This is a genomic window from Kitasatospora purpeofusca, assembly GCF_036010405.1.
GTDB classification, from domain to species: Bacteria; Actinomycetota; Actinomycetes; order Streptomycetales; family Streptomycetaceae; genus Kitasatospora; species Kitasatospora purpeofusca.
This window is the reverse complement of sequence record NZ_CP108561.1, coordinates 8,400,001-8,514,955: the sequence shown is the minus strand read 5'-3', so window position 1 is coordinate 8,514,955 and position 114,955 is coordinate 8,400,001. Positions and strand designations below refer to the sequence as shown.

Here is a 114,955-nt window from a genome sequence, read left to right as displayed (position 1 = left end):
GCGCGGCATCGTCACCGCGTACGAGGTGCATGTGGCGCTGGTCAGGGGCATCTGCCTGCACGAGCACCGGATCGACCATGTGGCCCATCTGAGCGCCGCCACCGTCTGCGGGATCGGCACCCTGCTGCGGCTGCCGACCGAGGTCACCTACCAGGCCGTCCAGCAGGCGGTGCACACCACGACCGCCACCCGGCAGTCCCGCAAGGGCGAGATCTCCAGCTGGAAGGCCTTCGCCCCGGCGCTCGCGGGCAAGGCGGCGATCGAGGCGGTGGACCGGGCGATGCGCGGCGAGGCCAGCCCCTCCCCGATCTACGAGGGCGAGGACGGCTTCCTGGCCCGGATGCTCGACGGACCCCGGTCCGACTACACGGTGCTGCTGCCGGAGGCCGACGAGCCGCGCCGGGCGATCCTCGACACCTACACCAAGGAGTACTCCGCCGAGTACCAGGCCCAGGCGATCATCGATCTGGCCCGGCGGCTGCGCGAGAAGACCGGCCCGCTGGGGAACGTCCGCTCCGTGGTCCTGCACACCAGCCACCACACCCACCAGGTGATCGGCTCCGGCGCGAACGACCCGCAGAAGTACGATCCCACCGCGAGCCGGGAGACCCTCGACCACTCGATCCCGTACATCCTGGCCGTGGCCCTGGAGGACGGCGGCTGGCACCACGAGCGCTCCTACGCGCCCGAGCGGGCGGCGCGACCGGAGACCGTCGCGCTCTGGCGGCGGATCACCACCGTCGAGGACCCGGAGTGGACCGCCCGCTACCACGACCCCGACCCGGAGCGCCGGGCCTTCGGCGGCCGGGTGGTGGTCACCCTGGACGACGGCACGGTGGTCGAGGACGAACTCGCCGTCGCCGACGCCCACCCCAACGGCGCCCGGCCGTTCGACCGGCCCGCGTACGAGCGGAAGTTCCGCACCCTGGCCGAGGGGGTCGTCACGGCCACCGACCAGGACCGCTTCCTGGCCGCCGCCGACGGCCTCGCCGAGCTGCGGGCCACCGACCTCGACGAGCTGTTCCCGGCCGTCGACACCCAGGCCGTCCGCGACTTCGACGAGACCCTGCCGGAGGGCCTGTTCTGATGCTGCACACCCACATGCTGCACACCCACATGCTGCACACCCGCACCACCGCCTCGCAGCGCCGCCGCGCCCTGCGCGAACGGCTCGCCACCGGGCGGCTGTTGACCGTTCCGGGCGCGTTCAACCCGCTCTCCGCCCGGCTGATCCAGGACCTCGGCTTCGAGGCCGCCTACCTGTCCGGGGCCGTGCTCGCCGCCGACCTCGGCCTGCCCGACATCGGCCTCACCACCGCCACCGAGGTCGCCGACCGCGCCCGCCAGACCACCCGGGCCACCGACCTGCCGGTGCTGGCCGACGCCGACACCGGCTTCGGCGAGCCGATGAACGCCGCCCGCACCGTGCAGCTCATGGAGGACGCGGGAGTGGCCGGCCTGCACCTGGAGGACCAGGCCAACCCCAAGCGCTGCGGCCACCTCGACGGCAAGACCGTCACGCCCCGCGCGGAGATGGTCCGACGCTTGCGGGCCGCCGTGGACGCCCGCCGCGACCCGGACTTCCTGCTCATGGCCCGTACCGACGCCCGCGCCGTCGAGGGCCTGGCCGCGGCGATCGACCGGGCGAAGGCCTATGTGGACGCGGGCGCGGACGCGGTCTTCCCCGAGGCGCTCGCCGACGAGGCCGAGTTCGCGGCCTTCCGCAAGGCCGTCGACGTCCCCCTGCTGGCCAATATGACCGAGTTCGGCAAGGGCCCGCTGCTGGACGCCAGGACCCTCCAGGACCTCGGGTACGACATCGCCCTCTACCCGGTCACGCTGCTGCGCCTCGCCATGGGCGCGGCCGAGGACGGGCTGCGCGCCCTCGCCGCCGACGGCACCCAGTCCGCCCTGCTGCCCCGGATGCAGACCCGCTCCCGGCTGTACGAACTCCTCGGCTACCAGGAGTACTCGGCCTTCGACTCGGCCGTCTTCGACTTCACCCTGACGCCCGGCACCTGACGCACCGGAGGGACCGCCCCCATGTCCACCACCGCACCCGAGGTCCACCGGGGCCTCGCCGGCGTCGTCGCCGACACCACCGGGATCTCCACCGTCGTCCAGGAGACCAACTCGCTCACCTACCGCGGCTACCCCGTCCAGGAGTTGGCCGCCCACCGCTCCTTCGAGGAGGTCGCCCACCTGCTCCAGTACGGGGAGCTGCCGGACGCGGCGCAGCTGCGCGAGTTCCGGGCCCGCGAGCGCGCGCTGCGGCCGCTGGACCGCACCACCGCGGAGCTGCTGGCCCGGCTCCCGGAGACCTGCCACCCGATGGACGTGCTGCGCACCGCCGTCAGCTTCTTCGGTGCCGAGGACCCGACCGAGGACGACGGCCGCCCGGTCCCCGGCCTCGCCAAGTCCCTGACCCTGCTGGCGAGGCTGCCCACCGTCGTCGCCGCCGACCGGCGCCGCCGGCGCGGACTGGACCCGATCGCCCCGGACCCGGAGCTGGGGCACGCCGAGAACTTCTTCCACATGTGCTTCGGGGCCGTGCCCGCGCCCGAGGTGGTCCGCTGCTTCGAGATCTCGCTGGTGCTGTACGCCGAGCACAGTTTCAACGCCTCCACCTTCACCGCCCGGGTCGTCACCTCCACCCTCTCCGACCTCTACAGCGCCGTCACCGCCGCGATCGGCGCGCTCAAGGGGCCGCTGCACGGCGGCGCCAACGAGGCGGTGATGCACATGCTGGAGGAGATCGGCGACCCGGCCCGCGCCGCGGACTGGCTGGACCGGGCGCTCGCCGACCGGCGGAAGGTCATGGGCTTCGGCCACCGCGTCTACAAGCACGGCGACTCCCGCGTCCCGATCATGCAGGCCGCCCTGGACGACCTGGTCGCCCGGAGTACCGACCCGCAGGCCGCGCGCCTGGCCGCGCTGCACGGCGCGCTGCGGGACGCGATGCTGGAACGCCGGGGCATCCACCCCAACCTCGACTACCCGGCGGGCCTGGCCTACCACCTGATGGGCTTCGACACCCCGGTGTTCACGCCGATCTTCGTGATGAGCCGGATCACCGGCTGGACGGCCCACATCTCCGAACAGCTCGCCCACAACGCGCTGATCCGCCCGCTCGCCCGCTACGACGGCCCGGAGCAGCGGCCGGTACCGGTCTCGGCCTGACGGGCCCGCGTTCCGGCCGACGGGCCCGGGCTCCGGCTGGACGGGCACGGTCTCCGTCCGACCGGCCCGGTCTCCGACTGGACGGACCCGGGCTCCCGCGTTACCCCGCACCCTCCTGACCGGGCAGAATCACGGGCATGCGGCACATCTACGTCATCGGCATCGGTGCGGGCGACCCGGACCACCTCACCCTGCAGGCGGTCAAGGCCATCGCCCGCACCGACGTCTTCCTCCTCCTCGACAAGAACGAGCAGCGCCAGGACCTCATGCGGCTGCGCCGGCGGATGATCGAGGAGCACGCCCGCCCCGGTCACCGGGTGGTCGAGGTGCCGGACGCCGAGCGCGACCGGACCACTCCGGCCTACACCGAGGCCGTCCAGGACTGGCGCCGCCGCCGGGCCGAACTGGTCGGCCGGCTCGTCGGCGAGGAACTGGGCCCGGACGGCACCGGCGCGCTGCTGGCCTGGGGCGACCCCAGCCTGTACGACAGCGTGACCGCCGTGCTGGACGAGGTGCTGGCGGCCGAACCCGGCGCGTTCAGCTACGAGGTGGTGCCGGGCATCAGCAGCGTCTCGGTGCTCGCCGCCCGGCACCGCACCACCCTCACCCGGGTCGGCCGTCCGGTGCGGATCACCACCGCGCGCCGGCTGGCCGCCGAGGGCTTCCCGCCGGGGTCCGAGGACGCGGTGGTGATGCTCGACGGGCAGGCCGCCTTCGACCGGATCGAGCCCGAGGGCGTGCACATCCACTACGGCGCCTACCTGGGCGGCGAGGACGAGATCCTGGTCTCCGGCCCGCTCGGCGAGAAGGCGCCGGAGATCGCCCGGCTGCGCGCGGAGGCCCGCGAGCGCAAGGGGTGGATCATGGATACCTATCTGCTGCGCCGCACCGAGGACTGACCGCGCCCGCCCCGGTCGGCCCTGACCGCGCGCCCGCTCCGCCCCGCCCCGGTCCGCGACGACCGGGGCGGGGCGGGTCGGTCGGCTCAGCCCGCGAGTTCCTCGCGCAGCCGGCGGGCGGCGCCGACCAGGCTGTCCAGCGAGGCGCGGGTCTCCGTCCAGCCGCGGGTCTTCAGCCCGCAGTCGGGGTTGACCCAGAGCCGCTCGGCCGGGATCGCGGCCAGGCCCGCCCACAGCAGGGCGAGGGCCTCCTCGGTGCTCGGCACCCGCGGGGAGTGGATGTCCCAGACACCCGGTCCGACCTCGCGCGGGTAGCCGGCGGCGGCGAGTTCACCTGCGACCTGCATGTGGGAGCGGGTGGCCTCCAGCGAGATCACGTCCGCGTCGAGCTCCTCGATCGCGCTCATGATCGCGCCGAACTCGGCGTAGCACATGTGGGTGTGCACCTGGGTGTCCGCACGCACGCCCGAAGTGGCCAGCCGGAACGACTCGGTGGCCCAGTCCAGGTACGCCGGGCGGTCCGCGGCGCGCAGCGGCAGGGTCTCCCGCAGGGCGGGTTCGTCGACCTGGACGACGGCGGCGCCGGCGGCCTCCAGGTCGGTGACCTCGTCGCGCAGGGCGAGGGCGACCTGGCGGGCAGTGTCGCCGAGCGGCTGGTCGTCGCGGACGAAGGACCAGGCGAGCATGGTGACGGGGCCGGTGAGCATGCCCTTGACGGGGCGGTCGGTGAGGTCCTGGGCGAAGCGGAACCAGTCGACGGTCATCGGGTGCGGGCGGGAGATGTCTCCGGCGAGGACCGGCGGGCGCACGTAGCGGGTGCCGTAGGACTGCACCCAGCCGTGGCGGGTGGCGAGGTAGCCGGTGAGCTGCTCGGCGAAGTACTGGACCATGTCGTTGCGCTCGGGCTCGCCGTGCACGAGGACGTCCAGGCCGGCCTTCTCCTGGTAGGCGATCACCTCGCGGACCTCGGCCTCCATCCGCTCCCGGTACGCGGCGGCGTCGATCCGACCCGCCGTCAGATCGGCGCGGGCGAGGCGCAGTTCGGTGGTCTGCGGGAAGGAGCCGATGGTGGTGGTCGGCAGCAGCGGCAGGCCGAGGCGGGCGCGCTGGGCCTCGGCGCGCTGCGGGTAGGCCTGCGGGCGGCGGGCGTCGTCCGCGGTGACGGCGGCGGTGCGGGCGCGCACGGCCGGGTCGCGGGTGATCGGCGAGCCGGCCCGGGAGGCGAGGTCGGCGCGGTTGGCGGCGAGGTCGGCGGTGATCGCGCCGGTGCCCTCGCGCAGTGCGCGGGCGAGCAGGGCGACCTCGGTGGCCTTCTGCCGGGCGAAGGCGAGCCAGCGGGCGATCTGCGGGTCGACGTCGCGTTCGAGGGCGGCGTCGATCGGCACGTGCAGCAGGGAGCAGGACGGTGCGACGTCGACGCGCTCGGCGAGGCCGAGCAGGGTCGCCAGGGTGGCGAGCGACTTCTCCAGGTCGTTGATCCAGATGTTGCGGCCGTCGACGACGCCGGCGACCAGCCGCTTGCCCGGCAGGCCGCCGACGGCGGCGAGGTCGTCCAGGTTTGCGGCGGCGGGGCCGGTGAAGTCCAGTGCCAGACCCTCGACGGGTGCCTTGGCGAGCACCGGCAGGGCCTCGCCGAGGCGGTCGAAGTAGCTCGCGACCAGCAGCTTCGGCCGGTCGGTGAGGGCGCCGAGCTCGCGGTAGGCGCGGGCGGCGGTGTTCAGTTCGGCCGGGGTGCGGTCCTGGACGAGGGCGGGCTCGTCCAGCTGCACCCAGTCGGCGCCGGCGGCCTTCAGGGCGGAGAGCAGTTCCGCGTAGACCGGCAGCAGCCGGTCGAGCAGGGTGATCGGCTCGAAGTCCGCCGCCACGCCGGGGGCGGGCTTGGCGAGCAGCAGGTAGGTGACCGGGCCGAGCAGCACCGGCCGGGCCGCGTGGCCGAGCGCGAGCGCCTCGGCGAGTTCGCCGACCGCCTTGGCCGGGTTCGCGACGAAGACCGTGCCGGGGCCCAACTCGGGCACCAGGTAGTGGTAGTTGGTGTCGAACCACTTGGTCATCTCCAGTGGCGCGACGTCCTGGGTGCCGCGCGCCATGGCGAAGTACCCGTCGAGTGGGTCGGCGTCGACGGCGGCCCGGTGGCGGGCCGGGACCGCGCCGACGGCGACCGTGGTGTCGAGCACGTGGTCGTACAACGAGAAGTCACCGGTGGGGACTTCGAGCACCCCGGCGTCGGCGAGCTGGCGCCAGTTCTCCCGGCGCAGCTCGGTGGCGGCGTCCCGGAGGGCGTCGGCGGTGACGGTGCCCTTCCAGTAGCCCTCGATCGCCTTCTTGAGCTCCCGGTTCCGGCCCTGGCGGGGGTAGCCGTGCACGGTCGCCCGGGTGGCCGCGGCTGCGGACTTCGCTGTCAAGGGACTCTCCTTCGCGAGTCTTGCTCCTCAAGTGCCCGGTGACGGGACGAGGGCGCGAAGGGACGACGAGCCGGACGGTGGCCGCCGCGAACGGACGTGCCTCAACCGCCTGCTGTGGTCGCCGACCCGCCCTCGAGGTCATCGGACAGCCGCCCGCGGTTCCTCCGCGGACGGGCAGCGGGCAGGTCTTCGGACTCGCGGGCACACCCACCCTCGTCGAGGGCGGACACCTACTGGCCGTCGCTTCCCGGGCCCGGCTCGGACCCAGTGCGTATGACGGCGGTCGTTCCCACTCACCGCTGCGGGGCAGTCCCGGACTGGCCAGTCGAAGGCGTCACCGGGTTCCCTCTTACGACGTCCTGCCTGGCGGGCAGGGCGAACCAGCTACGGGGTCAGCCTAGAGGCAAACCACCGGTCGGGGCGACGGATTCCACCGCGGTGTCCACGGATCGGGACCGACGGGCGCTTCGAGGTCCCGCCGGCCGGGGCGCTCCCGGCCCTGCTCGGCGGATGCCGGTCAGCGGCCGTCGGTCGGCCGCTGTCAGTCGGGCTGGAAGAACGCGAGCATCTTCCGGGCGGCGTCCGGTGCCCGCAGCATCGCCTGGATCTCCGTGGACATCCGGGCAGCAGCGGCGGTGCGTTCGAACATCTCGCGTTCGTACTCCGCCACGGCGGCCGGGAGGTCGTCCGGGTGCGCGGCGAGCGCGAGACCGAGCAGGGCGCCGTCGAGCAGCGCCATGTTGGCGCCCTGTCCCACCGGCGGCATCAGGTGTGCGGCATCGCCGACCAGTGTGACGCCGGGCGTCGACGGCCAGGTCAGGCCGACCGGGAGGGTGGTGATCGACCTCGGCACGACGGTGTCGTCGCAGGCCGCGATCAGCGCGGTGAAACGCGGGTCCCAGCCGGGGAGCAGCTCGATCAGCCTGGCGCGGGCGGCGGCCGGCTCGTCGAACGGGATCCCACTGGTGGCGAACCAGTCCTCGGCGGTGTCGTAGAAACCGAGGCCGATGCGGACTCGGCCGTCGCCGTTGCGCTGCGCCGCCAGGGACACTGCGCCGCCGAGCACCCAGTAGGTGCCGCGCCCGACCATCGCCGCGAGGTCGGGGTGGGTGCGGTCGATGTCGGGGATGCCGACCTCGACCACGTTGTGGCCGGTGTGCTCCGGGCGGACGTCGGTGAGCAGCGCGCGGACCCGGGAGTTCGCGCCGTCCGCGCCGACCAGCAGCTCGTACGTCGCGCTGCTTCCGTCGGCGAAGCGCAGCTGGCCGCCGTCGGCGGACTCGTACGCGCGCCCCCAGCGCACCGTGCCCTCGGGGAGGGAGTCCAGCAGCAGGTCGCGCAGATCGGTGCGGTCGACCTCGGGCCGCGCGAGCGGGGCGTCGTCGGGCGTGTCCTCCTGGAGCAGCAGGGTGCCGTCCGGCTCCAGCAGGCGCATGTCCTGGCCCTCGCCGCGGGCGATCGCGAAGAACTCGTCGATCAGACCGGCTTCGCGCAGCGCCCGCTGGCCGGAGTGGATGTCGAGCATGCCGCCCTGGCCGCGCGCGTGGCGTGACGACTCGCGTTCGTGGACGACGCAGTCGATGCCGTTCACGTGCAGCACCCGGGCGAGTGCCAGGCCGCCGAGACCGGCTCCGACGATGGCGATGGTCATGACTGCCTCCCCCTTCGATGCAACCCCGATATATCTCGATACACCGTACTGGTCGATACACTGTATCGCCCGATGCGTTGTATGGTGAGCGGCATGTTGGTGTGGGAGAGGCCGGAGCCGCCGGATCGACCCGTGCCGGCCCCGTTGAGCCGGGACCGGATCGTGCGAACGGCGATCCGGCTCGCCGACGCGGACGGCCTGGACGCGGTGTCGCTGCGCAAGGTCGCCACCGAGCTGGACGTCCGTCCGATGCGGCTGTACGGCTACATCGCGAGCAAGGAGGAGCTGCTCGACCTGATGGTCGACGCCGTCCACGCCGGGATCCGGCCGGTGGGCGACCACTGGCGGGAGGTGCTGCGGTCCCACGCCGAGGCCACTCGGAGCGCCGTCCACGAGCACGAATGGCTCGCCGACCTGCTGGGCGGCCGACCCCAGCTCGGGCCGGAGGCGCTGGCCGGCGGGGAGACCCTGGTGGCCGCGCTGGGCGACATCCACGTGGACGCCGTCATGCCGGTGGTCGCCGCGGTCAAGGCGTACGTGATCGGCGCGGTGCGCCGGGAGATCGCCGAGCGGCGGGCCGAGCGGGCCACCGGGATGGACGAGGCGCAGTGGCAGCGCTCACTCGGGCCCTATCTGGAACGCACCTTGGCCACCGGCCGGTTCCCCGCGCTGGCCGCGGTGGTGCGCGATGCCGCCCACCTCGACGCCGACCGCACCTTCCGGATGGGCCTCGACTTCGTGCTCGACGGCATCGGGGCCCACATCTCGCGATGACGTGACACCGGCCGTCGCGGTGGTGCCGACCGGAACGTCCACGGCCTCGAAGCGCACGGCCGGCTCGAAGTTGGCGCGGCGGGCGGCGCGGCGGAAGACGGTCAGGACGGCGGGGCCGACGACGAGGACGGCCACGAAGGTGGTGACGGCGCGGCCGGTGTCCCAGCCGAGCGAGGTCGCCAGGTCGAAGAGCAGGTAGCGGTGCCACTGCTCGGTGAACGGCAGCCCGGGCAGGTAGGCGATGGAGCTGTTGGGGTCGGTCGAGAACGGCCAGAAGGAGAGGTTCAGCAGGAAGCCGAAGAGGTAGCCGGAGAAGGCCCCGTAGAGGGCCAGCACCGGCACCTCCCAGCGCCGCCGCAGGGGTGGCAGCAGCCCGGCGAGCAGGCCGACGAACGCGCAGCCGAACATCTGGTACGGCATCCAGGGGCCGACCCCGCCGGTCAGCAGGGCGGAGGCGAACAGCGAGGTGCAGCCGAGGGTGAAGCCGAAGCCGGGGCCGAAGACCCGGCCGGCGAGGACGAGGACGAAGAAGACCGTCTCCACGCCCGCCGTCCCCGCGCCGAGGGGGCGCAGGCCCGCGTTGACGGCGGAGAGGACGCCGAGCATGGCGAGGGCCTTGGCGTCGATGCCGCCCGCCGAGATCTCGGCGACGACGACGGCGAGCACCAGGAGCATCAGTGCGCCGAAGATCAGTGGCGGGGCGTAGGAGGAGCCGAACTTCCCCGGGGCGACGACGAACGGCCAGGTGAAGGCGACCAGGCCGATGAAGGCGGCGAGCGCCACGACCACCCGGGCCCGGCCGGGGATCCGGACGGCGGTCATCGGGCGGCCTCCGCCGGTTCGAGCGCCTCCGCGACCTGGCGGACCGTCAGATACGGCAGTGGGGCGAGGATCTTGGCGGTCTGCGGGGCGAAGGTCGGCGAGGCGACGACGACCTCGTCCGTGCGGCCGTCCGCGACGATCTCGCCCTCGGCCAGCACCACCACCCGGTCGGCGGCGGAGGCGACGAACTCGACGTCGTGGGTGGAGACCACGACGGTTCGGCCCTCGGCGGCGAGGGCCGCCACGATGCCGGTGAGCGCCTCCTTGGCGTGGTAGTCGAGGCCCCGGGTGGGCTCGTCCAGCAGTACCACCCGGGGTGCGGCGGCCAGTTGGATCGCCAGTACCAGGGCCAGCTTCTGGCCCTCGGAGAGGTCGCGGGGGTGGGTGTCGTCCGGGATGCCGGGAGCGAGGCGGTCGAGGATCCCCCGCGCGGTCGTCCCGGCCTCCCGCGCCGATTCCAGATCGCTCTGGGCCAGCTCCTGCGCCACCGACTCCAGGTACAGCAGGTCCGTCGGGGTCTGCGGGACGAGCCCGACCAGCCGCCGGGCCTCCGCGGCCGAGACCCGCTTGGGGTCCTTGGACGGCCCGCCGTCCTCCCGGATCACCCGCACGCTGCCGCCCTGCCGGGGCCCGGAGCCCTGGAGCGCCCACAGCAGCGAGGACTTGCCCGAGCCGTTGCGCCCCATCAGGGCCGTGACCCGACCGGCCCGGAGCTCGAGGCCGACCTCCCGGACGGCGGTCACCGGCCCGTACCGGACCACGATCCGCTCGGCGGACAGCACGGTGTCGCCCTCGGCGCCGCCGCGGCGCGGCGCCGGTGCCGGGCGCGCGGCCAGCGTCTCGCGCAGCGGGGCGGCGGCCCGGCGGGCGTCCCGGACCGAGAGCGGCAGCGGGCGCCAGCCGGCCAGTCGGCCGAGTTCGACGACCGGCGGCGCGATCGCGGTGTCCCGGAAGACCTCGGCGGGCGGGCCGTGCACGACGGTGCCGTCGCCGGGCAGGTAGGCGACCCGGTCGGCGTACTGGACCACGCGCTCCAGGCGGTGTTCGGCGAGCAGCACGGTCACTCCGAGGTCGTGCACCAGCCGGGTGATCGCGGCGAGCACCTCCTCGGCGGCCGTCGGGTCGAGCGCGGAGGTCGGTTCGTCGAGGACCAGCACGCGGGGGTGCGCGGTCAGCACCGAGCCGATGGCGACGCGCTGCTGCTGGCCGCCGGACAGCTCGTGCAGCGCGCGGTGGCGCAGTTCGGCGAGACCGAGCAGGTCGAGGGTCTCCTCGACCCGCTTGCGCATCACCTCCGGCGGGACGGCCAACTGCTCCATCGCGTAGGCGAGTTCCTCCTCCACCGTGTCGGTGACGAAACCGGCCAGCGGGTCCTGCCCCACCACCCCGACCACATCGGCCAGTTCACGCGGCGGGTGGTGCGCGGTGTCCCGGCCGTCGACGGTGACCCGACCGCGCAGGGTGCCGCCGGTGAAGTGCGGCACCAGACCGTTCACGGCGCCGAGCAGGGTCGACTTGCCGACACCCGTCCGGCCGACCACCAGGCAGAGTTCGCCCTCCGGGACGTGCAGGTCGACGTCGCGCAGGACGGGGGCGTCACGGCCCTCGAACACCACGCCGACCCGGTCGAATCGGATCACTTGCTCACCTCGGTGGTCGTGCGGTCGGGCTCGGTGCGGTCGGACGTGGCGCGGTCGGACGTGGCGCGGTGGTCGCCGGTCCGCGCCGCCGGGCGCGGCGCGGACGGGGTCGCGGGCTCGGGCCGGCGGCCGGGCGGCGGTGCGATCGCCCCGGCCGCACCGGCCAGCAGCAGGGCCAGCACCGGGACGATCGGCAGGCTCGGCCAAGTCAGCGGATAGAGCGAAGGATTGAGATCGGTGGCGTCGTAGCCGACGGTCGCGAAGAGCAGCACGGCGGCGGCGACGCCGCAGCCGGCCACCCCGAACTCGGCGGCCCGCCAGCGGTCCGGCCGGTAGCTGGTGCGCCGCACCCGGCGCCCGCCGAGCGCCAGGCCCGCCGCGCACAGGACGGCGCCGACCACCAGCGCGGGAAGTCCCAGGACGGCGGGGGCCGTTCCGTCCAGCAGGCCGTACACCCCGGCGCAGAGCCCGCACATGCCGAGCAGCATCAGGGCGCCCGTGGTCCGTCGGGACCGGCGGGTGGCCGTCCCCGCCCGGCCGTAGCCGCGCGAGTCCATCGCGGCGGCCAGGTGCAGCGAACGCTCCAGGGCGTCCTCCAGCACCGGGACGACGATGCTGCGCAGCGCGCGGACACCCTTGGTCCGACCCGCCCGCAACCTCCGTGCCCGCGCGACCCGTTGGACGCTCTGCACCAGCTGCGGGGCGACGCTGAGCGACACCGTCACGGCGACGCCGAGCTCGTAGAGGGCGGCGGGCAGGACCCGCAGGGCGCGCTTGGGGTTGGCGAGGGTGTTGGCGGCGCCGATGCAGCAGATCAGACAGGCCAGCCGCAGTCCGTCGAAGGCCGCCGAGAGGGTGGCCTCCAGGGAGACCGGGCCGCCGATCTGAATGCCCGCGTACCAGGCGGGGGTGGGGATGTGCGGGAGCGAGAACAGCAGGTGGTCGTGCGGGGTGATGCCGGTCGCGAAGACGCAGCGGAAGACCACCCGGATCGCCACGACGGTGAGGGCCAGCCCCAGGTAGTACCCGAAGCCGCGCGCCCACGGGGCGTCGGTGCGACGGGCGGTGACCACGAAGCCCAGCACGGCGAGGACGAGCAGGAGCAGCAGCGGGTTGGTGGTGCGGCTGGCCGCCGTCGCCAGGGCGAGCGCCCAGGTCCACCAGGCGAGCGGGTGCAGGTTCCGCGGACTGCGCCGGCCCCCCGCGAGCCGCCCGGGGGCGGCGGACGGGGAGCCGGCGGAGCGCTTGTCGAGCGTGGTCACCCGATCACTCGGCCTGTCGGCGGCGGCGCCGCGCGGTGAGCACGGTGGCCACGCCGAGCACCACGACCAGGACGGCGCCCACCACGGCCGGGACCATCGAGCCGGAGTCGTGCGGGGCGTCGGCGGCCGGAGCCGCGTCCACCACCACGGGGCCGCCCGCGTTCGCCGGTGCCGACGGACCGGCGTCGGGGGCGGCGGTTTCGCTGGCGGTGTCGGTGACGGGTGGGGTGTCGGGGGTGGTCGGCTCCGCCGAGGGGTCCCCGGTGGGGTCGGCGGTGGCCGCCGGGACCTCGGGCTCGGGCGCGGTCGGCGCGGGCGCCTCGGCCGACGGGTTCGCCGGGGTGGTGGCGGGCCGGGTGGTGGCGGGTGCACCACCGGTGCCGCCGGACGTACCGCCGGTGGTGGTGCCGCCGGTGGTGGTGCCGCCGGTGGTGGTGCCGCCGGTGGTGGTGCCGCCGGTGGTGGTGCCGCCGGTCGCGGGCGGGCGCTTCATGACGGGCGCGCCGCCCGAGCCTGCGCCGGCCGAGCCCGCACTGCCGCCGCCTGTGCCACCGGCGGTGCTGCCGCCCGAGGAACCGGACGAACCCGAGCCGGAGGACGCACCGCCGGTACCGCCCGAGGAGCCGCTCGCGCTCCCTCCCGAGGAACCGCCCGAGGAGCCGCCCGACGAACCCGAGGAGCTGGCCGAACCCGTCCCGGACGAGCCGCCGTTCGCGCCGCCGGTGCTCCCGGTGCCGCCGCCGCCACTTCCAGCGGTACTGCCACCGCCACCCGAACCCGCGGGCGGCTGGGGCGGTTCGGGAGTCACGGGCGTCGTCCCGCCGCCCGGGGTCGTGTTGTGCGCCCGCAGGGTGTCGGGCGAGACGGAGGGACGGCCCTCGGTGCCCTCGATGTTGGTGCCGCCGAAGATCCACAGATCGACACTGCCGGGCTTCGGCTGATAGCTCATCGCACCCAATTGGCTGTACGACCAATCGTTCTGGCCGGGATCGGCGTGCCAGTACGACCAGTACGCCGTGGCCGGCGGAGTCAGGACGCACTTCTCCTGGTCCGGCGTCGGGAACTGCTTGCCGCCCTGGAAGCCGCTGTAGCCGATGCGGCAGATGAACGCCGGACCGTCGTGCCCGGTCCCGGTGGTCCTCCAACCGCCCTGGTTGAGCAGGACGTACCCGGTCGTGGGGGTGGTGCCGCAGGAGCGCAGGAGCGGGCCGCCCCACTTGCTGAAGTCCACCGCCAGCACCACACCGGACGTGGTCGTGCACTCCTCGATCGGCAAGGGCGAGGCGGCGGCCGGACCGGTGGCCGCACCGACGCCGCCGAACGCGAAGGCGAAGGTCAGTGCGGCGGCCCCGGTCAGCCGGCCGAACCGCCCGCTCACCGGTGGCGTCCCGGGGCGGTTCCCGTACGGCGCCGGGCGACGAGCACGGCCGCCGCACCGAGCACGGTCAGCAGCCCGGCGGCGCCGGTGAGCACCAGGGGCTCGGTACCGGTACTGGCGAGGCCGCCACCGTTGCCGGAACCGCTGCCGGCCCGGACCGGGACGGCCACCACCGGTGCGCCGACACCACCGCGGACGGGCTCGTCGATGCCGCCGGCCACGGGGGCGTCGACGGCCGGAGGGACGGACGTGCCGGGGAGGACGGGAGCACCGGAGGCCGTCGGGGAAGCGGTGGCGGTCGGCGTCCCGGTACCCGTCGGCGTCGCGGTCGGGCTCGGTGTACCCGTCGCAGTCGGCGTCCCGGTCACAGTTGCAGTCGCCGTAGCCGTAGCCGTCGGAGTCACGGTCGCGGTCGGCGTAGCAGTCGGAGTCGGCGTCGCAGTGGCAGTCGGCGTACCGGTCGCAGTCGGCGTAGCCGTAGCCGTCGGCGTAGCAGTCCCGGTCGCCGTAGGCGTGGGCGTAGGCGTGGGCGTAGGCGTGGGCGTAGGCGTAGGCGTCCCGCCCACCTCCCGCCGCAGCGTCCCGAAGGAGATCCCGGTCGCGCCGCCCAGCACCTGCGTGGACGCCCGCACGTCCGAGCCCCGCTGCCCCTCGGAGGCGACGTTGAAGCCGCCGTCGTCGTTCTGCTGACCGGCGAGGAAGTCCAGCGCCTTCGCGATGGCCGCGACGTGGGCGGACCGGCGGAGCGTCATGCCCTGGACCGCGAGCGCCGCCGAGTTGGTCGAGTCGCCGGCCGCGCCGGGGAAGCCGCCGTCGGCGAGCTGCCGGCCCGCGATCCAGGCCACGCCCCTGTCGACGGCCACCGCGGCCTCGTCACCGGGGGCGAGGGCGAGCGCCATGACGGCCATCGCGGTGCTGTCCACGTCGGAGTCGCCGGTGGCGGGGATCAGGCTGGGCCAGGAGCCGTCGGCGTGCTGGAGGCTCCTCAGGTAGGTGATCGGGGCGGCGGCGTTCGCCGTGTCACCGGCCCGCAGCTGGGCCATGATGCCGAGTGCCTGGGAGAACACCGAGGTGGCCCAGGTGTAGTTGCCGGCGCCCGCGCAGCCGGTGTTGTCGTCGGCCTTGGCGCAGGTCACCGCCGCGAGGGCGGCGATCAGGTCGTGGCCGCCGAAGGCGCGCGGGTCGCGGCCGACGACCTCGGCGAGCAGCGCCTCCTTGCCGATGGAGCCGCCGCCCGCGTACTCGGTGCCGATCGCGGTCCAGTCGTTGACGGTGCGGTCGTTGGCGTCCTTGCCCTGCCGGTCGAGGAAGTCGACGATCCCGCGCAGCGCGGCGTCGTCCGTGCCGGTGGCGGCGAGGGCGAAGGCCCCGTCGATGGTGAGGCCGAAGTCGGCGAAGGCCGGGAAGGCCTCGTAGTAGTGGCCGTCGATCAGGCGCGCCCGGTCGGTCAGGTAGGCGCTGCCCCTGGCCTGGTCGGGGGTCCGCCCCGCGGGCGGGGTGGTGGCGCCGTCCGGGTTGTGACGGACGGTGCCGAAGTCGGTGCCGGTCAGGGCCAGCACGGCCTGCTCGGTGGCGGCCGGGTCCGCGTCGGTCGTCGCCTCGTCGGGACGGACGCCGCCGTCCTCGCCCTGGCGCGCGGCGATCCACGCCTTGGCGGCGGACTGCCGGGCGCCCTGGCCGACGGCCAGCAGTGCCTGGGCCGCGTGGGCGGTGCTGCCGGTGTCGCCGGGGGCACCGGCGTAGGGGGCGTAGGAGCCGTCGGCCTGCTGGCTCGCGGCGAGCTGCTCGGCGGCCTTCTTCGCCATCGGCTCGTAGCCGGTGACGCCGCGCAGGGCGAGGACGGCCAGGCCGGCGGAGCCGGGGTCGGACTCGCAGTAGCCGCCCGCGACGATCATCGAACCGGCCATGCCGCCGTCGGCGCACTGGAGCACCGCGAACCGCGCGAGCGCCGACGCGGGCGGCGTGACCCCCGCGCGGCGCAGGGCGATGACCGCCCACGCCTGCACCCAGGGCGAGGAGGCGCCGTGGAAGTCCCCGGCGGCGGTGCACTTGCCGTTCTCGCCCGGCGCGGCGCACACGTGGTCGGTGAGCGCGGCGAGGAGGTCCCGGCCGCCGAACGCCCGGGGGTCGCCCCCGGTGCTCCCGGCGACGAGGGCGAGCAGGGCGGCGGCGCCGGAGTCGGGCTTGCCGGCCGGGCCGTCCGGGTACAGGTAGGCGTCGGTGTGGGACCGGAGGAAGGCGAGGACCTTGCGCAACGCCGGGTCCTGGCTCCCGGCGGCGGCGAGCGCGATCGCGGTCTGGGCCGTCCTGGGGTAATCGGGGCCCTCGAAGGCCCAGTTCTCCATGTGGTCGCCGTCGACCAGCCGGGCGGCCAGCCAGGCGGCCGCGGCGGCGGGGTCGCCGGTACGGGCCGGACCGGTCGGGCCCGTCGTCGCGGTCGGCGAGACAGTCGGCGAGACGGTGGGCGAGGCGGACGGCGAGGCCGAGGGCGAAGGCCCGGTGTTCCGGGCCCGGACCGACTCCGGGGTGAAGGCCGGCGCCCCGCCGGTGCCGCCGATGTCGGTGCCCCCGTAGACCCAGGCTTCCACCTCCCCCGGCTTCGGCTTCTGCGTCGCGGCGCCGAACTGGCTGTAGGACCAGGTCTGTTGGCCCGGGGCCGCGATCCAGTACGACCAGTACGCCGTCGCCTGCGGGGTGGTGGTGCAGGGCTCCTCGGCCGGGGTCGGGTACTGGGTGCCGCCGTTGAAGCTCCCGGTGCCCAGACGGCAGATGAAGGCCGGTCCGTCGTGCTCGGTGCCGGTGGTGGTGAAGCCCGCCTTGTGCAGCAGGTTCATGCCGGTGCTGGGGTCGGCGTCGCAGCCGCGGACGACACCGCCGCCCCAGTGGCCGAAGTCGACGGCGACGATCGCGCCGGTCGTCGCCGTGCAGTCCTCGATCGGGTCCGCGACCGCGGCCCGGGGGTTGCCGAGCAGCACCGTACCGCCCGCCGCGACCGCCACCGCCCCGGTGGCCAGCAGGGACACGACTCCCCTGCCTCTGTGCCGCGTACGACTGCTGCTGACCCTCACCGGCTACTCCCTGGTCGATCGACGCGGGTGCAACGGCGTAGCCGGCAGCCCCCCGACAGGCATGGGGACCGCCCTGACCACGTCGTAGTCCGCGACGACGCAAGTACTTCGAGAACAGACCCCGGTCCAGGCATTCCGGCTCATCCGCCCGGGGGCGGATCTACGGTTGCGGGTCAGCGCCGGATTCGGACCGGCTTCCCCTGGGTGCCGAGGGTGAAAAACCGGTTCATCAGACCACGCTGCTGAAGCGGGAGTCAACGGCACGTCACCTGGATCACAAGCCCTCGTCGGCGCCTGCCCCGTGCGGTAGCGTCCGCGGTGGCCGAGCGGGGGAACCCGGTGCGAATCCGGGGCTGACGCGCAGCGGTGTGGGGTGCCGTCCGTCGGCGCCCCGAGTCCGAATGCCCGCCCGGCCGCGCACCACGGCGAAAGCCTGCCCACGCGATCCGGGCGGCGGCCGCTCCGGCCGTCGTGCTCCCGCAGGGGTGCAAGGGGCCGGGGCCGGGTCGGCGTCCGCCACCCCAAGGAGCATGCCAGCCGGCTGCGGCGAGCGCCTCAGTCGCCGTTGTGCGCGCCAACCAGCACACCGACGGCGGCTGGAACTACAGCAAGGCCGCCGGCGACCCGACGGCGCTCGCCCAGGGCAGCGACATCGACATGACGGGCGCCGCCATGGCGTCCCTGTGCAGCGGCGGCGTCCCGAACACCGACGCCGCGGTGGTCGCCGCGAAGAACTTCCTCAAGGGCGAGCTGGTCGCCTCCGGCGCGTTCAACTCGATGTGGGGCGCCAACACCGACTCCAACGGCTGGGCCGTCTCCGGCCTCAACGCCTGCGGCATCAACCCCCAGGGCGCCGAGTTCACCAGCGGCGCGGGCAAGACCCCGATCGACTTCCTGATCGCCCAGCAGTTCAAGCCCGGCGGCGGCTTCAAGTACCTGCCCACCGACACCGTCCCCTCCGCCTACGCCTCCGTCGACGGCCTGCGCGCCGTCGCCGGCGCGGGCTTCACCGCCACCCCGCCCGCACCGGGCGCGGCCGGTGAGCCGGCCTGGGCCGCCACCGCCGGCTTCACCCCCGGCACCGCGGCCCGGCTGGCCCTGGTCGTCGACAACGGCACCGCCCCGCTCAAGGTCTGCACCGTGACCCTCACCCCGACCGGCGCCACCACGACCCTCGGCGACGTCCTGGACGCGGCCGCCACCGCCACCCCGGCCGGCTGCGTCACCTCCGTCACCCCGGCCACCGGCTCCGGCACGATCACCGCGCTCAACGGCACCGCCAACAGCGGCCCGGCGACCTGGAAGGTCGACCTGGACGCCGGTACGCCCACCGCCGCCACCCGGGCCACCACGGTCCACCTGGGCGACACCGTCTCGCTGCGCTACGGGAGCTGACCGGACCCGAACGGCGCCGGGCGGAGCGGGTCGCCCGGCGCCGGCGCGGGCAGAAGCACAACGACGGCCACGCATCGACGACACGGCGACGGAACACCGAAGGACCACAGGGGGAACGGCAGCGATGGGGATCTCCAGATGGGCGGCGGGCGGTTACGTCGCCGTGGTCGGCGGGCTGGCCTCGCTGGGAGGGCTGACGGAGAACGGGCGCTTCTACCTCGCGGCCGTCCTGCTCACCCTTCCGGTCGGGCTGGCCGCCCTGGTCGCCGTCTACGTGGCCAGGGGCCTGCTGACCGGTGTCGGCGGCCTGTTCACGGAGACGCACGCGCCGGACGGCGCCGACCCGGCGTGGCTGACCGCGGCCGGAGTGGTGGCGAACACGCTGCTGTTCACGGTCGCGGCCGTCGCCACGGTGCTGCTGGTCGAACGGCTCGCCTCCCGGCGCCGGGCGTCCGGCCGTCCCTGAGCGCGCCCACAACGCCGGTGCCCGGGCCCCCTTCGCCGAAGTGAAGGGGGCCCGGGCACCGGCGTTGTGGCGGGGTCAGTGGTGCTTGAACTCCGGGGGGCGCTTCTCGGTGAAGGCGGCCATGCCCTCCTTCTGGTCGGCGGTGGCGAAGGTGGCGTGGAAGAGGCGGCGTTCGAAGCGGACGCCCTCGGCGAGGGTGGTCTCCAGGGCGCGGTTGACGCTCTCCTTCATCATGATCGCGGCCGGGGCGGACATCGCGGCGATCGTCGTGGCGGTGGCGAGGGCCTCGTCGAGCAGCCGGTCGGCGGGGACGATCCGGGAGACCAGACCGGCCCGCTCGGCCTCCTCGGCGTCCATGGTCCGCCCGGTCAGGCAGAGTTCCATGGCCTTGGCCTTGCCGATCGCCCTGGTCAGCCGCTGCGAGCCGCCGATGCCCGGGATCACGCCGAGCTTGATCTCCGGCTGGCCGAACTTCGCGGTGTCGGCGGCGATCAGGACGTCGCAGAGCATCGCCAACTCGCAGCCCCCGCCGAGCGCGTAGCCGGCCACGGCGGCGACGACGGGCTTGCGCAGGGCGCCGAAGCGGTCCCAGGCGGCGAACCAGTCGCCGAGGTAGGCGTCGACGAAGTCCAGGGACTGCATCTCCTTGATGTCGGCCCCGGCGGCGAAGGCCCGGTCGGACCCGGTGACGACGACCGCCCCGACCGTCCGGTCCCGGTCGAACTCCTGCGCGGCTTCGACGACTTCGTTCATCAGCCGGGTGTTGAGAGCGTTCAGGGCCTTCGGCCGGTCCAGGGTGATCAGGCCCACCCGGTCGTGGCGCTCGACCCGGATCGTCTCGTAGCTCATGCGGTGTTCTCCCGGAGGGTGGTGATGATGGCCGAGAAGTCCCGCCCGGCACTGTCGCCCTGGGCGAAGTCGGCGAACAACTCGGAGGCCCGGCGGCCGAGTTCGGCGGGCACGGCGGAGGCGTCGGCGGCATCGGCGGCCAGGCCGAGGTCCTTGGCCATCAGGGCGGCCGCGAAGCCCGCCGGGTAGCCCCGGTTGGCGGGGCTGGCCGGGACCGGGCCGGGGACGGGGCAGTTGCTGGTGAGCGCCCAGCACTGGCCGGAGGCCGTGGAGGCGACGTCGAAGAGGGCCTGGTGGCTCAGGCCGAGGCTCTCGCCGAGCACGAACGCCTCGGCGACCGCGATCATCGAGACGCCGAGGATCATGTTGTTGCAGATCTTCGCGGCCTGCCCGGTACCGGAGTCGCCGCAGTGCACCACCTTGCGGCCCATCGCCGCCAGCACCGGTTCGGCGGCGGCGAAGTCCTCCGCCGCGCCGCCGACCATGAAGGTCAGGCTCGCCGCCTCCGCGCCCGGGACCCCGCCGGAGACCGGGGCGTCCAGGGTCCGGTGGCCGGAGGTCCGGGCGAGGTCGCGGGCGGCCCGGGCGTCCCCGACCGCGATCGTGGAGCAGTCGACGAACAGCGCGTCCACCGCCGAGGCGGTCAACTCCCGGTACACCTCGAGGACATGGCGTCCGGTCGGGAGCATGGTGAGCACCAGCTCGGCGTCCGCGACCGCCTCGGCGGCCGAGGCGGCGATCCGTACGCCCTGGCCGGCCGCCCGCTCCCGGGCCTCCGGCACCAGGTCGTGGCCGGTGACGGTGTGACCGGCCTTGACCAGGTTGGCGGCCATCGGGCCGCCCATGTTGCCGAGTCCGACGAATCCGATCCGGTGGGTCACCAGCGCTCCAGGGGGGTGAGGTCGGCGAGGCCGAGTTCCCGCTCGCCCAGCGGGGCGAACCAGCGGGCCACGGCGGCGGGGTCGACGGCGTCCAGCGTGGCCGGACTCCAGTGCGGGGTGCGGTCCTTGTCGATCACCTGGGCCCGGATGCCCTCGGCGAGGTCCGGGGTGGCCAGGGCCGCGCAGGAGCTCCGGTACTCCTGGTCGAGCACCGCCTCCAGCGGGCCCAGGGTCCGGGCCCGGCGGAGTGCGGCCAGCGTCGCCTTGACGGCCGTCGGCGCGTTGGCGGTGATCCGTTCGGCCGCTTCCTCGGCCTCCGGTTCGCCGCTGGCGCCCAGCCGTTCGAGGATCTCCTCGACGGTGTCGGCCGCGTAGCAGTCGTCGATCCACTCCCGCTGCCGGTCCAGCCGGCCCGGCGGGGGTGGTTCCACGTGCCGGGCGAGCGCCTCGTGGACGGTCGACTCGGCGAGGTCGTCGAGCAGGGCGGGCAGTCGCCCGGCCGGCACGAAGTGGTCGGCGAGGCCGCAGAGCAGCGCGTCCGCGGCTCCGGCCGAGCCGGCGGTCAGCGCGAGGTGGGTACCCAGCTCGCCGGGCGCCAGCGCGAGCAGATAGGTGCCGCCGACGTCGGGGACGAAGCCGATGCCCGCCTCCGGCATGGCGATCCTGGTGCGCTCGGTGACGATCCGGACGCTGCCGTGGGCGGAGACCCCGACCCCGCCGCCCATCACGATGCCGTCCATCACCGCGACGTAGGGCTTGGGGTAGCGGGCGATCCTGGCGTTGAGGCGGTACTCGTCGCGCCAGAACTCCTCGACCTCGCGCGGGCCGCCGCCGGTCGCGGCCCGGTGGATGGCGACGATGTCGCCGCCGGCGCAGAAGGCCCGCTCTCCGGCTCCGGTGACGACGACGGTCGCGACCCGTCCGTCCTGCTCCCAGTCGTCCAGGGCCACCGCGATCCGCCGCACCATCCCGTGGGTGAGGGCGTTGAGGGCGGCGGGCCGGTTGAGGACGATCAACCCGGCCAGCCCCTCGCGCTGGACCAGGACCTCCTCGGTCCCGGTTCCGCTGCCGGTCCCGGCGCCGCTCCCGCTCCCGCTCGTGCTCCCGTTCCCGTTCCCGGTCATCAGGCGGCCCCGGTCAGGCCGCGGGCGACGATGACGCGCATGATCTCGTTGGTCCCTTCCAGGATCTGGTGCACCCGCAGGTCGCGGACGATCTTCTCGATGCCGTACTCGGCCAGGTAGCCGTAGCCGCCGTGCAGTTGCAGCGCCTGGTTGGCCACCTCGAAGCCGGTGTCGGTGGCGTGCCGCTTGGCCATCGCGCACAGCTGCGAGGCGCGGGCGTCGCCCCGGTCCAGGGCGTCGGCGGCCCGCCACAGCAGGGCCCGGGCGGCCTCCAGTTCGGTGGCCATGTCGGCGAGGCGGAACTGCAGGGCCTGGGCGTGCAGCAGCCGGGCACCGAAGGCCTCGCGTTCGGCGAGGTGGGCCACGGTGCGCTCCAGCGCGCTCTGGGCGCCGCCGAGCGAGCAGGCGGCGATGCCGAGGCGGCCGCCGTTGAGACCGCCCATGGCGATCCGGAAGCCCTCCCCCTCGGCGCCGAGCAGCCGGTCGGCGGGCAGCCGCACACCGTCCAGCACCACCTGCCGGGTCGGCTGGGCGTTCCAGCCCATCTTGCGCTCGTTGGCGCCGAAGGACAGGCCCGGGTCGTCCCGGTCGACCAGGAAGGCCGAGATGCCCTTCGGGCCGGGCCCGCCGGTGCGCGCCATGACCAGGTAGACCTGGGCGCTGCCGGCGCCGGAGATGAACTGCTTGACGCCGTCGAGCACCCAGTGGCCGCCGTCGCGGACGGCCCGGGTGGTGAGAGCGGCGGCGTCGGAGCCGGCGCCGGGTTCGGTCAGGCAGTAGCCGCCCAGGTGCTCGGCGGTGCAGAGCCGGGGCAGCCAGCGGGCGCGCTGGGCGTCGTCGCCGTGGCGGTCGACCATCCAGGCGACCATGTTGTGGATGGACAGGTAGGCGGCGATGGACGGGCAGCCGGTGGCGAGGGCCTCGAAGGCCACCGCGCCGTCGCGGCGGGTGAGACCGGAACCGCCGGACTCCTCCCGGACGTAGACGCCGGCCAGGCCGAGTTCGCCGGCCTTGCGCAGCACGTCGACCGGGAAGTGCTTGGCGAGGTCCCACTCCACGGCGTTCGGGGCGAGGTGCTCGTCGGCGAAGGCCCTGGTGGTCTCCGCGATCGCGCGCTGGTCGTCGGTGAGATCGTGCACGGCGATCATCCCATCGTCGGCATGGTGAAGCTGGCGCCTTCCTTGACCCCGGAGGGCCAGCGCGAGGTCACCGTGCGGGTGCGGGTGTAGAAGCGGATCGAGTCCGGTCCGTGCTGGTTGAGGTCGCCGAAGCCGGAGCGCTTCCAGCCGCCGAAGGTGTGGTAGGCGATCGGCACCGGGATCGGCACATTGACGCCGACCATGCCGGTGTTGACCCGGCGGGTGAAGTCGCGGGCGGTGTCGCCGTCGCGGGTGTAGATGGCCACGCCGTTGCCGAACTCGTGCTCGCTGGGCAGGCGCAGGGCCCCCTCGTAGTCGGCGGCGCGGACCACGCTCAGCACCGGGCCGAAGATCTCCTCCCGGTGGATCCGCATCCCCGGCGTCACCCGGTCGAACAGCGAGGGGCCGAGGAAGAAGCCCTCCTCGTGGCCCTCCAGCCGGAAGTCGCGCCCGTCGACGACGAGTTCGGCGCCCTCCTCGACCCCGAGGTCCAGGTAGCCGCGGACCCGCTCCAGCGCGTCCCGGCCGACCAGCGGGCCGAAGTCCGAGGACGGGTCGTCCGAGCGGCCGACCTTCAGCGCGCCGATCCGCTCGACCAGCTTGGCCACCAGGGCGTCGGCGGTCTCCTCGCCGACCGGGACGGCCACCGAGATCGCCATGCAGCGCTCGCCCGCCGAGCCGTAGCCGGCGCCGACCAGGGCGTCCGCCGCCTGGTCGAGGTCGGCGTCGGGCATCACGATCATGTGGTTCTTGGCGCCACCGAAGCACTGGGCGCGCTTGCCGTGGGCGGCCGCGGTCGCGTAGACGTACTGGGCGATCGGGGTGGAGCCGACGAAGCCGACCGCCTGCACCCGGGGGTCCTCCAGCAGGGTGTCGACGGCCTCCTTGCCGCCGTTCACCACGTTCAGCACGCCGGGCGGCAGTCCGGCCTCCAGGAACAGTTCGGCCAGCCGCAGCGGCACCGAGGGGTCCCGCTCGGAGGGCTTGAGGACGAAGGCGTTGCCGCAGGCCAGCGCGGGCGCGGCCTTCCAGAGCGGGATCATCACCGGGAAGTTGAACGGGGTGATGCCGGCGACCACGCCGAGCGGCTGGCGCATCGAGTACACGTCGATGCCGGTGCCGGCGTTGTCGGTGAACTCGCCCTTGAGCAGGTGCGGGATGCCGGCCGCGAACTCGACCACCTCCAGGCCGCGCTGGAGGTCGCCGTGGGCGTCGGCGACGGTCTTGCCGTGCTCGGCGGAGAGCAGCCGGGCGAGCGAGTCCCGTTCCTGCTCGACGAGTTGGAGGAAGCGCAGCAGCACCCGGGCCCGGCGCTGCGGGTTCCAGGCCGCCCACGCGGGCTGGGCCTGCGCCGCGTCGGCGATCACGGCCTCGACCTCGGCGCGGCTCGCCAGCGGCACCCGGGCCTGGACGCGCCCGGTGTTGGGGTCGTGGACGTCGCCGAAGCGGCCGGACGTCCCGGCGGTGCGCTTGCCGCCGACGAAGTGGGTGAGTTCGGGGACGATCGGCTCGGAGGTGGTGGGGTCGGGAAGCATTGATTCCTTCTCTCGTCAGGATGGGGAGAGGAGGAATGGAGGCCGCGCCGGTGCGCGGGCGCACGGTGGTGCGCCCGACGGCAGGACGGCGGCGGCTGACGAACCGTCAGCGCTGGTGCGCCCCGGGGCTCGTCGGCACAGCACAGCCGGGGGCGGTGGAACGGGAGCAGCCCGGATTCATGCGTGTCGTCTCCATCCTCGTGGAAAACACGGACCGTCCGCGGCCGGTATCCTGACTCCCGGATCGACGCGCGCCCCCGGGCCTTCCCGGCTGGCTGCCAGTGGCCGAACTCCTGCGAGGACGAACTCCCCGGTCACAGTGGCGGGACCGTGCCGGACTCGCACCGGCTTCCCTGACACCGCGGACCTGTTCCGACCATATAGTTGGACGTCCTAGTAAGTCCAGAGCCCCTGGCCGTCCGGGCGCGTCGGAGCACGCACCGTCGGGAACGCGACGGGCCCCGGGGAGCACCCCGGGGCCCGGACGGCAGTTGACGCGACGTCAGTCGAACGTCAGTCGGGTGTCACTCGGCGGCGTGGACCAGCTCGCCGCCGACGTAGGTGCGCAGCACCCGGGCCGACGCGATCTCCTCGGGCGGGCCGGTGAGGATGTCGCGGTCCAGGACGACCAGGTCGGCCAGCAGGCCGGGCGCGAGCACCCCGGCGTCGTCGAACCCGTTCACATGGGCGGTGCCGGCCGTGTAGGCGGCGATCGCGGAGGCCAGGTCGAGCCGCTGCTCGGGCAGGAACACCCGGTCGTCCTCGGCCTCCGGCTCCCGCCGGTTGACCGCGACGTGCAGTCCGGCCAGCGGGTCCGGGCTGCTCACCGGCCAGTCGCTGCCCGCCGCCAGGGTGGCCCCGGCCCGCAGCAGCGCGCCGAACGGGTACTGCCAGGAGGCCCGCTCCGGGCCGAGGAAGGGGATGGTCAGCTCGTCCATCTGCGGCTCGTGCGCCGCCCACAGCGGCTGGATGTTGGCGATCGCGCCGAGCCGGGCGAACCGGGGCAGGTCGTCGGGGTGGACCACCTGGAGGTGCGCGAGGTGGTGGCGGGTGTCGCGCCGGCCGTTGGCGGCGCGGGCGGCCTCGACCGCGTCCAGCGCCTCGCGCACCGCCCGGTCGCCGAGCGCGTGGAAGTGCACCTGGAAGTCCAGCGCGTCGAGTGCGGTGACGTACTCGCGCAGGGCGAGCGGATCGACGAAGCTGAGGCCGGAGTTGGCGGTGGCGCAGCCGCAGCCGTCCAGGTAGGGGCTGGTCATCGCGGCGGTGAAGTTCTCCGCGATGCCGTCCTGCATGATCTTCACCGAGCCGGCCCGGAACCGGCCGTGCGCCGAGGCCGCGCGGCGCTCGACGAGTTCGGCGATCTGCTCGGCGCCCCGCTCGCGCTCCCACCAGAGCGCGCCGTTCACCCGGGCGGTCAGCGCGCCGGAGCGCGCGGCGGTCAGATAGGCGTCGGACGGGTCCGGCTGGCCGTTGAACTCGCCGAGCAGCGCGTCCTGCCAGCCGGTGATGCCGAGCGAGTGCAGCAGCCGCTGCGCCCGCAGCAGCCCCTCCAGCCGGTCGGCGGCGGTGATCGGCGGCACCAGCCGGGCCACCAGGCCGGTGGCGCCCTCCTGGAGCACTCCGCTCGGGGTGCCGTCGGCCTCGCGCTCGATCCGGCCGTCCGCCGGGTCGGGGGTGTCGCGGTCGACACCGGCGAGTTCCAGGGCCCGGGTGTTGGCCCAGGCGCCGTGGTGGTCCCGGTTGGTGAGGTAGACCGGACGGTCCGGGACGACGGAGTCGAGCAGCTGCCGGGTCGGCAGGCCGCCCTCGAAGCTCTCCATCGACCAGCCGCTGCCGGTGATCCACTCCTGGTCGGGGTTCGCGTCGGCGTAGGCGCGGATCCGCTCCAGGTAGTCGGCCACGCCGACGGTTCCGGTGAGGTCGCAGACGGCCAGCTCGGTACCGCCGAAGACGGCGTGGATGTGCGCGTCCTGGAAGCCCGGCAGCAGCAGCTTGCCGGTGAGGTCGACGACCTCGGTGTCCGGGCCGATCAGGTCCCGGACCTCGTCGTGGCCGACGGCGGTGATCCGGCCGCCGGTGACGGCCAGACCGGTCGCCCGGGTGCGGGCGGCGTCGCCGGTGTGCACGGGACCGCGGGTGAAGACCAGATCGGCCTTGGTCATGGGTGGTGCTCCGTTCTCGGGTGGTGCGGGTGTGCGGGGTGCCGTGCGCGGCGGGTGTGCGGCGTGCCGTGCGCGGCGGGAGAGCGCGGGCCCGGTGTGTGGGGGTGCACCGGGCCCGCGCCGTCGGTCGTCCTCAGGCCTTCTCGGGTGTACCCGCGGCCTCGCCGAGGAAGTACGCCGAGCGCCGCCGCCAGCGCGCCCAGGCCGCCGCCGGCAGACCGGTGACGATCATCAGTACCACGACGGTGAGCTCGAACCAGCCGTTGTCGGCGGAGAGTTCGAAGTGGTCGGCGGAGTCGTAGAAGGTCCAGGTGAGGTAGCCGCCGACGACCAGCAGGACCGCCGCACCGAGCAGCGGGCCGACCACCGCGCGCAGCCCCTCCAGCAGGTCGGTGCGCAGCAGGTGGCGGAACCGGACGGCGGCCGCGACCGCGGTGAGCGCGTAGTAGAGGGCGACGATGATGCCGATCGCGTTGACGGCCGCCGAGATGAGGTCGTTGACGGTCGGGATGACGATCGAGCACAGCGCCAGGGCCACCGCGACCGCGGTGATCAGCAGGGTGCCGACCGCGGGCGTCCGGTGCTTGGGGTGCAGCTTCGTCCAGACCGGGCCGAGCACGCCGTCCCGGCCCATCGCGAACAGCCCGCGGGCGGTGGGGATCACCGAGGACTGCAGCGAGGCCACCGCGGAGAACATCAGCGCGATCAGCGGCAGCGCGGCCAGCGGCTGGTCGGCGAGCCGGGCGCCGAAGTAGGTGAGGCCGTGGGCGCCGTTGTCCGCCAGTTCGTCCAGCGGCAGCACCCGCTGGAAGGCCGTGCCGGCGAGCAGGAACAGCAGCAGCATCACGACCAGGGCGAGGGTGCCGGCCCGGGAGGCGTCCCGGGGGTCGTGGACCTCCTCGCCGACGCTGAACACCGACTCGAAGCCCCAGTAGCAGAACACCGCGAGCACCATGCCCTGGGCCACCGCGTCGAAGGAGGGGATCGTGAGCGGGTTGAACCAGTCGAGCGAGAACGGCTGGTCGCCGGCGAACAGCCCGTAGCCGCAGAAACCGAGCAGGACGGCGTACTCGAACACCAGCAGCGCCTTCTGCAGCCTCGCCGCCAGGCCCAGCCCGCGCACCGCGACCAGCGCGGCGGCGACCAGGACGACCAGGCCGATCAGGGTGCACTGCACGGTCGAGTCGGCGTCCAGCCGCAGCCCGGCGACGCTGCGCAGGTGCGCCTCGTCGAGGAGCTGGACGATCGAGGAGCCGGTCACGGTCGTGGTGTAGGCCATGAACACCACGGTGCCGACGGTGTTCACCCAGCCGGTGAGGAAGCCTAGCCAGGGGTTGAGCGTGCGCCCCACCCAGCTGTAGCTGCTGCCGGCGTCCGGCTCCGAGCGGTTCAGCCGCCCGTAGCCGCCGGCGATGGCCAGCACGGGGAGGAAGGCCAGCAGCATGATCGCGGGGAGGTGGAGCCCGACGACACCGGCCATCAGGCCGAGGCCGATGCCGATACTGCTGGTCGCGGCGGTACTGGAGGCGGCGATCGCCGCCCCGTCGAGAAGGCCGAGGGAGCGGGGCATGGAGTCCTGGGGGCCGCTGCTGTCCGCTCTCGGACCGCTGCCCATGACCTTCGCCGTCGATGCCAAGGGATCACCGCCTTGCTGGTGGGGGGGTGTGGGGGTGGGGGTGAAGTGCGAGCCATGAAACCGGCGGCTTCGAGACACGTCAATGCTGTTGTCATAAGGACGCCCGCAGGCCCGGCCCGTCCGTGCCCTCGGGCCCGGCACCGGTGAAGCCGCGCCGAACGCTCCCCACCGAACGCTCCGCACCGCGCGCGGGCGCGCCGCCGGGGGCGCCCGCGCACCCTGCGGAGCGCCCTTTCCCCGCCACCGCACCCGCCGTACGGTCACAACCGGCCGACCGTCCGGCCCGCCGCTCCCCGACCAAGGAGGGCCCCGTGGAACCCCGCTGCCCGTTCTCCCACGTCCTCGACCCCCACGCCGCCGACCTGCACGCCGAGGCCGCCCACCTGCGCACCCACGGCCCGGCCGTCCGGGTCGAACTCCCCGGCAAGGTCCTCGCCTGGTCGGTGACCCGCGCCGAGGTCGCCCGGCGGCTCCTCGCCGACCACCGGCTCGCCAAGAACGCCCGCCGCCACTGGCCCGAGTGGATCGACGGCCGGGTCGGCCCGGACTGGCCGCTGGCCAGCTGGGTCGCGGTCGAGAGCATGTTCACCAGCGACGGCGAGGACCACCACCGGCTGCGCACCCTGACCGCCCCCGCCTTCGGCCCCCACCGGGTGGAGGCCCTGCGGCCCCGGGTCCGCGCGATCGTCGCCGCGCTGCTCGTCGTTGGCGACCCGCCGCGACAGCCGGGTCCTGCCGTCCGCGTCGAGGGCCAGGCCGTGGTGGTGGCCCTTGCCGCTGTCGATCCCCGCCCATATCCGGCTCATCATGCTCCTGACGTGCGCGTTCGTGCTGTTCGTACCACGGACGACCTCGCCGGCATTGCTCTACTCAGCGACTTGCTCGCACTTCCTAATCGGCGGCCGAGTCGTCGTGGGGTGCCGGGCGGCGAAGCGAGGGAAGCCACAAGACGGCAGCCGCCTGAAAGCCACACCCAGCACCCCTGGGCGACCCAACCCTACGAATGGCCAGATCAACCCGTCCAACAAGGTAGAGCCGCCTGACCGGGCGGCCGCCACCGTCGACGGGACGGGCCGAACGCCCGACCGGGCCACTTGTCGGAGGCGGCCGCTACCGTACGGCCATGGACGAGAACCGCGCCGCCGTACGCCTGGAGCCCTGGTCGGAGGGCGACGCCGAGCTGCTGCGCGCCCTCAACGCGCCGGAGCTGACGACCCACCTCGGCGGCCCGGAGTCCGAGGAGGCGCTCGCCCGCCGCCACCGCCGGTACGTCGACCTGAGCGCCGACCGCACCGGCGCGGGGCGGATGTTCCGGATCGTGCTGTTGCCGACGGGGGCGGCGGAAGTGGCCGGGGCGGCGGGGACGACGGCCGGGAGCATCGGCTTCTGGGGCCGTGAGTGGGCCGGCGAGCAGGTGTACGAGACGGGCTGGGCCGTGCTTCCCGCCTTCCAGCGCCGGGGCGTGGCCACGGCCGCCGCCCTCGCCGTGGCGGAGCGGGCCCGGGCCGAGGGCTCGCGCCGCCACCTGCACGCCTTCCCCAAGGTGGACCATCCGGCGTCGAACGCGGTCTGCCGGGCGGCGGGCTTCGAACTCCTGGGGCCGCAGGACTTCGAGTACCCGCCCGGCCACCCGATCCGCTGCAACGACTGGAGGCTCGACCTGGAACGCTTCTGACCGCAGCGGGTTCAGGCTGCGGCGGGTTCAGCCGAGGCGGAGGTTCCAGCGGCCGGCCCGACCGGTCAGTTCGACCACCGCCAGCGGGGGCACGTCCAGGCGCCGGAACGCCTGGTCCGGGACGCCGAGCGCGTGCACGGCCGCCGCCCGGACGGTGTCCGGCTCGGCGACCACCAGGACCCGGCCGGTGAGCCCGGCCGCCGTCCCGTCCAACCACCCGGCGACCCTGGCGCACAGCTGCCGCACCGACTCGCCCCCGTGCGGGGCCGCTGCCGGATCGGCGAGCCAGGCCATCAGCGCCTCCGGCTCCTCGGCCGCCACCTCGTCGAGGGTCCGCCCCCACCAGCGCCCGGCGGCGCAGCCGCGCAGCGCGGGCTCGGCGACCGCGTCGGCGAGGCCGAGCTCCTCGGCCGTGCGGCGGCAGCGGGCCGAGGGCGAGACGAAGCGGTGGGACGCCGCCGAGAGGTCCGGCCGCAGGGCGCGGGCCGCGCGCACCCCGGCCTCGTCCAGCGCGTCACCGCCGTCCGGTGCGTCACCGCCGCGCGCTGCCGCACCGTCGTCCACCGCGCCGACCCCGTACGCGGAGGCTTCGTCGGCGAACCGTGCCTGCCGCAGTTCGGGTCCGATCGCCGGGGAGACGAAGATCACCCGTACCGTCACGTGTTTTCCCCCTTCGTACACCTGTCACCCTTGGGGGCCCTCGGAGCGCCGTGCTCCGCGCCCTCCCGGCGCGCGAATCCGCAGGTCGCGCCACGACAACGATTCCGTGAGCGCCCTTGGCGCCGTCGTCACCGGGCGCTACGGTCTCCCCCGACAACTGAAGACGACGGCGAGACGGAAGTCCGGTGCGAATCCGGCACGGTCGCGCCACTGTATGCCGGACCAGGCCACCTCACGCAACGGCGGGGCCCGGCAAGTCAGACCCGAAGGCCGTCGTCCGAGCTCCACCGAACGGGACGCGTGTTTCCCCCAGGAGGTCCTGCCATGGCCCAGTCCGTCTTGTCCCCCAGCCTGCCCTCGGCCGGCTCCGCCCCCGCATCGCTGCCGATCCGCGCGATCCTGCCCTGGGCGCTGTTCCTCGGCACCCTGATGCTGGTCCTGCTCTACTTCGTCGGCGCCGAGCAGGGCGCCACCTCGGTCTTCTCCGGTGCGACTGTGCACGAATGGGTGCACGACGGTCGGCACCTGCTCGGCTTCCCCTGCCACTGATCCCGGAGAACACGCACCGATGAACAACTCCGCAACCATGCCGTCCGGCACCGTCGGCAGGCTCCTGCTGCGCGGTCTGCTGGCCGGTCTGATAGCCGGGCTGGTGGCCTTCGTCTTCGCCTACACCGTCGGCGAGGGCCCCGTCTCGGACTCCATCGCGCAGGAGCAGGCCAGCTCCGCACCGGCCGGGCACCACGACCACGGCGGCGGCTCCGCGGCCGCGGCCGGCACCGGGGACGCCGCCGCGCACGAGCACGAGGCCGCCGACGCCGGGGGTGAGGAGGAGGAACTGGTCAGCCGGGACCTCCAGTCCACCGCCGGTCTCGCCACCGGCGTGCTGGTGTACGGCGTCGCGGTCGGCGGGATCGCCGCGCTGGCGTTCTGCTTCGCCCTCGGCCGGATCGGCCGGTTCGGCCCCCGGGCCACCGCCGCGCTGGTCGCGGGCGCGGCCTTCGTCACCGTCTACTTCGTGCCGTTCCTCAAGTACCCGGCGAACCCGCCGGCGGTCGGCAATCCGGACACCATCGGGAAGCGCACCGCGCTGTTCTTCCTGATGATCGCGCTCAGTGTGCTGATCGGCGTCGCCGCGGTGATCCTCGGCAAGCGCCTGGCCCCGCGCCTGGGCACCTGGAACGCCACCGTCGCGGCCGGCCTCGGCTACGCCGTGGTGATGGCCGTGCTGGCCTTCGTCCTGCCGCCCAACGACGACGCGATCCCGGACGGTTTCCCGGCCGCGCTGCTGTGGGACTTCCGGCTCGCCTCGATCGGCCTCCAGGTGGTGCTGTGGACGGGGTTCGCCCTGCTCTTCGGCACCCTGGCCGACCGGGCCCTCGCCCCGGCCGCGCCGACCGCCGAGCGCGCACCGGTCGCCGCCCCGGCGGTCTGACCGGCCGGCACAGCGCCGCTCAGCACAGCTCTGCTCTGCACCGCACCACGACTCGACCCCGCCGAAGGCGCGCCGGCGGGGTCGAGTGGTGCTGCGGCGGCGTCGTCCCGCCGCCGGGTCAGACCTTCGCCGCCTCGGCCTGCTCCACTGCCCGCTGCTCCCCTGCCGCCTGCTCCGCCGCCGCCCGCTCCGCACCGGCGGCCGCGCCCCGGGCCCGGGCCCGCTTGGCGTAGGCGATCGTCCAGGTGATCAGCAGCGCCGTCACACCCAGCGACAGCACCGTGTTCAGCGCCTGCATCGCGTCGGTGTCGAGCACGTACGAGAGCCCGACCCGCAGCCCGGCCTCCAGCAGATAGGCCACTCCCCAGCCGATGGTCAGATTGCGCTGGACCCGCCGGAACCCGGGCAGTGCCCAGAGCCCCTCCCAGCGCTCCAGCGACGAGGCCGAGCCGTCGGTGGCGAACTTGCGGCCGAAGAAGAACATCAGCGGCCGGGGCGCGGCCAGGCTGGCCAGGCAGATCACTCCGAACAGGCCCGTGATCACCGAGTCCTTGACCAGCAGGAAGTGCGCGTCGGCCGGCCCGGCCAGGGTGACCACCACGGTCAGCCCCAGGAACAGCAGCGACACCGCCGCGAACTCGTCCACCCGCCGCTGCCACGCCAGGTAGACGCCCAGATCGACGGCGGGCCAGACGGCCGAGATCACCAGCGCGGTGAACTCACCGTAGCCGTGCTCGGTGAGCTGGTTGTAGGTGATGATCGGCGCGACGACGTTCAGGCCGATGGTGAGCGCCCAGCCGAGTGCGTTCGCACCGCCGCGCTCCTTCGTTGCCTCGGACGGCAAGGTTTCCCCCGATGATCTTGATGATGGGCGGAGGGACTCTAGCGGATCCCCCGTCGGGCCCGCTACGGCTCGCACACCCTGCCCGACAGGTCGTCGGCGACCTGTCGACGGCCCCCGGCAACCGCGGGAGGACGGACACGTGTTCGTCGCGAATTCTCATCCGGCGCCCCACGGCCCGGGCACCGTCGCCGCACGACCACCGCCCGCCCGCCGAACACCCAGGTCCGCAGCAGTCGTGCGTGTGCACCTCCCGACCGAGCCCGCCCCAGCCCTCCCGTCGGCCGAAATACCGTTCCCGACAAGGCCATTGACGAGTACGCGGAAACCGTCGCTAGGATATCGGCGCTCTCGACGGCGGCCGGCCAGCGGGCCGCCCCCGAGTGGCGATCTCCGTTCCGTCCGCACGCCGGTTGGAGGGGGCCATGATGCCGATCGACCCGGCCGGGCGGCCGGAATACCCGCCCGTCGCACCCGGCGACACCGTCGACCGGCTGGGCGGGCGCGACGTCCCCGACCCCTACCGCGCCCTGGAGGACGCCGACGCCCCCGCGACCCAGGAGTGGTCGGCCGGCCAGCGGCGGCTGTTCGACCGGCTGCGCGACGGCTGGCCGGCCGTGGAAGCGTTCCGGGCCGCGATGGCCCGGCTCACCGCCTTCGAGCATCTGACCCCGCCCCGACCCGCGGGCGGACTGGCCTTCTTCACGGTCCGCGGACCCTCGGACGAGCACCCCGCACTGGCGGTCGCCGACCCTTCCGGCAGCCGCCGGATCCTGTTCGACCCGCACCGCCACGACCCCACCGGCCGTACCGTGCTGGGCGGTTGGACACCCGACCCGACCGGCACGCTGGTCGCCGTGCAGACCGCCGAGGGCGGCGCCGAGGAGTACACCCTGCACGTGCTGGAGGTGGCGACCGGCCGCACGGTGGACGGGCCGATCACCGGCTGCCCGTACGGCGATGTCGCCTGGTCGGGCGGACCGGAGGCCTTCTACCACGTACGCGGCGGCCCGGGCAGTGGCGCGGACGGCACCGGTGGCGCCCGGCTGTACCTGCACCGGATCGGCGAGGACCCGACCGCCGACACCGAAGTCTCCGGCGCCGCGGCGCCCACCGACCGACCCGACCACGACCACAACACCGACACCGACGCCGACGCCGACGACGGACCGCCCGCCGAGCTGGACGTCCTGCTCGGCGCGGACGGCCGGCTGCTGGTGACCGCCACCGCCGACGGCCTCTCCAGCGGCAACCGGATCCGGATCGCCGACCTGGCCCTCGGCACCCCGGAGAAGCCCGACTGGCGCCCGCTGACCGCCCTGGACGGCGGCTGGAGCTCCCCCTGGCCCGCCACCGACGGCCTGCTGTACGTGCTCACCGACCTCGACGCGGACCGGGGCCGGATCCTGGTCCTGGACCCGGCGGCGCCGGAGCGTCCGCGCACCCTCGTCCCGGAGCACGAGCACGAGGTCCTGGAGTCCTTCGCCGTCCTCGACGACCCCGCGCTGCCGGTCCCGCTGCTGCTGGTGCTCCGCTCGGCCGGCGGCCACGGCCGGATCACCCGGCACGACCTGCGCACCGGCGCACCGCTCGGCGCAGTCCCCCTGCCCGGCACCGGCGTTGTCACCGACCTGACCTTCCGCCAGGGCGGCCACGAGGCCTGGTTCGGCTACTCCGACCCCACCACCCCGGAGACCGTCCACCACTACAACGCCCGCCGGGGCACGACTGCGGTGTGGCAGGCGCCGGGCACCCCGGACGTCCCCGCCGTACTGGTCTCCGAACTGCGCTGCGCCTCCGCGGACGGCACCGAAGTGACGGTGCTGCTCACCCGGCCCGCCGACCGCCCGACCGGCCCGCTGCCGACCGTGCTCCAGGGCTACGGCGCCTTCGGCGAACCGCAGGTCGCCGACTACTACGCGGCGGCGCTCGCCTGGGCCGCCCTGGGCGGCCAGTTCGCGGTGGCCCGGGTGCGCGGCGGCGGCGAGCACGGCGAGGGCTGGCACCGCGCCGGGATGCGCGAGCACAAGCAGAACGGCGTCGACGACTTCCTCGCCGCCGCCCGCGCGCTGCACGACCGGGGCCTGTGTCCGCCCGACGGGCTCGGCGCGTTCGGCCAGAGCGCCGGCGGCCTCCTGGTCGGCGCGGCGGCGACCCAGCGCCCAGGGCTGTTCGCGGCGGTGGCGGCCACCGCCGCCCCGCTGGACATGGCCCGCTACGAGCTGAGCGGCTACGGCCCCTACTGGACCGACGAGTTCGGCACCCGGGAGGATCCGGAGGAACTCGGCTGGCTGCTCGGCTACTCGCCCTACCACCGGGTGGCGGCGGGCACCGCCTACCCGGCCGTGCTGCTGACCGCGTTCGAGGACGACGTCAGGGTCGACCCGCTGCACGCCCGGAAGATGTGCGCCGCCCTGCAGCGCGCCACCTCCTCGGACCGCCCGGTGCTGCTCCGCCAGGAGGTCGGCGTCGGGCACGGGGCCCGCGCCCGCACCGGGCGGCTCGCCTATTTCGCCGATGTGCTGGCTTTCCAGGCCGAATACCTGGGACTTTCCGTCCGGGCCGGCGGAAACTGAAGATCCCCCCGCGAAAAGGTGTTCTTACATCTTGTCCGGGAAGTTCGGCGATGAATAGCATGGAGTCCGATCGGAGGGGGGAGGTGATTCCAATGATCAAGAAGTCCACCAAGCGCTACAGCAGCGCCGCCAGCACCGCCAAGGGCTGAGCCTGAAATGCGGCGGGGCTTCCTTCGCAACGACGCCCCGCCGCACCCGTCCGGAACTCCTCCGCACATTACCGGACCGGTATTTCCATGATTTCCGTCGCCCAGTCCCCGGAGGGGTATTCGTGGCACGTCCCGCGCTCAAGACGAGCATCCCCTACTTCGTTTCCGACGGCTCGGTCCACTTCCGCCTCGGCGGTGATCTGACCTCGCTGGAGGACACCGACGGCCGCGTGCTGAGACTGCTCCAGCTCCTGGACGGCACCCGCGACCTGGACGCCCTCCACCGCGACCTCAGCGCCGACTACCCCGATCTCACCGCCGAGGACGTGCGCGAGGCCGTCGACGACCTGGACGCGAGCGGCCTGGTGCAGGACACCGCCGACCGGGGCGAGGACTTCGACGCGGCCGCCCGCGAGCGCTGGTCCAACAACCTGGGCTTCTTCGAGACCTACGCCTCCCTGGGGACCTCCAAGTACGAGTTCCAGCGCCGCATCCGCGACGCCCGGGTGGCCGTGCTCGGCGTCGGCGGCATCGGCTCGCACACCCTGATCGACCTGGTCGCGATCGGCTTCACGGACATCCGGATCGTCGACTTCGACAAGATCGAGGTCTCCAACTTCAACCGCCAGATCATCTACGGCGAGCCGGACGTCGGCCGCACCAAGGTCCATGTCGCCGCCGAGCGGGCCCGCCGGCTGAACAGCCGGGTGCGGGTCGACGCGGTCGAGACCAAGCTGATGTCCGCCGACGACGTCTACGCGGTGGTGCACGACCGGGACATCGTGATCGCCGTGGTCGACCGCCCCAAGGTGCACGTCGCGCACTGGCTCAACGAGGGCTGCGTCCGGGCCGGCGCCACCCTGATCGGCGGCGGCGTCGACACCCAGCGGGCCATCCACTACACGATGGTGCCCGGCGTCAGCGGCTGCGTGGAGTGCTGGTACGGCCAGGTCCGCCGGGACGACCCGACCTCGCGGATGGTGCTGGACGTGCTCGACGACATCGACCGCGAGGGCAGCGCCTACGGCGAGGACACCGCCGCCTTCAACGGGCTGGTGGTGGTCGCCGCCGCCCACATGGTCTCCGAGATGGTCCGGCTGGCCTCCCGGGTCTGCCCGCCGCTCGCGGTGGGCCGGCTGCTGGAGCAGACCTTCCACAACCCCCGGGTGCGCCAGGCCGAGACCTGGACCCGCGACCCCGACTGCGCCGTCTGCCGCGACGCCCGGCCCGCCGCCGGCGCCGAGTGGCTGACCCGGGTCGACCGGGAGGAGCTCCCCTTCTGACCCGGCGACCCCGAAGTTCCGCGACCGCGGACCCACGGCCCGCGACCGGCCGGGAACCCGGCGGGAACGCCGCACCGACGGCGCCCGCCGGGATTCCGGCCGTTCCCGGAACGACAACGGAACATCTCTTTCTTTCCACCGATCCACCGTCGAAAAAAGTGCATAGGAGAACGCCGGTGCCCACCGCGAAGCCGATCGAGGAACGTCCGACCCCGGGCCCGGCGGACATCCGCCTGCGCGCCGCATTCCTGGTCTCCGGAATCGGCGACTGGATCTACCGGCTGGCCATTCCGGTCCTCGTCCTGAAAATCACCGGATCGGCCACCTCGACCGCCCTCGCCTACGCGATCGAGTTCATCCCCTACATTGTGATCGGACTCTTCGCCGGCGTCATCGCGGACCGGTTCGACCGCCGCCGGGTGATGATCCTCTGCGACCTCTCCTCCGCCGTGCTGGCACTCGCCGTCACCGCGCTGGCCACGCTGGACCGTCCGCCGCTGGCCGCGATCTACCTCTGCGCGTTCCTGCTCGCCTGCGTCCGGCCGTTCTACTTCCCGGCGTTCCAGGGCTTCCTGGTCGACGTGGTGCCCGAGCGGCGGCTCGCCCGGGTCAACTCCTGGACCCAGACAGTCGACAGCGCACTCGGCTTCATCGGCCCGGTGGCCGGCATCACCGCCGTCGCGGCACTGGGCGTGCCGGTCTCCGCGCTGGTCAACGCGCTCTCCTTCGGGGCCTCCGCGCTGCTGATCACCTCCATCGCCACCACCCCGGCCCCCACCTCGGGGCCGACCACGGCCGCCCGGATCGCCAAGGACTTCGCCGACGGCCTGCGGGCCCTGCGGACCATGCGGGCGGTGCTCTGGGGCACCGTGCTGATGGCCCTGTCCAACCTCGCCGCGTGGACGGTCGAGGGCAGCCTCTTCTACCTCGTCCTGGAGGTCGAGGAGAAGCCGAAGGTCGTGCTCGGCCTCGTCCTCGGCGCCCAGGGACTCGGCGCCGTGCTGGGCGGGGTGCTCGCACCGCGCCTGACGGACCGCTACCGCCTCGGCCCGCTGCTGGCGTTCGGCATGGGACTGTCCGGGGCGACCATGGTCCTGCCCGCACTGGTACCCACCTGGTGGGCGGTGCTGGTCGCCTGGGGCGTGGAGGGCGTCGCCACCTCATTGGTCATCGTCAGCTGGTTCACCGCCCGGCAGAAGGTGGTGCCCTCCGAGGTGATCGGCCGGGTGGTGTCGGTCAGCCGGGCCGCCGCCTACGCGACCATCCCGCTCGGCGCGGTGCTCGGCGGCCGGCTGGTCTCCGGCGCCTCCCCCACCCGCACGCTCTTCGTGTGCGCGGCCGTGGTGCAGGCGGTAGTGTTCCTCGGCACCGCGTTCTCCCCGGTGGTGCGCATCGACCCCGGCCCCGCCGGCGCCGGTACTGGCACTGGCACTGGCACCGATACCGGCGACGGAGCCGCCGAGGCCGACGCGGTCGAGGCCGGCTGACCCGGCGCGGTCGGGACACCACGGCGTCCGAAGGAGGACCCGGCATGACGGAGACCGGAACGACGGGAACCGGCAGCACGGAAACCGGTACACCGAGGGCGCGGCTCGCCCGGCGCTACCTCGAAGTCAACGGCGAGCACCCGATGACCGAGGCCGACGACGCCTACGTCGACCGGCACTTCGCCCCGCTGGAGCCGCTCTGCGCCCGCCACGGCCGGGACCCGGACGAGGTCCGGGGCCACATGCTCGCCGGCCGCCTCCCGCTGCCCGGCTACCTGCGCTCCGACGGCACCGAGATGGTCGCCCCCGACCTTCTCGAACTGGTCGACGAGGCGGGCGGGTTGGCGGAGCTGCCGGACTGGTTCCGGGCCCACTGGACGGACCGGGAGGAGGGCGCGGAGGAGTACGAGTCGTACCTCAGCGGCCAGAACGTCTGCCTGCACCGCCTCCACCCGGTCACCATGCGCCGCAAGGCGGAACTCGTCCGGGGCATCACCGAGGCCCTCGGCCGCCCCGCCGACGGGCCGTCCGGCCGGCTCCCCGAGCTGTCCGCCCTCCATGCCCTGGTGGACGAACTCGACGCCCTGGAACCGCCGTTCACCACCTATGACCGCCTCCGCTTCGGCGGCCCGGTCTCCCGGGACACCTGCATCGACGCCGTCCGCCGCGACCACCCGCTCGGCTGACCCCCCCGCCGTCCGGCGGTGGCCGTCGGGCAGCGCGGTCACAACCGGGCGTGGGCCCCGATGTCCGCCCGGAACGCCTCCACCATGGCGGCCGTCACCGTCGGGCGGCTCGCGCCGATCGCGGCGAGGTGGTCCGCGGTGGTCGCGCCCGGCACCGCGTCGTCGCGCTCGAAGGCCGTCTGGGCGGCGAGGCGCGCGGCGTGCTCGATGTCGGCGGGCGAGAAGTGCTCGCTCGCGGCCACCAGCGCGGGGACGTCCACGTCCATCCGGTCGGTGCCGAGCGCGTAGCGCGCCCAGATCGCGGCCCTGGCGTCCGGGTCGGGGGTGCCGATCGGAATGACGTAGTCGAACCGGCCGGTGCGCAGGAACGCCGGGTCGAGCGAGCGGACCGAGTTGGTGGCGCAGACCAGCAACCGGCCGTCCCGTTCCCGGAATCCGGGGATCAGCTTCAGCAGTTCGTTGGTCACCCCGTGTGCGGCCCCCGCCCGACCGGGCTCGCCGCGCACGGGCGCGATCTCCTCCACCTCGTCGATGAACACCAGCACCCGCTCCAGCTCGCCGATCCGGGTGAACGCGCCGCGCAGCGCTGCGGCGAGGTTGCCCTCGTCGGCGAGGCGGGAGGGCAGCAGTTCGACGAACGGCCAGCCCAGGCGGGAGGCGATGGCCCGGGCGAAGGTCGTCTTCCCGGTGCCGGGCGGCCCGAACAGGGTGATCGCCCGCGGCGGCCGCACGCCGTGCCGGGCGGCGCGCTCCGGTTCGGCGAGCGGCAGCACGACCCGCCGCTCGATCAGCTCCTTCTCGGCCGTCATCCCGGCCACCTGGTCCCACAGGTCCCCGCTCAGCACGCGCCCGCCGAGTTCGTCCAGGGTGCCGGCGGCGGGACCCGCGGCGGGCTCGGTCTTCTCGAAGTACGCGGCGGCGGGGCGCCGTTCGTAGCCGGCGTTGCGCAGCCCCTCGCCGAGCAGTTCCTCCGCTGGCAGCACATAGGCGATCCGTCGCACCCGGGCCTCGACCAGCCGCCGCTCCAGCTCCCGCAGCAGCGCGCTGGCCAGGCCGCGCCCGCGCCAGGCCGGGGCGATCGCCACCCGCATCACCCAGGCCCGTTCGCCCGTGCCCGCCACCTGGGCGAGGGCGGCGCCGATCGGCAGGCCGTCGTGCACCGCGACCACGGCGGGCTGGCGGGCGGTGAGCGCGCCGATGCACTCGGCGAGCGAGAACACCGACTCCTGCCCGAGCCCGGCGGTGCTGTCGATCAGATGGACGACGGCGGCGAGGTCGTCCTCGCGGTAGTCGTGGATCAGCCAGTTCACGTGCGTCGCTCCTCGGGTGCGCCGGTTGCCTGCGGGCTCCGGTGAACCTAGGTCCGCCGCCGCAGGACCGTCGCGCACCACCGGGGCCAAAGCGGCGTGGACGAACCGTACGAGGCAGCGACTTCCCCGGACCGGCCGCACCCTGGCACGGGCGCGCCGGTCGCGCCCGCACCCGCGCCCGCGACGGCACCGGCCGCCAAGCCCGAGGCCCCCGCGCGGGCCGACCGACCGGCCTGAGCCGACCGGTCGGCCCGCAGGTCAGACCGCCGCAGGGACGACCGGCTGCGACTGGGTCGCGCAGTGGATGCCGCCGCCGCCGTTGGCGATGGCGTCGATGACCACCGGCACCACGGTGCGCCCCGGGTACTCGGCTGCGAGGATCGCCCGGGCCGCGTCGTCGGCCTCCTGGTGCCCGAACTGCGGCACGAGGACGGCCCCGTTCACGGTGTAGTGGTTGGTGTAGCTGGACAGGAACGAGGACCCCTTCCCCCGGATCTTCGTGTGGTCCGGCCCCGGCAGCTCCACGATCGTCAGCGCGCGGCCCCTGGCGTCGGTGGCGGTCTGCAGCACACGCTTGGCCTCGGTGTAGACGCGGAGCCACATCGACGTGCTGTTCGGCGCCGGCCGGTCCAGGATCACCCGCCCGGGCGCGCTGAACCGGGCCACGCAGTCGATGTGGCCGTCAGTGATGTCCTGGCCCGCCAGGCCGGGCAGCCAGATCACCTTCTCCATGCCGAGCGAGGTCTTGAGCCGCTGCTCGACCTCGTCCTGGCTCAGCCCGGGGTTGCGGTTGAGGTTCACCAGGGAGCTGACGGTGGCGAGCAGCGTGCCCTGCCCGTCGGTCTCCAGTGAGCCGCCCTCCCCGACGAACGGGGCCTGGACGCGCGCGATCCCGTACTGGGCGAGCAGCGCGGCGGCGGCCCTGGCGTCCTTGGCGAAGTTCTGCTCGTAGCTGGTGCCGGTCTTGCCCCAGCCGTTGAAGTTGGTGTCCAGGCCGGCGACCGTTCCCGGGCCGACCAGGAAAGTCGGGCCGAAGTCCCGGATCCACAGGTCGTCGTTGGAGACCGGCAGGAAGGTGATGCCCCGGGAGCCGGGGACCGCAGTGGTGTCGCAGAGCGGGGCGGCGGCGGCCACCAGCTCGGGTCCGATCACCATCACGACCGGTTCGAAGCGGGAGATCTCCTTGGCGAGGTTGGCGATGTCCCGCTGCACGGCGGGGAGTTGGAGCCCCCAGGCGGCGCTCGGGCCGGGCCAGGCCATGAAGGTGCGGACGTGCGGGTCGGTCTCGGCGGGCATCCGCAGCGTCGGCGCGGGGCCAGTTGCGGGGGCGGTGTCGGCGAAGGCGGTGTCCGCGAAGGCGGTGCCTACCAGCGCGGGGCCGAGGGCTGCGAGCGGTACGGCCGCGGCGCCGAGGCGGAGGAGTCTGCGTCGGGAGAGGTCGGGCTTGTCCATCGGTACCTCCGGTGAGTGGGGGCGGACCGCCCCGGGCGCCGGAAACGGGACGAGTGGGGCGTACCGTCGGCACACCCGGGGCAGGCCGGTGGGGGCGCCCACATCCTGCCTTGAACTGAAAATTCAGTCAATATCCACCTCCCGGGGCGCGTGACCGCCCATCACGCAGCCTCACGCGGCCTCACGCGGCCTCACGCGGCCTCACGCGGCCTCACGCGGCCCGCCAGCGGCGGACGCGCAGCTCCTTCAGCCCGTTCTGGAAGTTCGAGACCAGCCGCGCCGGAGGCGGGCCCGGCGCCAACTCCGGCTCCGGCCAGGCGGCGACGATCCGGCGGAGCAGCGCCGCCATCTGGATCCGGGCGAGCTGCGCGCCGACGCAGAAGTGCGGACCGTAACCGAAGCTGACGTGGTCGTTCGGGGTGCGGGTGAGGTCGAGGCGGTCCGGATCGGGGAACACCGTCCCGTCGCGGTTGGCCGAGGCGTGGTAGACCACCACCTTGTCCCCGCCGGAGATCCGCCGCCCGGCGAGCACGACGTCCCGGGTGGCGGTGCGCCGGAACTCGACCACCGGCGGCCAGAACCGGAGCAGCTCGTCCACCGCGGACCCGGTCAACTCCAGCCGCCGGCGCAGCAGCCGGTACTGGTCGGGGTTGGTGAGCAGGGAGTACAGGGCGCCGGGCAGGCCGTTGCGCAGCGTCTCGTTCCCCGCGACCGCGAACAGGAAGAACATCGTCTCGAACTCGGCGGTGCTCAGCCCGGCCTCCCGCATCCGGGCCACCATGCTGCCCGGCGGCGGCTGTTCGGCGAGCGCGTGGGCATAGGCGAACATGTCGGCGAGGGCCACGCGGGAACGCGGGTTCAGCGGGCGGCCGTCGGGGGCGACGCGGTCCGTGGGACGGTGGCCGAGCGCGTCCCGGCCCATGGCGGTGAGCCGGGACGGGTCCGCCGTGCTGGAGCGGGCGTGGTCAGGGTCCTGATAGCCGATCACCCGGTTCGACCAGTCGACCAGCAGCGCGCGGTCCTGCTCCGGCACGCCGAGGATGCGCGCCAGCGTCCACACCGGCAGGTCGGCGGCGATCGGCACCACGTCGACCTCACCTGACGGGGCGATCCCCGTGACGAGCTCCTCCGCGCGCGCCTCGACGGCCGCCGTCAGCTCGCGCAGCGCCCGCGGGGTGAAGGCGGCGGCGACGGCGCGCCGCAACCGCGAGTGGTCGGGCGGGTCCTGATTGAGCATCATGGCACGGGCGAAGTCCAGGTCGGCCGCCGTGTCCGGGTCCCGGATCTGGGTCGCGCCGAGCTGCGAGGAGAACAGCTCGGGCGTGCGCAGCACGTGCTTGACGTCGGCGTGCCGCAGCACCGCCCAGTAACCGGGTCCGGCGGGCCACGGCCCCACCTCGGGCTCCTCCACCCAGCAGACCGGCGCCTCGGCGCGCAGCTCGCGGAACAGCTCGTACGGCACGCCCTCGGCATAGGTGCCGGGGAGGAAGATCCGGTTCGCCCGCGCCTGATCGATGGCCATACCGAGGGACCGTACGCCGCGCCCCGGCCGAGGACCAGCACGCCGACCGGGCCTGCGGGACGCCGCGCCGCCGGGCCGCCGGCCGTCGCGGCTGCGCCCGCCGGTCGCCGGGATCCCGTAGGGTCGGCCAATGGCGAAGTACTTCGACGTGCATCCAGAGTCCCCCCAGCCGCGCACCATCAGCACAGTGGCGGCCAGTCTCCGGTCCGGGGCCCTGATCGCGTACCCGACCGACTCCTGTTTCGCGCTGGGCTGCCAGCTGGACAACCGTGACGGCCTCGACCGGATCCGGACCATCCGGCGTCTCGACGAGCGCCACCACTTCACCCTGATGTGCGAGGACTTCGCGCAGCTGGGGCAGTTCGTCCAGCTCGACAACAACGTCTTCCGTGCGATCAAGGCCGCGACACCGGGCAGCTACACCTTCATCCTGCCCGCCACCAAGGAGGTCCCCCGCCGCCTGCTGCACCCGAAGAAGAAGACGGTGGGCGTCAGGATCCCCGACCACGCCGTCACCCGGGCGCTGCTCGCCGAACTCGGCGAGCCGCTGGTCTCCAGCACCCTGCTTCTCCCCGGCGAGGAGGAGCCGCTGACCCAGGGGTGGGAGATCAAGGAGCGGCTCGACCACGTCCTGGACGCCGTGGTGGACTCCGGCGACTGCGGCACCGTGCCCACCACGGTGGTCGACTTCTCCGAGGGCGAGCCGGAGATCGTCCGGCGGGGGGCGGGCGACCCCAGCCGCTTCGAGTGACGCTCGGGGGCCGCGCGGCGCCCGGGGCCTCGGGCGCCGCGCGGCGCAGGTCAGCCGTGCCGCGCAGGTCAGGCGGCGGCGAGGGCCGCGAGTTCGCGCAGGTCGACGCCTCGGCGCAGCGCGCGCAGGTCGTCCTGGAGGTCCGACGGCGGCACGGCGAGAACGGTGCAGCGCGCGTGGGCCAGGCAGTGGCGGCCCACCGAGCCGCCCCCGAGCATCCGCCGCACGGCCCCGCGAACGGCGCCGTGCCGGCCCGTGCCCACCACCAGCAGGTCCCCCGGCCGGTCCGCCAGCCCGGTCAGCACCGGCCCGGCCGGTCCGCGGACCGCCTGCGGCTCGACCCGGACCCCGGCCGGGAGCCCGCCGAACGCCTCGTCCAGCGCCCGCTCCAGCCGGGCGGCGGCCATGTCCTCCCAGGCCCGCAGCAGCGGCGGGCAGGGCCGCAGCCGGTAGTTGTGCTCCCCGCCCGCCGGCGTCCACGCCAGCACCGGCACCAGCACCGCACCCCGGTCGCGCGCCTCGCCCACCGCCCGGTGCAGAGCGGTCAGGCTCCCCAGCGAGCCACTGACTCCGACGATGACGCGTGCGCCGTCCGACATGATCCTTCACTTTCCGGTGTTCGATCGCCCCCGTGCTTGGCGATTATGGTTCCACAGGGGATCACAGCCTGCAAATCAAAGGCTTAAACTGTATGCGGCCTTGCATCGCACAGATGCGCGACGCCCCCGCTCCTGGTAGTTCTGCTGCCCGACGAGCGGCCCTACCCGGTGACCGGCGGCCTGCCGCCCCACCTGGGTGGCTGAGACGCCCGAAGGAGGCGGGGCGGAGTCCGGGCGTCACCGCAGCGGCATACGATCAGCGGATGAGCAAGCGAAGTGATTCCTCGTCATCCTCCCCGGCGACGGTGCTCTCGCACGGGTGGGCGCTGCCGTCCGGGGACTCCGTCCTGTCCATCGCCTCGGTGGGGTCGGTGCTGTCCATCGGTTCGGTCGGCTCGGTGCTGTCGGTGGGCTCCGTCGGCAGCTTCCTGTCGATCGGCTCGGCCGGTTCGGCGGCCTCCGCGCTGTCCATCGGCTCGTGGCTGAGCCTCGGCTCGCTGCTCTCCGCGAACTCGCGGTGGTCGGTCATGTCCTACCGTTCCCGGCGGGGCCTGATGGTGGCGGGCGTGGTCGCGGTCGCCGCAGGGGCTGCGCTCGCGGGCGGCTCGATGTCCCCCCGCCGCCGCCGGTAGAGCCCGGCATGGCGACGAAGCTCCCGCCCCTCGGCTCCGCGCTCGGCCCCTCGCTCCGCGCCTGGATACGGCGCCTGCCGCGCAATCCGGCGTTCTGGTACGTGTCCGCGCTGGCCGCGATGTGGCCGGTGCTGCGGCTGCTGCCGCCCGAACGGGTGCACGCGCTGCGCACCTGGGCGTCCACCGACCTCGGCAATCTGCACCTGTGGCCGGACGGCCATCCGATCGAGTCGCTGACCGTCTCGGTGTTCGTCCCGCAGGACACCATCTGGGTCTGGCCGGTGTTCGCGCTGTCCCTGTTCGCGGTGGTCGGGGCGCTCGGTGCCCGACGGGCGGTGGCCTCCGTGGCCCTCGTCCACGTCGCGGCCACCGCCCTCACCGAGGGCCTGGTGTGGTGGCGGATCGAGCACGGCTCCCTGCCGGCCGAGGCCGCGCACGCGATGGACACCGGCCCGTCCTACGTCGTGGTCACCGCCCTGACCCTGGCCGCCACCCGGGCCCGCCCGGTGTGGTCGCGGGCGGTCTGGCTGCTGATGCTGGCGGTGGCTGCCCCCGCACTACTGGCCGGCCTCCCGGACGGCGATACCGCCGCCGTCGGCCACCTGGCCTCGCTGCTCGCGGGCCTCGCCCTCGCCGCCGCCCACCGCTTCGGCCTCCCACCCCTGCGCCGCCGCACCCCCGCCGCACCCCGCCCCGGGACCGAGACCGAGCGCAAATCCGGGACCGAGCGCGAAACCGAGCCCGGGTCCGGGTCCGGGTCCGGGTCCACCGACCCGGCCCCGCGCCCCGCCCGCGCCCGGTCCCGCCAAGGGCTGTCCCCTGAATGATCTTGCCGTGGGACGATCTAGGTGTACTGACCACGGAGGTTGGTGACGGGGTTCACGGTGCGGTGATCTTGAAATGAGTGAGGGCCTTCTGGCCAGGTGTGGATTGCGACATCTACCCCAGCGCCAGAAAGGCCCTCATGCCACACCGTAACGCACCGCTGACCGAGACCGGACGCCTGCGCCTTGCCCGCTGCGTGGTCGAGGACGGCTGGCCGCTGCGGCGGGCCGCCGAGCGCTTCCAGGTCTCGCCCACCACGGCCAAGCGCTGGGCCGACCGCTACCGCGCTCTCGGCGAGGCCGGCATGGCGGACCGGTCCTCGCGCCCGCACCGCAGCCCCTGGCAGACCCCGACCCGCACCGAGCGGCGGATCATCAAGGTCCGCGTCCTCCGGCGCTGGGGACCCGCCCGCATCGCCTACCTGCTGCGGCTCAACCCGGCCACCGTGCACCGCGTCCTGACCCGCTACCGCCTCGCCCGCCTGGCCCACCTCGACCGCACCACCGGCCGCGTCATCCGACGCTACGAGCACTGCGCACCAGGCGAGTTGGTCCACGTCGACATCAAGAAGCTCGGCAACATCCCCGACGGCGGAGGCCACCAGGCCCTCGGACGCCAGGCAGGCCGCAAGAACCGCTCCGGAGCCGGCTACAGCTACCTCCACAACGCCGTCGACGACCACTCCCGCCTGGCCTACAGCGAGATCCTGCCCGACGAGCGCAAGGACACCGCCACGGCGTTCTGGGCCCGGGCGAACGCCTTCTTCGCCCGGGCCGGAATCACCGTCCAGCGCGTGCTGACCGACAACGGCTCCTGCTACAAGTCACACGCCTGGCGCGATGCCCTCGCCGCCGAGGGCATCGCGCACAAACGCACCCGCCCCTACCGGCCACAGACCAACGGCAAGGTCGAACGCTTCAACCGCACCCTGCTCGACGAATGGGCCTACGCCCAGCCCTACCGCAGCGAGCAGGAGCGCCGCGACGCCTACCCCGCCTGGCTGCACACCTACAATCACCACCGCGGACACACCGCACTCGCAGGCAAGCCACCCGCCAGCCGCGTTCCCAACCTCACGGGTCAGTACATCTAGGCCGTGACTGGTGCGATCACGACGTCCGAGCCGTCCTGGAGAGCACCGTTCGCCGGACTGGGCCCGCGCGCCCGGGGCGAGTTGATGAGGCAGCTGCGCCGCGAGGGCGGAGACGCGCCGGGCCGTGGCCGACCGTGGAAGCTGTCCCCGGACGACCGGGTGCTCCTGGTGGCCGCCCGGTTGCCCGCCTGCACGACCTCGCCCTCACGGACTGACTCCCGCCGCATGCGGGACCTGGAGGGTTCCCGGGAGACGGCTCCCCGCCCCGCACTCCCGGAGGAGGAATCAGGCGAGGCAGAACTCGTTGCCCTCGATGTCTCCGGACGGGCGGTTACTAGCGGTTCTACGGCGAGGCCGAGAGAGCCCCGCCCGGATCGGCTCCGGACGGGGCGAGGGGGTCCTACTGCGGGCAGCTCGGCGAGCACGCCCACCGGGTGCAGCCGGGGCCGCTGGTGACTTCCTGGTGGCCGATCGGGACCGGGGTGGGGGCCGGACCCTTGCAGCGTGCGCAGCGCACCGGAGCGAGGCGGGGCCACGTCTCCCCGCGGGCGTTCTCGTGGTCGTTCCGGTGGAACGGGTCACGGTTGCACGGGGCTCCGTCGTACTGGCCGGGGCGAGGGGCGCCGCATGTGGGCTTCCTGGTGGCAGCGCGGGTCATCACGCCACCGCCCCGGCGAGGGAGTGCGCACCAGGGAACGTGTATCCGGGGTCCGGTTCCCCCATCACGACTGCCCGAAGTGCGTCGCGCCGCGCGCGCTGCTGCTCCCGCTCCTCGAACTCGCGTTGCATGGCGTCCAGCTCGGCCAACCAGGCGTTGCGGTCGACGTAGGGGCGCACCAGGGCGCTTACAAACGGGGCTTCGTAGTCGGCTCGCCGGGTGATGGCTGGGGCAGCCACAGCCGCGGGGATGGGCTTCGGCTCGGCCGAGACGGCACGGTGCTGCCCGCGAGCCGGCAGGACCAGGCGCAGGACGGCGCGCAGGGCGACGGCGATAAGGTGTCGCATGTTCGTTCAGCTCCCAATTAGCTGTCGGACACTCGACCCCCGGAGCCGGTCCTAAGCGGCGCCGGGGGTTCTTTCGGCTTCGAAGGTAAGGCAACTCCTCTACCCTCGTCTACCTACGTATGCGCATAGCTCGAGATGTGGCTCGTTGTCTACCCTTGGCCCATGGCCTCGGAAATCGACTACGACGCACCCACCCCGCCGTACCAGCAGATTGCGGCGGAGATCATCCGCGACATTGAGTCCGGGGCTCTCGCGGTGAACCGTCCGATCCCGTCCGAGTCGGCACTGATCCAGCGGTGGGGCGTGGCTCGGGACACGGCCCGTCGAGCGGTCCGGCATCTGCGCGAAGGCGGGTACGTCTACACCGTGCCGCAGCGCGGGACGTACGTGGCCGAGCGGACCCCCGAAAAGTAGAATGCCCCGCCCTGCCGGAGACCAGCGGGACGGGGCCGAGTTGGGCGCGAGAGTCGGCAAGGGTGGTTCTTCCATTGGCGCCCCTGCGTCCCGGCTCCGGGTATCCGGCTCAGATCGGCAGGTTCCAACCTGGACCGGCCTCGCTGCCGATCCACACGCGCTGGCCGAGGGGCGAGACCGTGATGCCGAAACCGTCCTGGTGGGGCTCGCCGGCCGCCTGCCAGGCTTCAACGGCGCTTTCCACTTGGTCCCAGAGTCGGAGCGGTCCGCGCTGAATCACGGTCCACCCTCCGTCAGGGGTGGGCATGGTCCGGGCCTGCGATCCCGTGGCCACGTCCGAGAGGATCTGTTGCCCGCCCGCACCCATCCGCTCGGCCGAGGGTGCCGCGAGCTGAGCCACCCAACCACCGGTCCACGTGCTGATGATCTCGGGATCGATCCGGCTCGGGCGTTCGTCGCCAGGCAGCAGCGCGAGACTCTGACGGGGCGGCCGGTCGTGCGGACGGGCGATCATGAAACTCGTCCACCCAGGCAGGAACCGGCCCGTGGCACTGCCGGGCTCGGTCACGATGAGCAGCGCGAGGCCGAACCCGTACGACCAGCCGGAGAGGGTGACCAGGATCTTTCCGCCCGGCTTGACCTGGTAGAGCCACGGTTGCGGGATGTACCGAACCGAGCAGGTGGCAATGAGGCGGTCGTACTCGCCCCCGTCCGGGTCACCGAGCAGCCCGTCACCGATGATCAGCCGGGGTGCGTGTCCGGCGGACTTGAGTGCCGCAGCAGCCGCTTCCCCCACGGCCTGGTCGTACTCAATGCTGGTGATGTTGGCGTCCCCGAGGCGGTACGCACCAAGAGCGGTCGAGTAGCCGGTGCCGGTACCGATCTCCAACACCTGGTGCCCGGCCTCGGTGTCGAGCTGGTGCCACATGCGCAGCACCAGTGACGGCAGGGTGGACGACGAAGACGGCGAACCGCTCGCCGTACCGTCCTCGGGCCTGATACGGCCGTCGAGTTGGGTGATCAGGGTCTGATTCGTGTAGACGCCCGCCAGCCAACCGGGTTCGCCCTCTTGGACGGGCCGGTACTCGGTGGGGGCGGTCCCCTCCACGGGCAGGAAGTAGGACCCGACGAACAGTTCCCGGGGGACGGACTTGGCGGCGCGGTTCCACGCCGGATCGGTGACCATGTCGTCACCAGTGAACCCGTCCACCAGGGCGGCGCGGAGTTCGGCCGATGTGCTCACGTGTCGGGGCCTTTCTGTAGTTGGTCGGCGAGGGCGTCGGCGATAGCAGCAGTTGTCTCCGTCGGCTGCCATGCCCATTGGCCGTTTGCGTTGCACTCAAAGAAGTACCAGGAACCGTCAGAGGTCACGGCGAAGTCGAACGCGCCGTACACCAAACCGAGTTCGTCAAGGTAAGCCGCAACCGAACGTGCGACCGCCTCGGGGATCTCGATCGGTGCGCACGTCATCAGGTCTTGCCGGTAGCGCCAGTCAAGATCGGGGCTGTCCACGCGGACCCCGAACAGGCGGTTGCCTACGGCAGTCACCCGTACGTCGAACACCTTCGACACCTTGGCTTGGAACAGGTGCGGGCACAGGGACACGGAATCGGTGATCTCAGACGGGTCGACCCCGCGCACCCACACCTGTTGCAGGGCGCCCTCGGCATCCCGGTACCGGCTGTCCCACAAGGGCTTGTAGACCGCGCCGCCAGGTTGGGAGGTGCAGAACTCCCGAGCTTCGTCCGGGTTCGCTGTGATGATCGTGTCTGGCACCAGGAACCCGTTCCGGCTCGCCGCCGAGAGCTGAGCCGGCTTGTACTCCGCATTGCGGATGCGCCACGGGTGGTTCACATAGTGCGCCCCGGGAAGTGACGCGAGGATGCCCCCGGTGCCCCAGAACCCCTGTGCGGCAGCGAACTTGCCCTCTTGCTCCGCCATCCCGGCAGGGGGGGTCGTAGGGCGAGGGCCTGCGGACCCACACGGCCCGGACGTTGGACAGGTCGAGCGTCCGGCTTGCAGTGCAGAGGGAGCCCCGCTGTCCACCTGTCCCGTAGCGGGCGGACAGCGAGGCACCCGCGTGCAGATCGGCGCCGGGGTCGACACGGACGACCGGCACCCGGCGGTCAGCCAAGCGGCGTAACACCAAGTCCGCGGTCACGTCGTACGGGTTGGTGAGGACCAGTACGGCCCCGTCCCGATCCGGTGTCATGTCAGCCCGTGCCCTGGTCCTGGTCGTTCGACTGCATGGTGTCCACGTCGGACGGTACGTTCTGCCCGCCGTTCTGTCCGTCGCCGCCACCCGTGGTGGTCGGGCCGGTCTGGTTCGTGCTGGTGCCGTGCGCGCCCATCTCGACCGTCCGGCCGTGCTCGTCCACGATCACGGCAATTTGCGTCTCGGGGTCGATCACGGGCGTGTACTGCGGAACCGCGAGGGTGGGTGCGTACGGCGCCATGCGCTGTACACCCCAAGGGGCGGGTGTGGTCGTCATATGTGCTGTTCCTCCTTGTCGTGGTGGTGCCAAGTAGGTTCAACCACCCTGCGGGAGCGCAGGGTGCGGGGCAAGCCCACCCCGGCCGACATAGCCACGTGACACCGGGGCGGGAGTGGTGCCCCGTCCTGGCGGGTGATTCCCTTTCCGTCCGCCAGGACGGGTGATCGTGGGGCGCTAGCTTCCGCGCCCGAGGGGGTACGCCCTGCGGATCGGGGCCGGCTCGCCGGGCTGCGTCCACCCGAGGGGGAACAACTCCGGCTCGCCCGGGAATAGTTCGGCCCACTCGTCGGTGAGGAAGGCACCCCACCGGCCGCACGTCGTGCACCGCCAGACCGGCCCACCCGGACCGCTCTGCACGGCGCCCGACTCTTCGGCCCGCTCGACCTTGTGTCCGGCGCCCTCGGGGCACTTGTACATCCGCTGTTCTCCGCCGCTAGTTCTCGGTCTGGGCCCCCGCCCTGGTCGTCCGTGCCGTCCACTCGTCACGTCACCAGGGCGGGGGTTGTGCTTCCCGACGGCAGACAGGCACCCGCCGGGGCCCTAAGGGTGGTCCTGGTCCGCGCCGGGGGGCTGAACCAGGACCACCGACGCGCGCCGCCGCACGCGCCTTGCCGCCGGGTGGGACCGACGGGCGACCCGGAGAGCGGGGGAATCACTCCGGGAGACTTGGACGGCTCGGGACGGACACGCGGACGACTCAGCAGCCCGTACCAGGGCCGGAGTTGGACCGTGCGGACGAACCGCGCCGAGTACTGGCCGTGGTGCCAGCGACAGACCGTCATGACCGTGCGAAGCCCTATCGCCGGTATGGGCACCACATCCCGTGTCACTCCGCAGGGGAAGCACCAGCCCGAGGCCCAGCGGAGCCCGTCCGGCACCAGCGGGAGAATCCCGGTCTCTAGGTTCATGAGCCGGTACGCCCGCGCCGTGCCTCGCGGCACAGTGCCGAGCCGTGGTGCAGCGCCCTGCGAACGCGCGCCCTCGCCTGTCTTCGGCGACGGAACCAGGTCTCCCAGTCTCCGCCGTACACGATGCCGAGCATGGCCACCGCCAGGGCGAGGAACGCCCACACCCAACGGCGCCCGGTCTGCGGGTCGAGCCTGCCGAAGGCGAACACCAGGACGGCGGGTCCGAGTCCGACCACGGCTGCCAGGGCAGCGCTGATCACAGTTGCTTTGTGCCGCATCACAATCCCTCCGATCACTGCCTGAGCTTCCCCCGTTGCGCGAGAGGTGCTGATTACCTGGTCAGGACGGATGTGGGTGGTTCGACGGCCACTGGTTCGGCCGTCGCCTGGTCGGCGTAGTACTTCGTCTCGTACTCGTCCGGGCTGAGCCAGCCCAGGCGCTTCTGGATGCGGCGGGTGTTGTACCAGCCGTCGATGTAGGCGAACAGGGCGAGGTCGGCGTCGGTGCGGGTCGCGAAGGTCGTGCGGCGGACGCACTCGGTCTTCAGGACGCTCCAGAAGTTCTCCGCGAGGGCGTTGTCGAACGAATCGCCCACGCTTCCCATGCTCGGCTCGATTCCCGCCTTCAGCAGGCGAGTTGTGAGCTTGATGGACGTGTACTGACACCCGTGGTCGCTGTGATGGATCAGCCTCCCGGGCTCGACGGGCCGGCCGTGCAGCGCATACTCCAGGGCGGTGAGGACCAGGTCGGCATCCGCGCGCTCCGAGGTGTGCCAGCCCACGATCCGGCGGGAGAAGGCGTCGCGGATCGAGGCCAGCCACCATGGTCCCTCACCGGTCGGGATCAGCGAGATGTCGGCCACCCACAACCGGTTCGGCGCGTCGGCGGTGAAGTCGCGCTGGACCAGGTCCGGGGCGGACTCGGCGGCCGGGTCGCGGCGGGTGAAGGAACGGGGCCGGCGCGGGCTGACACCCTGGATGCCGGCCTGGCGCATCAGGCGTTCGACCCGCTTGCGGCCGACCCGGGTGCCCTCGCGCCGCAGGACGGCGTGGACGCGCGGGGAGCCGTAGGTCTCGTCGGAGTCGGCGTGGATGCGGCGGATGTGATCGGTCAGCTCGGCGTCGTGGCGTCTGCGCTCGCACGGCTCCGCCACGTCGCGGCGCCAGCGGTAGTAGGTGGAGGCGGGGATGTGCAGTTCCCGGAGGACGGGCTCGGCCCCGAAGCGGTCCTGGTGCTCGTCGATGAGCTTCAGTACCGTCGCCGGGTCGGGTCGAGCTCCTGGGCGAAAAAAGCCGAGGCGGCCTTGAGGATCTCGCAGGACCGGCGGAGCTCGGCGTTCTCCTTGCGCAGAGTGGCCAGTTCCTCCTTCTCGACGGTGGTCAGCCGGTCGTCGCGCTCGCCCCGGTCCGCCTCGTCCTGGCGGATCCAGTTGCGCAGGGCCTCGTGGTGCACGCCCAGGTCGCGAGCCATCTGCCGGATCACGGGCTTCGGGTCGGCGGCGCGGTATGCGGCAACAGCTCGCTGCCGCAACTCGGGCGGGTACTTCATCGGTGCAGCCATGGCAGAGGCTCCCTTCTCATGGCCCATCAGGCCATCTCCGGCAACCTTCCGCACGTCGGGGGAACCTCAGCCGGACGTTGGGCGAGGCACCAGTTCAGGGTCAAAGGCCCCGCGTGAACAGAGCATGGATGACGCACTCTTGTGGCATCCCTGTCTCATAGTTACTGCATCGAGTGCCCTGACCTGCTAGAACAGTTACTCAGAGACAGGGAGGCGACATGGCAGCTCGGCGCAGGGCCTTTATCGAAAGGCGCAAGGCCCTTGGTTTCACTCAGGATTCCTTGGCTCAGAGCGTGGGTGTTGACCGCTCGACGGTGGCGAGATGGGAAAGCGGAAAAGTCGATCCGCAGGATTGGCAGCGCCCCACTCTTGTCAAGGTGCTGAGGGTGACGCTGGCCGAGCTTGACGCCATTCTGTACGGTGGCGTGGATCAGGGGCGCTCGCAGGTTATGCGGGCTTCCGCAACCGTACCGCCGGCCTATGACGACGAAATCGACGCCTTGGAGCTGGCGCGCAGGGTTTCAGCCAGCGATGTTGGAAAAGAAACTATTGAACGGCTAGAACTGACCTTTCACGACCTGGCCGTAAAGTATCCGACCGTGGCTCCGCATGAGCTATTGGGCCAGGTGCGAAAATATTCGTCGTATGTGACTAGCTTGATGGATGCAAGAAAGACTCTGGAGGAACACCGGCAACTGCTGGTCATAGGTGGATGGTTTTCACTGCTCGGCGCCACGCTGCACATTGATTTGAACCAGCAAGATGCTGCAACAGCCAGGCTGCGGACGGCAATGACCTTGGCACAGCATGCCGGGCATTCGGAAATTCAAGCTTGGTGCTTTGAAACCGACGCCTGGCGGGTACTAACCGATGGCCACTATTCGCGGGCGGCGGAACTTAGCGCCACAGCCCAGCAGTTGGCTCCGGCCGGAAGCTCAGTTGAAATTCAAGCCATCGCTCAGCAGGGGCGGGCGTTCGCGCGGCTTGGATATTCGAATGAAACATATTCGGCAATAGATCGAGTACAATCTCTTTCCTCTTCCATCGGCACGCCGGATCAGCCAGAGCATCATTTTCAGTACGACCCTGCAAAAGCTGTTGCGTACGCCGCAACCACTCTGGCATGGCTCGGAGATCCGGCGGCAGAAACCTATGCAAGAGAGGTTATTTCGCGGCTTTCGCCGCCGGACGACCTGACCAAGTGGCCTCGCCGAGTGGCCTCGGCAAATATTGATCTCGCGCTCTCTTTGGTAACCACCAATCGCCTTGATGAAGCATGCTATGCGGCGCAGCGCGCAATGCTCTCAGGTCGGGTGGCACCGTCAAATCACTGGCGTGCCCTAGAAGTGGTAAATGCCGTTGAGACCGGCAAGATTTCCGATGCGCGCGACCTCAGGGAAGCATATGAAGAAATGCGACTCCAGATAGAGTCTGTGGATTGATCGGCGGAACACAAAATGGCCCCACTTCGAATCCGATTAGGGAATCGAAGTGGGGCCGTAATGGTCCGCAAGAATGGTCTAATGAGCCATGCGAGTTTTTTACCTCCCGCCCGCGCTTCTGGCCAGGAGAGGGGAGGCCCCCGGGTGGGGTAGGCCCGGGGCTGCGACCCTGTGTCGGTCGGTCGCACGTCGGACGTGCGCCTCATGTCGGGGCCCGCGGAGGGATCACCGGCGGATCAATCGGTTGACCGTCTGGCTTCCTCGGTGTCACGTCGATGGCCAGCAGCCGGCCGGGGTCGTGCGGGTCGCGCATCGGCTGGACGCCCCTCGGCATCGGAGCCCCACCGTTGAGTACTGGCAGGCCAGTTGGAGAGTCCGACCACACGGGCCGTCCCTGCGCGTCGCGGGGGAAGTGCGGATAGGTCCCATCCGGGCCGGGGTCGAGAGCATCGACGGCCATGTCACTCCGTCGCTTCGATGTAGGCGGTCCGCTTGGCGTCCAGCTCCTCGGCGTAGTGCTCGCCGATCTCGACGGCCATGCGCTCGACGGTCTCAATCAGGTCGTCCACCAGGCGCAGGTCATACATGCGAGGCTCCGGCACGGTAACGCTCTGACCATTGGCGGACTGTGCACGCTGGGCAGCGTGCATGATCTTCTCCCGCTTGTACCGCTCGGCCCGGGACTCCATGTACGCCATGAACCACGGCTCTTCGGCGAGCAGTTCGGCGAACCGTTCCCGGTTGGCCTTGTCGGCGTCGCTGGCCTGCTGAGCACGCTCACGCCACGAAGCAGCGAACGCACGGTCGTACTCCGCCGCGCGGTCGGCCTGGCGGGCGGCCTCGGCTTCCTGGGCGACCGCCAAGGCGGCTTCGGCCTCGGCGAGTGGTGTGGCGTACTTGTCGGCCTGGGCGCGCAGCTTGGCGAGCTTGTCGGCAGCCTTGGAAACGTCGGGTTCATGGTCAGACCTCACGATCGGTGGGAGCGGAAACGTTGCGGCCGAGCTGCACGGCGGCAGCCTTCGCGATCTCGTAATGGCCGAGCGAGATGCGGGAGAGTGGGTTCATCTGGTCGTACTGCTCGGGGCGGTCGCGCTTCATCTCAGCAAGGTGCTCCATTGCGGAGTCGTACTGGAACGCGTCAGCGCGCAGACGGAGCTTCGCGGTCGCCCGGTCCTCATACGTGTAGGTGTGACTGCCAGGGTTGCTCACGGTGCTACCTCCGGTGGGCCGCCTGTCGACGGCACGAAGAAGCCCCCGCCCGCGGGTTCGGGAAGGGGCTGTGCAACTGCTCTTGCGGGGCGAACGGGCACGCCGGAGATGGGCGCGGGCACTCGGTCCGCCTGTTCCCGTTGGTTGGGTGGTAGTCCCGCGCTACGTCTCTCGGAAGTAGAAGAGGGGGACGAATTCCCGGGGCCTGCCCTGCGGGCCCTCTGACGCTCTGCCCCTCTCTTCCTGGGAGTAGAAGAGGGGGACGATATCCGGCGGAGTCCGAGGGGTGGTGACGGGTGACGTTGGAGACGCAAAATCTAGGTTCTTCTATACACACGGGTGTCTAGATAAAACAGAAAACGGCCCTTCGAACGTCACCCGTCACCACCCTCGCCGATGCCCCACGCGGCTGCCTTGACGGGCTCGGCAAGCCGGACGCTGGTACCCGACGCCGGAGCGGCACCAACGGGCATGGTCAGCACGTCCCGGAGCCCCGCCAACTCCTCCACCGCGGGGTCCAGCTCGCCAGTGATCGTGAACTTGACTCGGCGCATGTCGAGCTTCCGCCACCCGCCGCGTACGCCCCGCTTGACCTCCAGGCGTGCGCCCACGTCGACCAGCATTGCCCGTCGGGCGCCCGTGTCGGCCTCGGCCCACTCGTCCGCGTAGGTTCGGCCGGTGGGTGTCACGATGCGCTGTGGCTCGCGCTTCTCGCGGGTCTCCAGATCGGCAATCCGGTTGTCCAGCGCATCGGCGCGCGCCTGCCACTCGGCCGCCGCGTGTCGGGACTTCTGGCGCCCCTTCTGCTGCTGGTGCTCGCGGAACTCCGCCACGGTGGCGTCTAGTTCGGGCTTCGGGTCGTACCCGGGCACCTCTACGACGTGCTTGGTCGGGACGGGTCCGACCAGCCGCAGGAACTCGGCGGACACGAAGTCGTCCACCCAGTCACCGCGCACGCTCGCCGGCAGTTCGCACAGGTCCCCGCGGGCGTGAGAGTTGCACTTGTAGGTGGGCGTCTTGCCCGCCTGCTTGTTCAGGTACATGCGCCCGGCGCATGCGTCGCAGTGGATCACGCGCAGCAGCAGCGCGTCAGTGTCCTGCCGGTCCCCGTTGTTGATGCTGCGGGAGTCGAGCAACGCCCCGATGCGGTCGAACTCTTCGCGGGTCATGATCGGGGTTTCGGTCTGCATGATCGGAGCGCCCTCGGCGTCCCGGACCGGCTTGCCCCGGTGCATCTTCCAACCCAACAGGGTTTCGTTCCGCAGCATCTTCGTAATGACGTGGGGGTCCACTGGAAGGCATCGCGGACGACGTGCTGCCCCTTGCTCCCGCCAGTCTTCCCGCCCCGCTCACGGCCCATCTTGTCGGCCCAGTAGTCGCGCGGGCTCAGCACACCATCGGCGTTGAGACCGGTAGCCACGGCGGAAGCGGTGCGCTTGTCCAGCAGCTCACGAACGATGCGCTCGATCACCTCGACCGCTTCGGGGTCGGGTACCAGCGTCCAGCCGATCCCGCCGTGTTCCTTCGGCATGGGGGCGGGCATGTAGCCGTACGGGGGGCGACCACCGCCACGCCAACGAAGCGGCATCTTGCGCAGTGCTGCCATGGCACCGGTCACGCGGTCGCTGATGCTCTGCGATTCGACCTGCGCGGCGAATGCCAGCATGAGCATCTGCAACTCGGCCATGGGGTCCATGGGGTTGCGGAAGTCGAAGACCAGACGGCCCCCGCCGATGCCCTCGGCGAAGACCAGTACCTTTCGGTGCTTCCTGGCCCACTCGGCGAGCGTGTGCATGTGGGCCATGGACCGGATAGCACGGTCGAAGCGCCACCAGACAAGGGCGTCGAAGCTGTCCGGGTTGCTCAGCCACCGGCCGAGCTGGGGACGGTCAAAGGGGCCGGTCTTGCTCGCCGACACGTCAAGGTCGACGGCTTCGCGGAGTGCGTCACCCTCGCCGAAGTCGATTCCGAGCGCGGCGGCGGCTATGTCGTCGGCTTCGCGCTGTCGCTCGGGGCTGGTGGTCTCGTCTGTAAGGACGGACAGTCGGATTGCTCGGACGCCTCGCAGCGTCCCGGTAAAAACGGTGCCCTCGGTCCCGGGCAGGCTGCCAGTAGTCATGTCCTCCGGAGAGGGGGACGATATCCGCTGGTCACGGGTCAGGGTGGCGGTCGACACCGGGGACTACTCCAGAACTGGTAGTCCGGAGTGTTGGGGTCCTGCATCGTGATGCACGACTCGTTGACGCCATCGGCGCGCTGCGTCAGCACGTGCTTCGCGCCGAGCACCGTCAGCCGTGCGCATTCGGCCTCAAGCGTGGCCAGGCGCTCGTCACCCACGAGCCCGACGCCGGCCCGCACATCGAGATGCACCCGGTTCTTGACGACCTTGCCTTCGGGAACCCGCTGGAAAAGCAGGCGCGGGGCCGCACCCGAGGGATCGGTGCACGCGAAGTAGACCGCGTCCTCGGGCGGCAGGGAGCGGAAGCACTCCTCCCACGTGGCGAAGCCTTCCGGGACCTCCGGCATGACGTACCCGAGCACCTCGCACCAGAAGGCGGCGAGGCTCACCGGCTCCGCGCAGTCGAAGGTCACCTGGAACTGTTTGATCGTTGACATTGGCGCACAATAACAGGGGCCTTGATCATCTCCCCAGGTCAGGAGGCCCGCACGTTGCCGGGAGGAGAACTGCTGCCCGCTGTCGTGCCGTGCGGTCGCAGGGGTGGACCGAGGCCGGCGCCTCCCCAAGGGGAACCCGGCCAACCACTCCCGCACCGTCGAAGACCGGTTACGGGACAACCTTCGGCCCCCTCCTCCCGCCGTCCCGTGCCGTGTCCGGATGTGACAGGGAATCGTCATTGCCGCCGTCCGGCCGCCGGGCCGAGGATGGAGCCATGCCCACTCCGCACCGGGTCGTCATCGCGGTCTTCCCCGATGTCGACCTCCTCGACGTCACCGGCCCGGCCGAGGTGTTCGCGCTGGCCAACCGGGAGACCGGTGGCCGGGCGGGCTACCAGGTCCGGCTCGCCGGTCCGGTCGGCGGCGCCGTCCGGACCTCGGCGGGGGTGCGGCTGCTCGCCGATCTCTCCTTCGCCGAGGTCGGCGCGGACGTGGACACCCTGCTGGTGCCGGGCGCGGTCGAACTGGCCGAGCACGGGCCGGTGGCCAAGGTCGACCGCACCGTCGTCGACTGGGTACGCGAAACGGCACCGCACGCCCGCCGGGTGGCCTCGGTGTGCGTGGGCGCCCACGTCCTGGCGGCCGCCGGCCTGCTGGACGGGCGGACCGCGACCACCCACTGGTCCACCGCCGCGCAGCTCGCCGCCGATCATCCCGAGGTGACGGTCGACCCCGACCCGATCTTCGTGCGCACCGACCGGGGCCGGCTGTGGACCGGGGCCGGCATCAGCGCCTGCCTGGACCTCGCCCTCGCCCTGGTGGCCGAGGACCAGGGCGAACGGACCGCGCTCGCGGTGGCCCGGCAGCTGGTGATGTACCTCAAGCGGCAGGGCGGGCAGAGCCAGTTCTCCGTCCCGCTGAGCCACCCGGCCACCGAACGGCGCGACATCGACGAACTGCTGCGGTGGATCGCCGAGCACCTCGACGGCGACCTCTCCACCCCGGCCCTGGCCGCCCGGATGTGCCTCAGCGAGCGGCACTTCGCCCGCGTCTTCACCCAGGAGACCGGCACCGGCCCGGCCGGCTACGTCGAGGCGGCCCGGGTGGAGGCGGCCCGGCGCCTGCTGGAGACCACCGACCGACCGCTCGACCAGGTCGCGGCAGCGGCCGGACTCGGCTCGGCGGAGACCCTCCACCGGGCCTTCCGCCGCCGGCTCGCCACCACCCCGGCCGCCTACCGCCGCCGCTTCCGCACCCCGGCCGCCTGACAGCCGTTCCCCCTTCTCGCGGCACTGCCGCACGCCCTCGAACACCCGAAATATCCTGGAAAGGCACCCTTGTGACCACGCACACCACCACCCCGGCGACTCCCCTGCGCACCGTGATCGGCCTGGACGACCGGCTGCCCCGGCTGGCCGACGCCGTCCTCCTGATGATCGACTTCCAGCACACCTACCGCACCGGCGTGATGGCCCTGGCCGGCGCCGAGGAGGCCCTCGCCTCCGCCGCCGACCTCCTGCGGCGCGCCCGCGCGGCGGGCACCCCGGTGATCCACATCGTCAACGACGGCGGCCCGGGCACCCCGTACGACATCCGCGCCGACATCGGCGCCATCAGCGCCGAGGTCGCTCCCCTCCCCGGTGAACCCGTCCTCGTCAAGACCTTCCCCGACGCCTTCCACGCCACCGAGCTCACCGCGACCCTCACCGCCCTCGGCTTCGCCCCGGAGAGCGGCAAGGACCTCGTCCTGGCCGGCTTCATGACCCACATGTGCGTCACCTTCACCGCCCAGGGCGCCTTCCGCCTCGGCTACCGCCCCACCGTCGTCGCCTCCACCACCGCCACCCGCCCCCTCACCGCCCCCGACGGCACCCTCGTCCCCGCCGCCGCCCTGCAGGCCGCCGCCCTCACCACCGTCACCGACCTCTTCGGCCTCGTAGCCCCCACCCCGGCCGCCCTCCCCGCCTGACCGGCCCCGACCCGGATCTGCCGGAGGGCCCGCACCACTCGGTGCGGGCCCTCCGGCAGATCCGGGTGCGGCGCGGCTCAGGCGCGGCAGCGGGCGGTCCGGGCGGTCAGGACGACATGGACGAGGACGCCGACGAGGAGGAAGAGGGCGCCCTGGCAGATGGCGGCGTAACCGGAGCCGACGGCCAGCCAGGCGGAGAAGGCGAAGGCGACCAGGGCGAGGAGCAGGTCGCGGGCGAGGCGGGCGGGGGCGACGCGGGTGCGGTCGCCGCGCAGCAGCCAGCGGAGCTGGGCGGCGGTGGAGAGGAGGTAGGGGACCGTCGCGGTGAAGGTGGTGACCAGCACCAGGGTGTCGAAGGCGGACTTCGCGCCGGAGGCGAAGTTCAGGACGGTGAGCAGCGAGGCGAGAATGACGCCGACCAGGACGCCGACCACGGGGACGCCGCGGCGTTCGACGGTGAAGACGGCGGGGAACAGTCCGTCCTTGGCGGCGGCGTAGGGGGCCTGGGCGGAGAGCAGGGTCCAGCCGTTGAGCGCGCCGGTCATCGAGACGAGGGCGGCGACGGCGACGGCCGTTCCGCCCCAGGAGCCGCCGAAGACGGTGTTCACGGCGTCGGAGAAGGGCGCGGTGGAGTGGATCAGCCGCTCGTGGGCCACGGTGCCGAACACGGCGAGCGTGCCCAGCAGGTAGACCACCGCGGCGCCGGCGGTGCCGAGCACGCTGGCGCGGCCGACGTTGCGTTCGGGGTCGCGGACCTGGCCCGCGCTCATGGCGGCCGACTCCACGCCGAGGTAGCTGAAGAGCAGGATCGCCGCGGCGGCCGTCGTCCCGCCGATCCAGCCCTCGCCGGTCGCGTCGAAGGGGCCGAGGTTCGCCGGGTCGAAGGCGGTGAGACCGGCCACCGAGACCACCATCAGGGCGACGAACTTCAGTACGGTGGAGACCAGTTGGACCGTTCCGACGTACCGGGTGCCGGCCAGGTTGGCGAGCGCGGGCAGCCATTGGACGGCGAGCGCGCAGGCGAGGGTGAGGCCGGTGGACCGGCCGAGGGGCCACAGCACGTCCAGGTAGCCGACGGCGGCGACGGCGAGGGCGGCGTTGCTGACCCAGGTGGTGATCCAGTACGACCAGGCGGCCAGGAAGCCGGCGAAGTCGCCGAAGGCCTCGCGCGCGTAGACGTACGGGCCGCCGGTGCGCGGGTCGCGGCGCGCGAGGCGGCCGAAGACCAGGGCCAGGGTGATCGCCCCGACCGTCAGCACGGCGAAGGCGAGCAGGCTGACCGTCCCGTAGGGGGCCACGGCGGCGGGGATCATGAAGATGCCGCCGCCGATGATGTTGCCCATCACCAGCGCGGTCGCGGTCGGCAGGCCGAAGCGGCGGCCGGCCGGGGGCGCGGCCGGGGCGGGGGGCGGGGGCGTCGGGTCGACGTCCGTCCGCGTGGGTCGGGATGCCTGCCGGGTCGCGGCCGGGCTGGTCTGCATGGGGACGTCGGGCCTTTCCTGTCCTGCGCGCTCGGTGGAGCGGACGCCCATGCTGGTGCAGACGGCACCTTGTACCAAATCGGTGGGATTTGTTCTCCGGACGGGCCCGCCCGCCGGAAAACCTCCGGTCGCGAACCACTCGGACGGCCACTCGTCCGGTGCCGCTGCGGCGGCCGGGATCAACCGGCCGCGTCGGCCGTCACGTCCGCCGTCACGTCCGCCGTCACGTCCGCCGTCACGTCGGCCCTCGCGTCGGCGCTCGCGTCCGGGAGGAGGTGCACCGGAAGGTCCGCCCGGCGCTTGACCCTGAGTTTGCGGTAGGAGCTGGTCAGATGCTGTTCGACGGTGCTGACGGTGATGAAGAGCTCATGGGCGATCTGACGGTTGGTGTGCCCTCGCGCCGCCAGCTCGGCCACCCGGAGCTCGGCCCGGCTCAGTGCGACGGGCGGCCGCGCGCCTGGCCCGCGTTCGCCGCGGGTGTCGGGCACGCCGACGTCCCGCTCCTTCTCCACCGACCACATGAGCTGTCATCCCCCGATGAACATGCGTGACCGCACGATTCTGCCATGTGCGCGGCAGGCGGATCCACCGGTCGGGCGGGCGGCGGCACCCCGGCCGCCGCCCGCGTCCGCCGGCCCTGCCGCCGCCCGTCGACCCCGTGTCAGCCCGAGGTGTGCCGCAGGATGTCGAGGACCTCGCCGGTGATCGCGGCCTCGTTCTGCTCGAAGTCCGGCCCGGTCAGCAGCTCGGGCCGGTCCGGGAGGCCGGTGAGCACCGGGGTGTGCAGGTGGCCGCCGGGCAGTTGCGGGGCGAGTTCCAGGCGCAGCCGGTTGGTGCGGTAGGCGACCTCGTTGGAGAGGTAGCCCCCGCCGCCGCCGGCGACGGCCCGGGAGCCGGGGGTCGGCCCGTTGTCCCGGTCGACCGGTGCGGTCCCGCCGGCCGGGATCTCGGTGACGGTGGTGTTCAGCAGGGCCGGGTAGGGCTGCTGCACGGCGGTCATCGGGCCGGCGGGCAGGCTGGTGGCGATGAACTCGGCGCCCGGGCCGAGCCCCGGGGCGTTGACGGGGTGGTCCCGGGTGCCGCCGGAGAGCGCGCCGATGTTGTCGGGGTAGGGGTCGGCGGAGCGGGCGCGGCCGGCCCAGGCCTCCAGGGTGAACAGCCCGGGGTAGCCCTGGCTGATGGTGGTGATGAGGTCCGCGGCGCGGGGGCCTCGGGTGAGCTTCGGGGCGTAGGCGCGCTCGACGATGCCTCGGTCGAAGTCGCCGTAGCGGACCGGGAAGAGCACCGAGCGGACCTCGGCCGGGGTGCCGTCGGCCAGGGTGATCCGGCGGCCGTCGAGTTGCAGGGCGGCCGAGCCGGAGGGGTTGGCGCGGCGCGGTTCGGCGTCCAGGCCGAAGGGGTCGAAGCCGCTGATGAAGATCCGCCGCACGCCCGGGCGGCCGCTGAACCCGCTGTCGGCCAGTCCGCGCGAGGCGTCCTCGAAGCGCTGCCGCAGCGCGGCCGGGTCGACGGTGAAGCCCGGCTGCCAGCGCGCGAGGCGGACGGTCATGGCGACCCTGGTCCAGTAGAGCGGCCGGTCGTCGGCGGTCGGCAGGTCGCCGCCGGGGCGGCGGCCCTGGGCGCGGTCCACGCCGGCCCGCCAGAGCGCCCCGCCCCAGGCGTCGAGGAGCCGACCGGCCTCGTCGGCGTTCCGGGAGCTGCACAGCGCGGCGGGGAACCGGGCGACGAAGTCGCCGAAGCCACCGCGGTCGGTCAGCGCGGCGGTCCGCGGGTCCGAGGTGCGGGCCTGTTCCCGGTCGAGCGGCGCGGACTCGACGGTCCGGCAGCCGGGACCGGCCGCGTGGGCGGTGGCGGCGGTGGGGAGGATCGAGGCGGCGAGAGCGCCGATGAGGGTCGCGGTGAGCGCGGCCCGGCGCCGAACGGTCGTCATGGCGTGGACATTACAGAGACCCTTCCGGCTCCACCAGAGCGCCTCACCACCACCACGCACAGTGAGCACGGGCCGCGCCTTCTTCTGGAGACCCCCAGCAGAAGCGACCCCCACCCCTCTGGCGGGTCACGCCCCGTAGCGGTTTACTGGGAGTGAGCAGGGCAGAAACGGAGGCCCGGCGATGGAGTGTCCCCACCCACCCGGATTCCACACCGAGGTCCGCGAGCACTACGCGGCCACCGGCGCCGAAGTGGCCCGGCTGCTGCGCTCGGCGCCCGAGGACCTCTGGACCGTACCCACCCCGTGCCGCGACTGGGACGTGCGCACACTGGTGAACCACCTCGCCGCCCAGCACCTCTGGGTGTGCCAGGCGATCGCCGGCTACACCCCGGCCCAGATCGGCCACCGCTTCGAGGGCGACGTCCTCGGCCGCAACCCGCTGGGCGTCTGGACCATGGCCACGCGCAGCGCACAACGCGCACTCGCCCGGCCCGGCGCCCCCGACCTCCTGGTCCACCTCGGCTACGGGGTACGGGACGCCGGCGGCTACGCCCGCGAACTGGTCGCCGAGACCGTCGTCCACGGCTGGGACCTCTCCCGCGCCCTCGGCGAGCGCGGCCGGATCCCCCCGGGCTCCGCCCGCTACGCGCTCGCGGAGTTCCACGGCTACCGCGACCTGGCCGGCACCGGCCGCTTCGACCCACCGTTCGCCGCGCCGCCGGGCGCGGACGCCGAGGACCAGCTGCTGGCCCTCACCGGCCGCGACCCGGCGTGGTCGGCCGACCGCATCTGAGACCGCCGCCGCGCTGCCCGACGGCCGGGCCCGGGCAGCTGAATCAGCCTCAAATTCCGCTGAGGGCTGGCCTATTCTGGACGGACAGCGACGGATCCAGGGACGGACGGCGGGGGGGCGGCATGACCGACGGCGAGGAGGTCCGGAACAGCATCGACGGTTCCGAGGTGGCGAACGCCGTGCAGGCGGGGAGCATCGGCAGCCTGCACATCGGAGGAGCGGCGCGGGAGAACCACCTGCGCGACTCGTACCGAGCCGCCCATGCGACCTTCCTGGCGATCGCCGAAGCGGCTTCCGGCATCACCTGGCGCGACGAGAGTTCGGCCCGCAGGCAGTGCGAGACCTTGGCCGCCCACTGCTCGTCCCTCGACGACCTGGTCAGCGATTTCGACCTGTTCGCACCGGCCGAGGTCCGCTCGGCCTTTCACCGGGCGCGATCCACTGCCGTATCGATACTGGCCGACGCACGGCTGAGACTGACATTGATGCGACTCCCTCCGCAGCTCTTCGACGCGATCAGCAGGCGGGGCCTGCAGCTCGCGGATGCCATGAGAGACACAACCGCCGGCTTCGTCGAAGCGGTGCGGACGTCGGCCCACTAGCATGCCCCTTCCCCCCCGGTCAGCGGGCGAGGCGGCCCAGGAGGGCGGATGCGGAGGTGATGCCGAGGGCGGTGGCGAAGGTGAGGACGCCGAAGTCCAGCAGGAGGTGGGACGGGGTGCCGATCAGGAGGCCGCGCAGGGCGTCGACCTGGTAGCTGAGCGGGTTGGCCAGGCTGATCGCCTGGAGCCAGCCGGGCATCAGGTCGACCGGGTAGAGGGCGTTGGAGCCGAAGAACAGCGGCATCGTGATGGCCTGGCCGATGCCCATCAAACGGTCGCGGGTGAGCACGATCCCGGCGATGGTCATCGAGAGGCAGGAGAAGAAGGCCGAGCCGAGGACCACCACCACGACGACCCCGAGCAGCCGCAGCGGGTTCCAGGTCATCGCCACCCCGAGCAGGGCCGCGAGCAGTACGACCACGACGGCCTGGATGACCGCCTTCACCCCGGCGGCGAAGGCCTTGCCGGTGACCAGGGCGGCTCGCGGGGTCGGTGTCACCAGCAGTTTGGTGAGCACGCCGGAGTCCCGCTCCCAGATGATCATGATGCCGTAGAAGATCGCCACGAACATCGCGGACTGCGCGATGATCCCGGGGGCCAGGTAGTCCAGGTAGGGGATCCCGCCGGTGGGGATGGCCTTCAGCCGGGTGAAGGTCTCACCGAAGATCAGCAGCCAGAGCGCGGGCTGGATCGCCCGGGTGTAGACCTCCGTCCGGTCGTGGCGCAGCTTCTGGAGCTCGACCACGCACATCGCGGCGACCCGGGCGGGCACCTGGCGCCAGCCGGTGCGGGGCGGCGGGGGCACCAGCAGCAGGCCCAGATCGGGTGCGTCAGCCGACGCGGTTGGCTGTGCGACGGGTCCGGCGGACATCGTTGAAGTCTCCTTCCGCGCTCTCGCCGCGGGCGAGTCCGCGGCCCGAGAAGTGGCGGAACACGTCGTCGAGGGTGGGATCTGGCAGTGCGGCGTCCTGCTCGTGGACCCGGGCCTTGAGTTCCTCGGGGGTGCCGAGGGCGCGGATCCGGCCCCGGTCCATGAGGGCGATCCGGTCGCAGTGGCGGTCGGCCTCGTCCATGTAGTGGGTGGTCACCAGCACCGTCATCCCGGTGGCGCGGCGGACGGCGTCGACCCGCTCCCAGACGCTCGCGCGGGCGATCGGGTCCAGGCCGATGGTGGGCTCGTCCAGCACCAGCAGCCGAGGGGCGCTGACCAGCGCCTGGGCGAGTTCCAACCGTCGCACCATGCCGCCGGAGTAGGTGCCGGCCGACCGGTCGGCGGCCTCGGTGAGGTCGACGGCGGCCAGCGCCTGGGCGACCCGCGCGGACCGTTCGGCGCGCGGCACGTCGAAGACCCGGGCGAACAGGGCGACGTTCTCCCGGCCGGTCAGTCCGGCGTCGGCGGAGAGCTGCTGCGGCACGTAGCCGAGCAGCCGGCGGACCTCCGCCCGGCGTCCGGCCGCGTCGTGGCCGAAGACCCGGACCATCCCGGAGGCGGTCGGCAGCAGGGTGGTGATCGCGCGGATGGTGGTGGTCTTCCCGGCGCCGTTGGGGCCGAGCAGGCCGAAGACCTCGCCGGCCCGCACGGTCAGGTCAACGCCGTCGACGGCCCTGGTGTCGCCGCCCTTCCGCCGGCCCCGGCGGAAGGTGTAGGTCAGACCTCGGCAGACCACCGCGTCGTCCGGCCCTGTCGTCATGGTCCGGTCCTCCCTCCGGCGGCCGGGGCCGCCGTGCCCGGTTCGCCCGCGCGCTCGCGCAGGCCTGTGGCCACTCCGCGCAACGCGGGCAGCGCGGCGGCCAGCGCCGCCCGGTCGGCGGCGGGCAGCCCCGCCACCACCTCGCCGACCAGTGCCTCCCGCCGGGCCCGCCAGGCCGCCAGCCGCTCCACGGCCTCGCCGGTGGTGTACAGCAGGGCGGCCCGGCGGTCGGCCGGGTCCACCTCGCGGCGCAGCAGGCCGAGCGCGACCAGTTGGTTGACCAGGGTGGAGACCGAGTTGGCGGCCAGGCACAGTTCGGCGGCGGCGTCGGAGACCCGCAGGCCGGGGCAGTCCGTCACCAGCCGCAGCAGTTCGACCTGCGCACCGCGCAGCCGGGGCTCGGCCCGGCCCTCGCGCAGCCGGCGTCGCACCAGGCGCTGGATCCCGACGAGGAGGGTGGAGAACTCCTCGCCCAGCGCCGGATCGGGCGGGTCCGGGGCGACGGCACTCATATCTCCGATTTTAGCTCTCAGTGAGAGGTATTTGTCGAGGGGCGGAACGGTTCACGTCCGATTCACGCCGGACCGACTCCCCTCCGCCCTGGTGGACTTCGACGCGGACCCGACGCCGCCCTCGTCCCGTCGCCGGAGCGTCCGTGTCCGCCCCACCCCTCGGAGAACAGGAGCTTCCGCCGTGCCCGAGACCGTGCCGGAGCCCGAGCCCGAGACCGTACCCGTACACCTGCCGGAGCCGGAGACCGAGACCGTGCCGGAGACCGACCGCCGGACCGGGGGCCTGCCGGCCGTCCTCGCCGTCACGACCGGCGTCTTCGCCATCGTCACCACCGAGATCCTCCCGGTCGGCCTGCTCGGCCCGATCGGAGCCACCTTCCGGATCTCCGACGGCACCGCGGGCCTGATGATGACCCTGCCCGGCCTGGTCGCCGCCGTGGCCGCACCCGCCGTCACCGTCGCGACCCGGCGGGCCGACCGGCGCACGATGCTCTGCGCCCTGCTGCTGCTCCTGGCCCTCGCCGACCTGCTCAACGCCCTGGCACCCGCCTACACCGCCGTGCTGCTGGCCCGGGTCGCCCTCGGCCTGGTGATCGGCGCCTTCTGGTCCATCGGTTCCGGGCTCGCCCCGCGCCTCGTCCCGGCCGAACGGCAGGCCCGGGCCAACACGGTGATCTTCACGGCCGTCCCGCTCGGCTCCGTCCTCGGGGTCCCGGCCGGGGTCCTGCTCGGCTCCCTCGCCGGCTGGCGCGCCGCCTTCGCCGCGATGGCCGTCCTGACGCTGCTCGCGCTGGCCGCCCTGCTGGCGACGCTGCCCCCGCTGCCCCCGCCGGCCACCACCACCGGCCTCGGCGTGCTGCGCGGACTGCTCACCGGCCGGGGCACCCTGGCCGGTCTCGCGGTGACCTTCCTGATCGTGCTGGCCCACTTCGGGGCCTACACCTACGTCACCCCCTTCCTCACCGAGGTCACCCGGGTCGGCCCCGGCACGATCGGCGCCCTGCTGCTCGGCTACGGAGCCGCCGGACTGCTCGGCAACCTCCTCGGCGGCGCCCGCGCGGCCCGCGCCCTGCGGCCCACCTTCGTCTCGGCCGCCGTCCTGCTCGCGGCGGCCACCCTGCTGCTGCCGGTGCTCGGCACCGACCGGCCGGGCGCCACCGCCCTGCTGCTGGTCTGGGGAGCGGCCTACGGAGCCGTGCCGGTCTGCTCGCTCAGCTGGTTCCTCGCCGCGGCGCCGCACGCCCCGGAGGCCGCCGGGGTGCTCTTCACCTCGTCGTTCCAGGCCACCATCGGGATCGCCGCGCTGACCGGGGGCGGGGTCGTGGACCGGACCTCCCCCGGCACCGTGCTCGTCCTGGCCGGCCTCACCGCGCTGCTCGCCGCCGGGACCGCCGTGCTGACCGCCCCGGCCCCGGCTACAGCACGGCGATGAGCACGCCCGTGGGCACCAGGGTCAGCAGCGCGCTGGTCGTCCAGTACGCCGCAGCGGGGCCCCGGTCCGCGTACCGGTGCCGACGGCGGCGGCGCAGCAGGTGGTTGGCCGACCACCAGAGGCCCGCGAACACCGACAGCACCGGCACCGCGAGCATGAACCACGGCAGCATCCCGTCGTTCTCCGTGGGGTTGCGATCGGTCCAACCGAGCCCTGCCAGCGGCCAGTTGACGGCGAAGTACCAGAGCAGCCAGACCGGCACCACCGCCGGCAGGCCGAGCAGCAGGTTCACCGCGACGGCGGCGGTCGGGTACGTTCGCATCCGATCAGTATCCACGGGCCCCGGCGGCGCCGGGCCGGGTGGGCCCGGCCCGGGCCCGGGCGCCGGTGGGCTCAGCCCAGGCCGGGCGGGCGGCGGTCGGCCCAGGGGTGGGCCAGCTCCAGCGTGCGGGACACCTGGAGCAGCAGGTCCTCTCGCCACGGCGCGGCGACGAGCTGGACCCCGACCGGCAGGCCGGTCGCGTCGTCCTGGTGGACGGGCAGCGAGACGGCCGGCTGGCCGGTCACGTTGAACAGGGCGGTGAACACCGCCATCGGGTAGCTGTTCCGCAGCGCCGCCAGCGGATCCTTGTCGGTACCGGCCCGCCAGGCGCCGATGCGCGGCGGCAGGCAGGCCATGGTGGGCGTCACCAGCAGGTCGAACCCGGCGACGAAGCCCTCGACGATGCGCCGCGACATCCGCTGGGCCCGCCGCACCCCCGCCTGGTAGTCCCACGAGTCGATCCCGTGTGCCGCGTCGCGCAGCGCCCGGTTGTGCGGCTCGATCCGCTCCGGATCGGCCAGCGGCACCCCGGCGGCGCCGACGTTCCACATGGCGGTGAACTCCGTGATCAGCTCCTCCGTCGGCGGCAGCGGGAACGGGGTGTCGACGATGTGGTGGCCCGCCGCTTCGAGCGTGCGCAGCACGCTCTCGACGGCCGCCACGCAGACCGGGTCCACGGCGATCCCGGCCACCGGCGGGTCCACCAGGACGCCGATCCGCAGGCCGGCCGGCGGGTCCGCCCACATCGCGTCGGCGAAGGAGCGGTCCGGGGCCGGGGGCGACCACCAGGCGGCCGGATCGTGCTGGGCGAGCACGTCGAGCACGGCCGCGGTGTCGGCCACGGTGCGGGTGACCACGCCGCCGATGCCGAGTCCCTCGACGATGACGATCCCGTTGGTCACCCGGCCCCGGGTGGGCTTGAGGCCGACCAGTCCGGTGCAGGAGGCGGGGATGCGGATCGATCCGCCGCCGTCCTCGGCGTGGGCGAGCGGCGCCATCCCGGCGGCGACGGCGACGCCCGCGCCGCTCGACGAGCCGCCCGGCGTCCGCTCCCGGTCCCACGGGTTGCGGGTGGTGCCGAGGGTCTCGTTCTCGGTGAACGGCAGGCTGCCGAACTCGGAGGTGGTGGTCTTGCCGAGCAGGACGAACCCCGCGTCGAGGAACCGCCGGACCAGCGGCTCCGAGCGCTCGGCCGGCCCCCGGTCGGCACCCGCGGACCCGTACGTGGTGGGCCAGCCGGCCACGTCCAGCAGGTCCTTGATCGGCAGCGGGACGCCGTGGAACGGCGGGAGCCCGTCGGTCGAACCGGCCCGGACCACCGCGTCGGCGGCGGCGGAGGCGGCAGCGCGGACGGCGTCGTCGTCCCGGTCGGCCTGGACGTGGTGCCGTACCCGGCCGTCACGGTCGCCCTCGACCTCGGCGACCCGCCGCTCGCCGTCGACGACGCGACCGGCCGCCGGACGCACGGCAGTGTCGTGGTCGGACTCGCGCCCGGCGGCGTACGCGGCCACGGCAGTGCCATCACCTGCCTGCAGCTCCGGCTCGCCCCGCCGGTCGCGCACCGGATCCTGGGCGCCGCCTCGGAGTTGGGCGGCACGGTGGTCGGGCTCGACCAGCTGTGGGGCCGCGACGCCACCCGCACCGAGGAGCGCCTGCGCGCCGCCTCCTCCTGGGACGAGCGCTTCGCGATCGCCGAGGCCGCGCTCCTCCGCCGGTACACGGACGGCCGGCCGGTCGACCCCGAAGTCGCCTTCGCCTGGGACCAGTTGGTCACCCACCGGGGTGCGGTGCGGATCGAGCGGATCGCCGCCGAGATCGGCTGGAGCCGCAAACGGCTGTGGTCCCGCTTCCAGTCCCAGACCGGCCTCGGCCCCAAGCACGCGGCCCGGCTCGTCCGCTTCGACGACGCCGCCCACCGCCTCGCCGCGGGCCACAGCGCCGCCCGGGTGGCGGCCGACACCGGTTACACCGACCAGTCCCACCTCCACCGCGACATCAGGACCTTCACCGGCACCACCCCCACCACCCTCGCCACCGCCCCCTGGCTCACCGTCGACCCCACGGCCTGGCCCACCACCGGGCCCGACGGCGACCGCCCCTGAACCACCGGGCCCGACCTCGCACCAACGAACCCCCGCCCCCGGCGGATGCGAAGATCGGATCATGGTGCTCATTGGCGAGTTCTTCCTCGCACAGGCCGACGAGTCCGCCCGTCAGGTGAGACCCCGCAGGAGTCACGACTTCCCGGCCGTGCGGTGCGACGGCATCTACCCGGACGACGCGGTTCTGACGTGGGAAGCGCGACTGACGGGCACCAGGAGCGAACTCCGTGATGTGGTGCCCATGGCCAACGACGGATTCACCGTCTTCGCCGTCCCGGAACCGCTGTGCGCGGCCCTGGCCGCCGCAGGAAGGGACCGGCTACGAGCCACCGCCCTCGTGTGGGCCGAGGCCGCCTCCGAACCGGGCGATCCGATCTCGCCGGACGATGCGGTGGACCTTCTCGAACGTGCGGCGGCGCTGGCCATCAGCCGCACGGAGAAGCACCTCGACCTCTACTGCTGGTACTTCGCGCCCTGATCCCGCCGCAGGGCCGCAGCGCCGCACGCGATGGAGGCCGACCCGACTGCCGAGCCGGGCGGAGCCTCACCCGGCGGCCACGGCGGCACCGCCGTGGCCGTGCACAGCTGTTCCCGAGCACCGGAACCGTGGCGTACCGTGACCGCATGGCTACCAACGGGTCCTCGCGGTACGACGCCGTGATCGTCGGCGGCGGGCACAACGGGCTGGTCGCCGCCGCGTACCTCGCGCGGGGCGGGTACCGGGTGCTGGTGCTCGAACGGCTGGCGCGGACGGGCGGGGCGGCGGTGTCCGCGACGGCGTTCCCGGGCGTGGACGCCAGGTTGTCGCGGTACTCCTACCTGGTCAGCCTGCTGCCGGCGAAGGTGGTGCGGGAGCTCGGGCTGCGGCTGGAGCTGCGGCGGCGCCGGATCTCCTCCTACACCCCTGCGGTCCGGGACGGGAAGCCCACCGGCCTGCTGGTGGACGCCAGCGACCCCGGCCGGACCCGGGAGTCGTTCCGGGCGCTGACCGGCTCCGACCGGGAGTGGCGGGCCTGGCAGGAGTTCTACGGGACGACCGGGCGGGTCGCCGAGCGGGTGTTCCCGACGCTCACCGAGCCGCTGCCGTCACGGGCCGAGCTGCGTCGGCGGATCGGGGACGAGGCCGCCTGGACGGCCCTGTTCGAACGGCCGCTGGGCGAGTCCGTCGAACGGGCCTTCACCGACGACCTGGTGCGCGGCGTGGTCCTGACGGACGCGCTGATCGGCACCTTCACCCACGCCCACGACCCCGCGCTCCGGCAGAACCGCTGCTTCCTCTACCACGTGATCGGCAACGGCACGGGCGACTGGGACGTCCCGGTCGGCGGGATGGGCGCGGTGACCGACGCGCTGGCCGGGGCGGCGCTGGCGGCCGGCGCGGAGATCCGGACCGGGCACGAGGTCACCGCGATCGCGGGCGACGGGCGCGGCGACGCCGAGGTGTCGTACCGGCACGCCGGCGGCGAGGCGACGGTGGCGGCGCGCCGGGTGCTGGTGAACGCCGCGCCCGCGACGCTGGCGCGGCTGCTCGGCACCGCGCCGGAACCCGCGCCGGAGGGCGCCCAGCTGAAGGTCAACATGGTGCTGCGCCGGCTGCCGCGACTGCGCGACCCCGGCGCGGACCCTCGCGACGCCTTCGCCGGGACCTTCCACATCGCGGAGGGCTACCGGCAGTTGGAGACGGCGTACGCGGAGGCGGCGGCCGGCCGGATGCCCTCGGCTCCGCCGTCGGAGATCTACTGCCACACCCTCACCGATCCGTCGATCCTCGGACCGGAGGCGGTCCGGCAGGGGCTGCAGACGCTGACCCTGTTCGGTCTGCACATGCCCGCCCGGCTGTTCGGGGACCCGGCGGCCAAGGAGCGCGCCCTGGCCGCGAGCCTGGCGCAGCTGGACGCGGTGCTGGCCGAGCCGATCGCCGACTGCCTGGCCGTGGACGCCGACGGCCGGCCCTGCGTCGAGGCGCGGACGCCGCCGGAGCTGGAGCGGGAGCTCGGTCTGCCGGGCGGCCACATCTTCCACCGCGACCTGGCCTTCCCGTTCGCCGCCGAGCGGCCCGGGGCTGCGGAAGGGGCGGGCGGAGGGGCGACGGCGGCCGAGCGCTGGGGCGTCGCCACGGCCCGTCCGGACGTGCTGCTCTGCGGGGCGGGGGCCGTCCGGGGCGGCGGCGTCAGCGGCATCCCGGGGCACAACGCGGCGCAGGCCGCCCTGGAGGACCTGGCCGCCCGGGCCCGGTAGCGCGGGGGTGGGAGCCGACCGGGCACATCCCGGCCGGCCCCCACCGCAGCAGAGTCAGCGGTGCGTCAGGCGCGGGCGAGCACCCAGGCGCCGAGGCCGTTGCAGCCCCCGGCCTGGTAGGTGGTGGACCGGAAGCCCGCCGGGACGGGCGAGCCGGGACAGGTCAGCAGGCCGACCCGGGCGATGTTGTGGAGCCAGGCACCGGCGCCGTCACAGCCGGTCCGCTGGTGCCCGGTGATCACGTAGCCGGTGACGACCGGGGAGCCGGAGCACGTCCATATGCCGTCCTTGGCCGGCTCCTGGTACCAGGAGCCGCGGCCGCCGCAGCCCTTGGGGTCGTGGTCGGTGTTGACGTTCCCGGGGTCGACGGCCTCGCCGGCACAGGCCCACCGGCCCGAGCCCCAGCCGTCGGGCTTGGCCTCGGCCGAGGTCGCGCCGGCCACCGTGCCGCCCAGGAGGACGGCCACGACCAGTGCGAAGGCCGCCGCGACGGCGCCGATCCCGCGGCCGGCGACGGTGGTCGCCACCCGCTTCCACGTCCGATGAGTACTCATGTTCGACCCAATCCGGCCGGGTCGAGGAACGAAGAGGTGTCCCGGACGCCGGGGTCTCCGGCGGGGACGGGGCAACCCTAGAGTGATCACGGGGTGATGAATCGGTGCAGACCCCGAGAAAGTCCGTCACAGGAGCCACTTTGTCCGAAATCCGTCCGCGCACCCCCGAATCCCCACCTGACGGGACTTTCAGCCGGTGGGCGCACCGGCGCACGGTGCCCGGGTAAGGTGGTGGATCGTGGCCAGTCGTAAAACGTCGATCATGGAAGCAGCCGCGCGGGTGATCGCGCGGCGCGGGGTGCGCGGACTGCGGGTGGAGGAGCTCGCGGCCGAGGCGGGCGTGTCCACCGCGCTGATCTACTACCACTTCAAGGACCGCACCGGGATCCTCCGGCAGACGCTGGAGTTCATCAACGACCGGGCCGAGCGGTACACGACCGAGCGCGATCCGGACGCCCCGCCGCCGACCGCGCGCGAGGAGCTGGAGCAGACCCTGCTGCTGGAACTCCAGGACACCGTCGAGGTGCGGGAGAACAGCACCGCCTGGGGCGAGCTGCGGGCGAGCGCGGTGTTCGACGAGACCCTGCGCGAGGACCTGGCGCGGGCCACCCGGATCTGGGTGCAGGAGGTCGCCGAACTGCTCGGCGTGGTGCAGCCGATGTCCTCGGCGGTCGCACTGGCCGGGGCCGCCGAGCGGCTGACCGCACTGCTGGAGGGCCTCAGCGTGCGCTGGCTCAGCGGGAGCCTTCCCCTGGCGCACGCCCGGACGCTGCTGGCCGAGGCGATCGACACCGAGGTGTCCCGACTCGGCCCCTGAGCCCCCGGGTCGAGCCCCCGAGGCCCCGACTCGCCCCCCGAGCGGAGTCGCCAAACCGGGCATCCGCCGACAGAACACCCCCGATCATCACGTTCAGTGACCGCATCGGCGTCATGGGTCATATCATGCCGAGAAGTTTGACTGAACTTTCAGTCAGTGCGACGCTGACAACGCAGGCTGGGTGCAGCCGTCGGCCGTTCCCGTGGTGCGCCGGTGCGTAGTGGCGCGAAGAGTGGATCCGATGGCCCCGTGCACCCCCCCGGCACCGTCGCACGATCGGAGAGAACCCTCATGACCCGCTTCCGCCACGACCGCTCCGCCGAGGACTTCCCCTGGGTGCCGGCGGACGACGTCCCGCACGCGCGGACCTGGATGTCCTGGCCCTCCCGCCGGGGTGTCTGGGGGCTGCGCCTGGGCGGCGTCCAGGAGGACATCGCCCTGATCGCGCGGACCGTCGCCGAGTTCGAGCCGGTGGTGATGTGCGCCCCCGACGACTGGACGGCGGGCAAGGCCCAGGACCGGTGCGGCGCCGCGGTGGAGGTGATCACCGCGATCCCCACCGACGACCTGTGGATGCGCGACACCGCGCCGGTGTTCCGCCTGGACGGCCGGGGCGGGCTGGACGCCGTGGTCCTCAACTTCAACGGCTGGGGCGACAAGCAGGTCCACTACGACGACGCCCTGGTCGCCGAGCGCCTCGCCACCCGGCGCGGTCTGCGCTACACCTACGCGGACTTCGTCGGCGAGGGCGGCGCGATCGAGACCGACGGCGACGGCACGGTGATGGCCACCGAGAGCAGCCTGGTCAACAAGAACCGCAACCGGCGCATGAGCCGGGACGAGATCGAGGACGCCGTCCTGGAGGCCTACGGCGCGGACACCATGATCTGGCTGCCCGGCATCAAGGGCCAGGACATCACCGACGACCACGTGGACGTCACCTCGCGCTTCGTCCGCCCCGGTGTGGTGATGGTCCAGCTGCCGCCCGCCGACCGCAACGACGCCTGGGCCAAGGACGCCCGCGAGCAGTTCGCCATCCTCTCCGGCGCGACCGACGCCCGGGGCCGCCGGCTCCAGGTGATCCCCGTGCACGGACCGGACACCGTCCGCTCCCGCAGCTCCAAGTTCGTCGACTCCTACCTCAACTTCCACGTCGTCAACGGCGGCGTCATAACCGCCCAGTTCGGCGACGCGTACAAGGACGCCGCCGCGAAGGAGGCGCTCGCAGCGGCCTTCCCGGGCCGCACGGTGGTGCAGATCGACGTCGACCGGCTGATGGCCGGGGGCGGCGGCATCCACTGCTCGACCATGCACGAGCCCCTGCCGCAGGTCCTGCCGTAGCTCCTGCCGTAGTCCGCGTACGCCCCGAACCGCGGCAGCAGGGCCCGACCCCAGCACCCGGACCTCAGCGCACCCCGACCAGCTGCGTCCTGCCCCCACCGACCCCGTCCCCAGCCGGAGGATCCGTATGACCAACGCCATGTCCCGCCGTACCGTGATGCGTTCCCTCGCCGGCGCCGGGGCCGGCGCCCTCGTCCTCGGCCTCACCGCCTGCGACCCCACCGGCGCGAGCGACCCCGACGGCACCGGCGCCCTCCCGCCGTCCGGACAGCCCACCACTCCGCCGACCGACGCCCCCACCGCGGCGCCCACCCCGGCGCCCGGCACCCCGAGCGCCACAGCCACCGCCGCCCCCACCGGCACCGGTACGCCCGGTACGACCGGCGCCCGCCGCTTCGGCGCCGAGTGGGAGAACCACCTGCGCACGGTGATGTCCTGGCCGTCCTCGGAGAACATCTGGGGCGAGCAGCTCGCGGAGGTCCGCCGGGACGTGGCCGGACTGGCCCAGGCGATCGCGGCCCGCGAGCCGGTCGTCCTGATGGCCCGCCCCGACCAGAAGGACGCCGCGCAGAAGGCCTGCGGCGCGGCCGTCGAGGTCGTCCCCGTCACCGTCGACGACCTGTGGGCGCGCGACACCGTGCCGGTGTTCGTCGAGGAGGGCGGCAAGGTCAAGGGCGTCGACTTCAACTTCAACGGCTGGGGCCGCAAGCAGCAGCACGCCAACGACGCCAAGGTGGCCCGCACCGTCCTGGCCAAGTACGGCGTCGAGCGGATCGAGACCCGGCTGGTCGCCGAGGGCGGCTCCTTCGAGACCGACGGCGAGGGCACGCTGCTGGTCACCGAGAGCTCGGTCGTCAACGCCAACCGCAATCCGGGGATGAGCCGCGACCAGGTCGAGGCGGAGCTCAAGAAGGCCCTCGGCGTCACCAAGGTCGTCTGGCTGGCCGGCGTCAAGGGCAAGGACATCACCGACGCCCACGTGGACTGCCTGGTCCGCTTCGTCGCGCCGGGCGTCGTCGTGCTCGACAAGGCCTTCCCCGGCACTCCGCCGGACGTCTGGTCCCGCTCCGCCGACCAGGCCCGCTCCGTGCTCGGGAGCGCGACGGACGCGCGCGGACGGAAGCTGCAGGTGGTCGAGCTGCAGCAGCCCGACCCGGACCGGATCACCGGGCGCGGCGACGCCTTCGTCTCCTCCTACATGAACTTCTACATCGGCACCAAGGGCGTCTACCTGCCGAAGTTCGGGGACCAGAAGGCCGACGAGCACGCCCAGCAGGTGATGAAGAAGTACTTCCCCACCCGCGAGATCGTCCCCGTGAAGATCGACGGGATCGCCGGCGGCGGTGGCGGCATCCACTGCGCCACCCACGACATCCCGGCCATCGGCTGACCTGCTGGCCTGCCATCGGCCGACCGTGTGGACCGTCCGAGGCCGGGTCCGCCCCACCGGACCCGGCCCCGCCGGATCACACGGCGGGCTGCTGCTGGGTGACGCAGTGGATCCCGCCGCCGCCCGCCCCGAGGCGGTCGATGTTGAGCTGCTCGACGGTGCGGCCGGGGAACAGGCGGGCGAGGGTGGCCTTCGCCGCGCTGTCGGCCCGGGTGTCGCCGAACTGGGCGGAGATCACCGCGTTGTTGCACAGGTAGTAGTTGGCGTAGGAGCCGACGAAGTTCGGGTCGGTGGAGCGGATGAGGTTGTAGTTGGGTCCCTGGATCTGGCTGACCGTGTACCGCTGCCCCTGGGCGTTGGTGGCGGCCGAGAGGATCTGGTACTGCTGGCGCGCGTCCTGGGACCAGGCGTCGGTGTCGCCCGCCAGCGGCATCTGGACCACGCCCGTGGTGCCGCCGAGGTAGCGGGAGGTGGCGTCCACGTGGTCGTCGGTGATGTCCTGGCCGGCGATGCCCGCGAACCAGATCACCTTGGAGGCGCCGAAGGCGGCGCACAGCGCGCTCTCGACCTGGGCCTGGGACTTGCCGGGGTTGCGGTTGGAGTTGAGGATGCTGCTCCGGGTGGCCATCAGGGTGCCGGCCCCGTCGGCCTCCACGGCGCCGCCCTCGGCGACCAGCCCGGCGGCGGTGAACGGCAGGCCCAGGTAGGCGGCGACCCGCCCGGCGACCAGGGAGTCGTTGGCGTGGGTCTGGTGGTTGCCCCAGCCGTTGAAGTTGAGGCCGATGGTGTCCAGGCCGCCGGCGCCGTCGGTGCGGAAGACGGGGCCGGTGTCCCGCATCCAGCAGTCGTCGACCGGGATGTCCCCGATCACGGTGACCGCCGAGCCGCACATCGAGCGGGCCTTGGCCACGCTGGCCGGGTTGGCGCACATGGTCACCGGCTCGTACTTCGCGATCGTCTTGGCGATCAGCGCGATGTCCGACTGGACACCGGCGAGCTTGTTGCGCCAGATGCTGGTGCTGTCCGGCCAGGCCATCCAGGTGCGGGTGTGGCGCAGGGTGTCGATCGGCACCCGGAAGCCCGCGGCCGCCGCGGCGGCCCGTTCGGCCCCGGTGCTGCTGCGGCCGGCGGCTGCGGCGGCCGACCCGCCGGTGGCGACGGTGATCGCGGTGCCGGCGGCGGCCAGGCCGGCGACGGCCAGGAACCGGCGGCGGTCGAGGCTGTCGGCGGTGCTCGCGTCGGTCGGTCCGCCGGTCGCTCTGTCGGATCTGGAGCGGTCGTTCATCACTACCTCCGGGTCAAGGTGCCCTGCTCGTCCAGCAGTTGACCGAAAAGGTAGAACTGACCAAGCGCTCGGTCAATACTTTGCGCAGCTTTGGCCCCTCCCCGGCCCCGGCAGTCGTTACAGTGACCGCCATGGCGACACAGGCGACGGGCGCGGACCCGGCCACCACCCAGGACGCGGCCACCGGCACCCAGGACGCGGCCACCGGCACCCCGGGCCCGGCCACCACCACCCCGGGCCCGGCCACCGGCAGCGCCGAGGACGCGACCGCCCCCCGCGCGGCCGGCACCGGCCGCGCCGGGACCTCCGCCAAGGGCGAGCAGACCCGGGCCCGGCTGATCGCGGCGGCCCGGATCCTGCTCGCGGGCGGCGAGGCAGGCCGCTTCACCACCCGCAACGTGGCCGCGCTGTCCGGCGTCTCGCACGGGATGTGCCACTACCACTTCGCCGACCGCACCGACCTGATCGTGGCCGTGGTCGCGGACATCAGGCCCGAGTGGATCACCCCGCTGGAGGAGGCCGTGGCCGGCCCCGGCGGTTACGCCGAGCGGGCCGAACGCGTACTGACCCTGCTCACCCGCCCCGAGAGCCCCGACCTCGCCCGGCTGCACGCCGCCCTGCACTGGCTCGCCCTCAACGACGAGCGGGTCCGGGTCGCCCTGGAGGCCGAGTACGGGCGGTGGCGGTCCTGCTTCGTCCGGCTGTTCCGGGCGCTCGTGGTCGAACGCGGCGGCGACACCGACCCCGCGCCGCTCGGCGAGGCCTTCGCCGCCGCCGTGGACGGCATCGCCGCCATCGGCTCGCTGGACGGGACGGTGGACGGCACCCGGGTGCTGCGCACCCTGCTGGACTCCCTGGCGTCGACGGTCGGCCCGCGCCACTGAGCCTCCACGCCCGTCACGGCCCCGCCCCGGCCGTCGGCCCGTCGGCGTCGACCCGTTTCCGGTGCTCGACCCGGCTGCCCGAGACCACCGTGACCACCAGGCACGCCGCGATGATGCCCTCCGCCCAGAAGAAGGCCACGTAGTCGATCAGCGAGCCGATCGGCGGCGTGCCGGGCGCCGCGTTGCGCATGCCGATCAGCGCGAACAGGGTCGCCGCCATCCACCCCAGCGAGGGCCACACCATGCCCTGCCGGCCCCGGTAGAGCACCTCCGCCCCGGCCAGCACCGCCAGCGCCAGCGCCCACATCGCCGCGATCATGAACCAGGCCAGGATGAAGGTGCTCCGCGCCCTGCTCACCCGCCCCTCGAACACCGTGCCCTCCGCCCCGTACGGGGTGCCGGTCGGCCGGACGACGAAGAACGGGTCGGCGTCGCCGAACACCACCCCGACCGGGACGGCGCCGGTGGCGTCCGCGGCCGAGAACAGCACCTCGAAGCGGTAGCGGTCGAAGGGGTAGTCGGTCGGGGTGCCGTCGTAGAGGTTGGCCGACACCGGTTTGGGCGTCGCCGCCTCCCCCGGGTCGGCCCGCAGCTCGGTGCGGGTCGTTGCGCGGACGGTGATGTCGACCCGGCGGGTGAAGGTGCCGGACTCCGGGTCCTGGGCCAGGGTGCCGTGCGGGACGGGCACCACGTAGAGCGTCATCTCGCCGCCGGCGGCGTCGATGTCCTGCGAGGTGACGTCGAGTTCGACCCAGTCGCCGGTGCTGGGGAGGGAGAGCTCCCGGGTCTGCTGGCGGGTGTTGCGCTCGTTCAAGTACAGGGCGATGCCGGCCGAGCACAGCACGGCGAGGATCAGCAGGACGAGGAGGAAGCGGCGGTCCCGCAGCCTGCGTCCGCTCACGTCGGGCTGGTGCCGGGCGCGACGGGCTGCTGCTGGGTGGCGCAGTGGATGCCCCCGCCGCCGGAGGCGATGTGGTTGATGGACACCTGGGAGACCTTCCGGCCGGGGTGGAGGTCGCCGATGATCCCGGCGGCCCGGTCGTCGGCGGCCTGGTCGCCGAAGCGCGGCACGATCACGCCGCCGTTGCAGACGTAGTAGTTGAGGTAGGTGGCGAGGAAGTCCTTCCCGGCGCCGGGGATCAGGTCGATGTCGGGCTCGGGGAGGTCGACCACCTTGAGGGTGCGGCCCCGGGCGTCCTTCGCCGAGGCGAGGACCTGGAGGGCCTGGTCGGAGGCGGTGGTCCAGATGTCGGGCGGGGTGTCCGGGCCGGGGCGGTGGATGACGACGGTGCCGGGCTCGGCGAAGCGGGCCAGGGCGTCGATGTGGCAGTCCGTGATGTCCTGCCCGGCGACGCCCTGGAACCACAGCACGGTGCTGACCCCGAGCAGGTCCTTGAAGGCCGCCTCGATCTGGTCCCGGCTCTTGCCGGGATTGCGGTTGGGGTTGACCCAGGAGCTCTCGGTGGCCATCAGGGTGCCCTCGCCGTCCACCTCGATGCCGCCGCCCTCGCCGGTGATCGGCGCCTGGATCCGCAGGATGCCGTAGTGGTCGAGGACGTTGCGGGCGACCTGGCTGTCGTTGGCGTGGGCCTGCTTGTTGCCCCAGCCGTTGAAGTTGAAGTCGATCCCGGCGAGCCCCTGCGGGCCGGTGACGAAGGTCGGGCCGGTGTCACGGGCCCACAGGTCGTCGACCATCAGCTCCAGCACCTCGACGGTGGAGCCGCAGGCCTGCCGGGCCTGCTCGGCCTGGTCGGGGCGGGCGAGCAGCACCACCGGCTCGAAGCCGGCGACGGCGCGGGCCAGCCCGGCGATGTCCTCCCGGACGCCGGGCAGTTGGTCGCCCCACACCTCCTCCAGGGCCGGCCAGGCCATGAAGGTGCGGGTGTGCGGGGCCGACTCGGCCGGCATCGCGCGCGCGGCCGCGGCGGACGGGCTGCCGGAGGCGGTCGGCGCGGGGGCCGAGGCGGTGCTGGCGGGGCTCGGCGGCTGCTCGTCGCCGCTGTCGGAGGAGCAGCCGGCGGTCAGGGCGAGTGCGGCGAGCGCCGTCCCGGAGCGCAGCAGCGAACGGCGGGACGGCCCGGGGTGGGCCGGGTGGGCCGGGTGAGCCATGGGGCCTCGTTCCGGTAGGTGCCTGAGGGGGTACGGTCCCGCACGCTACTGAAAGCCGGGTCAGGACCGGCCTCGCCAGGTACCCGCCATCGGGGTGAATCCCGGGCCCGCCACCATCGGCCCCCGGAAGGGGACGGGACCCCGGCCCGGCAGACCCCGAGCGGCTGCCGGGCCGGGGGGCTCACAGGGCGCGGCGCGCGGCGGCGATCCGGTCGGGATCCCAGCCGGGCCGGGGCACGGACTCCAGCAGCAACCGGGTGTAGGCGTGCTGCGGGTCGTCGAGGACCTCGGCGGTGGGGCCGGCCTCGACGATCCGTCCGTTCCGCATGACCACGACCTGGTCGGTGACGCACCGCACCACGCCGAGGTCGTGGGTGATGAACAGGTAGCCGATGCCGGTCTGTTCGCGGATGTCGGCGAGCAGGTTGAGCACCTGGGCCTGGACCGAGACGTCCAGCGCGGCGACCGCCTCGTCCAGCACCAGGACGGCCGGCTGCACGGCCAGCGCCCGGGCGATGGCGACGCGCTGGCGCTGGCCGCCGGAGAGCTGCCGGGGCAGCGCCTCGGCGGCCCGGGTGCCGAGGCCGACCTGGTCGAGGAGTTCCTTGATCCGGGCCGGGTGGTCGGTGCCGGGGAAGTGCAGCCGCAGGGTCTCCCGCAGGGCGGCCTCGACGCTGGTGCGCGGGTCCAGCGAGAGGTACGGGTCCTGAAAGACCATCTGGACCTCGCGGGCGCGGGCGAGGCGTTCGGCCTTGCCCCGGGCGGCGCCGGTGCGGGCCCGGCCCTTCACCAGGACCCGGCCCGCGTCGGCCCGTTCGAGGCCGACGACGATCCGGGCGGTGGTGGTCTTGCCGGAGCCGGACTCCCCGACGATGCCGAGCGAGCCGCCGGCGGGGAGGGTGAAGGAGACCTCGTCCACGGCCCGGACCGCGCCGAAGGTCCGGCACAGGCCGGTGACCTCCAGCGCGGCGGTGTCCGCCGCGAGGCCCGGCAGGGCGGTGCCGGTGGCTGCCTCAGACATCGGCGGGGCTCCCTTCGAGCGGGTGGTGGCAGGCGGCCGGCTGCCCGGGCCGACCGGGGGCCGGGCGCAGCACGGGGGCCTCCTCCCGGCAGGTGTCGGTCACGTACCGGCAGCGGGCCGCGAACGCGCAGCCGGTGAGCTCCTGCCGCAGGTCCGGCGGCTGGCCGTCGATGGCGGCGAGGCGGCCGGTCGGGCCGTCCAGCCGCGGGGTGGAGGAGAGCAGCGCCGCGGTGTAGGGGTGGCGGGGCTGTTCGAACAGGGCCTCGGCCGGGCCGGACTCGACGATCCGCCCGGCGTACATCACATAGACCCGGTCGCTGATGGCGGCGGCGAGGCCCAGGTCGTGGGTGACGAACAGCAGGCCGGTGCCGAAGCGTTCGCGCAGCCGGTCCAGCAGGGCGATGACCTCGGCCTGGCTGGTCACGTCGAGCGCGGTGGTGGGCTCGTCGGCGAGCAGCAGGACCGGGTCGCCCATAAGGGCGGCGGCGATCATGACGCGTTGCAGCATGCCGCCGGAGAGCTGGCCGGGGTAGCGGCGCATCAGCTCGGGCCCGAGGCCGACGGCGTCGAGGAGTTCGACGGCGCGCCGGTCCGCGTCGGCGGCGCTCATGGTGCCGGTGAGGCGGACGCTCTCGGTGAGGAAGTCGCCGATCCGGCGCAGCGGGTTGACGGCCGCCCGGGGGTCCTGGAAGACCATCGCGGCCCGGCCGGTGCGCAGTTCGCGCAGCCGGGCGGCGTCCATGGTGAGGACGTCCCGGCCGTCGACGAGGACCTCGCCGGCGGGGACGGCGCCGGGCGGCAGCAGGCCGAGGGCGGCGCGCGAGGTGAGGGACTTGCCGGAGCCGGACTCGCCGACCAGGGCGACGGTCTCGCCGGGGGCGACGGTGAGGTCGACCCCGTCGAGCACCGGGCGGGCGGTGCCGGGCAGGCGCAGGCGCAGCTCCCGGACGTCGAGGGCGTTCACGGGGTCCTCCGGGCGACCTGGTCGGCCCAGCGCTCGCCGACGACGTTGAAGGCGACGACGGTGAGCACGATGAGGACGCAGGGCAGGATCGCGGAGAGCGGGTAGCCGTGCTGGATCGCGGTCTGGCCGTCGAAGACCATGCGGCCCCAGTCGGGGGTGAGGGCGGGGACGCCGAGTCCGAGGAAGGACAGGCCGGCCAGGTCCATGAGGGCGTATCCGAAGTTGACGGTGGACTGGGCGAGCACGATCGGCGCGATGTTGGGCAGGACGTGCCGCAGGCAGATCTGGAGGGCCGAGTGCCCCTGGACCTGGTAGGCGGAGACGTAGGGCCGCATGCGTTCGGCCAGCACCAGGGAGCGGGTCAGGCGGGAGACGTAGGGCAGGTAGGCGATCGCGAGGGCGACGACGGGGGCCATCAGGCCCTCGCCGTGGACGGCGACGATCAGGATGGCGAGCAGCATGCCGGGGAAGGCGAAGACGAGTTCGGTGCTGCGGGACAGCACGGAGTCGATCCAGCCGCCGCGCCAGCCCGCCAGGAGGCCGACGGCGACACCGGCGACGGTGGAGAAGACGACCACGCCGAGCGGCCCGAGCAGCGAGGTGCGGGCGCCGATCAGCAGCCGGGCGAGGGTGTCGCGGCCGGCCGCGTCCACGCCGAGCAGGTGGTCGGCGGAGGGGCCGGCGAGGGCGTTGCCGAGGTCGACGGCGTTCGGGTCGTCGGGTGCCAGCCAGGGGGCGAGCAGTGCGGCGAGCACGACCAGGGCGGCGAGGCCGAGGCAGATCCGGTAGAGCGGGGCGCGGGCGGACTTGACCCGGGCGAGGCCGGGCCGCCGGGCGAGGGCGACACTCATGCGTCGGACCTCCTGGAGCCGAGGGTGACCCGGGGGTCGACGAGCGGGTGGAGCAGGTCGACGAGCAGGTTCACCGTCATGAACAGGGCCACGATGATCAGGGAGATGGCCTGGACGGTCGGGAAGTCCTTGGTGGTGGTGGACAGTTCGAGGAGCTGGCCGAGGCCGCCGACGCTGAAGGCGGACTCCACCAGGATGGTGCAGACCAGCAGGGTGGAGACGATCAGGCCACCGGTGGTGAGCACGGTGCCCAGCGAGTTGCGGAACACGTGCCGGCGGATCACCTCGCGCTCGGGCACGCCGCGGCTGCGGGCGACGGTGACGTGCTCGCCCTCCAGGGCGTCGAGCATCGCCGAGCGGGTGACCCGGGCGAGCATGCCGATCAGGTAGAGCGCGAGGGCGATCGCGGGCAGGGTGAGGTGCCAGACCATGTCGAGCAGGCCGTCGCCCGCGCCGCTGCTGGGGAACCAGCCGAGCTTGACCGCGAACAGGCCCTGGAGCAGCACCGCGGCGACGAAGGACGGGGTGCCGACGGCGAGGGTGGTGGTGACCAGGATCGCCGAGTCGGTGGTGCCGCCGCGGACGGCGCCGATCCAGCCGAGCACCAGGCCGATCACGACGACCACCAGCAGGGCCATGGCCACCAGCAGCAGGGTGGCGGGCAGGCGGTCGGCGAGCAGGCCCGACACGTCGGTGCGGTAGGTGAGCGAGCGGCCGAAGTCGCCCTGCACCACCTGGCCGAGCCAGCGGAGGTAGCGCACCAGGAAGGGGTCGTCCAGGTGGTACTGCTCGTTGATCGCCTGCAGGGCGGCCGGGGAGGCCGAGCGCCCGGACAGCAGGAAGCTCGCCGGGCTGCCCGGCGCCAGGTACATCGCCCCGAAGACGACGAAGGAGGCGCCGAGCAGGGTGACGGCCATCTCGACCAGCCGTCGGACGGCGAATCGCAGGAACGTCACCGCGCGGCCCCCACGTCGGCGGCCCACGGGTAGTACAGGTAGGAGATGGTGGTCGGGGCGCCGGTGATGCGCTTGTTCAGGAAGACGGCGGTGGGCCACTCGGCGACCGGGATCCACAGCAGCTTCTCGGAGGCGGTCCGCTGGAGCTGCGCCTCGATCGCGCCGCGCTTGGCCGGGTCGTACTCGGCGGAGGCCTGGTCGACCAGCTCGTCGTAGGCCGGGTCGCTGTAGCCGGCGAAGTTCTGGTAGGCGCCGGTGCGGAAGTTGGCGAGCAGGTCGAGCGGGTCGGTGATGGAGTCGTAGTACGTCTCCGGGAACATGTCCAGGCCCTCGCGCGCCTTGGGGTCGGTGAACAGCGAGGTGAAGGCGTTCGGGGCGATGGTCCGCAGCTGGATGTTGAGGCCGATCCGGGCGCCGGCGGACTGGACGGCGGTGGCGAGCAGCGAGACGTCCTGGCCGATGCTGCTGGTGGCGACGGTGAGGGTCCGGCCGCTGGCGCCGGCCTCCTTGACCAGGGCCTTGGCCCGCTCGATGTCCTGGGCGGTGGGGGTGAGGTGGGCGAAGGCGGTGGCGCGGACGTCCTCGGGCAGCGTGCCCCAGGCGGCCCTGGTGGTGAGCGAGCCGGTGACGGTGCCGGCGCCGGCGAGGCCGGTGCGGACGAAGCCGGTGCGGTCGAGGGCCAGCGACAGCGCCTGGCGGACCCGGAGGTCGCCGAGCGGGCCGTCCATGCTGGTGACGTTGAGGTTGACGGTGCTGAGGCCCTCGCCGAAGTACAGGGTGCCGGTGCCGCCGTTGCGGAGCCGGTCGTAGCTCTCGGTGGGGATCAGGTAGCCGCCGTCGACCTCGCCGCTGAGCATGGCGTTGGTGCGCGCGGAGGGGTCGGTGAGGAAGCGGACGAAGACCTTGCCGGCCTTGGCCCGGTTGCCCCAGTAGCCGTCGAAGCGCTGGAGTTCGATCGACTGGCCCTTGGTCCAGCTGCCGAGCTTGAACGGGCCTGTGCAGTCGAGGCTGCCGCTGGTGCCGTAGTCCCGGCCGGCCGCCTCGACCCCGGCCTTGGCGGCGACGGTGCCGGCGGCGGTGGCCATGTACTGCGGGAACTGCGAGTCGGGCCGCTTGAGCTTGACGGTGACCTGGAGCGGGCCGGTCGCGGTGACGGTGTCGACGTTCTGGAAGGACTGCGCCCAGGCCGCCGCGTTGTCGGGGTTCATCTGCCGGCCGAGGCTGTACACGACGTCCTCGGCGGTCATCACCGAGCCGTCGTGGAAGTGCACGCCGGAGCGCAGGTCGTAGACCCAGGTGGTGGGGTCGGGGTTGGACGCCTTCTCGGCCAGGCCGGGGGCCAGGGTGAGCTGGGGCGTCCAGCGCATCAGGCTCTCGCAGACGTTCGACAGGACCGTGTTCTGCGGGTAGTCGAAGGCCTGGAGGTAGTCCAGGGTGGGCGGCTCCGCGTAGGTGGCCCAGGTGAAGGAGTCGATGTCCCCGGCGGCCGGCGGGCTGGAGGGCGACAGCTGGACGTCGGCCCGGTCGGCGGAGCCGCCGCGGGGCGGGCCCGAGCAGGCGGCGACCAGGGCCGCGGCGCCGAGCAGCGCGGTGGCGGCGAGGAGCGGGCGCCTGGTCCGGGTGCGTCTGGCGGGTGCGGTGGGAGTCATGAGGGTGGTTCTCCGTTCGCTGGCTGGGTCAGGCGCGGGCGGCCGGGATCTGCTGGGTGATGCAGTGGACGCCGCCGCCGCCGAAGGCGATCACCCGGGCCCGCACGCCGACGACCTTGCGGTCGGGGAACGCGGCGGCGATCACGGCGAGCGCGCCGGCGTCCTCGGGGTGGTCGGCGACGGGGACGACGACGCCGCCGTTGGCCACGTAGAAGTTCAGGTAGCCGACCTCGACCCGGACGTCGTCCACCTCGACGAAGGCGGCCTGGGTGACGTCGACGATCTCGAACGGGCGGCCCTGGGCGTCGGTGGAGTGCTCCAGCACCGTGCGGTTGGCGCGCATCCGCACGTAGTCGGGGTGCGCGGGGTCGGCGGGCAGCTGCACCACGACCTTGCCGGGGGCGGCGAAGGCGCAGACGCCGTCGACGTGGCCGTCGGTCTCGGTGTCCAGGGCGCCGCCGTAGGGCAGCCAGATGATCTTGGTGACGCCGAGCCGGGCCTTCAGCTCGGCCTCGATCTCCTCGCGGCCCAGCTCGGGGTTGCGGTTGGGGTGGAGCAGGCACTGCTCGGTGGTGATCAGCGTGCCCTCGCCGTCGACGGTGATCGCGCCGCCTTCGAGGATCATCTCGGAGCGGATCGCCGGCACGTCGAGGTGCTCCAGCAGCAGGCCGCTGATCCGGTCGTCGGCGTCCCAGGGGTGGTGCTTGCGGCCCCAGGCGTTGAAACGGAAGTCGACGCCGGCCCGGCGGCCCTCCTCGTCCAGGACGAAGATCGGCGCGGAGTCGCGGAACCAGGAGTCGTCCTGGGGGATCTCGACGACGGTCAGGTCCGGGCCGCACAGGGTGCGGGCCTCGTCGCCGTGGCCGGGCGGGGCCACCATGGTGACCGGCTCGAACTCGGCGATGGCCCGGGCGACGGCCGCGTACTCGCGCTTCACCTCGTCGAGGCTGTCGCCCCAGAGGTCCGACCGGACCGGCCAGGCCATCAGGCAGCCGTCGTGCTCGGTCCACTCGGCGGGCATGCGGTGGGTCATGGGGATCCTCGTTCTCTTCGGGCCCGGCCGGGCCCGGCACGTCGGGTGCGCGGGCCGGCCGGGTGCTGCGGGGGTTTGTGCTGCGGGAGCGGCTCTGCGGGACCGGTACTGCGGGACCGGTACTGCTGGACCGGTGCTACCGGGTGGACGGGGAGCCCCGGCGGCCCGCCTCCGTGGGGAACCGGACGGGCCGCCGGGGAGTCAGCGGAGCGGCGGGACGGACGGCTGGGACTGGGTGGCGCAGTGGATGCCGCCGCCGCCGGAGGCGATGTTGTCGATGTCGACCTGGACGATGTCGCGGGTCGGGAACTCGGCCTGGAGGATCGCGCGGGCCCGCGCGTCGGCCGCGGCGTGGCCGAACTGGGGGACGAACACGGCGCCGTTGGCCACGTAGAAGTTGCTGTAGCTGGAGAGGAAGTCCTTGCCGAGGTCGCGGCCGCGGATCCGCTTGCGGTCCGGGGCGGGCAGCTCGACCACGGTCAGCGCGCGGCCGCGGGCGTCGGTGGCGGTGCTCAGGGCCCGCTTGGCCTGCTCGTAGACCTTGACCCAGACCTGGTCCGTGCCGGGGCCGGGCCGGTCGAGCAGGACGCGCCCGGGCGCGGTGAAGCGGGCCAGGCAGTCGATGTGGGCGTCCGTGATGTCCTGCCCGGCCACGCCGTCCAGCCAGATGACCTTGTCCATGCCGAGCGTCGTGCGCAGGGCGCGTTCGACCTCGTCCTGGGACATGCCGGGGTTGCGGTTGGGGTTCACCCAGGAGCTGACGGTGGCCAGCAGGGTGCCCTCGCCGTCGGTCTCCAGGGCGCCGCCCTCGCCGACGAAGGGGGCCCGGATCCGGTCCACCCCGTACTCGGCGAGCAGGGTGCCAGCGACCGCGGCGTCCTCGGCGTACCGCTGGTAGTAGGGGGTGCCGTCCTTGCCCCAGCCGTTGAAGTTGGTGTCGACGCCGGCGATCGTGCCCGGCCCGACCACGAAGGTCGGCCCGAAATCGCGGATCCAGAGGTCGTCGTTGGAGATCTCGACCACGGTGATCCGGTAGTAGGCGCCGGGACCGCAGTAGTAGCGGGCGTCGGCGGCCTGCCCGGGGCGGGCCACCACGACGACCGGCTCGTAGCGGGAGATCTCGTGGGCCAGCTTGGCGATGTCGTCGCGGACGGCGGACAGCTGGGTCCGCCAGACCGAGGGCAGGGCCGGCCAGGCCATGAAGGTGCGGTCGTGGCGGTCGGACTCGGCGGGCATCCGCAGCAGCGGCGCGGCGGCACTGGCCGCCGGGGCGGCGGCGTCGGCGGAGGCCGGTGCGGTGGCCGCCCGGGCGGCGGCCGGGACGGCGGAACCGAGGGCGATCAGGGGTACCGCGGCGGCGCCGAACCGGAGCAGGCCGCGACGCGAGGGGGTGGGGGTGGGCATGTCGCGCTCCCTGGCAGAAGGTGGGAGGTGTGGGGGGGCGTCCTTGGAGGACGGGCCCGTGGGGGCTGCCCTGTGGGGAGGGTGGTCCCGTGGGGTTGCCCCGCATCCTGCACCGAACTGAAAATTCAGTCAAGCATTTGGTTCGGGGCTTACCGATTCCCCTGAAACGATCATCAGGAACGTGTCCGACCGGCCAGGAAACGCGTAGAGTGGGCGCCCATGTCGGACCGTCGGACAGAAATTCTCAGAGCCGCCACCCGCGTGATCGCCCGCCGAGGGGTCCGCGGACTGCGGGTGGGCGAGCTGGCCGCCGAGGCCGGCGTGTCCACCTCGCTCATCTACTACCACTTCAGCGACCGGGCCGGACTGCTGCGCCGGACCCTGGACTTCATCAGCGACCGCGCCGACCACTACACCGCCGAGCCGGACCCCGCACCACGCACCGAGGACCCCAGGGCGGACCTGGAACAGGTGCTGCTGCTGGAGCTCCAGGACACCGTCGAGGTACGCGAGAACAGCATCGCCTGGGGCGAGTTGAGGGCCACGGCGGTCTTCGAGCCGGACCTCCGCGAGGACCTCGCCCGGACCACCCACACCTGGGTGCACGATGTCGCCGAACTGCTCGCCCGGGCCGACCCCGGCGGCACCGCCCCGGCCCACGCGGCCGCCGCCGAGCGGCTGACCGCGCTGGTCGAGGGCCTCAGCGTGCGCTGGCACAGCGGCTCGCTGCCGGTCGAGCACGCCCGGCTGCTGCTGCGCGGGGCGATCGGGGCCGAGCTGGACCGGCCCGGCCCGGCCGGCCGCGGCGCTCCGGCGGCGGTGGTCGGGGCGGGATCCGGGGCCGGATTCGGTCGATCCTGACGCAACCTCTAAACTCGGCGGCACCGCGCGTGCCGGACGCCCCTTTCGCGGGCCGTCCGATCCCCGGCCCGTGCGACCCCCGGCCCGTGCGACCCCCGGCCCGTCCGACCCCTGCCCCGCTCGTCCCCCGCCGCGCCCGCTGCCGGGCCCGGCCGGGTCGGGGCGCCCGCGTCCCGCCCCGCCCCGCCCCGCCCAGCCCGCCGAGAGAGGCAGCCCGCATGTCCGCTGACCGATCCCCCTTCGCCACGCCGCCGGTCTTCCAGGAGCTGACCCCGGACGACCCCCGCGAGGTCGGCGGCTACCGGCTGTTCGCCCGGCTCGGCGCCGGCGGCATGGGCCGGGTCTACCTCTCCTACACCCCCGGCGGGCGGCCGGTCGCCCTCAAGGTGGTCCGGCCCGAGCTCGCCGAGGACCCGGAGTTCCGGGCCCGCTTCGCCCACGAGGTGGCCAGCGCCCGGCGGATCCACGGCCTCTTCACCGCCCAGCTGGTCGACGCGGGCGTGGACGCCGCCACCCCGTGGCTGGCCACCACCTATGTGCCGGGCCCGTCCCTGCAGCAGGTGGTGCAGCGCTTCGGCCCGCTCCCGGAACGGACGGTGCTGCTGCTGATCGCCGGCATCGCCGAGGCGCTCCAGGCGATCCACGCCACCGGCGTGGTGCACCGCGACCTCAAGCCCGGCAACGTCCTGATCGCCCCCGACGGCCCCAGGGTGATCGACTTCGGCATCGCCAGGGCGGCCGACGCGGGGGCGCTCACCAGCACCGGCCTGCGCATCGGCTCGCCCGCCTACATGGCGCCCGAGCAGGCCACCGGCCGCCCCGCGACCCCGGCCACCGACGTCTACGCGCTCGGTGCCCTGGCCGTCCACGTCGCGACCGGCGCCCCGCCGTTCGGGGACGGCCCGGACCCGGCCACGCTCTACCGGACCGTGCACGAGGAACCCGACCTCGACCCGGTCCCGGAGGGCCTGCGCGGACTGCTGCTGGGCTGCCTCGCCAAGCGGCCCGAGGACCGCCCGAGCACCGCCGAGGTGATCGCCGCCGTTCGCGAGCACCCGGCCGTCGCCGGGCACCTGCGGTTCGGCGACGACTGGCTGCCGCACCCGCTGACCAGCCAGATCAACCGGCACGCCGAACTGCCGCAGGTACCGGCCGAGGCGGCCGGCGGGCCCACCGGCGGGTCCGTCGGCGACGATCCGGACCAGGCCCTGACGGTGCTCGCCCCGCGCTCGGCGGCGGCCCCGACCCTGGTGGCGCCGACGCTGCCGCCCCCGGGCGCGACCCTGACGGCGGCCGCACTGCCGCACCCGGGCGACGACCCGGTCGACGGCCACCGGGCGCGGGCGAAGCCGCGCCGCGGCCGGGGCCTCGGGCGCACCGCGGTGACCGCCGCCGTCGCACTGACCGTCGGCGCGGCGGCGACGGTGCTGCTGCTGGACACCCCGGAGACGGTGGAGGCGGCGACCTCCGAGGACCTGGTGTCCGCCACCCACTCACCCGGCGCCCCGCCGTCCGCCTCCGCCTCCGCCCCGGCCTCCCCGACGGCCCCGGCCGCGCCGACCCCGTCCGCCACCCCGACGCCGACGCCGACGCCGGGTGCCGACTACGCCGTCGCCTACCGCGCGGCCGAGCTGACCTCGGCGGACGCCGGTTACGAGTTCGACCTCGCGACCGGCAGCGTGGTCCCGGCCGACAGCGTGACCTGGTACCTCGGCCGGGGCGAGAACGAGTTCCTCGTCCCGGAGACCGCCGACTCCTACATCGGCCGGGACGCCGCCCTGGGGGTGGCCGAGTGCGTCAAGGGGCTGAGCAGCCGGCCGACCGGGCGGGTGCCGTTCGCCGCCGTCGGCCCCCGGGGAGCCTTCTGCGTCCGGTCCGCCGACGGCCGGTCGCTCGCCGTGGTCCGGGTGCTCTCCACCGCGGGCAGCGAGGGACCGGTCAGAGTGTCCGTGGACCACTACCGCCGCAACGGCTGAACCGGCCCGTCGCGACGACTGGAGCCGCCCTCCGCCCGGCCGCACCCGCGCGCCACCGCGGCGGCCGGACCCGAGCCGTCGCCGTGACGGCCGCACCTGCCCGAAGCCCCCGGCCGGACTGCTCCCGGCCGGGGGCTTCGTCCTGCCCCTCGGCTTGACTGATTTTTCAGTCAGTGCAACAGTGCAGTTCACGGCGATGCCGGACGACTCGTCCGCCGCCGGTCCGGCGCCGCACCCGGCGTTCCCCGGAACCCCGCCCCCTCGGCGCCGGACCGAACCGCTCCCAGCCCCACCGGAGTCCACCGTGTCCCACTCCCCCCTCGCCCGTCGCACCGTCCTGCGTTCGCTCGCCGGCGCCGGCCTGATCGCGCTCGGCGCGTCCGGCTGCGCCGCCGTGGACGACCTGATCGACCCGGCCGAACCCTCCTCCCCCGCCGCCGGCCCGGCCGGCGGAACAACCGGAGGCACCCCCGGGAAGGGCCGCCGGCTCGGCGCCGAGTGGGAGAAGCACGAGCGGACCATGATGTCCTGGCCCGCCTCCGAGGACGTCTGGGGCGAGCACCTCGCCGCCGTCCGCAAGGACATCGCCGAGGTGGCACGGGCCGTCGGCGAGCGCGAGCCGTTGGTCCTGCTGGTCCGGCCCGGCCAGGAGTCCTCGGCCCGCAACGCCTGCGGATCCGACGTCGAGCTGCTCACCGTCCCGGTCGACGACCTGTGGGCGCGCGACACCGTGCCGGTGTTCGTCGAGGAGGGCGGCAAGGTCAAGGGCGTCGACTTCAACTTCAACGGCTGGGGCCGCAAGCAGCAGCACGGCAACGACGCCAAGGTGGCCCGGGGCGTCCTCGCCAAGTACGGGATCGAGCGCGTGGAGACCAGGCTGGTAGCCGAGGGCGGCTCCTTCGAGAGCGACGGCCGGGGCACCCTCCTCATCACCGAGAGCTCGATCGTCAACGACAACCGCAATCCCGGAATGACCCGCGACCAGGTCGAGGCGGAGCTCAAGCAGTTGCTCGGCGTCACCAAGGTCGTCTGGCTGGCCGGCGTCAAGGGCAAGGACATCACCGACGCCCACGTGGACTGCCTGGTCCGCTTCGCCGCCCCCGGCGTCGTCCTGCTCGACCGGTCGTTCCCGGGCACCCCGCCGGACGTCTGGTCCCGCTCCGCCGACCAGGCCCGCTCGGTGCTCGCCGGGGCCACCGACGCCACCGGCGCCCGGCTCAAGGTCGTCGAACTCCAGCAGCCCGACCCCGACAAGATCACCGGGCGCGGCGACGCCTTCGTCTCCTCGTACATGAACTTCTACCTCGGCAACAAGGGCGTCTACCTGCCGCTGTTCGGCGACCCCCGGGCCGACGACCACGCCCACGACGTCTTCCGGGAGTACTTCCCCGGCCGCGAGATCGTCCCGCTCCAGATCGACACCATCGCCGGCGGCGGTGGCGGCATCCACTGCGCCACCCACGACATCCCCGCCGTCGGCTGATCCCGCCGCCCGGCCCCGCAGCAGCACCAACACGCCGCACCCGCCCGACCCCGCCCGCCGGCACCCCGCCGCCCGCCCGCACCCCGCCGCCCGCCCGCACCCGAGGGAGAACGGACACCCGTGCAACTGACCCCCACCGAACGCGACCGGCTGCTGATCTTCACCGCCGCCGAACTCGCCCGCGCCCGCCGCGCCCGCGGCCTGCGGCTCAACGTCCCCGAGGCCACCGCGCTGATCTCCGACACCGTCTGCGAGGCCGCCCGCGACGGCCTCCGGCTGGCCGAGGCCGTCGCCCGGGGCCGCTCGGTGCTCGGCGCCGACGACGTCCTGCCCGGCGTCCCCGACCTCGTCACCGAGATCCAGGTCGAGGCGGTCTTCGACGACGGCACCCGGCTCGCGGTGATCACCGACCCCTTCGGCGGCGGCGGACTGGCCTCGGACGCCCCGGGCGCCGTCCTCACCGAGCACCGCCCCGAGCCCCCGACCCGGCCCGTCCGCACCCTCGCCGTGCGCAACACCGCCGAGGTGCCGGTCTCGGTCACCTCGCACTACCACTTCTTCGAGACCAACCCGAGGCTCGCCTTCGACCGCGCCGCCGCCTACGGCATGCGCCTCGCGGTCCCGGCCGGCTCCTCGGTGCGTTTCGACCCGGGCAGCACCGTCGAGGTCGGCCTGGTGCCGATCGGCGGCGAGCGGGTCGCGATCGGCTTCGCCGGGCTGGTCGACGGCCCGCTGGACTCGCCCCCGATCCGGCGGGAGGCCCTGCGCCGGGCCGCCGAGCGGGGCTACCTCGGGGCGGAGCCCGAGAACGGTTCCGAGAACCGACGCGACAACGGACAGGAGAACCGGCCATGAGCCACAGCATCGACGCCGCCGAGTACACCGCCGTGCACGGCCCGCGCGCCGGGGACCGGGTCCGGCTCGGGGACAGCGGTCTGGTCGTCCGGGTCGAGTCCGACTCCCAGCGGCCCGGCGACGAGTTCCTGACCGGCTTCGGCAAGACCGCCCGCGACGGCCTGCACCTCAAGGCCGCCGCCGTCCGCGACACCTGCGACCTCGTCATCAGCAATGTGCTGGTCATCGACGCGATCCAGGGCATCCGCAAGACCTCGATCGGCATCCGGGAGGGCCGGATCACCTCGATCGGCCGGGCCGGCAACCCCGACACCCTGGACGGCGTGGACGTCGTGGTCGGCACCGGGACGGCGATCGTCTCCGGCGAGGGCCTGATCGCCACCGCCGGTGCCGTCGACACCCACGTCCACCTGATGTCCCCCCGGATCATGGAGGCCTCGCTCGCCTCCGGCGTCACCACGATCATCGGCCAGGAGTTCGGCCCGGCCTGGGGCGTCGGCGTCAACTCCCCCTGGGCGCTGCGGCACGCCTTCAACGCCTTCGACGCCTGGCCGGTCAATATCGGCTTCCTCGGCCGCGGTTCGTCCTCGCACCCGGCCCCGCTGGTGGAGGCCCTCGCCGAGGGCGGCGCCTGCGGCTTCAAGGTGCACGAGGACATGGGAGCCCACACCCGCGCGCTGGACACCGCGCTCTCCGTCGCCGAGGTCCACGACGTCCAAGTGGCGCTGCACACCGACGGGTTGAACGAGTGCCTGTCGGTGGAGGACACCCTGCGGGTGCTGGAGGGCCGGACGATCCACGCCTTCCACATCGAGGGCTGCGGCGGCGGCCACGTGCCCAATGTGCTGAAGATGGCGGGCGTGCCGAACGTCATCGGCTCCTCCACCAACCCCACCCTGCCCTTCGGCCGGGACGCGGTCGCCGAGCACTACGGCATGATCGTCTCCGTCCACGCGCTCAAGACCGACCTGCCGGGCGACGCCGCGATGGCCCGCGACCGGATCCGGGCCGGCACCATGGGCGCCGAGGACGTGCTGCACGACCTCGGGGCGATCGGTATCACCTCCTCCGACGCCCAGGGCATGGGCCGGGCCGGCGAGACCGTGCGCCGCACCTTCGCCGTGGCCGGGAAGATGAAGGCCGAACTCGGCCCGATGGAGGGCGACGGGCCGGACGACGACAACCAGCGGGTGCTGCGCTACATCGCCAAGCTGACCATCAACCCGGCCATCGCCCACGGCCTCTCCCACGAGGTCGGCTCCATCGAGACCGGCAAGCTCGCCGACATCGTGCTCTGGCGCCCCGACCACTTCGGCGCCAAGCCGCAGCTGGTCCTCAAGGCCGGCTTCCCCGCCTACGGCGTCACCGGCGACCCCAACGCCGCCACCGACACCTGCCAGCCGCTGGTCCTCGGCCCGCTGTTCGGCGCCCACGGCGCCACCCCCGCCGACCTCTCGGTCGCGTTCACCAGCCGCGCCGCCGCCGAGGCCGGCACCCACTCCCGCCCCTACGACAGCATGACCACCCGCCGCCGCCGGGTCGCCGTCCGCCACACCCGCGGCATCGGCCCCGCCGACCTGGTCCGCAACACCCGCCTGGGCGAGGTCCTCGTCGACGCCCGGCGCGGCCTGGTGACCCTCGACGGCACCGCGCTGCACTCCGAACCCGCCCAGGACGTCCCGCTGAACCGCCTCTACTTCCTCTGACCGGTCGACACCCGGCGCCGACCCGGGCGCAGCTGACGACGCCTGACCGCACCGGCTCCGACCTGCACAGACACGTCATGCAGTCAGATGACTGATGCGCCCACGCTTCCCACTCCCGCAGGCTGACCGTGCGGCGGGCCCCGACCGGGCCCGCCGCACGATGCGTACTGTCAACCAGCCCGGGTCCAGACCCCGGGCGGTCCTGGAAAGCGAGTTCCACCGTGGCCCTGAAATCGTTCAAGTCGGCTGCCACCGTCGTCGCGGGCGCGGTCGCCGGAGCGGTCATGCTGCTCACGGCGACCCCGGCCTCCGCGGCCAATCCCCCCTACGACGGCTGCCCGGCCTGGGCGCTCTGCCTGTACCAGAACGGCGGCGGCCTGGGCTCCAAGGCGATCGTCGTACCGCCTCCGGCCGGCGGCAGCAACGAGGTCGTTCGCCTCACCAAGGTCCACTTCCTCAACGGCGACCTCGCCAACGACCAGGTCTCGTCCTGGATCAACAACTCCCAGTGCCAGATCGAGTTCTGGGACGACGCCTACGGCGAGCTGCACCCCTCCCAGCTGGACTTCGCGTCCTCGTGGAGCTGGGGCACCAAGGGCGACTACAACGCCGGGACCAGCACCTACTACCTCAACGACCGGATCTCCGGCCTGCGCTTCTACTGCCCGTAACGGGCCCGGCGCACCCGGCGCTCCGGCGCCGTTCGCCCCGACGCCCCCGGCTCCCGCACGGTGCCGGGGGCGTTCCGGTGCGGTCTCCCGACCCTCTCCCCGGGCCGGGAACACCACCACGACACGGAACGAGGTCCGATGAAACGCCTACGACCGGCGGCCGCGCTGCTCTCCGGCCTGCTGCTCTCCCTCACCCTGCCCGCCCTCTCCGGCACCGTCCTCGCCCCGGCGGCCGGGGCGGCCCCGGTGGCCGCCGTCACGGCCGGCCCCGGCGCGGAGGGCCCGGACCTGAGCTACGCCAACCGGACCGGCCCGCCCCCCGGCATGCCGGACTGGTCCCGGGCCGGGTACCGGGGCGGCCTGCCGCTGCCCGACGACGGCAGCCTGACCGACGACCCCGGCTGCCGGATCACCCCGGACCGGCTCGCCTCCCAGTACGCGGTCCGGCCGAACGACGGCGTCGACGACACCACCGGCCTCCAGCGCGCGATCGACGACATCAAGTCCGCCTGTTCGCCGGGCGCCAACTTCGACCGGCTCTCGCTGATCTCCCTGCCGGCCGGCCGGATCGACCTCTCCCGGCAGATCTACGCCGACGCCGACTACCTCGTGCTGCGCGGCCAGGGCTCCGGCGACGGCGGCACCCGCCTGGTGTTCCGACCCGACGTCAACACCCGCTACGACACCCTGGTCAACGGCCGCTGGGACCAGGACAGCATGAAGGCGGGCAGCGGCAGCGACGTCGGCACCGGCGGCTGGATCTGGCCCGGCCGAGGGCTGTTCCGCGTCCAGACCCGGGACATCGCCGAGCGCTACCAGGACGACTGGGCCGCTGCCCCGGCGAACCGCAAGGACATCTTCGAGGGCAGCGTCAACCAGCACTGGGCCTCCGGCATCAAGGTCGGCGCCCAGGCCGCCGACCCCGGCTGGGCGGCCCGGCAGGGCCAGAACCTCGTGCAGCTGGACGCCAAGGCCGACATGAAGAAGTTCGCCCTCGGCGGCTACGTCTGGGTCGGCGCGGCCAACAGCGTCAAGTTCTACGAGCAGCAGGGCGTCTCCGACCGCAGCCAGATGGACAACCTCCACATGCGGCAGCAGATGTTCCGGCTCACCGCGATCGACGCCTCCGCCCGGACGGTCACCCTGGACCGCCCGCTGGAGTGGGACCTCCCGGTCGACTCCACCTCGGACGGCTCCACCGCCCTCGGCGACAAGCCGTACCCCAGCAAGGTCACCCCGCTGAAGGTGGTCCAGGGCGTCGGCTTCGAGAACTTCGCCTTCACCCAGGACCTGACCGGCCTGCCCAAGCTCGGCGGCGGCAGCTACAGCCCGACCCCCGCCCAGGCCGTGCACAACTACGGCAACATGGCGCCCGAGTACGCGATGCACGGCATCGTCTTCAAGTGGGCCGCCAACGACTGGGCACGCGGGCTGAAGGCCGAGATGACCGGCTCGCACCCGATCGTCACCGAGGACGCCCGCAACCTCCAGATCGAGCGCAACAGCTTCGACGGCGCCTGGAACAAGGGCAAGGGCGGCAACGGCTACCTGCGCGGCAGCCGGGTCTGGGACTCCCTCTACGCCTACAACCTCAGCCGCAACCTGCGCCACTTCACCTTCCAGTGGTCGGCCAGCGGCAACGTCGCCTTCCGCAACGACCTCGACTCCGACCTCAACCTGCACGGCGGGTGGGAGCACAACAACCTGTTCGAGCAGAACACCCTGCGCGTCCCCTACGAGCACCGCTCGGGCAGCTGCGAGACCAACTGCGGCGGCGAGGGCGGCGAGATCGACGAGGGGACGTGGTACCCGGTGTGGTGGGCGGCCGGCCCCAAGGCGGTCAAGTGGTCCGGCTCCTCCGGCCCGCAGAACGTCTTCTACAACAACACCATGGTCAAGCAGACCACCCCCGGCGGCGCCTACCTGCCGTACGCGCCCTACGGCACCCAGACCGGCACCGCCTACCAGTTCGGCTCCGCCAACGGCGCGCCGAGCCGGTTCCAGCCGCTCGCCCAGGGCGGCCAGGCCATCCCCGACTGGGGCGGCCGGGAGACCCTCGACTACGCCGGCCAGGGCGTGGTCCCCACCGACGTGGGCAAGCGGCCGTCGCTGTTCCTGCGGGACACCGGCGGGCTCGACCCGCGCGACAACCACAGCCGCCGCGTCGCCACCTGGAACATGCAGGGAGCGCAGACCCCCGAGGGCAACGGCAGCCGGTACAGCAACGACCTCCCCCGCCTCTACGGCACCAGCCCGCTGGACGGCCGGGCCGACGTCGTCGCCCTCCAGGAGGCCGGTGCACCGCCCGGCGGCGCGACCTTCCTCCAGGAGATCCACACCGCCAACACCCGGTACGTCGACAACCTCGGCTTCACCGTCCCGGTCCGGGAGTACCGGCTCGGCGGCGCGAGCCGGCCGGCGGGGTACCTCTACTGGCTGCGCACCGACACCAGCAACAACCAGTGGGGCCGGGTCAACCTGGCCGTCTACAGCCGCACCCGGGTCCCGGCGGACGGCGTCTTCACCACCCGGGAGGCCGTCATCGCCGACAACTGGGACTCCCGGCCCGCGCTCGGCGTCAACGTCGACGGCTTCGTCTACTTCTCGCTGCACGGCAGTTCGGGGAGTTCCGGCAGCGACGACCCGCAGCTCCTGCGCATCATCCAGGACCAGATGACCCCGACCGGCCTGCCCTGGATCGCCCTGGGCGACTACAACCGCGCTCCCGACAACCTCCAGACGGCGGTCGGCAACACGTTCACCGTCCAGGCCAGCACCCTGCCCACGCACCCGGTCGACCGGATCGCCAACGGCACCCGCAGGACGCTCGACTACGCGGTGCTGCCCACCGGCCAGCCGCAGGGCGCCGTCACCGGGATCGACCGGCCGGGCCTCGACTCGGCCGACCACTACCCCGTCGTCTACACCCTCGGCGGCCTGCCGGACCCGGTGCCCGCCCAGGTCACCGAACCGGCCCGGCCGAACCAGGTCTTCCTGCGCAACGCCGCCACCACCAACGTGGCCGGCCCCACCAGTGCGACCGACCACGCCGTCAACGACCAGCCGCTCAACCGGCGGAACTCCGCCTCCCAGGTGTTCAGCCTGACCGAGGACCCCGAGCACCGGGGCTTCTTCCGGCTCTTCCACCCGCACGCCCCCTTCGCCGGCCGCTACCTGGGCCAGGAGGGCGGCGCCCGCGACGCACGGACGGTGCTGTGGCAGAACGCGGCGCTGGACCAGCTCTGGGCGGCGGCCGACCAGGGCGACGGCACCTACACCCTGGTCAACTACGTCACCCGGCAGTACCTGACCGACCTCGGCCCCGGTCTGGGCATCGTGGCCCGGGACTGGAACGGCTCGGCCGAGCAGCGCTGGTTCCTCCAGGACGTCCAGGAGGGCACCAACCTCACCGAGATCGTCGCGACGGACGCCGGCGGCTCGGCCCCGGCCCTCGCCGTCGACGACCTGGAGACAGCGCCCTACCCGGTGTACCTGGCGCCGGACTCGCACGGGAGCAGCCAGCAGTTCAGCACCGTCTCGGCGGGGCCGAGCGGGAGCTCCTCCAACTGCCAGTACCTGATCCACGCCGGGCAGTACGTCAACTCCACGGCGGCAAGCCCCGGGGACCCGCAGAACGGCAACTACGTCACCATGGGCGCCTACCGCCCCAACGACAACGGCTACCTGTGGTGCAGGACCGCCGACGGCCCGAACGGCACCCTGCTGTCCAACTTCTCCAGTCCCTACGAACACCTCGACCTGACCAGGAGCACGACGGTCGACACCGTCACCGTCACCCGCCCCGGAGCCGGCACCGCCCGCCTCCACTGGCTCTTCCGCCCGGTCACCCAGTAACGGACCCGGCCCGACGACAGCGGCCGCGGCACCCGGGAGAGCCGGGTACCGCAGCCGCCGTCCGCGTTCGCAGGGCACGGGGCGCGACCGGCCAGCCCCTACCCGTCGCCCCTCGGCGGGAGCAGCTCGGCGGCGCGTTCGGCGACCTCGTGGTGCAGGGCGTCGCGGACGGCCCGGACGGCGGGGTGGGTGACGGCCTCGCGGCGGACGGCCAGGGTGATCGGGAGCCGGATGTCGACCTCCCCGGGCAGCAGCCGCCGCAGCCCGGCCCGGTCCGCGAGGAAGGCCGGGAGCACGCCGACGCCCGTGCCCAGCCGGGTGGCCTCCACCTGGGCGAAGACGTTGGTGGAGGAGAACGCCGGTGTGCAGCCCGGCAGATGGCGTTCGATGTCGAGATCGCCGACCTGGAGCATCGACTCGATGTAGAAGACCAGCGGGTGCTCCCGCAGTTCGGCCACCGAGGCCGGCGCGGCGCGCCGGGCGAGGTACTCGTCACCGGCGTACAGGCCGAGGGCGTAGTCGGTGAGGTGCTCGGTCACCAGTCGGCTCCGGGGCGGCCGGCCGATCGTCAGGGCGAGGTCGAAGCCCGCCGGGCGCAGCGGCAACTCCCTCGTCGCCGTGATGAGTTCGATCTGGAGCCGGGGGTGGCGGCGGCGCACCCGGGCCAGCGCCGGGGTGGCGAAGCAGGTGCCGAAGCCGTCGGGGGCACTCACCCGGACGGTGCCGTGCAGGGACGGCGGGTCCTGGCCGGACACCGCGTCCACGACCCGGACCAGGGCCTCCTCGATGGTGCGGGCGTTCTCGGCGACCGCCCGGCCGGCGTCCGTCAGCACCCAGCCCTCGGTGCCGCGTTCCATCAGCCGCACGCCGAGGCTCCGCTCCAGCGCGGTGATCCGGCGGGACACCGTGGTGTGGTCCACGCCCAGCGCGTCGGCGGCGCTCACCAGGCGCCCGGTGCGGGCGACGGCGAGCAGGTGGCGCAGGTCGTCGGCGCGCAGGTCGCGCGGCTCGGGCCCGCCGGGGCGCTCCACCGCCGCCGGGGTGTCTTTACCAGGATGGGGGCGGGGGCGCATCGGCGCAGCCTATCTGCATTTCCGCACACCCCCTCTGCGCGATTGGCGGTTGAACGCACACCGCGGGGACGGCAGAGTCGGACCGGCCCGCCCGTACCGGGGGCCACCGTCCTGCCACCGCCGAGGGGTTGCCCGTGGTTGCCAGTCTGTCCCTGCCCCGGATCCTGCGCATCGGCCGGGGCGCGGCCGAGGAACTGGGCGCCGTCGTCGCGGGCCTCGGCCTGCGGCGCCCGCTCCTGGTCACGGACGCGTTCCTGGCCGGCACCGGCGCCGCCGAGCGCCTGCTGGGGATCCTGCGCGGCGCCGGGCTCCACCCCGCGCTGTTCGACGGCACCGTGCCCGACCCGACCACCGACTCCCTCGTCCCCGGCCTGGCGGCCCTGCGCGAGCACGGGGCGGACTCGGTGATCGGCTTCGGCGGCGGCAGCCCGATGGACACCGCCAAGGCCCTCGCCCTGCTGGGCGTGCAGGGCGGCGGGATGCGCGACTACAAGGCGCCGCACGTCAATCTCGGGCCGGCCCTCCCCGTGATCGCCGTCCCCACCACCGCCGGCAGCGGCTCGGAGGCGACCCAGGTCACCGTCATCACCGACAGCGCCACGGACGAGAAGATGATGTGCCTGGGCCCGGCGTTCCTGCCGATCGCCGCCGTCGTCGACATGGAACTGACGCTCTCGATGCCGCCCCGGCTGACCGCCGACACCGGCGTCGACGCGCTCACCCACGCCGTCGAGGCCTACGTCAGCCGCAAGTCCGGCCCCTTCACCGACGGCCTGGCCCTCACCGCGATCGCCACCATCGGCCGGCATCTGCGCCGCGCCTACGCGGACGGTTCGAACGCCGAGGCCCGGGAGGCGATGATGCTCGCCGCGACCCAGGCCGGGATCGCCTTCTCGAACTCCAGCGTCGCCCTGGTGCACGGCATGAGCCGCCCGATCGGCGCCCACTTCCACGTCGCCCACGGCCTGTCCAACGCCATGCTGTTCCCGGCGGTGACCGCCTTCTCCGTGCACGCGGCGCCCGAGCGCTACGCCGACTGCGCCCGCGCCCTGGGTGTGGCGACCACCGCCGACCCCGCGGCGGCCGCCTCGGCGAAGCTGGTCGACGCCCTGCACACCCTCTGCCACGACCTGGACGTCCCCACCCCCCGCAGCTACGGCATCGACCACTCCGCCTGGACCGGGCTCACCCCGCTGATGGCCGAACAGGCCCTGGCCTCCGGCTCCCCCGCCAACAACCCGGCCGTGCCCACCGCCACCCAGATCGAGGAGCTGTACGCGCGCGTCTACGCCTGAGCCGGGGCCGGTTCCCGTCCACCGGAGGGCACGCGGGAAGACGGCCCCCGGTGGCTGAACCCCCGTACCGCCCGGGCCCGTTCCTCTGCTCGACGACAACCCGCGGACGCCGGTCCGGTCCGCGGGGACCTGCGCGACGGGCAAGGGGCGGACAGCATGGCGGAGCAGCGCGGAGCGATCGGTCGGACGGCCCGGCGGCGGGCGGGCATCGCCGCGCTCGTCGTGGGCGGGCTCGGCGCGGCGGTGGGCGCCGCGGCCCTCACCGCGGGCGGCTCGGCCGATCCCGCACCGGCCGCCGCACCGACTCCGTCCCGCCCGGCCGTCCCGGCCTCCGGACCTGCCACGGGCCCCGCCACCGCGCCGCCCGCGGCGGGGTCGCCCGCCGGGACCCCGAGCGCCTCGCCCGCCGCCGCCACCGGCGCGACGGCGACGGCCGCGCCGACGACGGCCAGGAGCGCCAAAGCCGTACCGGCCCCGGCCGCCCCGGGGACGGGAACCGGTCGACCGGCCACAGCCGCGGCCCGGGCGCCCCAGCCCGGCCCCACCACCGGCCGCCCCGCCACCGGCCCCGCCTCCCCCGGCTCCGCGCCCCGCGCCCCGGGCGCCTCCGGTCCCGGCGCCCCGGCCGGACCCGACCAGGGTGCCCCGCCGGCCCCCGCGACCGGCGGAAACCCCCCTGCTCCCGGCACCCCCGCTCCTGCTGTCCCCGCCCCGGTCACCCAGCCCCCCGGCCCGGCCCCCGTCGTGGTCGGCACCGGCCTGGACAACCCGCGGTTGAAGGACATCGCGCAGCAGCTGGTCTCCAGCGCCGAGAACTCCTCGCTCGACTGGCGCGCCCAGTACACCTACATCGAGGACATCCACGACGGGCGCGGCTACACCGGCGGGATCATCGGCTTCACCTCGGGCACCAACGACATGCTGCAACTCGTCCGGCACTACCGGGCCCTGAAGCCGGACAACGTGCTGGCCCGCTACATCCCGGCCCTGGAGAAGGTCGACGGTTCCGCCTCGCACGCCGGCCTGGACCCGTCCTTCGTCGCCGACTGGCACCGGGCCGCCCAGGACGCGGCCTTCCAGCGGGCCCAGGACGACGAGCGCGACCGGGTCTACTTCGACCCGGCCGTCGGCCAGGCCAAGGCGGACGGCCTGCGCGCCCTGGGCCAGTTCATGTACTACGACGCCATCGTGATGCACGGACCGGGCAGCGACCGGCTCAGCTTCGGCGGCATCCGCGCCGCCGCCCTCGGCAAGGCCAAGCCGCCGTCCCAGGGCGGTGACGAGACCGCCTATCTGAACGCCTTCCTCGACGCCCGCCGCGCCGCCATGAAGGCCGATTCCTCCCACCAGGACACGGGCAGGGTCGACACCGTCCAGCGCGTCTTCCTCAAGGCCGGGAACCTCGACCTGGCCACGCCGCTGCGCTGGACGGTCTACGGCGACTCCTACACCATCCGGTCCTGAGCCGCCGTCGCCGGCAGCGTCACCGGAACGGGCCGTGAACGGACTCACGGCCGGACGGCGAGCCCGTCCAGGGTGAGGTCGAGCAGCCGCTCGGCCTGCGGTCGTCGGTCGGCGCCCGCCGAGGTGAGGGCGATGCCTTCGAGGGCGGCGGCGAGGTCGGAGGGGCCGATGTCGGTACGGATCACCCCGGCGGCCGCGCAGGCGTCCATCAGCGTGGCGACGGCGTCCCGGACCAGCTCCCGGCTGTGGCCGTAGGGGCTCTCCCCGGCCGCGGCGATGGCGCGCAGCGCGTCGATCATGCCGTACTTGGCCGTGACGTAGTCGAGGAACAGCCGCGTCCACACCCGCAGTGCCTCCATCGGCGGATGCTCGGCGAGCAGCGCGGGCGCCGCCTCGCACAGCCGGGCCACCTCGTTCCGGTAGACCGCCTCGACCAGGGCCTCCCTGGTCGGGAAGTTGCGGTACAGGGTCGCGCTGCCCACACCCGCCTCCTTGGCGACGCGCTCCATCTGCGCGTCCAGCCCCTGCGTCGTGAACACCCGCACGGCGGCGGCCAGGATCTTCTCCCGGTTGCGCCGCGCGTCGGCCCTCAGCGGGCGCTGGGCTCCGTCGTCCGTCACCGTTCCTCGTTCCTTCCTCGTCCCGTCCCGCCCCGTCCCGGTCCTGCGCCGGCCCAGCGGTCGGATTGCCAAACGGGGGCGCCCCCACTTAGCCTTCGACGAAACGGGGGCGTCCCCGCTTTCACTCTACGTCGGCCCACCACCGGCGCACACCCAGGAAGGGAAGGCCGGCCATGTCGGGAATCCGGGGCAAGGTCGTCGCGATCACGGGTGCCAGCAGCGGCATCGGCGAGGCGACCGCCGCCCACCTCGCCGAACGCGGCGCCCTGCTCGTCCTCGGCGCCCGCCGCGAGGACCGGCTGAACGCGGTCGTCGACCGCATCACCGCGCGGGGCGGCACCGCCACCGGCGTCCTCGTCGACGTCACCCGCCGCGAGGGCCTCCGGCGGCTGACGGACACCGCCGTCGAGCGGTTCGGCCGACTCGACGTGCTCGTCTCCAACGCGGGCACGATGGCCGTCTCGCCGTTCGACGACCTGCGCCAGGACGACTGGGACGCCATGGTCGCGACCCACATCACCGGCCTCCTCAACGGCATCGCGGCCGCCCTGCCGCTCTTCCGCCGCCAGCGCTCCGGGCACTTCGTCACCATCGGCTCCACCGCGGCCTACACCGTCAAGTCGCCGCAGGGCGTCTACGCGGCCACCAAGACGGCGGTGAAGGTCCTCACCGAGGGGCTGCGCCAGGAGTCGGGGCCCCATCTCCGCGTCACCCTCGTCTCCCCCGGCTTCACCCGCACCGAGGGCATCGGCAAGGGCGCCGCCCCGGAGATCGCGGCGGCGATGACCAGGCAGCGCGACGAGATCGCCATGCCGCCCTCCGCCGTCGCCGCCGCCATCGGCTTCGCGATCGAGCAGCCGGAGGGGATCGACGTCGGCGAGATCGTGGTCCGGCCCACCGCGCAGACCTGACCGTCCCGCGGGCCCGTCCGGCCGTCCGGCCGTCCGACCACCTGACCCGCTCGACGACCCGCCCCGCCCGTCTACCCGACCGGCTCGGCCACCCGGCGGACGGCGGCCCAGGCGGCGCGGCGGCTGGCGAACGGGTCGGCGACCGAGCGGGTGGGGGTGCCGAAGACCAGGGTGTCCCGCCGGTCCTCGGTGTAGGCGGGCCAGGGTCCGACGCCGGGGACCTCGGGGCGCCCGTCGTGGCAGTAGCCGATCCAGGCAGTACTGGCCGCCCGCGCCAGCGCGGCATTGGCCGGGTTCCGGGACACCAGGGCCGCGTGGCGCAGATTGTCGAAGAAGAACAGGACGTCCTCGCCGTGGCTGCCGGTGCCGCCCGCGAAGACGTACGCGTAGGTCGGGGCAGTGGCGTTGGCGCTCCGGGCCGAGGCCAGGTCCAGCGCCGGGAAGCGGTACAGCGCGTCGGTGGTGACGGCGACCGCGATCCGCCGCGCCGGGTCGCGCGGCCGCTCGCGCCGGTACTCGGAGATCAGCCCGGTGACGTCGTGCCGGGCGATCCGCGAGCAGCGGCGGGCGAACCCGGCCTCGCTCAGACCGTCCCAGGAGGCCCGGTCGGCGTCGATGGTCCGGGTGGTCTCGTGCAGAGCGCTCCCGATCAGCAGCGGGACGCCCGGAGCCGCACCGGCCGCCAGATCCGCGTAGCACCGCTCCTCGACCGGCCCGCCGTCGGCCGAGGGCTGGAACGCGAACCGGTCCCGGGCCCGCAACACCGCCTGGGCGTCCAGGAGTTGACCCACCGGTCGGGCGGCCAGCAGTTCCGGCCGGTCCGCCGGGACGCCCAGCAGCCGCAGGACCGCCCCGGCCGCCTCCTCCGGCGAGGTCGCGGCGACCGGGCGGGGCGGCGGCGGACTGCTCAGCACGGCACGCCGGAACGGCGGTTCGGGCGCGCCCGCCGACAGCAGGGCCGCCACCCGGGAGGCGCCGCGCGAACCGCCCGCCAGGGTCAGGTTCGCCGGATCGCCGCCGAACGCCGCCACGTTGTCCCGCAGCCAGTCCAGCGCCGCCCAGAGGTCCAGCAGCCCCACCCGGCCGGAGGCCGCGTACTCGGGACGGCCGGTCCAGGACAGGTCCAGGTGGCCGAGCACGCCGAGGCGGTGGTTGACCGTCACCACCACCAGACCGCCCGCCCGGGCGAGCGCCGCCCCGTCGAACCTCGGCCAGTCGCCCGCGCCGAAGTCCGTGCCGCCGTGCAGCCAGACCAGCACCGGGCGGGCCGCCGGGGGGCGGACCCCCGGCGTCCAGACGTTCAGCACCAGGCAGTCCTCGCCCTGCGCGCCCGCCTCGGCGGGAATGCCGAACAGCGGCAGCAGCGGCACCACCGCCGGACGCGCCCCGAAGGCCTCGGCCAACGGCCGCTGCGGGCAGGCCGGACCGTACGCGTCCGCCTCCCGCACCCCCGCCCAGCCCGGGTGCGGCCGGGGCGGCAGGAACCGTGCCCCGCCCCCGGTGCCCGCGGCGTACGGCACCCCGAGGAAGGCCACCACCCCGTCCGCCGCCACCCCGCGCACCCGGCCCGAGCCGGTCTCCACCACCGGGGCCCCGGCGGCCCCCTCAGCGCGCATCGGCCAACTCCCGCAACTGGCCGAGGTCGACCTTGCCCGAGCCGGTGCGCGGCAGACCCGGCGTCGCCCGCAGCGCCAGGCACTCGGCGGGCAGTCCGAGCTCGCGCAGCACCTCCAGCCACGCGTCCCGGTACGGTTCGGTGCGGCCCTCGACGAACACCACGGCGCTGTCGGCCGCCGTCGGCACCACCGCGGCCGGGCCGACCGCCGCCAGCCGACGCTCGATCTCGTCCGGCAGGACCCGCTTGCCGAACAGCTTCAACTGCCGGTCCTTGCGGCCCAGGACGTAGAGCATCCCGCGCTCCAGCCGCCCGAGGTCGCCGGTGTGCAGCACCTCCGGAACGCTGCGGCCCTCGGCCAGGTCGGCCCGGCCGGACGCGTAGCCCAGCATGACGCTGGGCCCCTCGTAGACGATCTCTCCGACGCCGTCCGCACCGGCGCCCTCCAGCCGGATCCGCCCGCCCGGCACCGGCCGCCCGACCGAACCGAGGTGCTCGAAGAGCTCGTCCGGGTCGAGGCAGCACATCCGCGCGGTGGCCTCGGTCGCCCCGTACATCGGGCAGAAGCCGCCGCCGTGCCCGGCCATCAGCCGCCCGAAGTGCTCGACCAGGGCCGGTTCCAGCGGGCCGCCGGCCTGGTAGGCGAGCCGCAGCGCGGGCAACGCGTCCGGCCGCCAACCGGTGCTGTGCAGCAGGCGGTAGGTGAGCGGGACCGCCCCCAGGTCGGTCATACCCGTCCGGGCGGCGAGCTGCCAGAACCGCCGCGAGGTCGGGCTGAGCCGGGAGAGCACCAGCGGCGCGCCCGCCACCAGATGGGAGTTCACGACGGACAGGCCGAAGCTGTAGTCGAACGGGAGCGAGGTGATCCCGACGTCCTGCGGCCCGAGGCCCAGCGCCGCCGCGACCGCCCCGGCGTTGGCCGCCAGGTTCGCGTACGACAGCCGGACGGCCTTGGGGCGGCCCAGCGAGCCCGAGGTGGTGATCAGCGCGGCCAGCTCGGGGTGGATCGCGCTCCCGGCGGCCTCCGTTCGGCCCAGCAGCCGCGCCCCGCACAGCTCCCCGGCGGGGCGGTATCCCGCCGGGACCGGTTCGTCACCCTCGTCGAGCGCGAACTCCGGCCGGTAGGCGGCGAGCAGGGCGTCCCGGGCGGCGAGGTCCGGCCGCTCCTTCACCAGGACGGCGTGGCCGAGGCCGAGGGCCCCCAGGTAGACCAGCAGACCGGCCGGGCCGCGCCCGGTCAGGATCGCGACCAGCGCCTTGTCCGGCCCGGCCAGGCCGCGCCCGACCGCCGCCAGGCCGGCGGCGACGGTCGAGGCGGGCACGGCCTCGACGCCGTCCAACAGCACGGGCACCGCCGCGAGCCGGAGCGCGTGCACCTCACGCCACCTGCGGGGCGGCCGAGGGCCGTGCGGCCAGCAGCCGGGCGATGCCGCGGACGGTACCGGCGGTGAACAGCTCGACCACGCCCAGCGGTACGGCGTACGCCTCCTGGACCGCGTGCAGGAAGGCCACCGCGACCAGCGAGTCCCCGCCCAGCTCGACGAAGTCGTCCAGGGCGCCGACCCGCGGCAGACCGAGGAACCCGGCCAGCCGGCCCGCGAGGTCCGCCTCCGGTCCGGCGTCCGGCGCCTCGTAGCGGGACACCTCCGCGGCGCCCGAGCCGGCCGCCCCGGCCACCTCGTCCACCTCGGCCGCGAGTTCCTCGAAGGTCCCGAGCGGCGGCGCGGGGAGCCGGACGACGGACAGCACCGCGGGCTCGACCTCCAGCCCGGCGGCGAGCAGCGAGGCGCGCAGGTCCTCGCGGACCTCCAGCGCCGTGGACATCTCGTCGAGCACCACCAGGACGCCGACCCCGTCGGCGGACGGCGCCACCGCCGCCTCCAGCACGCCCGAGTGGGCCGCGAGCGCCCGCTCGACCACCGCCGTCGGTGCCGCCGTCGGCGTCGGTGCCGATGCTGGCGCCGGTACCTGTACCGGCTTCTCGACTACCCCACCCATGACGCTCCAGTCCCTGGTCTCCGGCTTATCGGCCACCAGTCTGCACAGCTGCTGACGGCCAGTCATATTCGCTCACCCCAATGGGTGATCTCCGTCGGCCGGGTACCGTGCTCCACCGTGCCAGCCACCAGGATGTCGGGTGCCGTCACCGATTCCGGAGGTCCGATGAGCCTCGCCGTCCCCCACACCCAGCGACTGGAGCGCCGCCGGACCCCGTTCATCGCCTGCCGGGCGGACCCCCGGTTCTCCTACTGCCTCTACGTGCCGCCCCGGGCCCCGGCCGGACCCCGGCCGCTGCTGGTCGTCGTGCACGGTGACCGCCGCACCGCCGAGCGCTACCGGGACTCGCTCACGGACTTCGCCGACGCCCACGGGTGCGTCGTCCTCGCGCCGCTGTTCCCCGCGGGCGTCCCGGAACCGGAGGACGTGCTGAGCTACAAGCGGCTGCGCAGGCACGACGTCCGGTTCGACCTGGTGCTGCTGCGGATGGTCGAGGAGGCCGCCGCCCGGTGGCCGGTGCGCGCGGACCGCTTCCTGCTGCACGGCTACTCCGGCGGCGGTCAGTTCGCCCTCCGCTTCTCCTACCTGCACCCGGAGCGGCTGGTCGGAGTGTCCGTCGGCGCCCCGAGCTCGATCACCCGGCTCGACCCGGCGCTGCCCTGGCCCGCCGGAATCGCGGACGTGGCCGAGAAGTTCGGCGTCGCGCACCCGCTGGGCACGCCGCTTCCGCTTCGGCCTCCACCGCCGGTGCACGTGACCGTGGGAGAGCTCGACACCCGGCCGCTCCGCAGGCCCCCGGGCGCCACCCGGCTCGGCCAGGCCCTCGCCCTGCACCAGCACCTCCTGGAGCGGGGGGTCCCGGCCACCCTGGAGGTCGTCCCCGGCCTCGCCCACAACGGCTTCGCCCTGCTGCCGGCCGCCACCCGCTTCCTGAGCACCCTGCTGCCCGGTGGGTGACCGGACCCTCGACCACTCACCGTCCAACCACCGACCGCCCGGCCGACACGCCACGGGCGGCGGACCATCACCCGCCCCCGCCGGGTTCCGCACCTACTGTCGCCTTTGCACCGACCAGAAGCATCTTCGGACAGAAGCGGAGAACCCCTCATGAACCGTCACATCGGCCGAACCCTGGCGCTGCTCGCCGTCCTCGGCCTCGCCGCCGTACCGACCGCGGCGAGCGCCGACGTCGTCTCCGGTGGCAACCACGGGACCGTCATCGTCGGCGACGGCAACCAGGTCGCCGGCTACGACATCATCGACGCCGGCCACGACGCCACCGTCGGCTCCCACAACGGTTCGAGCGGAGTGGGCGGCGGCGCCGTCGACGCGGCCCAGGCGGCCGGCGGAAACTACGGGACGGTCATCGTCGGCGACGGGAACCAGGTCGCCGGGGACGACGCCATCAACGCCCTGAACGACGCCACCGTCGGCTCCTACAACGGCTGACGCACCGGAATACCCCGAGCGGCATTCGGAAAAGCGTCCGGAAAACGCAAAGAACCCCCGCCGGTTTCCCGACGGGGGTTCTTCACAATGATTGTTCGGCGGCGTCCTACTCTCCCACAGGGTCCCCCCTGCAGTACCATCGGCGCTGTGAGGCTTAGCTTCCGGGTTCGGAATGTAACCGGGCGTTTCCCTCACGCTATGACCACCGAAACACTATGAAACTGTCAACCGCACCCACACCGTGACCAGACGTGTGGGGGTCGTTGTTTCAGAACAACACAGTGGACGCGAGCAACTGAGGACAAGCCCTCGGCCTATTAGTACCGGTCAACTCCACCCCTCACAGGGCTTCCATATCCGGCCTATCAACCCAGTCGTCTACTGGGAGCCTTACCCTCTCAAGGAGGTGGGAGTGCTCATCTCGAAGCAGGCTTCCCGCTTAGATGCTTTCAGCGGTTATCCCTCCCGAACGTAGCCAACCAGCCATGCCCTTGGCAGGACAACTGGCACACCAGAGGTTCGTCCGTCCCGGTCCTCTCGTACTAGGGACAGCCCTTCTCAACACTCCTACGCGCACAGCGGATAGGGACCGAACTGTCTCACGACGTTCTAAACCCAGCTCGCGTACCGCTTTAATGGGCGAACAGCCCAACCCTTGGGACCTACTCCAGCCCCAGGATGCGACGAGCCGACATCGAGGTGCCAAACCATCCCGTCGATATGGACTCTTGGGGAAGATCAGCCTGTTATCCCCGGGGTACCTTTTATCCGTTGAGCGACGGCGCTTCCACAAGCCACCGCCGGATCACTAGTCCCGACTTTCGTCCCTGCTCGACCCGTCAGTCTCACAGTCAAGCTCCCTTGTGCACTTACACTCAACACCTGATTGCCAACCAGGCTGAGGGAACCTTTGGGCGCCTCCGTTACTCTTTAGGAGGCAACCGCCCCAGTTAAACTACCCACCAGACACTGTCCCTGATCCGGATCACGGACCCAGGTTAGACATCCAGCACGACCAGAGTGGTATTTCAACGACGACTCCACCATGACTGGCGTCACGGCTTCAAAGTCTCCCACCTATCCTACACAAGCCGAACCGAACACCAATATCAAGCTATAGTAAAGGTCCCGGGGTCTTTCCGTCCTGCTGCGCGAAACGAGCATCTTTACTCGTAATGCAATTTCACCGGGCCTATGGTTGAGACAGTCGAGAAGTCGTTACGCCATTCGTGCAGGTCGGAACTTACCCGACAAGGAATTTCGCTACCTTAGGATGGTTATAGTTACCACCGCCGTTTACTGGCGCTTAAGTTCTCAGCTTCGCCCCGACGAATCAGAGCTAACCGGTCCCCTTAACGTTCCAGCACCGGGCAGGCGTCAGTCCGTATACATCGCCTTACGGCTTCGCACGGACCTGTGTTTTTAGTAAACAGTCGCTTCTCGCTGGTCTCTGCGGCCACCCCCAGCTCTGGCAGCAAGTGCCGTCACCAGGAATGGCCCCCCTTCTCCCGAAGTTACGGGGGCATTTTGCCGAGTTCCTTAACCATAGTTCACCCGAACGCCTCGGTATTCTCTACCTGACCACCTGAGTCGGTTTGGGGTACGGGCCGCCATGAAACTCGCTAGAGGCTTTTCTCGACAGCATAGGATCATCCACTTCACCACAATCGGCTCGGCATCAGGTCTCAGGCTACGTGTTGTGCGGATTTGCCTGCACAACGCCCTACACCCTTACCCCGGGACAACCACCGCCCGGGCTGGACTACCTTCCTGCGTCACCCCATCGCTCACCTAGTACAGACTTGGTCCAGCGGCTCCACCACGTCCCTTCGTCCGAAGACTCCGGGCCGGCTTCACGGCTTTAGCATCACCTGGTTCAGCGTTGGCGCTTCAAAGCGGGTACGGGAATATCAACCCGTTGTCCATCGACTACGCCTGTCGGCCTCGCCTTAGGTCCCGACTTACCCTGGGCAGATCAGCTTGACCCAGGAACCCTTGGTCAATCGGCGCAAGAGTTTCCCACTCTTGTATCGCTACTCATGCCTGCATTCTCACTCGTGTACCGTCCACGACTGGTTTCCACCGCCGCTTCACCCGGCACACGACGCTCCCCTACCCATCACAGCAGGCGTTGGCCCTATGTGCTGCAATGACACGACTTCGGTGATGTGCTTGAGCCCCGCTACATTGTCGGCGCGGAATCACTTGACCAGTGAGCTATTACGCACTCTTTCAAGGGTGGCTGCTTCTAAGCCAACCTCCTGGTTGTCTCTGCGACTCCACATCCTTTCCCACTTAGCACACGCTTAGGGACCTTAGTCGGTGTTCTGGGCTGTTTCCCTCTCGACCATGGAGCTTATCCCCCACAGTCTCACTGCCACGCTCTCACTTACCGGCATTCGGAGTTTGGCTAAGGTCAGTAACCCGGTGAGGCCCATCGCCTATCCAGTGCTCTACCTCCGGCAAGAAACACGTGACGCTGCACCTAAATGCATTTCGGGGAGAACCAGCTATCACGGAGTTTGATTGGCCTTTCACCCCTAACCACAGGTCATCCCCCAGGTTTTCAACCCTGGTGGGTTCGGTCCTCCACGAAGTCTTACCTCCGCTTCAACCTGCCCATGGCTAGATCACTCCGCTTCGGGTCTTGGGCATGCAACTGTATCGCCCTGTTCGGACTCGCTTTCGCTACGGCTACCCCACACGGGTTAACCTCGCTACACACCGCAAACTCGCAGGCTCATTCTTCAAAAGGCACGCAGTCACGAGACACACAGCAAGCTGCGTGTCCGACGCTCCCACGGCTTGTAGGCACACGGTTTCAGGTACTATTTCACTCCGCTCCCGCGGTACTTTTCACCATTCCCTCACGGTACTATCCGCTATCGGTCACCAGGGAATATTT

Annotated in this window: 96 protein-coding genes, 2 rRNA genes, 6 pseudogenes and 3 riboswitches (2 of these 107 running past the window's edge); of the genes and pseudogenes, 46 read left to right on the top strand and 58 right to left on the bottom strand. The window is 73.1% G+C overall.

Annotation, left to right across the window (positions count from 1 at the left end; all coding sequences use genetic code 11):
- From OG715_RS37050 to cobF, 4 genes are all read left to right on the top strand, one after another.
- On the top strand, positions 1-1,087 hold the 3' portion of the coding sequence (locus OG715_RS37050; RefSeq protein ID WP_266272884.1) for an MmgE/PrpD family protein. 425 nt of this gene lie to the left of the window's left edge; only the last 1,087 of its 1,512 coding nucleotides appear in the window; its start codon lies off the left edge, out of view; the stop codon is at positions 1,085-1,087.
- A 29-nt stretch (positions 1,088-1,116) separates the two neighbouring features.
- Complete coding sequence (gene prpB, locus OG715_RS37045; RefSeq protein ID WP_266274570.1) at positions 1,117-2,022, top strand: methylisocitrate lyase; 906 nt, start codon at positions 1,117-1,119, stop codon at positions 2,020-2,022.
- Between the two features lie 21 nt (positions 2,023-2,043).
- On the top strand, positions 2,044-3,180 hold the full coding sequence (locus OG715_RS37040) for a bifunctional 2-methylcitrate synthase/citrate synthase (RefSeq protein ID WP_266272886.1): 1,137 nt from the start codon (positions 2,044-2,046) through the stop codon (positions 3,178-3,180).
- A gap of 137 nt (positions 3,181-3,317) precedes the next feature.
- A complete protein-coding gene (gene cobF / locus OG715_RS37035; protein WP_266272887.1) occupies positions 3,318-4,079 on the top strand; it encodes a precorrin-6A synthase (deacetylating) in 762 nt (253 codons plus the stop codon).
- Between the two features lie 86 nt (positions 4,080-4,165).
- On the opposite strand, the gene metE is transcribed toward cobF, so the two are convergent.
- Both metE and OG715_RS37025 read right to left on the bottom strand, forming a co-directional pair.
- Positions 4,166-6,481, bottom strand: coding sequence for a 5-methyltetrahydropteroyltriglutamate--homocysteine S-methyltransferase (gene metE / locus OG715_RS37030; protein WP_266272888.1), 2,316 nt, complete (start codon positions 6,479-6,481; stop codon positions 4,166-4,168).
- Between the two features lie 163 nt (positions 6,482-6,644).
- Positions 6,645-6,881, bottom strand: a riboswitch (cobalamin riboswitch).
- A gap of 141 nt (positions 6,882-7,022) precedes the next feature.
- Positions 7,023-8,132 carry an FAD-dependent oxidoreductase gene (locus OG715_RS37025; RefSeq protein WP_266272889.1) on the bottom strand — a complete coding sequence of 370 codons (1,110 nt, stop codon included), beginning with the start codon at positions 8,130-8,132 and terminating at the stop codon, positions 7,023-7,025.
- A 93-nt stretch (positions 8,133-8,225) separates the two neighbouring features.
- Between OG715_RS37025 and OG715_RS37020 the strand changes: the two genes are divergently transcribed.
- Positions 8,226-8,906: a TetR/AcrR family transcriptional regulator gene (locus tag OG715_RS37020; protein ID WP_266272890.1), complete on the top strand. Its 681-nt coding sequence runs from the start codon at positions 8,226-8,228 to the stop codon at positions 8,904-8,906.
- A gap of 30 nt (positions 8,907-8,936) precedes the next feature.
- Here the strand turns inward: OG715_RS37020 and OG715_RS37015 are convergent.
- From OG715_RS37015 to OG715_RS36995, 5 genes and pseudogenes are all read right to left on the bottom strand, one after another.
- Positions 8,937-9,728, bottom strand: a pseudogene (locus OG715_RS37015) (ECF transporter S component); the annotation flags it as partial.
- Positions 9,725-11,368, bottom strand: a complete 1,644-nt coding sequence (locus tag OG715_RS37010; RefSeq protein WP_266272891.1) for an ABC transporter ATP-binding protein — start codon at positions 11,366-11,368, stop codon at positions 9,725-9,727. The pseudogene OG715_RS37015 and the gene OG715_RS37010, both read right to left, overlap by 4 nt.
- The gene (locus tag OG715_RS37005; protein WP_266272892.1) at positions 11,365-12,630 is read right to left on the bottom strand and encodes a CbiQ family ECF transporter T component; all 1,266 of its coding nucleotides are present in this window, start codon (positions 12,628-12,630) and stop codon (positions 11,365-11,367) included. The genes OG715_RS37010 and OG715_RS37005 overlap by 4 nt, the downstream gene beginning before the upstream one ends.
- Positions 12,631-12,634: 4 nt before the next feature.
- Positions 12,635-14,008, bottom strand: a complete 1,374-nt coding sequence (locus tag OG715_RS42545; RefSeq protein ID WP_407661060.1) for a hypothetical protein — start codon at positions 14,006-14,008, stop codon at positions 12,635-12,637.
- On the bottom strand, positions 14,005-17,031 hold the full coding sequence (locus tag OG715_RS36995) for a prenyltransferase/squalene oxidase repeat-containing protein (RefSeq protein ID WP_266272893.1): 3,027 nt from the start codon (positions 17,029-17,031) through the stop codon (positions 14,005-14,007). Before OG715_RS36995 ends, OG715_RS42545 begins: the two co-directional genes overlap by 4 nt.
- A 374-nt stretch (positions 17,032-17,405) precedes the next feature.
- Positions 17,406-17,483: riboswitch (cobalamin riboswitch) on the top strand.
- Between the two features lie 151 nt (positions 17,484-17,634).
- On the opposite strand from OG715_RS36995, the pseudogene OG715_RS36990 reads away from it, so the two are divergent.
- Together OG715_RS36990 and OG715_RS36985 are read left to right on the top strand one after the other, a co-directional pair.
- Positions 17,635-18,471 (top strand): annotated as a pseudogene (locus OG715_RS36990) (hypothetical protein); the annotation flags it as partial.
- Positions 18,472-18,595: 124 nt separating this feature from the next.
- Complete coding sequence (locus tag OG715_RS36985) at positions 18,596-18,937, top strand: hypothetical protein (RefSeq protein WP_266272894.1); 342 nt, start codon at positions 18,596-18,598, stop codon at positions 18,935-18,937.
- 75 nt (positions 18,938-19,012) lie between these two features.
- Here the strand turns inward: OG715_RS36985 and OG715_RS36980 are convergent, their stop codons facing one another.
- From OG715_RS36980 to OG715_RS36950, 7 genes are all read right to left on the bottom strand, one after another.
- Positions 19,013-19,786: an enoyl-CoA hydratase gene (locus OG715_RS36980; protein WP_266272895.1), complete on the bottom strand. Its 774-nt coding sequence runs from the start codon at positions 19,784-19,786 to the stop codon at positions 19,013-19,015.
- Positions 19,783-20,667, bottom strand: coding sequence for a 3-hydroxyisobutyrate dehydrogenase (gene mmsB / locus OG715_RS36975; protein ID WP_266272896.1), 885 nt, complete (start codon positions 20,665-20,667; stop codon positions 19,783-19,785). The genes OG715_RS36980 and mmsB overlap by 4 nt, the downstream gene beginning before the upstream one ends.
- The gene (locus OG715_RS36970; RefSeq protein ID WP_266272899.1) at positions 20,664-21,791 is read right to left on the bottom strand and encodes an enoyl-CoA hydratase/isomerase family protein; all 1,128 of its coding nucleotides are present in this window, start codon (positions 21,789-21,791) and stop codon (positions 20,664-20,666) included. Before OG715_RS36970 ends, mmsB begins: the two co-directional genes overlap by 4 nt.
- Positions 21,791-22,939: an acyl-CoA dehydrogenase family protein gene (locus OG715_RS36965; RefSeq protein WP_266272901.1), complete on the bottom strand. Its 1,149-nt coding sequence runs from the start codon at positions 22,937-22,939 to the stop codon at positions 21,791-21,793. Before OG715_RS36965 ends, OG715_RS36970 begins: the two co-directional genes overlap by 1 nt.
- Entirely contained in the window at positions 22,936-24,465 is a 1,530-nt protein-coding gene (locus OG715_RS36960) for a CoA-acylating methylmalonate-semialdehyde dehydrogenase (RefSeq protein ID WP_266272903.1), read from the bottom strand. The genes OG715_RS36965 and OG715_RS36960 overlap by 4 nt, the downstream gene beginning before the upstream one ends.
- Before the next feature lie 205 nt (positions 24,466-24,670).
- A riboswitch (cobalamin riboswitch) is annotated at positions 24,671-24,861 on the bottom strand.
- Positions 24,862-24,989: 128 nt separating this feature from the next.
- Entirely contained in the window at positions 24,990-26,627 is a 1,638-nt protein-coding gene (locus tag OG715_RS36955) for an amidohydrolase (RefSeq protein WP_266272904.1), read from the bottom strand.
- A gap of 133 nt (positions 26,628-26,760) precedes the next feature.
- Complete coding sequence (locus OG715_RS36950; protein ID WP_327064237.1) at positions 26,761-28,242, bottom strand: APC family permease; 1,482 nt, start codon at positions 28,240-28,242, stop codon at positions 26,761-26,763.
- A 332-nt stretch (positions 28,243-28,574) separates the two neighbouring features.
- Between OG715_RS36950 and OG715_RS36945 the strand changes: the two genes are divergently transcribed.
- A complete protein-coding gene (locus tag OG715_RS36945) occupies positions 28,575-29,306 on the top strand; it encodes a cytochrome P450 family protein (RefSeq protein WP_266274754.1) in 732 nt (243 codons plus the stop codon).
- 80 nt (positions 29,307-29,386) lie between these two features.
- A complete protein-coding gene (locus tag OG715_RS36940; RefSeq protein WP_266272906.1) occupies positions 29,387-29,938 on the top strand; it encodes a GNAT family N-acetyltransferase in 552 nt (183 codons plus the stop codon).
- A gap of 27 nt (positions 29,939-29,965) precedes the next feature.
- Here the strand turns inward: OG715_RS36940 and OG715_RS36935 are convergent, their stop codons facing one another.
- On the bottom strand, positions 29,966-30,598 hold the full coding sequence (locus OG715_RS36935; protein ID WP_266272907.1) for a histidine phosphatase family protein: 633 nt from the start codon (positions 30,596-30,598) through the stop codon (positions 29,966-29,968).
- A 324-nt stretch (positions 30,599-30,922) separates the two neighbouring features.
- On the opposite strand from OG715_RS36935, the gene OG715_RS36930 reads away from it, so the two are divergent.
- Together OG715_RS36930 and OG715_RS36925 are read left to right on the top strand one after the other, a co-directional pair.
- Positions 30,923-31,147 (top strand): CbtB domain-containing protein, encoded by a 225-nt coding sequence (locus OG715_RS36930; RefSeq protein ID WP_030394041.1) that lies wholly within the window; start codon positions 30,923-30,925, stop codon positions 31,145-31,147.
- 37 nt (positions 31,148-31,184) lie between these two features.
- Complete coding sequence (locus tag OG715_RS36925; RefSeq protein ID WP_266274571.1) at positions 31,185-32,033, top strand: CbtA family protein; 849 nt, start codon at positions 31,185-31,187, stop codon at positions 32,031-32,033.
- A 118-nt stretch (positions 32,034-32,151) separates the two neighbouring features.
- On the opposite strand, the gene OG715_RS36920 is transcribed toward OG715_RS36925, so the two are convergent.
- A complete protein-coding gene (locus tag OG715_RS36920) occupies positions 32,152-32,877 on the bottom strand; it encodes a VC0807 family protein (RefSeq protein WP_266272908.1) in 726 nt (241 codons plus the stop codon).
- A gap of 422 nt (positions 32,878-33,299) precedes the next feature.
- Here OG715_RS36920 and OG715_RS36915 point away from each other — a divergent pair, with 422 nt between their 5' ends.
- From OG715_RS36915 to OG715_RS36900, 4 genes are all read left to right on the top strand, one after another.
- Complete coding sequence (locus OG715_RS36915; protein ID WP_266272909.1) at positions 33,300-35,450, top strand: prolyl oligopeptidase family serine peptidase; 2,151 nt, start codon at positions 33,300-33,302, stop codon at positions 35,448-35,450.
- Positions 35,451-35,721: 271 nt separating this feature from the next.
- Positions 35,722-36,882, top strand: a complete 1,161-nt coding sequence (locus OG715_RS36910; protein WP_266272910.1) for a HesA/MoeB/ThiF family protein — start codon at positions 35,722-35,724, stop codon at positions 36,880-36,882.
- 176 nt (positions 36,883-37,058) lie between these two features.
- Positions 37,059-38,369 (top strand): MFS transporter, encoded by a 1,311-nt coding sequence (locus OG715_RS36905; RefSeq protein WP_266272911.1) that lies wholly within the window; start codon positions 37,059-37,061, stop codon positions 38,367-38,369.
- 44 nt (positions 38,370-38,413) lie between these two features.
- Complete coding sequence (locus OG715_RS36900) at positions 38,414-39,055, top strand: DUF6058 family natural product biosynthesis protein (RefSeq protein ID WP_266272912.1); 642 nt, start codon at positions 38,414-38,416, stop codon at positions 39,053-39,055.
- A gap of 38 nt (positions 39,056-39,093) precedes the next feature.
- Here OG715_RS36900 and OG715_RS36895 read toward each other — a convergent pair whose 3' ends face one another.
- The 3 genes from OG715_RS36895 to OG715_RS36885 form a co-directional block, all read right to left on the bottom strand.
- Complete coding sequence (locus tag OG715_RS36895) at positions 39,094-40,365, bottom strand: ATP-binding protein (protein WP_266272913.1); 1,272 nt, start codon at positions 40,363-40,365, stop codon at positions 39,094-39,096.
- 258 nt (positions 40,366-40,623) lie between these two features.
- Entirely contained in the window at positions 40,624-41,817 is a 1,194-nt protein-coding gene (locus OG715_RS36890) for an agmatine deiminase family protein (protein WP_266272914.1), read from the bottom strand.
- A gap of 211 nt (positions 41,818-42,028) precedes the next feature.
- Positions 42,029-43,339, bottom strand: a complete 1,311-nt coding sequence (locus tag OG715_RS36885; RefSeq protein ID WP_266272915.1) for a cytochrome P450 — start codon at positions 43,337-43,339, stop codon at positions 42,029-42,031.
- 130 nt (positions 43,340-43,469) lie between these two features.
- Here OG715_RS36885 and OG715_RS36880 point away from each other — a divergent pair, with 130 nt between their 5' ends.
- Positions 43,470-44,090, top strand: coding sequence for an L-threonylcarbamoyladenylate synthase (locus tag OG715_RS36880; protein ID WP_266272916.1), 621 nt, complete (start codon positions 43,470-43,472; stop codon positions 44,088-44,090).
- Positions 44,091-44,158: 68 nt separating this feature from the next.
- Here OG715_RS36880 and OG715_RS36875 read toward each other — a convergent pair whose 3' ends face one another.
- On the bottom strand, positions 44,159-44,689 hold the full coding sequence (locus OG715_RS36875) for a universal stress protein (RefSeq protein WP_266272917.1): 531 nt from the start codon (positions 44,687-44,689) through the stop codon (positions 44,159-44,161).
- Positions 44,690-44,952: 263 nt separating this feature from the next.
- Here OG715_RS36875 and OG715_RS36870 point away from each other — a divergent pair, with 263 nt between their 5' ends.
- From OG715_RS36870 to OG715_RS36855, 4 genes and pseudogenes are all read left to right on the top strand, one after another.
- On the top strand, positions 44,953-45,321 hold the full coding sequence (locus tag OG715_RS36870; protein WP_266272918.1) for a hypothetical protein: 369 nt from the start codon (positions 44,953-44,955) through the stop codon (positions 45,319-45,321).
- Between the two features lie 8 nt (positions 45,322-45,329).
- Complete coding sequence (locus OG715_RS36865; RefSeq protein WP_266272919.1) at positions 45,330-46,148, top strand: rhomboid-like protein; 819 nt, start codon at positions 45,330-45,332, stop codon at positions 46,146-46,148.
- A 137-nt stretch (positions 46,149-46,285) separates the two neighbouring features.
- Complete coding sequence (locus tag OG715_RS36860; RefSeq protein ID WP_266270261.1) at positions 46,286-47,239, top strand: IS481 family transposase; 954 nt, start codon at positions 46,286-46,288, stop codon at positions 47,237-47,239.
- Between the two features lie 3 nt (positions 47,240-47,242).
- Positions 47,243-47,416, top strand: a pseudogene (locus OG715_RS36855) (IS5/IS1182 family transposase); the annotation flags it as partial.
- A 480-nt stretch (positions 47,417-47,896) separates the two neighbouring features.
- On the opposite strand, the gene OG715_RS36850 reads toward OG715_RS36855, so the two are convergent.
- Positions 47,897-48,244, bottom strand: coding sequence for a hypothetical protein (locus OG715_RS36850; RefSeq protein WP_266272920.1), 348 nt, complete (start codon positions 48,242-48,244; stop codon positions 47,897-47,899).
- A 162-nt stretch (positions 48,245-48,406) separates the two neighbouring features.
- Between OG715_RS36850 and OG715_RS36845 the strand changes: the two genes are divergently transcribed.
- Positions 48,407-48,658 carry a GntR family transcriptional regulator gene (locus OG715_RS36845; RefSeq protein ID WP_266272921.1) on the top strand — a complete coding sequence of 84 codons (252 nt, stop codon included), beginning with the start codon at positions 48,407-48,409 and terminating at the stop codon, positions 48,656-48,658.
- A gap of 109 nt (positions 48,659-48,767) precedes the next feature.
- Here the strand turns inward: OG715_RS36845 and tgmC are convergent, their stop codons facing one another.
- The 6 genes and pseudogenes from tgmC to OG715_RS36815 all read right to left on the bottom strand — a co-directional run bounded on the left by tgmC (position 48,768) and on the right by OG715_RS36815 (position 53,621).
- The gene (tgmC, locus tag OG715_RS36840; protein ID WP_266272922.1) at positions 48,768-49,901 is read right to left on the bottom strand and encodes an ATP-grasp peptide maturase system methyltransferase; all 1,134 of its coding nucleotides are present in this window, start codon (positions 49,899-49,901) and stop codon (positions 48,768-48,770) included.
- Positions 49,898-50,870, bottom strand: a pseudogene (tgmB, locus tag OG715_RS36835) (ATP-grasp ribosomal peptide maturase). The gene tgmC and the pseudogene tgmB overlap by 4 nt, the downstream one beginning before the upstream one ends.
- Before the next feature lies 1 nt (position 50,871).
- Positions 50,872-51,150: a putative ATP-grasp-modified RiPP gene (gene tgmA, locus OG715_RS36830; protein ID WP_266272923.1), complete on the bottom strand. Its 279-nt coding sequence runs from the start codon at positions 51,148-51,150 to the stop codon at positions 50,872-50,874.
- Positions 51,151-52,057: 907 nt separating this feature from the next.
- On the bottom strand, positions 52,058-52,321 hold the full coding sequence (locus OG715_RS36825) for a hypothetical protein (protein WP_266272925.1): 264 nt from the start codon (positions 52,319-52,321) through the stop codon (positions 52,058-52,060).
- A 71-nt stretch (positions 52,322-52,392) separates the two neighbouring features.
- Positions 52,393-53,304 (bottom strand): IS3 family transposase, encoded by a 912-nt coding sequence (locus OG715_RS36820; RefSeq protein WP_266274519.1) that lies wholly within the window; start codon positions 53,302-53,304, stop codon positions 52,393-52,395.
- Positions 53,305-53,309: 5 nt separating this feature from the next.
- Positions 53,310-53,621 (bottom strand): transposase, encoded by a 312-nt coding sequence (locus OG715_RS36815; protein WP_266271908.1) that lies wholly within the window; start codon positions 53,619-53,621, stop codon positions 53,310-53,312.
- A gap of 218 nt (positions 53,622-53,839) precedes the next feature.
- Here OG715_RS36815 and OG715_RS36810 point away from each other — a divergent pair, with 218 nt between their 5' ends.
- Complete coding sequence (locus OG715_RS36810) at positions 53,840-55,063, top strand: helix-turn-helix transcriptional regulator (RefSeq protein WP_266272926.1); 1,224 nt, start codon at positions 53,840-53,842, stop codon at positions 55,061-55,063.
- A gap of 461 nt (positions 55,064-55,524) precedes the next feature.
- Here OG715_RS36810 and OG715_RS36805 read toward each other — a convergent pair whose 3' ends face one another.
- The 5 genes from OG715_RS36805 to OG715_RS36785 form a co-directional block, all read right to left on the bottom strand.
- The gene (locus OG715_RS36805) at positions 55,525-56,034 is read right to left on the bottom strand and encodes a hypothetical protein (RefSeq protein WP_266272927.1); all 510 of its coding nucleotides are present in this window, start codon (positions 56,032-56,034) and stop codon (positions 55,525-55,527) included.
- Complete coding sequence (locus OG715_RS36800; protein ID WP_266272929.1) at positions 56,024-56,272, bottom strand: hypothetical protein; 249 nt, start codon at positions 56,270-56,272, stop codon at positions 56,024-56,026. The genes OG715_RS36805 and OG715_RS36800 overlap by 11 nt, the downstream gene beginning before the upstream one ends.
- 374 nt (positions 56,273-56,646) lie before the next feature.
- A complete protein-coding gene (locus OG715_RS36795) occupies positions 56,647-57,507 on the bottom strand; it encodes a zinc ribbon domain-containing protein (protein ID WP_407661059.1) in 861 nt (286 codons plus the stop codon).
- Positions 57,438-58,448 (bottom strand): recombinase family protein, encoded by a 1,011-nt coding sequence (locus OG715_RS36790; RefSeq protein ID WP_323182207.1) that lies wholly within the window; start codon positions 58,446-58,448, stop codon positions 57,438-57,440. The genes OG715_RS36795 and OG715_RS36790 overlap by 70 nt, the downstream gene beginning before the upstream one ends.
- Entirely contained in the window at positions 58,430-58,888 is a 459-nt protein-coding gene (locus tag OG715_RS36785) for a VOC family protein (protein WP_266272930.1), read from the bottom strand. The genes OG715_RS36790 and OG715_RS36785 overlap by 19 nt, the downstream gene beginning before the upstream one ends.
- A gap of 275 nt (positions 58,889-59,163) precedes the next feature.
- Here OG715_RS36785 and OG715_RS36780 point away from each other — a divergent pair, with 275 nt between their 5' ends.
- Together OG715_RS36780 and OG715_RS36775 are read left to right on the top strand one after the other, a co-directional pair.
- Positions 59,164-60,156 (top strand): GlxA family transcriptional regulator, encoded by a 993-nt coding sequence (locus OG715_RS36780; RefSeq protein ID WP_266272931.1) that lies wholly within the window; start codon positions 59,164-59,166, stop codon positions 60,154-60,156.
- 71 nt (positions 60,157-60,227) lie between these two features.
- Complete coding sequence (locus OG715_RS36775) at positions 60,228-60,857, top strand: isochorismatase family protein (protein WP_266272932.1); 630 nt, start codon at positions 60,228-60,230, stop codon at positions 60,855-60,857.
- A gap of 77 nt (positions 60,858-60,934) precedes the next feature.
- Here OG715_RS36775 and OG715_RS36770 read toward each other — a convergent pair whose 3' ends face one another.
- The 3 genes and pseudogenes from OG715_RS36770 to OG715_RS36760 form a co-directional block, all read right to left on the bottom strand.
- Complete coding sequence (locus tag OG715_RS36770; RefSeq protein ID WP_266272934.1) at positions 60,935-62,338, bottom strand: amino acid permease; 1,404 nt, start codon at positions 62,336-62,338, stop codon at positions 60,935-60,937.
- Positions 62,339-62,517: 179 nt separating this feature from the next.
- A pseudogene (locus OG715_RS36765) lies at positions 62,518-62,778 on the bottom strand (helix-turn-helix domain-containing protein); the annotation flags it as partial.
- 221 nt (positions 62,779-62,999) lie between these two features.
- On the bottom strand, positions 63,000-64,268 hold the full coding sequence (locus OG715_RS36760; protein ID WP_266272935.1) for a pyroglutamyl peptidase: 1,269 nt from the start codon (positions 64,266-64,268) through the stop codon (positions 63,000-63,002).
- Positions 64,269-64,449: 181 nt separating this feature from the next.
- Here OG715_RS36760 and OG715_RS36755 point away from each other — a divergent pair, with 181 nt between their 5' ends.
- Positions 64,450-65,061, top strand: coding sequence for a TIGR03086 family metal-binding protein (locus tag OG715_RS36755; RefSeq protein WP_266272936.1), 612 nt, complete (start codon positions 64,450-64,452; stop codon positions 65,059-65,061).
- Between the two features lie 122 nt (positions 65,062-65,183).
- Positions 65,184-65,663 (top strand): hypothetical protein, encoded by a 480-nt coding sequence (locus OG715_RS36750; RefSeq protein ID WP_266272937.1) that lies wholly within the window; start codon positions 65,184-65,186, stop codon positions 65,661-65,663.
- Positions 65,664-65,682: 19 nt separating this feature from the next.
- Here OG715_RS36750 and OG715_RS36745 read toward each other — a convergent pair whose 3' ends face one another.
- From OG715_RS36745 to OG715_RS36735, 3 genes are read right to left on the bottom strand one after another with little or no spacing between them, the layout of a single operon-like run.
- A complete protein-coding gene (locus OG715_RS36745) occupies positions 65,683-66,534 on the bottom strand; it encodes an ABC transporter permease (protein WP_266272938.1) in 852 nt (283 codons plus the stop codon).
- On the bottom strand, positions 66,494-67,354 hold the full coding sequence (locus tag OG715_RS36740) for an ATP-binding cassette domain-containing protein (RefSeq protein ID WP_266272939.1): 861 nt from the start codon (positions 67,352-67,354) through the stop codon (positions 66,494-66,496). Before OG715_RS36740 ends, OG715_RS36745 begins: the two co-directional genes overlap by 41 nt.
- Positions 67,351-67,866, bottom strand: coding sequence for a MarR family winged helix-turn-helix transcriptional regulator (locus OG715_RS36735; RefSeq protein WP_266272940.1), 516 nt, complete (start codon positions 67,864-67,866; stop codon positions 67,351-67,353). The genes OG715_RS36740 and OG715_RS36735 overlap by 4 nt, the downstream gene beginning before the upstream one ends.
- Before the next feature lie 181 nt (positions 67,867-68,047).
- Between OG715_RS36735 and OG715_RS36730 the strand changes: the two genes are divergently transcribed.
- Positions 68,048-69,298: an MFS transporter gene (locus tag OG715_RS36730; protein WP_407661058.1), complete on the top strand. Its 1,251-nt coding sequence runs from the start codon at positions 68,048-68,050 to the stop codon at positions 69,296-69,298.
- Here OG715_RS36730 and OG715_RS36725 read toward each other — a convergent pair.
- Together OG715_RS36725 and OG715_RS36720 are read right to left on the bottom strand one after the other, a co-directional pair.
- Positions 69,282-69,620: a hypothetical protein gene (locus OG715_RS36725; RefSeq protein WP_266272941.1), complete on the bottom strand. Its 339-nt coding sequence runs from the start codon at positions 69,618-69,620 to the stop codon at positions 69,282-69,284. The two genes, OG715_RS36730 and OG715_RS36725, sit on opposite strands and share 17 nt — an antisense overlap.
- Positions 69,621-69,691: 71 nt before the next feature.
- Positions 69,692-71,131, bottom strand: coding sequence for an amidase (locus OG715_RS36720; protein ID WP_266272942.1), 1,440 nt, complete (start codon positions 71,129-71,131; stop codon positions 69,692-69,694).
- On the opposite strand from OG715_RS36720, the gene OG715_RS36715 reads away from it, so the two are divergent.
- The 3 genes from OG715_RS36715 (at position 71,096) to OG715_RS36705 (ending at position 73,960) form a co-directional block, all read left to right on the top strand.
- Positions 71,096-71,722 carry a helix-turn-helix domain-containing protein gene (locus tag OG715_RS36715; protein ID WP_266272943.1) on the top strand — a complete coding sequence of 209 codons (627 nt, stop codon included), beginning with the start codon at positions 71,096-71,098 and terminating at the stop codon, positions 71,720-71,722. The genes OG715_RS36720 and OG715_RS36715 overlap by 36 nt on opposite strands.
- Positions 71,723-71,783: 61 nt before the next feature.
- Positions 71,784-72,200 carry a hypothetical protein gene (locus tag OG715_RS36710; protein ID WP_266272944.1) on the top strand — a complete coding sequence of 139 codons (417 nt, stop codon included), beginning with the start codon at positions 71,784-71,786 and terminating at the stop codon, positions 72,198-72,200.
- A 146-nt stretch (positions 72,201-72,346) separates the two neighbouring features.
- Positions 72,347-73,960: a phytoene desaturase family protein gene (locus tag OG715_RS36705; RefSeq protein WP_266272945.1), complete on the top strand. Its 1,614-nt coding sequence runs from the start codon at positions 72,347-72,349 to the stop codon at positions 73,958-73,960.
- A 65-nt stretch (positions 73,961-74,025) separates the two neighbouring features.
- Here the strand turns inward: OG715_RS36705 and OG715_RS36700 are convergent, their stop codons facing one another.
- The gene (locus OG715_RS36700) at positions 74,026-74,514 is read right to left on the bottom strand and encodes a hypothetical protein (protein WP_266272947.1); all 489 of its coding nucleotides are present in this window, start codon (positions 74,512-74,514) and stop codon (positions 74,026-74,028) included.
- A gap of 238 nt (positions 74,515-74,752) precedes the next feature.
- On the opposite strand from OG715_RS36700, the gene OG715_RS36695 reads away from it, so the two are divergent.
- From OG715_RS36695 to OG715_RS36685, 3 genes are all read left to right on the top strand, one after another.
- Positions 74,753-75,331, top strand: a complete 579-nt coding sequence (locus OG715_RS36695) for a TetR/AcrR family transcriptional regulator (RefSeq protein WP_266272949.1) — start codon at positions 74,753-74,755, stop codon at positions 75,329-75,331.
- Positions 75,332-75,622: 291 nt separating this feature from the next.
- Positions 75,623-76,672, top strand: a complete 1,050-nt coding sequence (locus OG715_RS36690; protein WP_266272950.1) for an agmatine deiminase family protein — start codon at positions 75,623-75,625, stop codon at positions 76,670-76,672.
- Positions 76,673-76,799: 127 nt separating this feature from the next.
- Positions 76,800-78,062 carry an agmatine deiminase family protein gene (locus OG715_RS36685; RefSeq protein ID WP_266272951.1) on the top strand — a complete coding sequence of 421 codons (1,263 nt, stop codon included), beginning with the start codon at positions 76,800-76,802 and terminating at the stop codon, positions 78,060-78,062.
- A gap of 76 nt (positions 78,063-78,138) precedes the next feature.
- On the opposite strand, the gene OG715_RS36680 is transcribed toward OG715_RS36685, so the two are convergent.
- Positions 78,139-79,347 (bottom strand): agmatine deiminase family protein, encoded by a 1,209-nt coding sequence (locus OG715_RS36680; RefSeq protein ID WP_266272953.1) that lies wholly within the window; start codon positions 79,345-79,347, stop codon positions 78,139-78,141.
- Positions 79,348-79,478: 131 nt separating this feature from the next.
- Between OG715_RS36680 and OG715_RS36675 the strand changes: the two genes are divergently transcribed.
- The gene (locus OG715_RS36675; protein ID WP_266272954.1) at positions 79,479-80,231 is read left to right on the top strand and encodes a TetR/AcrR family transcriptional regulator; all 753 of its coding nucleotides are present in this window, start codon (positions 79,479-79,481) and stop codon (positions 80,229-80,231) included.
- A gap of 13 nt (positions 80,232-80,244) precedes the next feature.
- On the opposite strand, the gene OG715_RS36670 is transcribed toward OG715_RS36675, so the two are convergent.
- The 9 genes from OG715_RS36670 to OG715_RS36630 all read right to left on the bottom strand — a co-directional run bounded on the left by OG715_RS36670 (position 80,245) and on the right by OG715_RS36630 (position 90,218).
- On the bottom strand, positions 80,245-81,132 hold the full coding sequence (locus tag OG715_RS36670; RefSeq protein WP_266272955.1) for a DUF4436 family protein: 888 nt from the start codon (positions 81,130-81,132) through the stop codon (positions 80,245-80,247).
- Entirely contained in the window at positions 81,129-82,340 is a 1,212-nt protein-coding gene (locus OG715_RS36665) for an agmatine deiminase family protein (protein WP_266272956.1), read from the bottom strand. The genes OG715_RS36670 and OG715_RS36665 overlap by 4 nt, the downstream gene beginning before the upstream one ends.
- Positions 82,341-82,521: 181 nt before the next feature.
- Positions 82,522-83,361 (bottom strand): ABC transporter ATP-binding protein, encoded by an 840-nt coding sequence (locus tag OG715_RS36660; protein ID WP_266272957.1) that lies wholly within the window; start codon positions 83,359-83,361, stop codon positions 82,522-82,524.
- Positions 83,354-84,325, bottom strand: a complete 972-nt coding sequence (locus tag OG715_RS36655) for an ABC transporter ATP-binding protein (protein ID WP_266272958.1) — start codon at positions 84,323-84,325, stop codon at positions 83,354-83,356. The genes OG715_RS36660 and OG715_RS36655 overlap by 8 nt, the downstream gene beginning before the upstream one ends.
- The gene (locus tag OG715_RS36650) at positions 84,322-85,176 is read right to left on the bottom strand and encodes an ABC transporter permease (protein WP_266272959.1); all 855 of its coding nucleotides are present in this window, start codon (positions 85,174-85,176) and stop codon (positions 84,322-84,324) included. The genes OG715_RS36655 and OG715_RS36650 overlap by 4 nt, the downstream gene beginning before the upstream one ends.
- Positions 85,173-86,132 carry an ABC transporter permease gene (locus OG715_RS36645; RefSeq protein ID WP_266272960.1) on the bottom strand — a complete coding sequence of 320 codons (960 nt, stop codon included), beginning with the start codon at positions 86,130-86,132 and terminating at the stop codon, positions 85,173-85,175. The genes OG715_RS36650 and OG715_RS36645 overlap by 4 nt, the downstream gene beginning before the upstream one ends.
- Positions 86,129-87,781, bottom strand: a complete 1,653-nt coding sequence (locus OG715_RS36640) for an ABC transporter substrate-binding protein (protein ID WP_266272962.1) — start codon at positions 87,779-87,781, stop codon at positions 86,129-86,131. Before OG715_RS36640 ends, OG715_RS36645 begins: the two co-directional genes overlap by 4 nt.
- 28 nt (positions 87,782-87,809) lie before the next feature.
- Positions 87,810-88,814 carry an agmatine deiminase family protein gene (locus tag OG715_RS36635; protein WP_266272964.1) on the bottom strand — a complete coding sequence of 335 codons (1,005 nt, stop codon included), beginning with the start codon at positions 88,812-88,814 and terminating at the stop codon, positions 87,810-87,812.
- Between the two features lie 201 nt (positions 88,815-89,015).
- A complete protein-coding gene (locus OG715_RS36630; protein ID WP_266272966.1) occupies positions 89,016-90,218 on the bottom strand; it encodes an agmatine deiminase family protein in 1,203 nt (400 codons plus the stop codon).
- A 219-nt stretch (positions 90,219-90,437) separates the two neighbouring features.
- Between OG715_RS36630 and OG715_RS36625 the strand changes: the two genes are divergently transcribed.
- The 7 genes from OG715_RS36625 (at position 90,438) to OG715_RS36595 (ending at position 101,625) form a co-directional block, all read left to right on the top strand.
- Complete coding sequence (locus tag OG715_RS36625) at positions 90,438-91,079, top strand: TetR/AcrR family transcriptional regulator (RefSeq protein ID WP_266272968.1); 642 nt, start codon at positions 90,438-90,440, stop codon at positions 91,077-91,079.
- A gap of 218 nt (positions 91,080-91,297) precedes the next feature.
- A complete protein-coding gene (locus tag OG715_RS36620) occupies positions 91,298-93,055 on the top strand; it encodes a serine/threonine-protein kinase (protein WP_266272969.1) in 1,758 nt (585 codons plus the stop codon).
- Between the two features lie 304 nt (positions 93,056-93,359).
- Entirely contained in the window at positions 93,360-94,538 is a 1,179-nt protein-coding gene (locus tag OG715_RS36615; RefSeq protein WP_266272970.1) for an agmatine deiminase family protein, read from the top strand.
- Between the two features lie 120 nt (positions 94,539-94,658).
- Positions 94,659-95,393, top strand: coding sequence for an urease subunit gamma (ureA, locus tag OG715_RS36610; RefSeq protein WP_266272971.1), 735 nt, complete (start codon positions 94,659-94,661; stop codon positions 95,391-95,393).
- The gene (locus OG715_RS36605; protein ID WP_266272972.1) at positions 95,390-97,099 is read left to right on the top strand and encodes an urease subunit alpha; all 1,710 of its coding nucleotides are present in this window, start codon (positions 95,390-95,392) and stop codon (positions 97,097-97,099) included. Before ureA ends, OG715_RS36605 begins: the two co-directional genes overlap by 4 nt.
- A 221-nt stretch (positions 97,100-97,320) precedes the next feature.
- A complete protein-coding gene (locus OG715_RS36600) occupies positions 97,321-97,770 on the top strand; it encodes a peptidase inhibitor family I36 protein (RefSeq protein WP_266272973.1) in 450 nt (149 codons plus the stop codon).
- Positions 97,771-97,908: 138 nt separating this feature from the next.
- A complete protein-coding gene (locus OG715_RS36595) occupies positions 97,909-101,625 on the top strand; it encodes a hypothetical protein (protein WP_266272974.1) in 3,717 nt (1,238 codons plus the stop codon).
- A 98-nt stretch (positions 101,626-101,723) separates the two neighbouring features.
- Here the strand turns inward: OG715_RS36595 and OG715_RS36590 are convergent, their stop codons facing one another.
- Positions 101,724-102,698 carry a LysR family transcriptional regulator gene (locus tag OG715_RS36590; RefSeq protein ID WP_266272975.1) on the bottom strand — a complete coding sequence of 325 codons (975 nt, stop codon included), beginning with the start codon at positions 102,696-102,698 and terminating at the stop codon, positions 101,724-101,726.
- 134 nt (positions 102,699-102,832) lie between these two features.
- Here OG715_RS36590 and OG715_RS36585 point away from each other — a divergent pair, with 134 nt between their 5' ends.
- Both OG715_RS36585 and OG715_RS36580 read left to right on the top strand, forming a co-directional pair.
- Positions 102,833-103,993, top strand: coding sequence for an iron-containing alcohol dehydrogenase (locus tag OG715_RS36585; RefSeq protein WP_266272976.1), 1,161 nt, complete (start codon positions 102,833-102,835; stop codon positions 103,991-103,993).
- A 645-nt stretch (positions 103,994-104,638) separates the two neighbouring features.
- A pseudogene (locus OG715_RS36580) lies at positions 104,639-105,457 on the top strand (chitosanase); the annotation flags it as partial.
- Between the two features lie 44 nt (positions 105,458-105,501).
- Here OG715_RS36580 and OG715_RS36575 read toward each other — a convergent pair.
- The gene (locus OG715_RS36575) at positions 105,502-106,077 is read right to left on the bottom strand and encodes a TetR/AcrR family transcriptional regulator (RefSeq protein WP_266272977.1); all 576 of its coding nucleotides are present in this window, start codon (positions 106,075-106,077) and stop codon (positions 105,502-105,504) included.
- 173 nt (positions 106,078-106,250) lie between these two features.
- Here OG715_RS36575 and OG715_RS36570 point away from each other — a divergent pair, with 173 nt between their 5' ends.
- The gene (locus OG715_RS36570) at positions 106,251-106,988 is read left to right on the top strand and encodes an SDR family oxidoreductase (protein ID WP_266272978.1); all 738 of its coding nucleotides are present in this window, start codon (positions 106,251-106,253) and stop codon (positions 106,986-106,988) included.
- A gap of 71 nt (positions 106,989-107,059) precedes the next feature.
- Here the strand turns inward: OG715_RS36570 and OG715_RS36565 are convergent, their stop codons facing one another.
- Genes OG715_RS36565 through OG715_RS36555 form a run of 3 tightly spaced genes read right to left on the bottom strand, consistent with a single transcriptional unit; the run spans position 107,060 to position 110,667 of the window.
- Complete coding sequence (locus OG715_RS36565; RefSeq protein WP_266272979.1) at positions 107,060-108,604, bottom strand: carboxylesterase/lipase family protein; 1,545 nt, start codon at positions 108,602-108,604, stop codon at positions 107,060-107,062.
- Entirely contained in the window at positions 108,594-109,979 is a 1,386-nt protein-coding gene (locus OG715_RS36560) for an AMP-binding protein (protein ID WP_266272980.1), read from the bottom strand. Before OG715_RS36560 ends, OG715_RS36565 begins: the two co-directional genes overlap by 11 nt.
- A gap of 1 nt (position 109,980) precedes the next feature.
- Entirely contained in the window at positions 109,981-110,667 is a 687-nt protein-coding gene (locus OG715_RS36555) for a phosphopantetheine-binding protein (RefSeq protein WP_266272981.1), read from the bottom strand.
- Between the two features lie 99 nt (positions 110,668-110,766).
- On the opposite strand from OG715_RS36555, the gene OG715_RS36550 reads away from it, so the two are divergent.
- Together OG715_RS36550 and OG715_RS36545 are read left to right on the top strand one after the other, a co-directional pair.
- Entirely contained in the window at positions 110,767-111,558 is a 792-nt protein-coding gene (locus tag OG715_RS36550) for a PHB depolymerase family esterase (protein WP_266272982.1), read from the top strand.
- 150 nt (positions 111,559-111,708) lie between these two features.
- Positions 111,709-112,050 carry a hypothetical protein gene (locus OG715_RS36545; RefSeq protein ID WP_266272983.1) on the top strand — a complete coding sequence of 114 codons (342 nt, stop codon included), beginning with the start codon at positions 111,709-111,711 and terminating at the stop codon, positions 112,048-112,050.
- A 93-nt stretch (positions 112,051-112,143) separates the two neighbouring features.
- On the opposite strand, the gene rrf is transcribed toward OG715_RS36545, so the two are convergent.
- Positions 112,144-112,260, bottom strand: a 5S ribosomal RNA gene (rrf, locus tag OG715_RS36540).
- A gap of 87 nt (positions 112,261-112,347) precedes the next feature.
- A 23S ribosomal RNA gene (locus OG715_RS36535) occupies positions 112,348-114,955 on the bottom strand; it runs 515 nt beyond the window's last position.

Bases quoted from the DNA above. Each gene is read 5' to 3' on its own strand.
- OG715_RS36955 (WP_266272904.1), bottom strand. From the start codon at position 26,627: ATGACCAAGGCCGATCTGGTCTTCACCCGCGGTCCCGTGCACACCGGC.
- OG715_RS36625 (WP_266272968.1), top strand. From the start codon at position 90,438: ATGTCGGACCGTCGGACAGAAATTCTCAGAGCCGCCACCCGCGTGATC.
- OG715_RS36780 (WP_266272931.1), top strand. From the start codon at position 59,164: ATGCCCACTCCGCACCGGGTCGTCATCGCGGTCTTCCCCGATGTCGAC.
- OG715_RS36700 (WP_266272947.1), bottom strand. From the start codon at position 74,514: ATGAGTACTCATCGGACGTGGAAGCGGGTGGCGACCACCGTCGCCGGC.
- OG715_RS36685 (WP_266272951.1), top strand. From the start codon at position 76,800: ATGACCAACGCCATGTCCCGCCGTACCGTGATGCGTTCCCTCGCCGGC.
- OG715_RS36875 (WP_266272917.1), bottom strand. From the start codon at position 44,689: ATGTCGGACGGCGCACGCGTCATCGTCGGAGTCAGTGGCTCGCTGGGG.
- OG715_RS36845 (WP_266272921.1), top strand. From the start codon at position 48,407: ATGGCCTCGGAAATCGACTACGACGCACCCACCCCGCCGTACCAGCAG.
- OG715_RS36550 (WP_266272982.1), top strand. From the start codon at position 110,767: ATGAGCCTCGCCGTCCCCCACACCCAGCGACTGGAGCGCCGCCGGACC.
- OG715_RS36680 (WP_266272953.1), bottom strand. From the start codon at position 79,347: ATGAACGACCGCTCCAGATCCGACAGAGCGACCGGCGGACCGACCGAC.
- OG715_RS36710 (WP_266272944.1), top strand. From the start codon at position 71,784: ATGGTGCTCATTGGCGAGTTCTTCCTCGCACAGGCCGACGAGTCCGCC.
- OG715_RS36810 (WP_266272926.1), top strand. From the start codon at position 53,840: ATGGCAGCTCGGCGCAGGGCCTTTATCGAAAGGCGCAAGGCCCTTGGT.
- OG715_RS36985 (WP_266272894.1), top strand. From the start codon at position 18,596: ATGGGGATCTCCAGATGGGCGGCGGGCGGTTACGTCGCCGTGGTCGGC.
- OG715_RS36980 (WP_266272895.1), bottom strand. From the start codon at position 19,786: ATGAGCTACGAGACGATCCGGGTCGAGCGCCACGACCGGGTGGGCCTG.
- OG715_RS36640 (WP_266272962.1), bottom strand. From the start codon at position 87,781: ATGACTCCCACCGCACCCGCCAGACGCACCCGGACCAGGCGCCCGCTC.
- OG715_RS36870 (WP_266272918.1), top strand. From the start codon at position 44,953: ATGAGCAAGCGAAGTGATTCCTCGTCATCCTCCCCGGCGACGGTGCTC.
- OG715_RS36605 (WP_266272972.1), top strand. From the start codon at position 95,390: ATGAGCCACAGCATCGACGCCGCCGAGTACACCGCCGTGCACGGCCCG.
- OG715_RS36850 (WP_266272920.1), bottom strand. From the start codon at position 48,244: ATGCGACACCTTATCGCCGTCGCCCTGCGCGCCGTCCTGCGCCTGGTC.
- OG715_RS36885 (WP_266272915.1), bottom strand. From the start codon at position 43,339: ATGGCCATCGATCAGGCGCGGGCGAACCGGATCTTCCTCCCCGGCACC.
- OG715_RS36570 (WP_266272978.1), top strand. From the start codon at position 106,251: ATGTCGGGAATCCGGGGCAAGGTCGTCGCGATCACGGGTGCCAGCAGC.
- OG715_RS36725 (WP_266272941.1), bottom strand. From the start codon at position 69,620: ATGCGAACGTACCCGACCGCCGCCGTCGCGGTGAACCTGCTGCTCGGC.
- OG715_RS36785 (WP_266272930.1), bottom strand. From the start codon at position 58,888: ATGTCAACGATCAAACAGTTCCAGGTGACCTTCGACTGCGCGGAGCCG.
- OG715_RS36750 (WP_266272937.1), top strand. From the start codon at position 65,184: ATGACCGACGGCGAGGAGGTCCGGAACAGCATCGACGGTTCCGAGGTG.
- OG715_RS36630 (WP_266272966.1), bottom strand. From the start codon at position 90,218: ATGCCCACCCCCACCCCCTCGCGTCGCGGCCTGCTCCGGTTCGGCGCC.
- OG715_RS36690 (WP_266272950.1), top strand. From the start codon at position 75,623: ATGACCCGCTTCCGCCACGACCGCTCCGCCGAGGACTTCCCCTGGGTG.
- OG715_RS36815 (WP_266271908.1), bottom strand. From the start codon at position 53,621: ATGGCTGCACCGATGAAGTACCCGCCCGAGTTGCGGCAGCGAGCTGTT.
- OG715_RS36930 (WP_030394041.1), top strand. From the start codon at position 30,923: ATGGCCCAGTCCGTCTTGTCCCCCAGCCTGCCCTCGGCCGGCTCCGCC.
- OG715_RS36940 (WP_266272906.1), top strand. From the start codon at position 29,387: ATGGACGAGAACCGCGCCGCCGTACGCCTGGAGCCCTGGTCGGAGGGC.
- OG715_RS36960 (WP_266272903.1), bottom strand. From the start codon at position 24,465: ATGCTTCCCGACCCCACCACCTCCGAGCCGATCGTCCCCGAACTCACC.
- OG715_RS36915 (WP_266272909.1), top strand. From the start codon at position 33,300: ATGATGCCGATCGACCCGGCCGGGCGGCCGGAATACCCGCCCGTCGCA.
- tgmA (WP_266272923.1), bottom strand. From the start codon at position 51,150: ATGACGACCACACCCGCCCCTTGGGGTGTACAGCGCATGGCGCCGTAC.
- prpB (WP_266274570.1), top strand. From the start codon at position 1,117: ATGCTGCACACCCGCACCACCGCCTCGCAGCGCCGCCGCGCCCTGCGC.
- OG715_RS36565 (WP_266272979.1), bottom strand. From the start codon at position 108,604: ATGCGCGCTGAGGGGGCCGCCGGGGCCCCGGTGGTGGAGACCGGCTCG.
- OG715_RS36860 (WP_266270261.1), top strand. From the start codon at position 46,286: ATGCCACACCGTAACGCACCGCTGACCGAGACCGGACGCCTGCGCCTT.
- OG715_RS36795 (WP_407661059.1), bottom strand. From the start codon at position 57,507: ATGCACCGGGGCAAGCCGGTCCGGGACGCCGAGGGCGCTCCGATCATG.
- OG715_RS37040 (WP_266272886.1), top strand. From the start codon at position 2,044: ATGTCCACCACCGCACCCGAGGTCCACCGGGGCCTCGCCGGCGTCGTC.
- OG715_RS36755 (WP_266272936.1), top strand. From the start codon at position 64,450: ATGGAGTGTCCCCACCCACCCGGATTCCACACCGAGGTCCGCGAGCAC.
- OG715_RS36650 (WP_266272959.1), bottom strand. From the start codon at position 85,176: ATGAGTGTCGCCCTCGCCCGGCGGCCCGGCCTCGCCCGGGTCAAGTCC.
- OG715_RS36760 (WP_266272935.1), bottom strand. From the start codon at position 64,268: ATGACGACCGTTCGGCGCCGGGCCGCGCTCACCGCGACCCTCATCGGC.
- OG715_RS36745 (WP_266272938.1), bottom strand. From the start codon at position 66,534: ATGTCCGCCGGACCCGTCGCACAGCCAACCGCGTCGGCTGACGCACCC.
- OG715_RS36925 (WP_266274571.1), top strand. From the start codon at position 31,185: ATGCCGTCCGGCACCGTCGGCAGGCTCCTGCTGCGCGGTCTGCTGGCC.
- OG715_RS36675 (WP_266272954.1), top strand. From the start codon at position 79,479: ATGGCGACACAGGCGACGGGCGCGGACCCGGCCACCACCCAGGACGCG.
- OG715_RS36735 (WP_266272940.1), bottom strand. From the start codon at position 67,866: ATGAGTGCCGTCGCCCCGGACCCGCCCGATCCGGCGCTGGGCGAGGAG.
- OG715_RS36635 (WP_266272964.1), bottom strand. From the start codon at position 88,814: ATGACCCACCGCATGCCCGCCGAGTGGACCGAGCACGACGGCTGCCTG.
- OG715_RS36665 (WP_266272956.1), bottom strand. From the start codon at position 82,340: ATGGCTCACCCGGCCCACCCGGCCCACCCCGGGCCGTCCCGCCGTTCG.
- OG715_RS36965 (WP_266272901.1), bottom strand. From the start codon at position 22,939: ATGATCGCCGTGCACGATCTCACCGACGACCAGCGCGCGATCGCGGAG.
- OG715_RS36545 (WP_266272983.1), top strand. From the start codon at position 111,709: ATGAACCGTCACATCGGCCGAACCCTGGCGCTGCTCGCCGTCCTCGGC.
- OG715_RS36770 (WP_266272934.1), bottom strand. From the start codon at position 62,338: ATGCAGACCAGCCCGGCCGCGACCCGGCAGGCATCCCGACCCACGCGG.
- OG715_RS36660 (WP_266272957.1), bottom strand. From the start codon at position 83,361: ATGTCTGAGGCAGCCACCGGCACCGCCCTGCCGGGCCTCGCGGCGGAC.
- OG715_RS36970 (WP_266272899.1), bottom strand. From the start codon at position 21,791: ATGACCGGGAACGGGAACGGGAGCACGAGCGGGAGCGGGAGCGGCGCC.
- OG715_RS36900 (WP_266272912.1), top strand. From the start codon at position 38,414: ATGACGGAGACCGGAACGACGGGAACCGGCAGCACGGAAACCGGTACA.
- OG715_RS36555 (WP_266272981.1), bottom strand. From the start codon at position 110,667: ATGACTGGCCGTCAGCAGCTGTGCAGACTGGTGGCCGATAAGCCGGAG.
- OG715_RS36620 (WP_266272969.1), top strand. From the start codon at position 91,298: ATGTCCGCTGACCGATCCCCCTTCGCCACGCCGCCGGTCTTCCAGGAG.
- OG715_RS37020 (WP_266272890.1), top strand. From the start codon at position 8,226: ATGTTGGTGTGGGAGAGGCCGGAGCCGCCGGATCGACCCGTGCCGGCC.
- OG715_RS36880 (WP_266272916.1), top strand. From the start codon at position 43,470: ATGGCGAAGTACTTCGACGTGCATCCAGAGTCCCCCCAGCCGCGCACC.
- OG715_RS36705 (WP_266272945.1), top strand. From the start codon at position 72,347: ATGGCTACCAACGGGTCCTCGCGGTACGACGCCGTGATCGTCGGCGGC.
- OG715_RS36590 (WP_266272975.1), bottom strand. From the start codon at position 102,698: ATGCGCCCCCGCCCCCATCCTGGTAAAGACACCCCGGCGGCGGTGGAG.
- OG715_RS36595 (WP_266272974.1), top strand. From the start codon at position 97,909: ATGAAACGCCTACGACCGGCGGCCGCGCTGCTCTCCGGCCTGCTGCTC.
- cobF (WP_266272887.1), top strand. From the start codon at position 3,318: ATGCGGCACATCTACGTCATCGGCATCGGTGCGGGCGACCCGGACCAC.
- OG715_RS37025 (WP_266272889.1), bottom strand. From the start codon at position 8,132: ATGACCATCGCCATCGTCGGAGCCGGTCTCGGCGGCCTGGCACTCGCC.
- OG715_RS36740 (WP_266272939.1), bottom strand. From the start codon at position 67,354: ATGACGACAGGGCCGGACGACGCGGTGGTCTGCCGAGGTCTGACCTAC.
- OG715_RS36865 (WP_266272919.1), top strand. From the start codon at position 45,330: ATGGCGACGAAGCTCCCGCCCCTCGGCTCCGCGCTCGGCCCCTCGCTC.
- OG715_RS36950 (WP_327064237.1), bottom strand. From the start codon at position 28,242: ATGGGCAGCGGTCCGAGAGCGGACAGCAGCGGCCCCCAGGACTCCATG.
- OG715_RS36890 (WP_266272914.1), bottom strand. From the start codon at position 41,817: ATGGACAAGCCCGACCTCTCCCGACGCAGACTCCTCCGCCTCGGCGCC.